We start from the raw sequence: 93968 nt of genomic DNA, 5'->3' as shown, positions 1-93968 counted from the left end.
CAGAAATGCTGAGGCTTTTTACTATTTTTCATCTCCTTATTATTTTTTAGGACATTCCTGTTCTTCAATAAAAGTATCGCCTCCATACTGCATTAAACCGATCTTTTCTGTGCTAATTTTAAGTTTGCATTTTTACGGCGTCAGTAGGTAATGCTTGCTAAGATAGTGGCAATATCCTCGTAGGGAAAAATATAAGATGAATCCAGTCATTGAAACTATTCTTGCACATCGTTCTATCCGATCTTTTACCGATCAGAAGATAACTCCAGATCAGCTGAGTACAATTATTTCTGCTGGTATTGCGGCATCATCATCGAGCCTATTACAGGTTAATTCAATCATTCGTGTTACGGATAAAGATAAACGCGAGCAGTTGGCTATACTGGCGGGCAACCAAGCTTATGTTGCAAGCGCTGCTGAGTTTTTAGTGTTCTGCATTGACTACCAACGTCATTACGCCATTAATCCTGAGGTAAAACCAGGGCTGATTGAACTCACTTTGATTGGCGCTGTAGACGCTGGGATCATGGCACAAAACTGTTTATTGGCGGCAGAATCGATGGGATTGGGTGGTGTTTATATTGGCGGCTTAAGAAATTCACCTAAAGAAGTGGATGAGTTATTAGAGCTTCCTCCATATTGCGCAGTGTTATTTGGTATGTGTTTGGGATATCCGGCTCAGAATCCACAACTAAAACCTCGTTTATCCCCTGAGGTAATTGTTCATGAGAATACCTACCATGCTTTGAGTTATGCTGAAATAGAGCAATATGATGAGACGATGAGGGCTTATTATCAGACGCGTTCTTCCAATACTAAGCAAGCGGCTTGGTCTACAGAGGTAACGGCTAAATTAGCACAAGAATCTCGACCTCATATGTTGAACTATCTCAACAGTAAAGGCTTAGCACACCGATAAAAAAGAGCCCAATCTTAACGATTGGGCTCTTTTACAATGATTAGGCTAAACCTTGAATAACGACGAATTTTTCAAGTAGTTGATGTTCAGTTTCTATGTGTTCTGGATCGGTAATGATGCAGTTTGTTATCGGACATACGGATTGACAGGTGGGCTTGTCGTAATGTCCTTTGCATTCAGTACATAGATTAGGATCAATTTCATAGATCCGGTTGCCCATAGAGATCGCGCCATTTGGGCATTCCGGATCACACATATCACAGTTAATGCATTTACTGGTGATCAATAATGCCATAACTACTTGCCTACGGGATTACGAGTATCTTGGCCAGCATTCAAGTTACGCATTAACAGAGCAAAGTTTAAATCCAACTCTTCAGGAACCGGGATATAAACAAAGTGACCGTTTCCTTTTGCGTCATCAACAGTTTCACCTTTGCGGTTTTCCATTGCTTCAAGTCTGAAGACAACATTCCCTTTTGGGGTCATCAGCTCTAAACTATCACCTAAGATAAACTTGTTTTTAACTTCAACTTCAGCCATTTCACCACGACGTTTACCCGTAAATTCGCCAACAAATTGCTGTGAATCTGAGACTGAATAGCCATAGTCGTAGTTTTGATAAGTATCGTGTGTATGGCGTCGCAAGAAACCTTCGGTATAGCCACGGTGTGCAAGGCTTTCTAAAGTACCCATCAGGCTTTCATCAAATGGTTTACCTGAAACTGCGTCATCAATTGCTTTGCGGTACACTTGAGCTGTACGAGCGCAATAATAGAAAGATTTAGTACGGCCTTCTATTTTTAATGAATGCACGCCCATTTTCGTCAATCGTTCTACATGCTGTACGGCTCGTAGATCTTTTGAGTTCATAATGTAGGTGCCATGTTCGTCTTCAAAAGCGGCCATCTTCTCTTCTGGACGATGGCTTTCTGAAAGCAAAACCACATCATCAATCGGTTTGCCTAAACCAAGTGTATTATCAGGGCGCTCTTCTTGTATCTCGATAGTTTGAACTGCTGCTGGATCAAATTTCTCAACAATTTGACCGGTTTCGTCTTCTTTGGCTGATTCAACTTTGTATTCCCAACGACATGCATTAGTGCATGTTCCTTGGTTTGGATCACGTTTATTAATGTAGCCAGACAATAGACAGCGACCTGAATAAGCCATGCATAATGCGCCATGAACAAAAATTTCGAGTTCGGTCGTTGGACATTGCTGACGAATTTCTTCAATTTCTTCCAACGAAAGTTCGCGTGATAGAATTACTCGTTCAACGCCTTGGGATGCCCAGAACTTAACTGTTGCCCAGTTAACAGCATTGGCTTGAACTGAAAGGTGAATAGGCATTTCAGGAAATGCTTCACGAACCATCATGATAAGCCCAGGGTCAGACATAATGAGCGCATCAGGTCCCATTTCAACCACAGGCTTTAGATCTCGGATGAATGTCTTAAGTTTTGAGTTGTGGGGTTGAATATTACAAACCACGTACAATTTTTTACCCAAAGCATGTGCTTCATCGATACCGATTTGCAGGTTTTCATGGTTAAATTCGTTGTTGCGTACACGAAGGCTATAACGAGGTTGGCCGGCATAAACGGCATCTGCACCGTAAGCAAACGCATAACGCATGTTTTTTAGACTGCCCGCCGGTGATAGTAGTTCGGGGACAAAAGGGGTATGTATGCTCATCGTTTTTCTCTAATCTGATCTCAAGTCAGGCCAATACCACCTGATGGTATTGGAGGGGCGCAAATTTTACGTTAAAAATAACCTTATGCCTAGTAGGGATCGTAAGCGATACAAAAAAGCCCAACACTTTTAAGGGTATTGGGCTTTTGCATGATGCTTTTGTTAAGCGTTCGGGTGAGGAAGGCCGCCGAGAACGTCAAATAAGTTAGGCAAAAATGCTGACATTTCACCACACATTAATGAGAAATCGGCATCAAAGCGAGCCGCTTGCTCTTCTCGTGGAATATCTTCATTTTGTTCTTTGAGCTCATCGCTAAATGCCAAACGCTTAATGCTACAATCTTCAGCCAGAATAAAGCTCAGGCGATCTTGCCAGTTCAATGCCAGTTTAGTGACGACTTTATTGGCTTCAATATGGCTTAAGATCTCATCGCTTGTCAGTTCTTGTTTCTTACAGCGGATCACTGCGCCATCTTCTAATAACGACTTTAATTCAGCTTCATCCAACAAGCTAAACCCTGGTGGCAGTTCGCCACTTTTAACCCACTGAGTAAGTGTTGTTTCTACCGCTTGTTCTGGGATCGCAGGTACTACAGGTAGGCTACCCATGGTTTTGCGTAGCAGCGCCAAAACGTCTTCAGCTTTTTTGTAGCTTGCGGCATCGACTAGAATGAAGCCTTGCTTGGGTAGGATAAGCACAAAGGTGAGATTGCTGCGGCTAAATGCTCTAGGTAGGAGATCGATGACAATATCTTCCTTGAGGCTTTCCTTCTCCTTTTTCTTGAGAGGTCGCCCTTCTTCCACTTCCATCGCTTCAACTTTGGCATTCAAAGAATCTTTAATGACCGAAGCAGGTAACATCTTTTCTTCTTTTTTCGCGCAGATCAGAATACGGTCTTCAGAAAGGTGGGTCATCATGTCGCCGTGTTTACCCATTGCGTTAACCCAACCAAATTTTTGCTTATCTTGGCTGCCGCATGGCGTAAAACGAAATTCGGCCAGTTGTTTTTCGAGCTGATCGGCGTTGAATTCTACATCGCGATTAACACGATAAACCATACAGTTTTTAAACCACATATTCTTTCTCTTACTTAATTAGAAGACGCAACATGATAGGGGATTTGAAAGCTAAAGTCTTAAATCAATTTCAAAATATAATCATGAACTTGATAAGAAACTTATATGAAAAATTGTTTGCAAAGGTCACAAAAGTGTCATAATTGTTTCCCATAATGCATAGCGTTGATTACATAGAAAGGTTATTCAAATGTCTAGAAGGATTCTGGTTGTTGAAGACGAAGCACCCATTCGCGAAATGCTGTGTTTCGTGCTTGAGCAAAAAGGTTATCAAGCTGTTGAAGCGGAAGATTACGACACGGCGGTGAGTAAACTGGCTGAACCCTTTCCCGATCTTGTGTTATTAGATTGGATGTTGCCCGGCGGGAGTGGTATCAACTTTATTAAGCATATGAAGCGTGAAGAATTAACGCGCAACATTCCGGTTGTGATGTTAACCGCCCGTGGTGAAGAAGAAGATAAAGTTCGCGGCCTTGAAGTGGGTGCGGATGATTACATAACCAAACCTTTTTCGCCTAAAGAGTTGGTAGCTCGTTTGAAAGCGGTTATCCGGCGCGTCACACCGACAGCACTGGAAGATGTGATCGACGTGCAAGGATTGAAGTTAGATCCTGTCTCTCATCGAGTAACGGCTAATGATAATGCCTTAGAGATGGGGCCGACGGAATTCAAAATGCTACACTTCTTTATGACGCACCAAGAACGCGTCTACAGCCGTGAGCAGTTATTGAACAATGTGTGGGGTACCAACGTTTATGTTGAAGACCGCACTGTCGATGTTCATATACGCCGTCTGAGAAAAGCGTTAGAAGAGGCTGGCCACGATAAATTAATTCAAACAGTACGTGGTGCCGGTTATCGCTTTTCATCCAGAACATAAAGGATTAATTAAGGTACGAAATGGTTGAACGTTTAACGTGGAAAAGGCTGGCTTGGGAGCTGGCTTTTTTTTACTCTCCTTGGATTATCGTTGGCTGGATCTTTGGCCATATGGCTTGGCTGCTGCTAGCGGCTACGGCGTTGCAACTGATTTGGCATTTGCATAACCAAATGCGCTTGTCGGCTTGGTTGTGGGATGAAAAACGTTTAACGCCGCCTTCCGGGACTGGAAATTGGGAATACCTGTTTAATGGGATTTACCGTTTACAGCAACGTCAACGTAAAAAACGCAAAGAACTGACCAATTTGATCCGCCGCTTTCGTAACGGGGCTGAATCGCTACCCGATGCGGTGGTGGTGTTCCGTGACGAAGGGAATATCGTTTGGTGTAACCGACTTGCACAACACCTGCTTGGTTTTCGCTGGCCAGATGATGCAGGTCAACCTATCTCAAATTTATTGCGCGCCCCTGATTTTATCAAATATCTGCAAAAAGATGATTTCACAGAACCACTTGAAATGCGCTCTCCACTTAATGTGGAGCGAATGCTAGAGCTGCGTATTGTGCCTTACACAGAAGGTGAGCATTTGATGGTTGTGCGTGATGTCACTCAGTTGAAACAGTTAGAAGGCATGCGCCGAAATTTCTTTGCTAACGTTTCTCATGAACTGAGAACGCCGATGACGGTGTTGCAAGGGTATCTTGAGATGACAGAAGACCCTGACATGCTGGTAGGGCCGATGTGGCCTAAGGCACATGGAGTGATGACTGAGCAGTTAAACCGTATGAACAGTTTAGTCAATCAACTGCTGACGTTGTCAAAAATTGAAGCGGCGCCTATGCATGAGCTGGATGAAGTGGTTGATGTTCCGGCTATGTTGGAAGTACTTGAAAAAGAAGCGATCAGTTTAAGTGGCGATCATCATCACCGACTGCATTTTGATGTCGATAAGCGACTTAAAGTATTGGCCGATGAAGATCAGCTGCGCAGTGCTATATCAAACCTTGTTTATAACGCCGTCAAATATACGCCTCCGGGAGCGGAAATTAATGTGCGTTGGTATCAAAACGCGCAAGGTGCTTGTTTAGACGTGGTAGATAAAGGGGAAGGGATTGAGCCACAGCATTTACATCGTTTAACGGAACGTTTTTATCGTGTCGATAAAGCACGTTCGCGAGATACTGGAGGAAGTGGGCTTGGGCTCGCGATTGTTAAGCATGCATTGTCACATCATGACACGCATTTGCAGATTCACAGTGAAGTGGGTGTTGGCAGCAAATTCTCTTTTATTTTGCCTAAACGTTTGGTTGTGCTGTCATGATACATCGCATATTTACAGCCTTTCTCTATTTTTACTTGCTGGTTACCACGAACGCCGTGATCGCTCAGCCGCTCGTGGATTACTCAAAAACTAACGGTGTTGCAGGTAGTTTACTTTCTGTGGGGTCAGACACTCTGGCAGGAATGACGACGCTCTGGGTTGAAGAGTTTAATACGATCTACCCAAATATCAATGCTCAAGTACAAGCCTCAGGTTCTTCCACTGCGCCTCCTGCTTTAACTGAAGGAACGGCGCAATTTGGCCCAATGAGTCGACCGATGCGTGGTCGTGAGATTGAAGCATTTGAACGCGCACACGGTTATAAGCCGACGGCATTGCGGGTTGCGATAGATGCCATTGGTATTTTTGTACATCGAGATAATTCAATCAAAGGGCTTAATTTTACTCAATTAGATAGTATTTTCTCATCCACGTTGCGCTGCGGTGCTACACAACCGACCAATACTTGGGCGCAATTGGGCGTTGATGAGGATTGGGCCAAGCGGGGAATTCAACTGTTTGGCCGAAATTCGGTGTCGGGAACTTATGGCTATTTCAAACAAAACGCACTGTGTGGTGGCGATTTCAAAAAGGGAGTAAACGAGCAGCCGGGATCGGCATCGGTTGTACAATCGGTTGCCTCATCGATCAATACTATCGGTTATTCTGGTGTTGGTTATCAGGTTTCTGGTGTGAAATTGATTCCGATAGCCAAACAAGGCGATCAGTTTATTGCCGCAAGTTATGAAAATATTCTATCAGGTGCTTATCCGTTATCTCGCTATTTGTATGTGTATGTGAATAAACATCCTAATCAGGATCTGCCACCCATGCAGCGCGAATTTATCCGTTTCATTTTTTCTAAGCAAGGACAAGCGATCGTTGGGAAAGATGGTTATGTGCCTGTCAGTGCCGAGTTTGCTCAACAAGAACTAGCCAAAGTGGGCATAAAATAACGAGCTGTTCGCTCGCTATTTTTAATCAAACCCAATTCAAATTAAACATTGAGCTGCCAGCCGACACTTCGCCAATACTGTTGTTCGCACATCAGATCCGCATGTAATAATTTATTATTTTCTAACCAATTGGCGTCTTCACATTCTAGTTTCCACTCATCATCTTTTGCGCTGAGTGTCAGCTCAGGAAGGGGATCATCATTACGTTGGCTATTGACAACAATCGCTAAACGCAACACGCGGATGAGGCCAATAATGTGCTTTTTCTTAAACAAGGTGAAATCATTCATTTCTTGCAGCTTGAGGGATTTGCGTTGAAAGCGCGCTAAGGTCGACAGCACTTGCTGTTGCTCGCTGTTAAAACCGGGCATGTTGGTGTGACGCAGAATATAAGCAGAGTGTCGGTGAAAGCCTTGTAAGTTGATGCTCAATCCCACCTCATGCAATAACGCTCCCCATTCCAAAAGATCAAACAGTTCGCTGCCTTTTTTCAATCCTAGCTCTGGGGTCACATTCTGTAGAAACTCTTTTGCATGGCCTTTGACTTTAGCGGCATGCTCTAAGTCGACTAGATGCTTCATCGCGAGGTTTTCAGTGGTGCGTAAACGGATATCGGAATACTTGAACCGATCTTCCATCTCATAAAGCAAACCTTCTCGTAATGCACCATCAGAAAAATGCATCTCTTTCACACGCAGCGATTTTAAAACCGCGCTTAAAATGGCAACGCCCGCAGCAAAAACGGGTTTTCTATCGTCAGTCAACGCGCTGAGTTCGATCTCATCAATACTTTGCCATTCACAGAGTTTTTCAATGAGTTTATTGACTCGCTCAAGCGTGATGATGCCATCATCAAAGCCCAAACCAATCAGTACTTCGTGAATGGCTTTGATGGTTCCTGACGAGCCGAAGGCGACTTCCCACCCTTTTTTGCGATATTTCGCCGCAATAGATTCGATTTTTTGCTCGGCGGCTAATATCGCATGAGCGAAGTTTCTGCTTGAAAGCCTACCATCAGCGAAGTAACGGTCGGTATAGCTGACGCATCCCATTTGCTTGCTGTTGATTAGGTCTGGATCAAACCCTTGGCCAATCACCATCTCGGTACTACCGCCACCGATATCCACCACCAACATAGACGCTGCTTGAGGTTGAGTATGTGCCACGCCTAAATAAATTAAGCGTGCTTCCTCAGCTCCGGGAATGATTTCAATAGGGAAAGGCAGTACTTGTTTGGCTCGTTGCAAGAATGTATGAGCATTATTGGCTTGACGCAGCGTATGCGTGGCCGCGATGCGCACGTTTTCAGGTTCGAAACCTTGCAACCGCTCGGCAAACATCGCTAAGCATTCAAGTCCTCGCTCTATGGCATCGGCATCCAAATTTTTTTGTTCATCTAACCCAGCCGCCAAGCGTACACGTTGCTTATGGCGGCTCACCAGTTGCAGATCTTGATCGACGACTTTGGCCACCACCATATGAAAGCTGTTAGAGCCTAAATCGATGGCCGCAATATCGCGAATAGTATTAGTTGGGTTGATTGTCATGTAAGGGTTCTTTGCTCTTTCTGGTCTGTCTTTCTACATTCTTAAGATAGTCGTAGATGGCAAATTGTGAACGCACTTTTTTACGGTTACCACGTTCTACATAATTATTGCTCATCTCTTTGTCTATCCAGCGCGCTTTCACTGTATCGGTAAATTGTAAATTCATAATGTCAATCATACGCTGTTTCAAACGTGGGTCACGAATTGGTGTCGTTACTTCGATACGATGATCGATATTACGCGTCATCCAGTCGGCAGAGGAGATATACACCAGCGGGTTGCCATCATTATGCGTAATAATGACACGAGGGTGTTCCAAAAAGCGATCAACGATGCTGATGATTTTGATATTGTCACTCACGCCCTCAATTCCCGGAACCAGTGAACACATACCCCGGACGATCATCTTAATTTGTACGCCCGCGCTGCTTGCGCCATACAGTTTATTGATTAACCCTTTATCCACTAAGTTATTTAACTTTAAAGTGATTGCGGCTTTTTTACCAAGTTTCACATTGGCGATTTCACTGTCGATTAATCGATAAAGCTGAATACGAGAGTTTCTTGGCGACACAATGAGATGGCTAAATTTAACTGGGCGGTAAGGGTTTTCAATATAGCCAAACACGTTTCGTACTTCGGTAGCAATTTCATTGTCGGCGGTCAGGAGTGAAAAGTCCGTATAGATACGGGCGGTTTTTTCATGGAAGTTGCCCGTGCCTATATGTGCGTAGCGAACGATATTATCCTGTTCTTTGCGGCTAATGAGCAGCAATTTAGAGTGAATTTTTAATCCGGGAGCACCGAAAATTACTTGGACCCCCGCTTCGGTTAAAATACGTGACCATTCAATGTTGGCTTCTTCATCAAACCGTGCTTGTAACTCAACCACTACCACCACTCGTTTGCCATTGTGTACCGCATCGACGAGCGAGTTCATTAAGCGAGAATCTTTGGCAACACGATAAATATTGATTTTGATGCTGATCACTTTGGGATCAAACGAGGCTTGTCTTACCAACTCGGTAATGTGTTCAAATGAGTGGTAAGGGTAGTGAAGTAGAATATCCTGAGCGCGAATTGCATCAAATGCATTGGCAAAACCTTCAAAGTCAGCACATTGCATGGGTGGTAGCGGCTTGTTTTCTAAATAGTCACGCCCCACGTTTGGGAACCCAATAAAATCTTTAAAGTTATGGTAACGACCACCAGGAAGAAGGCTATCATAGTGCGATATTTTGAGTTTTTCGCACAAAAATTTAAGCATTTTTGTCGGCATTTCTCGTTCATAAACAAAGCGTACGGGCATAGCACTTAAGCGTTGATTCAACCCTTCTGACATCTGTTCTAACAAACTGTATTCGACTTCCCGTCGCAAGTCATATTCCGCATCACGTGTCATTTTCATCGCGTAACCCGTGAGCTCTTCATAGTCAAAAAATCCGCGGAAAATCTCATCGAGGCAGTGGCGAATGATGTTGTCCAATAAGATGATGGTTTTGCGGCGTTTGCCCTTTTGCTCCGGCACCATGACAAAGCGCGGTAGGTGGTCTGTCGGGATTTCAATCAGCGCATATTGGCTGCGGTCATTGTGTTTGAGATCAACGGCAATGTAGGCATATTCATCTTTCAAAAATTGCATGACATCAATGTCGTCAGTCATGAGCAGCGGTGTAATATGCGGGCGCACTTCTTTATGGAAATACTTAGTGATCCATTTTTTCTGAGTCTCATCCAACTGCGTTTCATTAACCAAGAAGATACGGCGGCGTGCCATTTCTAAAATAAGCTCATTATAGAGATTGTCGAAATCTTGGTTGAGTTTGAATGCCTTACTTTGCATTCGTGTCAGCAAATGCTTGGTAGTATCGTTACCACCACGTTCTCGGTTGATCAAAATTTGCCGTTTTACATCGGAAAAGCGAACTTTATAGAACTCATCCAGATTGTTAGAAAAAATACCTAAAAACCGTATTCTCTCGATTAAAGGCACGGTTTTATCTGCGGCTTCTTGCAATACGCGTTCATTAAACGAAAGCCAGCTCAATTCCTTGTCGATATACAACTTGTCCGTACTCATTCATGTTACCTTTTAACTCAATTGACGTTTTTTACTGACTCACCCTCTGTGTGCTGATTGTGCGATTCTGCACAGCAATCAATTCGGGTATTGATGATTATGCAAACTATGCCTTTTATGTGACATTTTTATTTCAAGTAGGCAAGTTGAGTATAGTTGTTTTATTTTCAGTCGTTTATTGCGAGTTGTAATATACTTGTCACGAAAATTACATATTATACGCAGACAGGAAAAAGGGTAGAGAGAGCAATGGCACCAAGTGAATTTTCATTGAAGGAACGTGACAGAAAACGGTTGATAAAAGACCGTTTGGTTCGCCTTGCAGTGAGTTTTGGTGGCGTGAGTGTACTTGGCGCTTTAGTGCTGATTTTTGTCTATCTTGCGATGGTTGTTTTCCCTCTGTTTGGTAGCGCAAAAATTGAAAGGAACGTGGCGCAAGTGAGTATAACCACTTCCAATCCTCAATTTTTGGCCATAGATGAATACGGCGAGAATGCCTTTGTTGTTGACCTTGACGGCAGCATGAACTTTTGGCCCTTGGACGGCAAAACGGAACACGCATTGTGGTCGGATAGTCTCCCTATTCGCGTTGATCTTTTTAGCCAAGCTCCCGCGCTGGATGGGTGGTTTGCCGCTAGCAATGTGGCGGGAGAGGTCTTTATTGCTCGCCCTAAATTCAGTTATCTGCATAGCATGGAAGGTCGCCAGTTTTCTCCTTATCTTGAGCGCGTCAGTTTACCCTCTACATTTCGGCTGACTCATAAAACGCAAACGTTACGCCAGTTTGCCTTCGCCGTTACTGATGAGGCATTTTTATTTGCTTCTTATCTCGATAATGATGAGGTGATAGTACAAACCTTAACGAGTGATAACGTTGAGCCAATTCAGCGCTTTGTGTTTCAAGGCTCATTTCCTTCTTTGGACCAATTGCTTTTTACGCCAGATGGTAAAACGCTTTATCTTCGCTCAGGGTCCGAATTGGTTGTTGCAGTTAAGAGTCGTCAAGGTTATTTCGTGCGAGAAGTGGTTGATTTAAGCCAAGGTAATTCCGATCGAGCCGTGACACAAATCAACTTATTGTCCGGTGCTTATTCGCTACTGGTGACTCACCGTAACGGCTTAGTGTCACAATGGTTTGATGTGCTGCAAAATGAAGAACGTCAACTGACTCAGATTCGTAAGTTTAAATTAGCGCCGCAGGTGACGCTGTTACTGCCGGATACTTATCGCAAAGGTTTTTACAGTTTCTACCCTAATGGCACAATCCAAAGTCACTATACGACCAGTGAAAAACTGGTGTTGTTTGAGAGGATGTACAACAAAGCCCCTCAATTGGCCGCCATGTCCAATAATGAGCTTTATCTCGCTACGTTAAGCGAGCAGAAGATCAGCGTGGCAAAAGTGGATAATGATTATCCTGAAATATCACTCTCATCATTGTGGCAAAAAGTGTGGTACGAAAGTTATCCAGAGCCTCAATATGTGTGGCAATCGACGTCAGCGAACGATGAATTTGAGCCTAAGTTTAGCCTAGTACCGATAGCCTTTGGCACTCTTAAGGCCGCAGCATACGCAATGTTATTTGCGATACCGATTGCGGTGTTTGGCGCGATTTACACGGCTTATTTTATGTCACCGAGAATGCGCCGAGTGGTGAAGCCGTCGATTGAATTGATGGAAGCGTTACCAACCGTCATTATTGGTTTTTTAGCGGGGTTGTGGTTTGCGCCATTAATTGAAAGCCATCTCGCGGCGGTCGGAGCGCTGCTGCTATTTTTACCCATTGTGATGTTACTCGTTGGGCTAGGTTGGCACCTATTACCGAGAGCATGGGTGCGAAATTTCTCAAATGGATGGCACGCATTGATACTAATCCCCGTATTAGTCGTTAGTGCAGTGGTTATCTTTTCGTATAGCAGCCAAATTGAAGTTTGGCTATTTGATGGCGATATTCAGATTTATCTCGCGCAAAACGGCATCGATTTTGATCAGCGTAATGCGCTGGTGGTTGGTTTTGCGATGGGCTTTGCCGTCATTCCAACCATTTTCACTATTGCGGAAGATGCGATCTTTTCCGTACCTAAACATCTTTCTGATGGGTCATTAGCATTAGGCGCAACGCCTTGGCAGACATTAACCAAAGTCGTGTTGTTAACGGCAAGTCCTGGCATATTCTCGGCGATCATGATGGGTTTGGGGCGAGCCGTCGGAGAAACAATGATCGTTCTTATGGCGACGGGTAATACACCCATTTTAGATTGGAATATTTTAGAAGGGATGCGCACCTTATCGGCAACGATTGCGGTTGAGTTACCAGAGTCGGAAGTGGGGAACTCCCATTATCGGTTGCTTTTTTTAGCGGCACTATTGCTACTCATGTTCACCTTTTTTGTGAACTCGATTGCTGAATGGGTCAGACAAAGGTTGCGTGCCAAATATCGCGCTTTGTAATCAATTGGGAAAAATCATCACAAATGTTTAAGTGGTTTCAATCAGGTTCACCTTGGATATGGTTAACAGGCGGTGCTGTCAGCATCAGCCTGATTTCGGTATTGGGCTTGCTCCTGTTTATTGGTTGGAAAGGATTAACCTATTTTTGGCCGACGCCACTTTATCAATGGCAAACTCAAGAGGGGCAAGCACTGGTTGGTCAGCTCTACTCTGAGGAAAATGTGCCATTAACACACTTAAGAGCATTAGACATTACGTGGCCCAAAGCCATACTGGATGCTGGGGAAGTGAAGCGGCTCAGTATCAAAGTCGCTAACCGAGAACGAAATCATGCGGACTTTGTTTCGATACTGGATGTTAAACTGTCGGATAAACAAATGCCTAGCGGGTGGGCGGTAATAGAACGTAAGAGTAACGGACAGTTTTATGGCAAGCCGATTGCTTATGTGCAAACCGATGGAAGCGAGAGTTCGGATGTTCAAACCATGCTCGCTGCAGGAATGCAGGATGTCGCGTTATTGAGAGAGCAAATTGACGATGTGATTGACCAGGAGATCCGAGTCATTGGCTTTGCCGCGGAAAAATTACGTTTAGAGAAGCGTCGTAAAGAACTCAATGGAAAGCTAGAACGAACCTATTTAGATCACTATTTTCATAAAAAGCAGGATTTGGATAGCCAATTAGCTATTGCCGAACAAAAGTTAGATGCGCTGCGCCAGCAAATGAATGGGCCGTCGTTGATTGTTGAAGAGATGAGTGGGCAACGAGTGGCGATTCCACTTAGCCAAATTCTCGATATTTGGTATCCCAATGATATGACTTTGGGGCAAAAATTGGTCCAGTGGGGAAAGCAGGTGTGGCTCTTCCTATCAGAAGATCCCCGAGAATCGAACTCTGAAGGCGGCGTATTTCCAGCCATCTTTGGTACAGTGCTGTTGGTGTTGTTGATGTCGATTATTGTCATGCCACTTGGTGTTGTAGCGGCTATTTATCTGCACGAATACGCAAAAGAGAATCTGTTTACTCGTATCATTCGAGTTGCAGTTATCAACCTTGCTGGTGTGCCATCGATTGTTTATGGGGTATTTGGTCTTGGTTTTTTTGTTTACACCATAGGCTCATCGATTGATACGCTACTCTATAGCGAAAGGTTACCGGCCCCCACTTTTGGCACGCCTGGCTTACTGTGGTCGGCGCTCACATTAGCGGTGTTAACTCTACCCGTAGTGATTGTGACGACGGAAGAAGGGTTAACACGGATTCCCAGCGCAGTACGCCATGGCTCGTTAGCATTGGGCGCTACCCATTTTGAGACGATTTGGCGCATAGTATTGCCGATGGCAAGCCCTGCTATTATTACTGGGCTTATTCTCGCCATTGCGCGAGCCGCGGGTGAGGTTGCCCCTTTGATGCTGGTGGGTGTGGTCAAACTGGCGTCAAGTTTGCCTGTGGATGGCGAGTTTCCCTTTGTACATCTTGAGCGAAAATTCATGCACTTAGGTTTTCATATTTACGATGTTGGTTTCCAAACGACCAACATCGAAGCGGCTAGGCCACTGGTGTACGCCACTTCATTTTTATTGGTGACAGTGATTGTGGCACTGAATTTAACGGCCATCAGTATCCGCAATAACTTGCGTGAGAAATATCGAACGTTAGGGCAAGATTAATTATGTTTTCCATCAATCAAACTTTGGGTTATCAAGCCCCGTTAGATGTTAATAATCTGAGCGATCAACAAACGGCGATTGCGATTGAAGATCTGAATCTGTTCTATAAACAGACTTGTGCGCTGAGCCATATCTCAATGCGTATTCCCAAAGGACAAGTAACGGCGTTTATCGGCCCTTCCGGTTGTGGTAAATCAACCTTACTGCGCTGTATTAACCGGATGAACGATCTGGTCGAAGGGTGTCGAGTTGAAGGTGAAGTCAAACTTCATGGTAGAAACGTCTATCACCCAGATGTGGATGTTGCCACGTTGCGCCGCCGAGTGGGGATGGTATTCCAACGACCTAACCCATTTCCGAAATCCATTTATGAAAACGTGGTGTATGGACTTCGTCTACAGGGAATTAAAAATAGCCGTACTTTAGATGACTCTGTTGAGCGAGCTTTAAGAGCCGCTGCGTTATGGGATGAAGTTAAGCATCGCCTACATGAAAATGCATTTGGCCTTTCGGGTGGGCAGCAGCAACGCTTAGTGATCGCCAGAGCGATTGCTATTGAGCCAGAGGTGCTGTTGCTTGATGAGCCAACGTCTGCTTTGGATCCTATTTCTACTTTGACCATCGAAGAGTTGATTAACGATCTCAAAACCAAATACACAGTGGTGATTGTGACGCATAACATGCAACAAGCGGCAAGAGTGAGCGATCATACGGCTTTTATCCATATGGGGAAATTGATTGAGTATGCGGATACTGACTCTATTTTCACCTCCCCATTGAAAAAACAGACGGAAGACTATATTACTGGTCGATATGGTTAATACTTTCGTCAATAGCGATATTCAAAAGGAACGATGATGCATCTAGGTCGCCACATTTCAGGACAGTTCAATGTTGAACTTGAATCGATTCGCACTCATGTATTGACGATGGGCGGGCTGGTGGAGCAACAACTCTCTTTTGCGATGCAAGCATTGCATAAAGATGATGCGGATCTGGCCAGAAAAGTCGTCCGGGATGATCACAAAGTGAATGCGATGGAAGTCTCTATTGATGAGGCTTGCACGCGTATTATCGCTAAGCGACAACCGACAGCCAAGGATCTGCGCTTGATCATGGCGATCATCAAAACCATCACCGACCTTGAACGAATTGGTGATGTTGCCACCAAAATTGCCTACGTCACTATCGAAAGCCCTTCACCTAAAGAGAGCAAATTTCGAGTTTCTCTTGAACCTCTATGCCGACAAGCCATTGCAATGTTGCACCAAGTGTTGGATGCTTTTGCGCGGATGGATCTTGAATCGGCTGCTGAAGTGTACCGCTTGGATGACAAGCTGGATGCCGAATACGAAGCAGTGATCCGCCAACTGATGACCTATATGATGGAAGACCCTAAAAATATCCCACATATATTACAAGTCATGTGGTCTGCACGAGCCATCGAACGCGTGGGCGATCGCTGCCAGAATATCTGCGAATACATCATCTATTTTGTCAAAGGTAAGGATGTGCGCCACTTAGGTAAACAATCGATTGATGACATCCTCAAATAGCCTTTTGGATAAAGTAAGGTGAAGGAAAGTTATTCACCTTACATCAAGACATAACGGTCGCCGAAGTTAAGAAAGCTGGCGTAATACCTCTTGGATTTTAGCCGGATCGGTAATTGGGATGAGGGTGTCATCGACAGACTCTTGGCCCATTCTCACCGCATTGGCGATCATATCCATGCTACTTGCACGCGTGGTTTTGCCGGACAAATGCACTTCAGTGATGCCCGTTTCACGGATAATGTCAGCCACGTTTGATGCGTTTAAGCCAGCCCCAGCCATAATAGAGAATCGGCCATTCGCCAGTTTCACCATGTGTGAAATTACGGCTCGTCCTGCATAGGCATCTGGCGCTAACCCTGAAGTAAGTACACGCTCACACCCTAATTTTGCAATGTCTTCAATCGCTTGTTCATAGCTGTGGCATTGATCAATCGCACGGTGGAAAGTGGTACCCAACCCTTGCGCAGCTTGCATCATCAGTAAGCTTGCTTCAAGGTTGATGGTGCGATTCGGATTCAAAATACCAAAGACGATGCCGTCTAGTCCCGCCTGTTTTGCCATCTCGATATCGATCAACATCGAATCGAGATCATCCTGATCATAAAGAAAGTCGCCTTGACGTGGACGAATCATCGCGTAAACAGGAACGCTCGATATTTGTGCGGCCTTTTTCATTAAACCAAAGCTGGGCGTCAGTCCACCCAATGCGAGCGACGAACACAATTCAATGCGAGTAGCCCCGCCTTTAATGGCGTTGTGTAGCGATTCAATATTATCAATACACACTTCAACTTGAATATTCATAGTAAAATCCTACTGGAAAAATTTGGTTAATGTTAGCAAGTTAGAGTAGTGACGTCTGTGTGATTGAGGTGAGAAATAGGGGTAAAGTTTACCAACCAATGCTGCCTCATTTTCGCTAAATGAACGACAACGAAAAAGCCCAAAGCGTTAGCTTTGGGCTTGGATAAGGACTTTACTTCTTAACTGATTGGCGATGCGTTTTACGCTTTATTATATGTCCAACCATTGACCCGAGTTGAGCGCGGGCTAAGGAGAATTATTTTTTGCCTAGGTCGTCTGAGTGCTCAGCTAGGAATGCTGCAACACCTTTTGGAGATGCATCCATACCGGCTTTGCCTTCTTCCCACTGTGCTGGGCACACTTCACCATTCTTTTGGTGGAAGTTAAGCGCATCAACCATACGTAGCATTTCGTCGATGTTACGGCCTAGTGGTAGGTCGTTCACAACTTGGTGACGTACAAGACCATCTTCGTCGATGAGGAAAGAACCACGGAAAGCAACGCCTGCTTCTGGGTGTTCAACATCGTACGCTTTACAGATTTCGTGCTTCACGTCAGCGATTAGCGGGTATTTTACTTGGCCAATGCCACCGTTTTCGATAGCGGTATTACGCCATGCGTTGTGAGAGAATTGAGAATCGATAGATACACCGATTACTTCAACGCCTTTCGCTTGGAAATCTTCGAAGCGTTTGTCAAAAGCGATAAGCTCTGATGGGCAAACGAAAGTGAAGTCTAGTGGGTAGAAGAAAACAACCGCTTTCTTACCTTTAGTAAATTCTGCGAAGTTGAAGCTATCAACGATTTCACCGTTACCAAGAACAGCTGCTGCAGTAAAATCAGGGGCTTTACGACCAACTAGTACCATTTTTTTGCTCCTAAGAATAAGGTTTAGTTCCAAACCAGTGATGAGCACTGGTCCAGTCCGTTTTTGAACGAGACAAACTATAGTACAGATTGTAGGATAGTAAAAAGCGAAATAAATAGATTAGTCTCATCGAAAAAAGCGATGAGCTCTAATGACGGAATCAGAAACGGCACTCAAATAAGATAGTAGTAGAACGATGAATAAATGGCCCAGTTTGAAGCAGTTGCACTATTTAGTAACACTCTACGAAACACGGCACTTTAGTGATGCCGCTGAACGTTGTTTTGTTAGTCAATCTACCCTAAGTAAAGGGATCCAAAATTTAGAGGAATTAATAGGTTGCCCGCTTTATGAAAAGGATAAGAAAGCTCCGTTAGTGTTTACTCAAGCAGGAGAGCTGGTTGTTAGCCAAGGAAGAGAGTTACTTGCCAAAGGACAAGATTTAGTGGAACTCGGCAAGGTTTGCCAAGGCGATGAGATGCAAGGTCAGCTTAAGCTGGGTTGTATTCCAACCATTGCTCCATTTTTACTGTGTGATTTAGTGCAAGAAGTGAATGTCCGCTTTCCGAAGTTGAACTTATTATTACGAGAAGATACGACGACGAACCTTTTGGCTGCACTGCGTCATGGAGAGCTTGATGTGTTGATTTTGGCTTTGCCTGTCGATATCGGCAAAATGGAGAGTCGAGTCGTGGGGATTGATCCATTCAAAATGGTGATCAGCCGTCATCAAATGGATAGCATCCGTGTGCCAATCAAGTATGCTGACCTGCCTGATGAATCGGTGTTTTTGCTCGAAAATGTGCACTGTTTAACGGATCATGCTGTGTCGGCTTGCAAGTTGACCGCCAAAGAGAAAATTAATCCATTTACCGCAACCAGTTTACATACCTTAGTGCAGATGGTCGCCAATGGTTTAGGGACGACTTTCATTCCACAAATGGCAATCAATCATGGCTTAGTTGAAAACCAAAATTTAGTGGTCATCGAGCCTCCTGGCCAGCAAGCGTATCGAGAGATTGGTTTAGTCTGGCGGCCAAGTTCATCGCGAACTCACACTTTTAAGCAGTTAGCGGATGTGGTTTCTGGTTTACTTTAGCGATTAGTCTTACTCTTTCCTTTGCCTAAAAAATCAAAAAGTCACTTTTAATGTGGCTTTTTTCAGTTTTTTATTCTGTTAGTGTTTTTAAACTTGTAAAATTTTACAAACAATTCTTGATGAAGTTTTCATAAAATCAAAAATCTTTACAGCCACAATTTTACACATCCTATTTTCTCTTGCGTTTAAAAAGAAGCCATCTGTCTCGCTCGGTTAGTCGTAAATTCAAGCCTTACTGCGTCTCACATCATTTCGAACGTCTGTTTAAAACTAAAATCTGCCTTTTTGAGTTGTGTAATAAAATAACGTAATAACTTTCATATTTAACAAGGAAATCAAACATAGGTTTGAAACGGGATAAAACTTTGTTTTTAACCTTTCATTAACTTTGTCTCTTTTGCTGAATGATGAGTTGATGTAAGGTTTAATAAGGTTTTGTAAGACTTATGTCTAGCTTGGTTAGGCTTGAAATATTGGATTGACTGAGAGAAAGTGTCGGTAGAGATAAGTCAGTGGATAGCAAAAAATGAGCATTTGAATTTGTGGTTTTTAAATTACAAATGTAGTTGGAATGGTTTTAAGGAAGAGCGTTATGTTTGCACAGACCCCAGAAACAGAGTTAGCACTCAGCAAAGAACACCACGAAGCCAAGCTTGAGGTTGTTGGTGCCGTTGGCCCACATCACCAAGCTATTTTCCCTTCAGAAGCCCAAATCTTCTTGTCCACTCTGTGTGCTAAATTTGCAAGCCGTGTTGATTCGCTGCTGGATGCACGAGAAGAGCGACAAACACGTATTGATAACGGAGAACTGCCGGATTTTCTCAAGGATACGCAAGATATTCGCGAAGGAAGCTGGAAAATTCTCGGTATCCCACACGATTTACAAGATCGTCGAGTGGAGATTACGGGGCCAACCGACCGAAAAATGGTGATCAATGCATTGAATGCTAACGTCAAAGTGTTCATGGCGGATTTTGAGGATTCGATGTCACCAGCATGGGATAAAGTGCTGGATGGGCAAGTCAATTTGCGTGATGCCATTGAAGGAACCATTAGCTATACCAATCCTGACAATGGTAAGTGCTACCAGCTTAAAGATAACCCAGCGGTGCTCATTTGTCGGGTACGCGGTCTGCACCTTAAAGAAAAGCATATTAAATATGCAGGGCAAAGTATTCCGGGTTCGCTGTTTGATTTTGCACTCTACTTTTACAACAACTATAAATCATTGCTTAAAAAAGGCAGTGGCCCTTATTTTTATCTTCCAAAACTTCAGGCCTATCAAGAAGCAAAGTGGTGGAGTGACGTTTTCCATTTTACCGAAGAGTATTTTGGGTTAGAAACTGGCACCATTAAAGCCACCGTATTGATTGAAACCTTACCCGCCGTGTTCGAGATGGACGAAATATTGTTCTCGCTTAAAGAACACATTGTCGGCTTAAATTGTGGCCGCTGGGATTACATTTTCAGTTATATCAAGACATTGAAAAATTATCCGGATCGGGTGCTACCAGATCGCCAAGTTGTCACAATGGAAAAGCCGTTTCTTAACGCCTATTCACGCTTACTGATCTACACCTGTCATAAGCGTGGCGCATTTGCGATGGGCGGTATGGCCGCGTTCATTCCAGCTAAAGATCCCCAAGAAAATCAGTTGGTTCTCGATAAAATTCATCACGATAAATTACTTGAAGCCAATAATGGTCATGACGGTACTTGGGTTGCCCATCCCGGTTTAGCGGATACGGCAAAAGCGGTCTTTGACCAAGTACTTGGCGAGCGTTGTAACCAATTAGATGTTACGCGTCTGTCTGATGCGCCGATTCATGCCAATGAGCTGTTGACCCCATGTGAAGGGGAACGTACCGAACATGGCATGCGTCATAATATTCGAGTTGCACTTCAGTACATCGAAGCATGGATCTCCGGCAATGGCTGTGTCCCCATTTATGGGTTGATGGAAGATGCGGCGACCGCAGAGATTTCTCGAGCGTCAATATGGCAATGGATCAAGCATGGAAAAGCCTTGGATAACGGTCAGATTGTTACCAAAGCGCTTTTTGAGCAGTATCTTGCGCAAGAAATTGAAGTCGTGAAACAGGAAATCGGCACGCAGCGATTTGCACAAGGACGATTTAGCGAAGCGGCACAATTGATGGCTCGCTTAACTACCAGCGATGAGCTGACACATTTTCTCACCGTTTCGGGTTATGACTACCTAGATTGATGAGATTTAAAACCAATATCTAATAACCAATAACCAATAACCAATAACCAATTACCAATTACTGACAACCAATAACGTGAAGCTGTTTTCAAAAGCAGAATAGGTCGTACTGCTGAGAAAAGGATGACAGTGCGCTTGCGCATCAAAATAAGAGGGATAGACCATGACATTAACTCGCCGCCAACAAATCGAAGCTCTAGAAAAAGATTGGGCAACCAACCCACGCTGGAAAAATGTAAAGCGTACTTATACTGCTGCTGAAGTGGTTGACCTGCGCGGTTCAATCACTCCAGCCAACACCTTGGCCCAACGTGGCGCTGATAAATTGTGGTCACTGGTTAACGGCAGTGCCAAAAAAGGTTATGTGAACTGTTTGGGTGCATTGACAGGTGGTCAAGCGGTACAACAAGCCAAAGCGGGAATTGAGGCGATTTATCTCTCCGGCTGGCAAGTAGCGGCAGACAACAACACCGCTTCCACCATGTACCCAGACCAATCGCTCTATCCAGTCGATTCTGTTCCATCGGTGGTCAAGCGCATCAACAACTCGTTTCGTCGTGCCGATCAAATTCAGTGGGCGGCCGGAAAATCACCGGAAGATGAAGGTGGTATTGATTACTTCTTACCGATTGTTGCTGATGCTGAAGCCGGTTTTGGTGGCGTACTCAATGCTTACGAGTTGATGAAGTCGATGATTGAAGCAGGGGCGGCGGGTGTGCACTTTGAAGATCAGTTGGCGTCAGTAAAAAAATGCGGACACATGGGCGGCAAGGTTCTGGTTCCGACTCAAGAAGCGGTTCAAAAATTGATTGCGGCACGTTTGGCCGCTGACGTATCAGGGACAACCACTTTGGTCATTGCTCGTACTGATGCAAACGCGGCGGATCTACTGACCTCGGATTGCGACGCATACGATCGTGATTTTATCCAAGGTGAGCGTACTCAAGAAGGTTTCTATCGCGTGAATGCTGGGATTGAGCAAGCGATTTCACGCGGCCTCGCTTACGCGCCGTATGCTGACCTCGTGTGGTGTGAAACCGCTAAGCCTGATTTGGATGAAGCCCGCCAATTTGCCGAAGCAATTCTAGCGCAATACCCAGATCAACTGCTGGCTTATAACTGTTCTCCCTCTTTCAACTGGGAGAAAAACTTGGATGCAGACACCATTGCTCGTTTCCAGCAAGAGTTGTCGGACATGGGGTACAAATATCAATTCATCACCTTAGCGGGCATTCATAACATGTGGTACAACATGTTTGAGTTAGCACATGCTTACGCGCAAGGCGAAGGTATGCGTCATTACGTTGAGAAAGTTCAGCGTCCAGAGTTTGAAGCAGCATCAAGAGGTTATACCTTTGTTGCACACCAACAAGAGGTGGGAACGGGTTACTTTGACCGGATGACCAATACCATCCAAGGTGGCAGCTCTTCCGTAACCGCGTTAACGGGCTCTACCGAAGAAGACCAATTTTAATTAGCTATACTTCCCAATCATTATCTGTGTAACACCTTTGAGCGGCGTAAGCCGCTCTTTTTTATGTGAGGTACTTATATTAGGGAGTGAGCGTTATTCAATATCGACTTCGTCCGGTTCACTCTCTTCTTGTAGCTCAAGTAAGGTAACGGCTACCCCAATAAAGTCCGTGTCAGTAATAATGCCCACTAGTTGGCTTTTATCTACAACGGGTAAGCAGCCTACTTTATGTTTTTGCATGTAGATAGCACTCTCTTTTAACCCCGCTCGCGGGTCAACCGTCATAATTTCAGTATGCATCACCTCATATAATGGCGTTGTCAGTGTATATGATTGATCTTCAGGGATGTTTTTTAAGCTCGACTCCTGCGCGGCAAGAATATCTCGATGAGTAATGATACCGAGTAGTTTTTTGTGTGGATCGACGATAGGGATATGGCGAATATCCAACGCTTCCATAGTGTGCTTAGCATCGGCTAACGTGTGTGTACGCAACAGGGTATGGGGGTTGCGAGTCATCATGTCTTCAATTTTGATCATAACGAGCTCCTTTTTATTATTGACCTGATTCAACTATAGTTTTTTCTGCGCAAAATATCTGAGAGCTCCCGCTATTTTTACTTTGATTGATGCGTAAAGATTGGGTGCCATTTTCATGTTTAATTACATTAAATTTAGATCTGGGTCTGACGAGCGAAGGTGTTTACGTATATACTACGGCGCTTAAAAAAATTACGTCATCCACTCAAAACGAACAAGATAAGAACTATGCAAGTTTCAGACTTTCACTTTGAACTTCCCGATGAGCTGATTGCTCGTTACCCAACGGCTGAACGTACGGCGAGTCGCTTACTGCAATTAGACGGTAACAGCGGTGAACTGGCGGATGGCTCATTTAAAGACGTTCTTGACCGAGTTCAGCCCGGCGATTTATTGGTTTTTAACAATACACGTGTCATCCCGGCTCGCATGTTTGGGCGCAAAGCTTCAGGCGGCAAACTGGAAGTATTGGTCGAACGAATGTTGGATGAACAGACGATTTTAGCTCATGTTCGCTCATCTAAGCCGCCAAAACCGGGCAGTGAGTTGTATTTAGGAGAGCATGACGAATATCATGCACACATGGTGGCTCGCCATGACGCGCTGTTCGAGATTCGTTTTACAGCGTCAAAGACGGTACTGGAGATCTTAAACGAGATTGGCCATATGCCGTTGCCGCCTTACATTGACCGCCCTGATGAAGATGCTGATAAAGAGCGTTATCAAACCGTATACAACCAAAAACCGGGAGCTGTCGCTGCACCGACCGCCGGTTTGCATTTCGATGAGGCTCTGCTTGAGCAAATCAAAGCGAAAGGCGTCGAATTTGCTTATGTAACCTTGCATGTTGGCGCTGGAACCTTCCAGCCAGTACGAGTCGACAATATTCACGATCACCATATGCATGCAGAATATGTTGAAGTGCCACAAGAGGTAGTCGATGCCGTCAACGCGACTAAAGCGCGTGGTGGTCGAGTGATCGCTGTTGGAACTACGTCGGTGCGCTCACTGGAAAGTGCCGCGCAAGATGCGCTTAAAAAGGGCACTGAGCTGGTTCCTTTTTTCGGTGACACTGAAATTTTCATCTTCCCTGGTTATGAGTATCAGTTGGTGGATTGCTTAATCACTAACTTCCACTTACCAGAGTCGACACTGATTATGCTCGTCAGCGCTTTTGCAGGTTATGAGCATACTATGGCCGCGTACGCGCATGCCGTGAAACATCAATATCGTTTCTTTAGTTATGGTGATGCTATGTTTATCACCAAGAACACCAATTAACGAGTGCTAGCATTACGCTAGGAGAAGAAGCTCCGCTTCGTTTTTCGCTAGGAATTGGCGACCGCTCTAGAGGGGTGCTTGCACCTAATCATGATACGTCAGACTGTTTCTCTGACATTGGAGGCTTCGTGAAGTTAACATACGAACTTAAAAAGAAAAACGGAAATGCTCGCCGTGGGCAATTAACCTTTGAACGTGGCACTGTGCAAACACCGGCATTCATGCCTGTAGGTACTTACGGCACAGTAAAGGGCATGACACCGGAAGAAGTAAAAGAGACGGGTGCAGAAATTTTGCTCGGTAATACTTTTCACCTGTGGCTGCGCCCTGGCCAAGAAGTGATGAAAATGCACGGTGACTTGCATGATTTTATGAACTGGCAAGGCCCGATCCTCACCGATTCAGGTGGTTTCCAAGTGTTTAGCTTGGGTGATATTCGCAAAATCACGGAAGAAGGAGTGCATTTTCGTAACCCAGTAAATGGTGACAAGATTTTCATGGACGCAGAAAAGTCGATGGAAATTCAAAAAGATCTGGGCTCTGACATTGTGATGATTTTCGATGAGTGTACGCCGTACCCTGCGACGCACGACGAAGCGAAAAAATCAATGGAGATGTCTTTACGTTGGGCGCAGCGTTCACGTGACCATTTCGACAAATTAGAGAACACCAACTCGCTATTTGGTATCGTGCAAGGCAGTGTTTACGAAGATTTGCGTGATGTTTCCGTGAAAGGCTTAACCGAGATCGGATTTGATGGCTACGCGGTTGGTGGCTTAGCGGTGGGTGAACCTAAAGAAGACATGCACCGTGTACTTGAGCACACCTGTCCACAATTGCCAGAAGACAAACCACGCTACCTGATGGGTGTCGGTAAACCTGAAGACTTAGTGGAAGGGGTACGTCGCGGTATCGATATGTTTGACTGTGTGATGCCAACGCGAAATGCACGTAATGGCCATCTATTTGTGACGGGTGGTGTGATCAAGATCCGTAATGCAGTACATAAAACCGATACAACTGCGCTGGATCCGCATTGTGACTGTTACACTTGCAAAAATTATTCGAAGTCGTATTTACACCATCTGGATCGTTGTAACGAAATTCTGGGTGCGCGTTTAAATACTATTCATAACTTACGTTATTACCAACGCCTGATGGCAAGCATTCGTTTAGCGATTGAAGAAGATCGCTTCGACGCGTTTGTTGAGGAGTTTTATGCTCGTCGCAATCGTGAAGTTCCACCAATGGGCCAATAACGGTTTTGCTGCGTTTTGCTTAATTTGTGAAGTGATAAACTTGAAATTAAGCCAACGCAACCCAATTAGAATTACATTACACAACAATATTTTAGAGGACGTTTTCAATGAGTTTAATTTCTGTAGCACACGCAGCAGGTGAAGGTGCATCACAAGGTGGCGGTTATGAAATGCTGATCATGCTTGGTATGTTTGCGGTTATTTTCTACTTCATGATTTACCGCCCACAAGCCAAACGTGTTAAAGAGCATAAAAGTTTGATGGCCGCCATGACTAAAGGTGATGAAGTGTTAACCAGTGGCGGTTTAGTGGGTAAAATCACTAAAATCGCAGAAGACAGCGATTACATCTCTATCGAACTGAATGTGAACAATGAAATTGTGATCAAAAAAGATTTCATTACAGCGGTGCTACCAAAAGGTACGCTTAAGTCTTTATAACAGCTAAAGGATCCTTGCTGTGCTAAACCGTTATCCGTTATGGAAGTATTTGTTAGTGGTGTTCGCCATCACTCTCTCTGCTTTATATGCACTTCCAAATATTTACGGTGAAGATCCGGCAATTCAAATTACAGGGGCGCGTGGCGCCTCTGTTGATATGTCAACGCTGGATGCTGTCACCAAAGCTCTTGATAAAGAGAGCCTTTCTCATAAATCCATTGCTCTAGAGAATGGATCAATTCTTGTTCGATTTAACGATACCGATACTCAAATCAGTGCGCGTGATGTGGTGAGTGAAGCGTTAGGCAAAGATACAATTGTTGCACTTAACCTTGCTCCTTCAACGCCTTCTTGGTTGGAATCGATTGGCGCGGCACCGATGAAGCTTGGCCTTGATCTGCGTGGTGGTGTTCACTTCTTAATGGAAGTGGATATGGACGCTGCGATGGAAAAATTGATTGGCCAGCAAGAAGAAGCGTTTCGCAGCGAACTGCGTGATGACAAAATTCGCTATCGCGCCATTCGCTCTGTGGGCAACGACCGAGTGGAAGTCACTTTGCGTGACGATGAGCAATTAGAGCAAGCACAGCAAGCATTAACGTCGAAACATCCTGATATGACTTTTACTACGTCTAAGGCTGACGGTCGCTTTGCGCTGATTGCTCAATTTACTGAGCAGCGTTTGCAGGAAGTTCGAAATTACGCCGTTGAGCAGAACATCACGATTTTGCGTAACCGTGTTAACGAATTAGGGGTCGCTGAACCCTTAGTGCAGCGTCAAGGTGCCAGCCGCATTGTGGTTGAGTTACCGGGGGTTCAAGATACTGCTCGTGCTAAAGAGATTCTTGGCGCAACCGCGACTCTTGAGTTTCGTGAAGTTGATGACAAGGCTGATTTAGCCGCCGCGGCTTCTGGTCGTGCTCCTGCTGGGAGTGAAATCAAATCTGATCGTAATGGTCGCCCGGTTGTCTTGAAAAAACGCGTGATTCTAGGTGGTCAAAGTATCACGGATGCCAGCTCTAGCATGGATGAATATGGTCGCCCGCAAGTGAACATTTCGTTAGATAGCGAAGGCGGAAATAAGATGTCGGCGTTCTCTAAAAAGAACATTGGCAAGCTTATGGCAACGGTATTTGCAGAGTACAAAGACAGCGGCCGTCGGACACCTGATGGCAAAGTGATTCTCGATAAGCATGAAGAAGTGATCAACCAAGCAACGATTCAGTCGGCTCTTGGGCGTAACTTCCGTATCACGGGAATTGACTCTGCTGCAGAAGCTCAAAACCTTGCACTTTTACTGCGTGCAGGTGCGTTAATTGCGCCAATCTCTATTGTTGAAGAGCGTACCATTGGTCCATCAATGGGGCAGCAAAATATCGATATGGGCATTCAAGCCTGCATCTGGGGTATGGTTGCGGTGATGCTCTTTACGCTGCTTTACTACCGTGGTTTTGGCTTGATTGCCAATATTGCATTGATGGCGAACCTTGTGCTCATTATTGGTGTGATGTCGATGATCCCAGGGGCGACAATGACCTTGCCGGGTATTGCGGGTATCGTATTGACGGTTGGTATGGCCGTGGATGCTAACGTTCTGATCTTCGAGCGTATTCGTGAAGAGCTCCGTGATGGACGAAACCCACAACAAGCTATCCACCAAGGCTATGCTAACGCGTTCAGTACCATTGCTGATGCCAACATCACTACGTTGATTACGGCAATCATTCTATTTGCTGTGGGTACTGGAGCCATCAAAGGGTTTGCCGTCACACTTTCTATCGGTATTTTAACCTCAATGTTTACCGCTATTATCGGGACTCGCTGTATTGTGAACCTGTTATATGGTGGTAAACGCATTAAAAAATTGTCGATCTAAGGCTAGGAATTACTATGTTTCAGATTCTAAAAGCAGATAAAACGATCGACTTTATGCGTTGGTCTAAATTTGCGTTTTTATTCTCTCTTTTAATGATTGGTGCGTCTATTTTCACTTTATCAACCAAGTGGTTGAACTGGGGACTGGACTTCACCGGCGGTACTTTGATTGAAGTTGGGTTTGAACACCCAGCTAATCTTGAAGATATCCGCAGTGCTTTGGAAGCGAAAGGGTTTGGCGATGCGACGGTGCAGAATTTCGGTTCCGCGCGCGAAGTGATGGTTCGTCTTCGTCCACGTGCTGACATGGTTGGCGAGACGTTAGGCAACCAAATTCTTTCTGCTATTAAAGAGGGGACAGGAAAAAGTGTCGAGATGCGTCGCATTGAGTTCGTTGGCCCGAATGTGGGCGATGAATTAGCTGAAGCCGGAGGCTTAGCAATTTTGGCTTCGCTCATCTGTATTTTGCTTTATGTCTCTGTTCGTTTTGAATGGCGGCTCGCTGCGGGCGCGGTGATGTCACTTGCACACGATGTGATCATCACGCTTGGCATCTTCTCTATCATGCAAATTGAGGTTGATTTAACGATTGTTGCCGCTTTACTGACCGTTGTCGGTTACTCGCTCAACGATACGATTGTGGTATTTGACCGTATCCGTGAAAACTTCCGTAAATTGCGTAAAGGTGATTCAGCCGAGATCATGAACAGCTCAATTACCCAAACCTTGAGCCGGACTTTGATTACATCGGGAACCACCTTGCTGGTGGTGATCGCACTCTTTGTGCAAGGTGGGGCGAACATACATGGTTTTGCCACCGCTTTACTGCTCGGTATCACCGTGGGTACTTATTCATCTATCTATGTCGCATCAGCGTTGGCATTGAAATTAGGAATTACCCGTGAGCACCTACTTCCACCTCAAGTGGAAAAAGAGGGTGCGGAGTTCGACGAACTTCCTTAGCAGCCTGAAAGTTTCTTAAATAGCCAAAGCCGCAGAATATTCTGCGGCTTTTTTCTACCCCATCCCACACCGCGGTCACTCTAAGTAGCAAAGTATAAAACGAAACTAAAAAAGCCTCGTATATTGCTATACGAGGCTTGAATCAATTTTGACGGTGTTGATGGTATTTAGTGCAACCTATTTAAGAATAGCGCTGTTACCGTTATCACGAATGTGTTTCAGAATCGCTTTAACACCACGGGCACTTGAACCTACAATGTTGCCCGATTTCATGTATTCAGTACCGCCAGAGAAATCGGTAAGAATAACGCCTGCTTCACGAGCGATCAGCTCGCCAGCGGCTAAATTCCAAGGTCTTAAACCCAGTTCAAAGTAACCATCGACACGGTTTGAAGCTAGGTAACATAAATCAAGCGCAGGAGAACCAGTACGACGGAAATCAGCACATTCAACAAACAGTGCAGACATGATTTTCATGAAAGATTCGGCATGTTGCTTTTGTTTGTATGGGAAACCAGTAGCGAGAATAGTGCCTTGAAGATCTTTTAACTGTTTAACACGAAGGCGTGAGTTGTTTAATTGCGCACCAGCACCACGTTGAGCGGTAAACAGCTCATTGCGCATTGGGTCATAAACACAAGCAACTTCTGTTTTGCCTTTAATGCGAACCGCGATGGAAACGGCGAAGTGGGGTAAACCTTTGACGAAGTTTGTTGTGCCATCCAGTGGGTCGATGATCCATTGAACGTCCTTATCTTTACCGTCGATAAGCCCGTTTTCTTCAGCAACGATACTGTGTTCTGGGTAAGAACTTTTGATTGTATCGATGATCATAGTTTCTGCTTCTTTGTCTACGTTAGTAACAAAGTCATTAGTCCCTTTCTGAGTTGTTTCGATTTTCTCAGTATTTTCTAGTGATTTAGCAATATGGTTACCAGCTTTTCGCGCAGCGCGAATAGCAATGTTTAGCATTGGATGCATACAGTTTTCCCAACGGATGTTAAAGAACGAAAAAGCGGGCAGCAGTATAACAAAGTTTTATTAAAAAGGAAGTGGCTATTTTTTGCTCGGTTGTTTATGTGTAGCTAAAGGACCTGACCATTTTAGTCAGGTTTATGTTAGTATTCTGTCGTTTAAAATAGAGTGGCGTACAACGTAATGCTAGACAATGTAAAAATCATTTTAGTAGGGACATCTCATTCAGGAAATATTGGTTCTGCTGCCCGAGCGATGAAGGTCATGGGCCTAAGTAAAATGATTTTGGTTTCGCCTCAATGCGAGGTAGACGCTCAAGCGATCGCTCTAGCTGCTGGAGCAAGCGACATCGCTTTAAATGCGGAGGTCGTGGATACGCTAGAGCAGGCTGTCGCAGATTGTGGCCTGGTGGTTGGGTCAAGTGCTCGCTCACGAACTTTAGAATGGCCAATGCTTGAACCGCGTGAATGTGGGGAAAAATTGGCGCAAGAGGGGCAGCAATACCCGGTTGCTTTAGTATTTGGCCGAGAAAAAACCGGGCTGACCAACGATGAACTGCAAAAATGCCATTTTCATGTGTGCATTCCGGCTAATCCTGAATACAGTTCGTTAAACCTTGCTATGGCCGTACAAACATTGAGTTATGAGGTGCGTGTTGCCTATCTAAATAATGAAAAAAAAGGTTATCAAGCCCAGCCAGAAGAAGCGTACCCTCTGCATCACGAATTAGAAATGTTCTATCAGCATCTTGAAAAGGTAATGATACAGACACAGTTTATTTCAAAGGAACAGCCGGGACAGATCATGAATAAACTCCGTCGGCTATTTTCTCGTTCGCGTCCAGAGTCTCAAGAAATCAATATATTACGTGGTGTGTTGACCTCAATTGAGAAGCATCGCAGCAATCAATAATTATCCAGATTAATAATAGGGTTAAATACCTGACTAAATTAGTCAAATAAATACTTGACCTATTTAATCGGGTATGGAAAAATTCCAACCACATAATCAATGTGGATACGGTGATATGAGACTTACATCTAAAGGAAGATATGCGGTTACAGCCATGTTAGATGTGGCTCTGCATTCGCAACAAACCCCAGTGCCACTGGCGGATATTTCCGAACGGCAAGGCATTTCGCTCTCTTACCTTGAGCAGCTGTTTTCTAAACTGCGTAAAGCGGGGCTAGTTGCTAGTGTGCGTGGTCCAGGTGGTGGATACCGCTTAGGTGCAGATGCCTGCTCAATTTCGATTGGTACTGTGATTGCCGCTGTTGATGAATCAGTTGATGCAACAAAATGTAATGGAAGAGCCGACTGCCAAGGTGGCACTCGCTGCTTAACACATACGTTATGGCGAGATCTTAGCTCTCGCATTAGTGACTTTCTGAACAACATTACTCTTGGCGAGTTAATGATTGATAATGAAGTACTAGAAATTTCTGACCGCCAAGGCTTGGGCCTGACGGTGAACCACGGGTTAACCAATAAAAATACCAATACCGTGATTATCGGCTCGGTGCCCGTAGGTCTTAATGCCCGCTCATAGCGGCAATGTTTACATTGGAGTAGAAAATGAAACTGCCTATTTATTTTGACTATTCAGCTACCTGTCCAGTTGACCCTCGCGTGGCTGAAAAGATGGTTCAGTACATGACGATGGATGGTGTTTTTGGTAATCCAGCATCGCGATCGCACCGTTATGGCTGGCAGGCAGAAGAAGCCGTAGACACTGCGCGTGAGCAAATTGCTGAACTGCTTAATGCTGATCCTCGCGAAATCGTATTCACATCCGGTGCGACAGAGTCAGATAACCTCGCGATCAAAGGTGTGGCGCATTTCTATGCCAAGCAAGGTAAGCATATCATTACCTGTAAAACCGAGCATAAAGCGGTGCTTGATCCATGTCGTCAGCTTGAGCGTGAAGGCTATGAAGTGACCTATCTTGAGCCAGAATCGAATGGCTTGATTGATCTAAAAAAATTAGAAGCGGCAATGCGTGATGACACAATTTTGGTGTCGATCATGCACGTGAATAACGAAATTGGCGTAATTCAGGACATCATGGCGATCGGTGAGCTTTGCCGTGAACGCAAGATAATTTTCCACGTAGATGCAGCGCAATCTGCCGGTAAAATTCCCCTTGATGTGCAAGAAATGAAAGTGGATCTTATCTCCCTTTCAGCGCATAAAGCGTATGGACCTAAAGGGATTGGCGCATTATATGTTCGCCGTAAACCTCGTATCCGTCTTGAAGCGCAAATGCACGGTGGCGGCCATGAACGTGGTTTCCGTTCAGGCACATTACCAACGCACCAAATCGTAGGTATGGGTGAAGCATTCCGTATTGCTAAGCAAGACATGCAAAAAGATTTTGACCACGCAAAAGCATTGCGTGACCGTCTACTCGCTGGTGTACAAGACATGGAAGCCGTGAGTGTGAATGGCGATTTAGATCAGCGTGTTCCGCACAACCTGAATATTAGTTTTGCCTTTGTTGAAGGCGAATCGCTACTGATGTCTTTAAAAGACTTAGCGGTATCATCAGGTAGTGCTTGTACGTCGGCCAGCTTAGAGCCGTCATATGTATTGCGTGCGCTTGGTTTGAACGATGAAATGGCGCACAGCTCGATTCGTTTCTCATTTGGCCGTTTTACGACCGAAGAAGAAGTGGACTACGCCGTTGAACAAATCCGCGTAGCCGTAAGCAAATTACGTGACATGTCTCCTCTATGGGATATGTATCAAGAGGGTGTGGATTTAAACACCGTTGAATGGGCACATCACTAGTCCTTTAAAAGGCACTGGTTTATTCCCAAGGAAATAGAGGATTAGAGGTAACTATCATGGCATACAGCGAAAAAGTAATTGATCACTATGAAAACCCACGTAATGTTGGCTCTTTTGATAAAGAAGATCCAACCATTGGTAGTGGTATGGTTGGCGCTCCAGCTTGTGGCGATGTAATGAAGCTACAAATTAAAGTGACGCCAGAAGGCATCATTGAAGATGCAAAATTTAAAACCTACGGTTGTGGTAGCGCGATTGCTTCGAGCTCACTGGTTACTGAATGGGTGAAAGGCAAGAGCATTGACGAAGCGGCAGCCATTAAGAACTCTGAAATCGCGGAAGAGCTAGAGCTTCCACCAGTGAAAGTTCACTGTTCGATTTTGGCGGAAGATGCGATCAAAGCTGCCGTTGCCGATTATAAAAAGAAACACCAACAATAATATTAAGGGAGTGAATGATGGTTCACTCCCATAAGTTCAAACTAAGAATCTAAGGTTGTAGTATGGCCATTACCTTAACTGAAACAGCAGCGCATCGCGTTCGAGCATTCCTAGATAACCGAGGCAAAGGCGTAGGTTTACGTCTTGGAGTGAAAACAACAGGCTGCTCGGGTATGGCTTACGTGCTTGAATTCGTTGATGACGTTAACGAAGAAGACGAAGTGTTTGAAGATCATGGTGTCAAAGTGATTATCGATTCGAAAAGCCTCGTCTACCTTGATGGCACACAGCTTGACTATGTCAAAGAAGGGCTAAACGAAGGTTTTGAGTTCAACAACCCGAATGCAAAAAGCGAATGTGGTTGTGGTGAAAGCTTCAACGTGTAACGGATTGGCTTTCGGCGTGACTAGGCTCACTTGAGCCTAGTGTCGAGCACTAGGAGCAATGTGTTAATGAACTATTTTGAATTATTTGGGCTACCAAGTCAGTTTGCACTGGATGGTAGCCTTCTTTCTTCTCAGTTTCGTGCGCTGCAAAAACGGTTTCATCCCGACAACTTTGCCACTGCGTCTGAGCGAGATCGCCTGCTTGCTGTGCAAAACGCCTCACAAATCAATGATGCTTATCAAACATTAAAATCGCCGATCAGTCGCGCAGAATACTTGTTGCTTGAACAAGGCATAGAGTTACGCGCAGAACACCAAACCATGCAAGATCCGCTGTTTTTAATGGAGCAAATGGAGCTGCGAGAAGAGCTTGAAGCCATCGCCTCACAGTCTGATGTTGAAAGTGCGTTATTCGATTTTGAAAACAGAGTTAGCAAGATGTATAAACAGCATCTTACCTTGGTTGAGCAACAACTTAATCAGGCTCAATGGAACCTTGCGGCTGATACGGTTCGCAAGCTTAAATTTATTGCCAAGCTCAAAAATGAAATAGAAAGAGTCGAAGAACAGTTACTCGGCTAGTTCGATAATAAGGACCAACCCATGGCATTACTTCAAATTGCAGAACCCGGTCAAAGCTCTGCGCCGCATCAGCATAAATTCGCAGCGGGTATCGACTTGGGGACAACCAACTCATTAGTCGCATCGGTTCGAAGCGGTAATGCGACGACGCTTGCTGATGAACAAGGACGCTCGATCCTCCCTTCGGTGGTCCACTATTCGGCTCAAGAGCGTTGCGTAGGCTTTGATGCCAGAGCACACGCGCAAGTTGATCCTGCCAATACCATCATTTCTGTGAAGCGTTTGATCGGCCGTTCACTGGCTGACATTCAGGCGCGTTATCCCACATTACCTTATCGTTTCAAAGCCAGTGACAACGGTTTGCCTATTTTGCAAACGGCGCAAGGTGATAAGAACCCGATTCAAGTTTCCGCCGATATTCTTCAATCTCTTGCTCAGCGTGCCGAAGCGTCGTTAGGTGGTGAATTAGCGGGCGTGGTGATTACCGTACCTGCTTACTTTGATGATGCGCAGCGCGTGGGCACCAAAGATGCCGCTCAACTTGCCGGCTTGCACGTACTGCGTTTACTCAATGAACCTACCGCTGCAGCGATTGCTTATGGCTTAGACTCAGCGCAAGAAGGTGTGATTGCGGTTTATGATTTAGGTGGCGGTACGTTTGATATCTCTATCTTACGTCTGTCGAAAGGCGTGTTTGAGGTACTCGCGACTGGTGGCGATTCTGCGCTCGGTGGTGATGATTTTGACCATTTGATTGCTGACCATTTTTTGAGCCAAATCGGCTTAGCTGAACCGCTCAGTGCAGAGCAGCAACGAGCATTGCTTGATGCGGCCACCGAAGCGAAAATTGCTTTATCTGATAGTGATAGTGTCGAGGTTTCTGTGCTGGGTTGGCAAGGGCGTTTAACTCGCGATGAGTTTAACCAACTCATCACGCCACTAGTAAAGAAAACCTTACTATCGTGTCGTCGAGCACTCAAAGATGCTGAGATTACGGCAGATGAAGTGTTGGAAGTGGTGATGGTCGGCGGTTCAACTCGTACGCCACTGGTTCGAGACTTAGTTGGTGAGTTTTTTGGCCGCACACCGCTAACTAACATCAACCCTGATGAAGTTGTCGCGATTGGTGCAGCAATTCAAGCCGACATTTTGGTCGGTAATAAACCCGATTCAGAAATGCTCCTGCTGGATGTCATTCCGCTGTCGCTGGGTATTGAAACCATGGGTGGCTTAGTGGAAAAAATCATCCCACGTAACACCACCATTCCTGTTGCGAAAGCTCAAGAATTCACCACCTTCAAAGATGGTCAAACGGCCATGAGCATCCATACGGTGCAGGGCGAACGTGAGATGGTAGACGATTGCCGCTCATTGGCTCGTTTTTCACTAAAAGGTATTCCACCAATGACGGCGGGTGCCGCGCATATCCGCGTAACTTATCAAGTTGATGCAGATGGCTTACTCTCCGTGACAGCGATGGAAAAAAGTACGGGAATTCAGGCGGAAATTCAAGTTAAGCCCTCGTATGGACTGAGTGATAATGAAGTAGCCAATATGCTGCGAGATTCGATGACGTTTGCCAAACAAGATATGCAGACTCGCGCTCTGGCAGAGCAACGTGTAGAAGCCGATCGTGTAATCGAAGGTTTGATCTCTGCCTTACAGGCCGATGGTGATGAATTGTTATCTGAGTCAGAAAAGCAGATCCTTCTGAATGCAATAGAAAATTTAATTGTGCTGCGTAATGGTGATAGCGCCGATGCCATCGAGCAAGGAATTAAAGAGACAGACAAAGCCAGCCAAGATTTTGCTTCACGCCGTATGGATAAATCCATTCGCAGTGCACTTGCTGGTCAATCGGTAGATGATATTTAAAGAGAAAAATTATGCCTAAGATTATTGTGTTACCTCACCAAGAGCTTTGTCCTGAAGGTGCCGTTCTGGAAGCGCAAGCAGGAGAGACCGTACTGGATGTGGCGCTGAAAAATGGTATCGCTATTGAACATGCGTGTGAAAAATCCTGCGCATGCACGACTTGCCATATTATCGTTCGCGAAGGGTTTGACTCACTGGATGAGAGTGATGAGTTGGAAGATGACATGCTTGATAAAGCGTGGGGTCTTGAACCTGAATCTCGCCTTGGCTGCCAAGCTAGAGTCGCTAACGAAGATTTAGTGGTTGAAATTCCAAAGTACACACTCAATCTGGCTTCTGAAGATCATTAATCCTATTGAGTGTATCAACGCCCGTTGACTGTTTGTAAAAGGAAAGCAAAATGAAATGGACCGATTCTCGTGACATTGCGATCGAGCTTTGTGAGCAATACCCAGACGTAGATCCTAAAAATGTACGTTTTACGGATCTACACCAGTGGGTGATGGAACTGGAAGAGTTTGATGATGAGCCAAACCGTTCCAACGAAAAAATTCTCGAAGCGATTATTCTATGTTGGATGGAAGAGATCGACTAAGACTATTGCTAACATGATGGTTATTCAGTAAAACATCACAGAGTTAACAATTTTAACTAAAAAGAGCGGACCGAATGGTCCGTTTTTTTATCAAGTTGACATTTTGACCCTACAAAATGCTAACATCCCTTGGTTATTTAATCGTAATGGCACAGGTGAGGCCATATTCAGGCAAGGAGAAACCATGTCTACAAAGATGTCCGTATTTATCAGCCAACAAGCTGCCCAGCCTCAGTGGGGAGAAAAGGCGATTGTTTCGTTTTCAGAAAATGGTGCCACAATTCATGCTATTGAGAGTGAGCATGAACTCAGCGCGGTTCAGCGCGCGGCACGTAAGCTTGATGGGCAAGCTATCAGAGCTATCAGCCTACAAGGTGACGGTTGGCACTTAGAAAATATTTGGGCTTTCTACCAAGGTTATCGTGAAGCGAAAAAACTCAACACACTAGAATGGCAACCGCTGAGTGAGTCAGATCAAGCCGAGTTAGAATATCGTATTAAAGCGACGGAATGGACGCGTGATATCATCAATAAAAGCGCTGAAGAAGTCGCGCCGCGTCAGTTAGCGACCATGGCGGCTGAGTTCATCAAATCGCTAGCCCCTGAGCATGTCAGCTACCGCATTGTCAAAGATAAAGATCTACTCACCGAAGGTTGGGAAGGTATTTATGCGGTTGGTCGCGGCTCCGAGCGTACGTCAGCCATGCTGCAACTCGATTACAATCCGACAGGAAAAGAAAGTGCTCCTGTTTTTGCTTGCTTAATTGGCAAAGGCATTACTTTTGATTCTGGTGGTTACAGTTTAAAAACGTCCAACTTTATGTCGGCGATGAAAGCAGATATGGGGGGCGCTGCAACGATCACCGGTGGTCTTGGTTTGGCTATCATGCGTGGTTTTAATAAACGTGTGAAACTCATTTTGTGTTGTGCAGAAAATATGGTTTCCGGACGCGCCTTGAAACTAGGTGATATCATCACTTATAAAAACGGCACCACAGTTGAAATAATGAACACCGATGCAGAAGGCCGCCTAGTGTTGGCCGATGGCTTGATTTATGCTAACGAGCAAAAACCGCAGCTTATTATTGATTGCGCGACATTAACGGGTGCCGCCAAAAATGCACTCGGCAATGATTACCATGCACTACTCAGCTTTGATGAGAGCTTATCCCAGCAGGCATTGGTGGCAGCTCACCAAGAGAAAGAAGGCTTATGGCCTCTGCCTTTGGCTGAGTTTCATCGCTCTATGTTACCTTCAAGCTTTGCGGATCTCTCTAACATCAGCTCAGGTGATTATTCACCGGGAGCAAGTACCGCAGCGGCCTTCCTCTCTTACTTTGTTGAAGATTACAAAAAAGGGTGGCTGCACTTTGACTGCGCCGGTACTTACCGCAAATCAGCAAGCGATAAATGGGCCGCAGGTGCAACGGCGATGGGGGTGCGTACATTAGCACGCATTTTGACCGACCAAGCTCAATAATGAAAAACCGCTCAACTCTCTGTTGTGGGCGGTTCACTATAACTAAAAAAACAAAAGAAAAAGGATAACCTTATGGCTCTAGAAAGAACATTTTCTATCATTAAACCCGATGCGGTAGAACGTAACTTGATTGGTGAAATCTATCACCGTATCGAAAAATCAGGTTTGCGTATTATCGCCGCGAAAATGGTACATTTGAACGAAGAGCAAGCGAGCGGCTTTTATGCTGAGCATGAAGGCAAAGCGTTTTTTCCAGCACTAAAAGAATTTATGACCTCAGGGCCGATCATGGCTCAAGTGCTTGAAGGTGAAGATGCTATTGCTCGTTACCGCGAATTAATGGGTAAAACTAACCCAGAAGAAGCGGCATGTGGAACCATTCGTGCTGATTACGCATTAAGCATGCGCCATAACTCAGTTCATGGCAGTGATAGTCCTGAATCGGCGGCACGTGAAATCGCCTTTTTCTTCCCAGAATCAGAGATTTTCTCTCGTTAATCTTGGCGTTCTCTATCCCAAATCCTTTCGATTAAGGCCTCACGTTGTGAGGCTTTTTTATACTCGTATGATTGGGAGCTGTAGAGTAAAAACAATCCGCCAAGCATTGAATGACTTAGTAATTGAAGGGTTGTACAACCCTTGTTGTTACTGCATAAAGGCTGTACAATTCGCGCCCTTATTTATTGTTTCCGTCGTTGAGAGGCCACATGACTATTGAAAAAGTCAATCTACTTGATTTTGATCGCCAAGGTCTGCGTAAATTTTTTGCTGAAGAGCTCAGTGAAAAAGCGTTCCGCGCTGATCAGGTCATGAAGTGGATCTACCATTTTGGTTGTGATGACTTCGAACAAATGACCAATATCAACAAGAAACTGCGTGAGCAACTGCAGCAACGCTGTGAAATTCGCGCGCCGATCGTTTCACAAGCACAACATTCGTCTGATGGTACGATTAAATGGGCGATGCGTGTCGGCGATCAAGATGTTGAAACGGTCTATATCCCAGAGGAAGAGCGAGCGACTTTGTGCGTCTCCTCTCAAGTTGGTTGTGCTCTGGAGTGTAAATTTTGTTCAACGGCTCAGCAAGGTTTTAACCGTAACCTCAAAGTGTCTGAAATTATCGGGCAAGTGTGGCGCGCAGCGAGAGAAATTGGCCTTGAGAAAGAGACGGGTCGTCGTCCGATTACTAACGTAGTCATGATGGGGATGGGCGAGCCTTTGCTCAACATGAAAAACTTGATCCCAGCGTTAGAGATCATGCTGGATGATTTAGGTTTTGGCTTGTCAAAACGTCGTGTCACCGTGTCGACTTCGGGCGTGGTTTCTGGTCTTGATCAAATGACAGGGCAAATCGATGTTGCATTAGCGATTTCATTGCATGCACCCAATGACAAATTACGCAGCGAAATTATGCCGATCAATGATCGCTGGGATATTCAAGATTTCTTGGCCTCAGTGCGTCGTTATATCGCCACTTCAAATGCAAACCGTGGCAAGGTTACGGTGGAATATGTGTTGCTGGATCACGTCAATGACGATATGGACCACGCGCACGAATTGGCTAAGTTGATGAAAGGCACGCCGTGCAAAATTAACCTGATCCCATTTAACCCTTATCCCGGTTCACCTTATAAAAAACCGAGTAATTCACGTATTGACCGTTTTCAAAAAACACTGATGCAGTATGAACACACAGTGACGGTGCGTAAAACTCGTGGTGATGATATTGATGCCGCTTGTGGGCAGCTAGTGGGTGATGTGATTGATAGAACCAAACGGACCAAAATGAAACAAATGGGTGGCGATGTCATTCCTGTCAAATCGGTCTAAATCGGATGATAAAGCAAAGCCAGAGATTCCTCTGGCTTTGTGCATTTTTACCATTTGAAATAATTTTCCGCGATTTTGACGTCAATTTTATGAAAAATATTGACCTAGCTGTAATTTCTTTCCTAAAGCCATGTTGTTTAACGTCAAATATCCATTAGAATTGCTAACTGACGTAATGTTAAATTTGAACTGTCGCCTGCATCAATGAATGCAAATTTTTCACCGTGTTGGAATGCACCATTTTATTACTACGAACTAATAACAATAAAAGTGATGACGGTGCCATTCGAGCCATAACATAATGAGATGTACAAAACGGATGACTACTGAACAAGAACAGATTATTGCAGATGTAAAAACAGACACGGTGCAACCCGGTACTTTATTAAAGGCAAAGCGTGAAGCGTTGGGATTAACGCAAAAGCAAGTTGCCGATAGGTTGCGGTTACGTCTCTCTATCATTCAGAGTTTAGAAGAGAATAACTTCGCCTCGGACCAAGTGGCGACGTTTACTCGCGGTTATTTACGTTCCTATGCGAAGGCCGTCGGGATCAAAGAGTCAGTTATTTTAGCTTCCTTTGATGATTGCTATCCTACGGTTGTCGCTGAACAACCGATGCAAAGTTTTTCGAAGAAAACCAAGCGAGAGAAACACGATAGCCGTATTATGACGCTGACATGGGGTATTTTTGCCATCATTATTGGTATTTCCTCATTATGGTGGTGGCAAAACCAAGAACAAGAGAATGTTGTGCTTGAGAGTTCACCATCAATCACGTCGACATCGGTTGAACGTTTGCGAGATGAGGATTTCACGACCGTTCCTGAATTAGTACCTACGGTTGACGAATCTCAAGTAGAAGTAGAAGCAGAAGCGGTGGATGCCCCTGTAGAAATCAACACTCAGGCTGCAGAACTTATCCCTTCACCTGAAGATGATACAGCCGAAGCCGACCTGAGTGCGAGCGACGATCCTGTATTGGATAAGACGCCACCGCAGGATGCAACGAATCCATACGCTCCTCTAACACTCACATTCAGCGCAGATTGTTGGATTCAGGTGAAAGATGCAGCAGGTAAAACCCTTTCCACTGGGATTAAAAAATCAGGGCAAACCGTAACCTTGCAAGGTGAAGCTCCGTTTCAAATCATTCTTGGCGCGCCTGAAAGCGTTTCAATGACATTTGCAAGTGAACCTGTAGACCTTTCTGGGTATACTTCCGGTAAAGTCGCTCGATTCACCTTACCTTAGAAAATACTATGCAACACGAATCTCCAATTAAGCGTCGTTCATCGACGCGTATTTATGTCGGTAATGTGCCCATCGGTGATGGTGCTCCTATTGCTGTTCAATCTATGACCAACACGCGCACTACCGATGTTGCGGCAACGGTCGCTCAAATTAAAGCGTTAGAAAAAGTCGGGGCTGATATTGTACGGGTTTCTGTACCGACAATGGACGCGGCAGAAGCGTTCAAGTTGATCAAGCAGCAAGTATCCATCCCGCTGGTGGCTGACATCCATTTTGATTACCGCATTGCGTTGAAAGTCGCCGAATATGGCGTTGATTGCTTGCGTATCAACCCTGGTAACATTGGCAACGAAGAACGTATTCGCGCCGTGGTCGATTGCGCACGTGACAAGAACATACCCATTCGGATTGGCGTGAATGGTGGGTCGCTCGAAAAAGAGATCCAAATGAAATATGGTGAGCCAACACCGGCTGCTTTAGTCGAGTCAGCGATGCGTCATGTCGACATTCTTGAAAGACTCAACTTTGATCAATTCAAAGTCAGCGTCAAAGCATCGGATGTTTTTCTCGCCGTTGATTCCTACCGTTTACTGGCTAAACAGATTGCCCAACCTCTGCATCTTGGTATTACGGAAGCAGGAGGCGCAAGAGCCGGTGCAGTTAAATCGGCAGTGGGCTTAGGTATGCTGCTTGCCGAAGGCATCGGCGATACGCTGCGTATTTCACTGGCTGCGGATCCGATCGAAGAGATCAAAGTCGGCTTTGATATTCTTAAATCGCTGCGTATTCGCTCGCGAGGCATTAACTTCATCGCTTGTCCAAGCTGTTCACGTCAAGAGTTTGATGTGATCGCCACAGTCAATGCGTTAGAGCAACGTTTGGAAGATATTTTGACACCTATGGATGTCTCGATCATCGGTTGCGTGGTTAATGGCCCAGGTGAAGCTGAAGCTTCTCATCTTGGTTTGGCTGGCAGCAACAAGAAAAGTGCATTCTACGAAGACGGCGTCCGCCAGAAAGAGCGTTTTGATAACGATGATCTGGTCAGCCAACTCGAAGCGAAAATTCGCGCGAAGGCCTCTATTCTCGATGAGAAGAACCGAATCAACGTGACTCAAATCGAACAAAATTAATCTCAACGACCTTACGGTAAGTATTGTGGCAAAAACAATTCAAGCAATTCGAGGCATGAACGACTGCCTCCCAACTCAGTCTCCACTTTGGCAAAAAGTGGAAGGCACAGTGAAAAACGTGATTAGTGCATATGGCTACAATGAAGTACGTATGCCTATCGTTGAGATGACACATCTATTTAGCCGTGCGATCGGTGAAGTGACCGATGTGGTTGAAAAAGAGATGTATTCTTTTGAAGATCGCAATGGTGACAGTTTATCGCTTCGCCCTGAGGGTACCGCAGGTTGTGTCCGTTCTGGTATCGAAAATGGTTTGCTCTACAACCAAGAGCAACGTTTATGGTACATGGGGCCGATGTTCCGTCATGAACGTCCGCAAAAAGGGCGCTACCGTCAATTCCACCAATGTGGGGTTGAAGTGTTTGGCCTGGATGGCCCTGATGTTGATGCCGAGCTGATTATGATGACCGCGCGTTTGTGGCGTGAATTGGGCATCGACAAACATGTTCGTTTGGAACTGAACTCAATTGGTTCTCTTGAAGCGCGTGCCAATTACCGCACCGCTTTGATTGACTATTTAGAGCAGCATCAAGAGGTGTTGGATGACGATGCCAAACGTCGCATGTACACCAACCCACTGCGAGTACTCGATACTAAAAATCCAGATATTCAAGCGATTTTAGGTGACGCACCCAAATTGTCTGAGTATCTAGATGAAGAATCCAAGCAACATTTTGCAGGCTTATGTGAACTTCTTACTGCTGCGGGTATCGAATATCAAGTTAACGAGCGCTTGGTGCGCGGCCTAGACTACTACAACCGCACCGTATTTGAGTGGATCACTGAAAGCTTAGGTGCTCAGGGTACGGTTTGTGGCGGTGGACGTTATGATGGCTTGGTAGAACAACTGGGTGGCAAAGCGACACCGGCAGTGGGTTTTGCCATGGGGTTAGAGCGCTTAGTGCTGATGATGGAAACACTGGAACTGACCGACGTGCGTCGCAGTGTCGATGTGTACATGGTCAGTGCGGGTGAAGGCACTATGATGGCAGCAATGAAACTTGCTGAGCAGTTGCGTGAACAGGTTCCGGGGCTGCGTGTTATGAACCATTTTGGTGGTGGTAACTTCAAAAAACAATTTAAACGTGCTGATAAAGTGGGCGCTGCGGTGGCTTTGGTATTAGGCGAAGATGAAGTCGCAGAAAGCACAGTAGTTCTCAAAGATCTTATCGGTGGTGAACAAATTACGATTTCTCAAACTGAAGTCGCGAGCAAACTGACGCATCTTGTGTAAGCAAGCGCATTTGAGACATCTATTAAAGAGGACAGGAAGTGGAACTCTACGATACTGAAGAACAACAAGTTGAAGCGATAAAAGATTGGTGGAAAGAGAACGGTAAAGCCGTGATCTTTGGTGCTGTAATTGGCCTTGGTGGCTTGTTTGGTTGGCGTTACTACCAAGATAGCGTTATTGCTGCGCAAGAAGCCGCTTCTGAAAGTTATAGCAAAGCGGTAACTCAGTTAGCTGCAAAAGGCGCAGAAGCAGAGATGGTTGTTGAGAGCTTTATTGATAGTAATAAAGGTACAGAATATGCCGTCTTAGCCGCACTACAACTTGCAAAAGTTCAAGTAGAAGCGGGTCAAATTGATGAAGCTTTAGCGCAGCTTGAATGGGCAAAAGCAAACACCAAAGATGATGCTATTCTACCGTTAGCGACCTATCGCGTGGCCCGTATTAAAGCGGAACAAGGCCAGTTTGATGCCGCCTTAGCTGATCTTACGACCATCACAGAGAAAGGGTGGGCGGGACGCATTGCGGAACTGCGTGGTGATATCTCACTGCGTAAAGGCGACACGGACGCGGCTTATGCGGCATACACGGAAGCACAACAAGCTGACGATGCAAGCCAAACGCTACAGATGAAACTGGACGATCTTGCCAAATAAGGGCACAAGTTGATGAAAAAGTTGTTCAACAAAGTGCTCGTTTCTGCCGTTGTGCTTGGAGCACTTGCAGGGTGTGCTAGTGAAGAAGACACCATTATTATGGCTCCTGTGCCAATGGTAACGAGTGAATTTACGCCCACAACTCAGTGGAGCACATCGATCGGTGATGGCGTAGGGCATTACTTCTCAAAGTTATCTCCAGAATACGCTTACGACAAAGTATTTATTGCTAGCCGTGATGGTTTGGTGAAAGCCTTAAACCCTAAAACGGGTAAAGAGCTGTGGAAAACCGATCTTGAACAAGATGGCACCATGCGTTTATCCGGCGGTATAGCGGCGGCCTATAGCCAAATTTACATTGGTAGTGAAAACGGTTTAGTCACTGCGCTTAATGAAGCTACGGGTGAGCTTGTATGGCAAGTTAAAGTCGACGGTGAAGTGCTAGCAGCTCCGGCTGCAGATGCGAACATGATCATTGTTAATACCAGTCGTGGCACTTTGGTGAGTTTAGACCAAGCGACGGGTGAGCAAAAATGGACCATCAGTACTGAAGTTCCTAATTTAACGTTGAGAGGTGACAGCAAACCTGTTGCGGTATCGGGCGGTGTTTTTTGGGGAACCTCAGGTGGCCGTCTTGCTGCCGCTATCGTTGAGCGTGGACAGTTGATTTGGCAACAACCGATTGGTATGCCTAAAGGTGCCACTGAAATTGACCGTCTAGTCGATGTTGATGCCTCACCTATCGTGATTGGCGGCATGCTGTATGCGGTTGGTTTTAATGGCCAGTTGATCGCCATTGATCTGCGTTCGGGCAAACCAGCTTGGAAGCGGAATTACTCTTCAGCAACAGACATGGCTAGCGATGGTGGCCGATTATTTGTGGTGACCGACAAAGATCATGTGGTGGCTGTGGATACAAGAAGCGGTACCGAACTTTGGAGCAACAAACAGCTTGAACACCGTTTGCTAACTGCACCAGCGATTATCAATGGCTACCTTGTGCTAGGTGACAGTGAAGGGTATCTACATTGGATTGATCGCAGCAGTGGTGAATTCGTTGCCCAACAGTTGGTTGATAAGAGCGGTTTTGCGGTGAGTCCTCTCGCTGTAGATGATGGTTATGTCAGCATGACCCGTAATGGCAATGTAAAGAAACTGACGATTAAAAAATAAATCGTGATATAATTCACATTCGGCTCCTGGCTGGTAACAGTTAGGGGCCGTTTTATTGAATAAGTAGATGTGGTTATAGGTAAAAATTTAATGCTTGCTAGCAAGTGTTTACCTATAACTACATAAGAGAAAATATTGTAGAGGTTAGTATGGTTCCTGTTGTTGCTCTTGTTGGGCGTCCCAATGTCGGTAAATCTACGTTGTTTAACCGATTAACTCGCACTCGCGATGCGTTGGTGGCGGATTTCCCCGGTTTAACGCGTGACCGTAAATATGGCCAAGCTAAATTGGGTGAGCACGACTTCATTGTTATCGATACCGGCGGTATTGATGGTAGTGAAGAGGGTGTAGAAACGAAAATGGCTCAACAGTCATTGGCCGCGATTGATGAAGCTGATGTTGTGCTATTTATGGTTGATGGTCGCGCTGGTTTAACGGCGGCTGATGAAGTGATCGCCCAACATCTGCGTAAGATTGAAAAGCGCGCTATTTTAGTCGTGAATAAAGTGGATGGCATTGACGCTGATGCTGCAAGTGCTGAGTTTTGGCAATTGGGCGTCGATCAAATGTACCAAATTGCTGCCGCTCATGGCCGTGGTGTTGGGATCCTTATCGACCGAGCTTTGAATCCACTTGCTGAAGAAATGATCGAGCAGGCTGAAGGCGAAATCGAAGATCTAACCGACTTTGAAGATGCCGAAGAAGAAAAGTTAGATTACACCGAAGAAGAAGCCGAAGCTGAATACAAACGTCTGCAAGATCAGCCGATAAAACTGGCGATCATTGGCCGTCCGAATGTCGGTAAATCGACACTCACCAACCGCATTCTCGGTGAAGAGCGTGTTGTGGTTTACGACATGCCCGGAACGACGCGAGACTCCATCTACATCCCGATGATGCGTGATGAGCGCGAGTATGTATTGATTGATACTGCTGGCGTGCGTCGTCGTACTCGCATTAACGAAACGGTTGAAAAATTCTCGGTCGTCAAAACCTTAAAAGCCGTTGAAGATGCAAACGTTGTTCTGTTAGTCATTGACGCTCGTGAGAATATCTCAGATCAAGATCTTAGCCTGCTAGGTTTTGCACTAAACGCCGGACGTTCGATAGTGCTTGCAGTCAATAAGTGGGATGGGCTCGATAACGACGTCAAAGAACGTGTCAAGAAAGAGCTCGATCGCCGTTTAGGTTTTGTCGATTTTGCTCGTATCCACTTTATCTCTGCACTGCATGGTACAGGTGTTGGTCATCTATTTGAGTCGGTTCAAGAAGCATACAAATCGGCGACAACACGTGTCGGCACATCGGTATTGACTCGCATTCTTAAAATGGCAACCGATGATCACCAACCGCCTATGGTTCGTAGCCGCCGCGTAAAACTTAAATACGCTCACGCAGGTGGTTATAACCCGCCGATTATCGTTGTACACGGTAACTTGGTGAATGAGCTGCCAGATTCTTACAAACGTTATTTGATGAACTATTACCGTAAGTCTTTAGAAATCATGGGTACGCCTATTCGTATCCAGTTCCAAAGCAGTGATAACCCATTTGAAGGAAAAGTGAATAAGCTGACCTTATCTCAAGAGCGTAAACGTAAACGCTTAATGACGATGATGAAAGGACGCAGCAAGTAGCCTTCCTCATAACTGAAATACCCAAGCTTAGACTTGGGTATTTTTTTGCCTAAAATTTATCATTGGCGATAGAGCCTCACTTAACGTGGCGGTCTGGAAATGAAGTGCAGTACCAAAATGATTGAGAGAAAAACAGAGCATGGCAACGTTGCTGCTTTGTATAACTATCAAACAAAATGAGTAGAATATTTCGCCAAAAGATCATTTCCATATATCCTGATTTCTTTGATTTTTTAGTTATTACGTAGAGCTTTATATCGTTATAAATCCATATGCAGAATATGTAACTTATGCTTTCGGTGCGTGGTTATATAAATGTTCTTTTGAGAGTAGATCGCTGAACGGAGCAGATAAAGCAAATGATCAGGCTGAGATCTTTTATCGATCATAGCCTAATGTGTATGAGGTGGTTGGTGAGCCTGAAGGTATTGTGATAGAGATCAAAGCTGAACTCTCGATAATCCGAGACCATACGTGCCGTTTGATGAAGTGTCGGCTATCACATGCACGATCTATCTACGCAAACGAGCTATCTATTAAAACGAACGATATAAAACATCTACCAAAATCACACTATGTGAAAGATGTTATGTGAAAGACACAAAGAGAGATGGGATCAATATGCAGGAAAATCTTTGCCCTTGTTGCCAAAATCCACTGGCATGGGATGGGCGTTACCATTGTACTCAGTGCAAACATCACTTTAACAAAATTGGTTTTTGCCCTGAGTGTGATTCGGAGCTGGAGAAATTGCAGGCGTGTGGCGCGGCAAATTTTTTCTGTAATTCATGCAATGAGCTCAAATCAAAATCTAAGATTCGATTTGAGTTTCAAGCACAGGATTAAGTGATTAATTGACGGTAGAGAAAACTTCGCCATCCGCCACTCGCGTGATCAATTGATCGCCGGTTTTTAGATCACGAGCGCGGTGAATCACTTTGCCTGAGCTATCTCGCGTGATCGAATAGCCTCGTTTTAGTGTCGCTAATGGGCTTACTGCGTCAAGCTTCTCTGCGGCTAGCGTTAAACGGTGTGCTGTGCGCAGGAGTTTTTTCTCCATTACGTCCAGTAATCGTTGCTCGCTTTTGGCTAGTCGATGCTGCTGCTTCGCCAAGGTTTGTACGGGAGAATGCAACTGCAGTTGATGGTATTGCTGGCCAATGTGCTCGCGCTGAGTCGAAATATAGCGCTGTATCGCCCGCTGTAGGCGCATTTCTGTGTCATCAAGTTGTTGGCTTTGACGCTGCAAGCGATAAGTGGGGTGCTGTTTCTCTAGCGCGTGAACCAAAGCGCGTAAATGATGCGCTTGTTGACTGGTGTAATAGCGCATCGCACTTTGTAGCTTGTGCTGGTATGAGGCGAAAGCTTGCCGCTTATTACTGTTGTCTCGGCTGACTAATTCTGCAGCAGCGGAGGGGGTTGGGGCACGTACGTCAGCCACAAAATCAGCAATCGTCACATCGATTTCATGCCCGACGGCACTGATAATTGGGATTTGACTCGCGGCAATTGTGCGCGCTACGATCTCGTGGTTAAAACACCATAAGTCCTCTAAAGAACCGCCACCGCGACCCACAATCAATACGTCACACTCTTGCCTCGCATTTGCTCTACCAATTGCTTGAGCAATTTGAATGGCCGCTTGTTCGCCTTGAACCAGTGTAGGATAAATGATGACGGGCAAGCTTGGATCGCGCCGCTTGAGCACATCAAGAATATCAAACAGGGCTGCGCCAGTTTTTGAAGTAATAACTCCGACGCATTGAGGATTTTCCGGCAAGGGGCACTTATTGGATTGTGCAAACAGCCCTTCCGCGGCCAACTGCATCTTCAGCTTTTCAAACTCTTGCTGGAGACGACCATCCCCTTCGGGTTGCATACTCTCGATAATGACTTGGTAGTCACCTCTGGGTTCATAAAGAGAAAGACGCGCTTTAACAAGTACCTGCTGGCCATTTTTAGGTTTGAAGCTCACAAAGCGATTATTGCCTTTGAACATCGCACATTTTACCTGCGCGCGAGAATCTTTGAGTGAGAGATACCAATGGCCAGAAACCGGAGCGGAGAAGTTCGATATTTCACCAACGAGCCACACAATGCCCATTTCATTTTCAAGTAACAGGCGTACTTCAGCATTGAGACGAGAGACAGTGTAGATGTTTTCGTTGGTCAAAGAAGGCAAGGCTAATCCCCTAGACGAGGGTATGGAAATTAGCGGCAATATAATACATATCAAGGGTTGGAATGCAAATTAAAAATTAAAAAATGAGTGGTCAAGCGATTGCCTCGGGCGTATAATCCGACCGCAATATCAAATCCAAATCGATTTATCCTGTTCATTGTGTATTAGGGCAAATTGAGACAACTTGGATTTACCTTTTATTCACTCCTCTTAATTGTGAGATATTGCAAATGCTAAGAATTGCCAAAGAAGCGCTGACATTCGATGATGTTCTTCTCGTACCAGCACACTCCACCGTTCTCCCAAACACAGCCGATCTCCATACTCAGCTGACCAAAAATATCACACTGAACATTCCGATGATCTCAGCTTCTATGGATACAGTGACAGAGGCTCGCCTTGCGATCGCTCTTGCCCAAGAGGGTGGTATTGGTTTTATCCACAAAAATATGCCCATTGAAGAGCAGGCTGAACAAGTCCGTCTTGTCAAAATTTTTGAAGCGGGTGTAGTCACTGCGCCAGTAACAGTTCGCCCTGATGCAACCATTCAAGATGTGATTGCTTTGACAGAGAAACATGGTTTTGCCGGTTTCCCTGTGGTGAGCGATCACAATGAGCTTGTCGGTATCATCACCGGCCGCGATATTCGCTTTGTTACTGATTTAACAAAAAAAGTTGAAGCAGTCATGACACCAAAAGATCGCTTAGCCACAGTTAAAGAGGGTGCATCTCGTCAGGATGTACAAGAGCGCATGCACAAAGCGCGTGTTGAAAAAGTCTTGGTAGTGAATGATGAATTCAAACTGACTGGTATGATCACCGCGAAAGATTTCCATAAAGCAGAACGCAAACCGAATGCTTGTAAAGATGAACAAGGGCGTTTACGTGTTGGTGCGGCTGTTGGTGCCGGTGCTGGCAATGAAGAGCGCGTAAAAGCATTAGTGGAAGCGGGAGTGGATGTTCTACTGATTGACTCTTCTCATGGCCATTCAGAAGGTGTACTTAACCGTATTCGTGAAACGCGCGCCGCTTATCCTGATCTCGATATTATCGGCGGCAATGTTGCAACGGGTGCCGGTGCGAAAGCTCTAATTGACGCGGGCGTAAGCGCGGTCAAAGTCGGTATTGGCCCGGGTTCAATCTGTACAACGCGTATTGTAACGGGTGTTGGTGTTCCTCAAATTACGGCGATTTCTGATGCAGTTGAAGTGGCTGATCAATACGGTATTCCTGTGATTGCTGATGGCGGTATTCGCTTTTCTGGCGATATTTGTAAAGCGATTGCTGCTGGTGCATCTTGTGTGATGGTCGGCTCCATGTTTGCGGGTACTGAAGAAGCTCCGGGTGAAGTTATTTTGTTCCAAGGCCGTTCATATAAAGCTTACCGCGGTATGGGTTCGCTGGGTGCAATGTCTCAAGGCTCTTCTGATCGTTATTTCCAATCTGACAATGCAGCTGACAAGCTTGTACCTGAAGGGATCGAAGGTCGTATCGCTTATCGAGGCCGTCTAAAAGAGATCGTTCATCAACAAATGGGTGGTTTACGCTCAAGCATGGGCTTAACTGGCTCGGCCACTATCGAAGATCTGCGCACTAAAGCCGAGTTTGTTCGTATCTCTGGTGCAGGTATGAAAGAGTCACACGTGCACGACGTTCAAATTACCAAAGAAGCGCCAAACTACCGCTTGGGTTAATGACGAACCACGAATAGCTTGAAGCTTATGGGGAGCGCGATGCTCCCCATCCACTACATTAATGATTGAGATTGACCTTAAATGACTAAAGATATCCATGACCAACGTATTCTGATCTTAGATTTCGGCTCTCAGTACACACAACTGGTTGCCCGCCGTGTTCGCGAAATCGGTGTTTATTGTGAGCTGTGGAGCTGGGATGTTGAAGAAGCAGACATCCGTGAATTCAACCCAGATGGCATTATTCTTTCTGGTGGTCCTGAAAGTGTGACTGAAGCCAACTCTCCGCGTGCGCCACAATATGTGTTTGATTCTGGCGTACCTGTGTTTGGTGTTTGCTATGGCATGCAAACCATGGCTGAACAGTTGGGCGGAAAAGTGGCCAGTTCTGAGGAACGTGAATTTGGTTATGCAGCTGTACAGCTAATGGGTGAATCGGCCCTGTTTAGCGACCTTGAGCTAACGCAAGATGTTTGGATGAGCCATGGTGATAAAGTGGTGCAAATTCCGACTGATTTTGTTAAAACAGCGCAAACGGAAACTTGTCCTTATGCGGCAATGGCGAATGAAGAGAAAAAATATTATGGCGTGCAGTTTCACCCAGAAGTCACGCACACCAAAAACGGTCTAAAAATGCTTGAGAATTTCGTTCTCAACGTTTGTGGTTGTGAGCGTCTATGGACGGCTGAGTCTATCATCGAAGATGCAGTTGCTCGTATTAAAGAGCAAGTCGGCGACGATGAGGTGATCCTTGGCCTATCGGGTGGTGTAGATTCGTCAGTTGTGGCGATGCTGGCTCACCGAGCGATTGGCGATAAATTAACCTGCGTATTCGTTGATAACGGCCTATTGCGTCTGAATGAAGCTCAGCAAGTAATGGATATGTTTGGCAACAAGTTTGGTTTAAACATCATTCATGTTAATGCAGAAGATCGTTTCCTCAACGCACTGCAAGGTGAGTCTGATCCGGAAGCGAAACGCAAAATCATCGGCCATGTGTTTGTTGATATCTTCGATGAAGAATCAAAGAAATTGAAAAATGCGAAATGGCTTGCGCAAGGCACGATTTACCCAGATGTGATTGAATCGGCTGCCTCTAAAACAGGTAAAGCGCACGTGATTAAATCTCACCATAACGTTGGCGGTTTGCCTGATGATATGGAAATGGGATTGGTTGAACCACTGCGTGAGCTTTTCAAAGATGAAGTACGCAAGATTGGCCTAGAGCTTGGCCTGCCTTACAACATGCTTTACCGCCATCCGTTCCCAGGCCCTGGCCTTGGCGTACGCGTGTTGGGCGAAGTGAAGAAAGAGTACTGTGATTTGCTGCGCCGCGCCGATGCTATTTTCATTGAAGAGCTGCATGCCGCTGATCTGTATAACAAAGTGTCACAAGCTTTCACGGTTTTCTTACCTGTTCGTTCAGTAGGCGTTATGGGTGATGGACGTAAATACGATTGGGTTGTATCGCTACGCGCTGTGGAAACCATTGACTTTATGACAGCACATTGGGCGCACCTGCCTTATGAGTTCTTGGGTAAGGTTTCTAACCGTATCATCAATGAAGTGAATGGTATTTCTCGTGTGGTTTACGATATTTCAGGTAAGCCACCAGCAACGATTGAGTGGGAATAATCCTCCAGAAAAGCGTACTCCTTCGGTGAGTGCCCTGTTATGATTGCTGCGAAATAGTCGGGGAGCCGATGCAGATTCTGCATCGGCTGAGATCGAAATTCGAGACCCGTCGAACCTGATTCAGTTAATACTGACGTAGGGAACTATGAGCACTTTGTCACCAGCCGAATAACAACGGCTAACCTTTGTAAATTCGATTACCGAACTTTTCAAATCACGGTCAAAGTCAGTTCCTGTATGTCTGTCATAGGAGCGACCATGGCACACCCAATACAGAAACATACTCAAGAAACGACGCGATTAAACATACCCGTTGTACTTACTATCGCAGGGTCTGATAGCGGTGGAGGGGCAGGCATTCAAGCCGACATCAAAGCGATATCGGCAACCGGCAGTTTCGCGTGTTCCGTTATTACCGCCATTACTTCACAAAATACTCAAGGCGTTTCCGCCATTTTCCCTATTCCACTTGATCATATCGAAAGCCAGTTAGATGCCGTCTTTAGCGACTTGAAGATCGTGGCCGTTAAAATTGGCATGCTAGCCGATGCCAGTATCATCAAGATCGTTGCCAACAAAATGCAGCAATACCAACCCAAGAGCCTTGTGATAGACCCCGTGATGGTGGCGACCAGTGGTGATTTATTACTTGAGCAATCGGCAATCAGTACATTAAAAGAAATGTTGATCCCTTTGGCTGACATCATTACCCCCAATTTATTTGAGGGAGCAGTACTTACTGGCAAGCCGGTTCCTCAATCTGGAGTCGAAATGAGCGGTATGGTGGCTGATTTACGAGCGTTGGGTGCAAAGGCGGTGCTGCTAAAAGGTGGGCATTTAGAACAAGATGAAAACAGCAACGATCTTTTGATCATGCAATCTTCGTCAGAATTACTCAGTGCGAAGCGTTTTCCAACCCAAAATACCCATGGGACGGGTTGCACGCTCTCTTCTGCGATCGCTTCTTATCTTGCTCAAGGAAATAACCTGCACAAATCCGTGTATTTGGCTAAGCAGTACATATCGCAAGCCATTGGCTATGCCGATGAACTGGATGTTGGCCAAGGTCGCGGCCCAGTTCATCACTTTTTTACTGGCCACGCTCATGTGCGCTAAGCCATTGCCGGTGCGATGATGCTTGAGAAATTTGAGGCATTGGTTGTTCACTTAACCTGATGAAAAATAGATTGAACTCTAAAAGCCTCAAGCTTTTTTGAGGCTTTTTCATATTTATCGACTTGCCTTCAAAGGGCGATGTCGCCGTACGATAATTGGTTTACATCATGATGAAACCACTCGCATTTTGACATTTAATTAATAAGTTTCACTGTCAACAATGGCTCGGCTATCCATACTATTTTCACCGTACCCACTAAGCAAAAAATAAGGGATTGATATGTTGAAAACAAAGCATTTAGCCGTGCTGATTAGCAGTGTCTTAGCCGCAAACAGTTACGCGTTAAATATCTTACCTGACCCTGAAAATTCCGCGGGTTATATTGTCTCTAAAGTAGAGCTGCAAGCGGCAGAAAAAGCCAAAACAGCGGATCCCATGTATGCCATCTGGTCGAAAGCACTAGAAACGCGTTCGAATGCAATTGTTGAAGCAATAGTACCGGGTTTAAGTTCTAACCCTGAAAACGTTAAGCGTGTTGAACGAGTCTTTCCACAGTACGAGTGGGATTTCTTAACTCAAATGGCGGCTCCCGAATACACCTACACACGCTTCTTACGGGCAATTGGCAAATTCCCCGCGTTTTGTGGCGAATATACGGATGGCCGAGATTCAGACGCAATTTGTAAAAAATCCATTGTGACGGCTTTTGCCCATTTCTCACAAGAAACGGGTGGTCACATTGCGAAAGATAACGTATCTGATAACCCGAATAGGCTTGAAGAGTGGCAGCAAGCATTGGTTCATGTGCGTGAAATGGGTTGGTCTGAAGGGCAAAGTGGCTACACAACCGGTTGTGGCCAAAATGATTGGCAAAATGCTCGTTGGCCGTGCGCCGCTGGGCAAGGTTATTTTGGTCGAGGTGCGAAGCAGCTCTCTTACCATTTCAACTATGGCGCTTTTTCTGAAGTGATGTTTGATGGTGATGCCAAAGTACTGCTCAATAACCCCGGATTAGTAGCGGATTCTTGGTTGAATTTAGCCTCAGCGATTTGGTTCTTCTTAACTCCTCAAGCACCGAAACCGGCAATGTTGCACGTAATTGACCGTACATGGACACCTTCGCAACGTGAAAGCGATGCTGGTATTGGCTATGGTTTTGGCACCACAATTAACGTTATCAATGGCGGCATTGAGTGCGGTGAACAGAACAAAGATAAAGGTCAACCGGTTAATCGCATTCGCTACTGGGAAGGGCTAGCGGATCATTATCAAATACCGATTGAGTCAGATGAAAAGAATACCTGTTGGCAGCAAACGCCTTACGGTAGCTTAAATTTGAACGGTGCGACGGATGTGCTGTATACCAACTGGGATGGTAATTGGAAATATTACTCTGATCGCCCAGGTGGCTACTCGTTTGAATGTGAACTGGTTGGTTTCCAAACTGCGTATTCAGCCCTTGTTGCTGGTGATTACGAAAAATGTGTGACTAACTTTTATGGTTCACATTCTAGCTGGCCCCAAGTGCGTGTTGTGGATGCGATTGATCCCGGTACGCCACCAGAGCCGCCAGTGGATGGCATCGTCGGCTGGGAAGCGACAAAGGTATATAACACGGGCGATAAGGTGAGCTATAAAGGCGCTACTTATGAAGCTAAGTGGTGGTCACAAGGTAATGAACCCACTCAAGGTGATCCTTGGAAGCTTATTACGGGTGAACCAACAGCGCCCACAACACCTGACCCTGTTGAGCCACCACCAGTGGTCACCGAGCCAGAACCGCCCGTCACGCCAGAGCCTACGCCACCAAGCAGTGATTTTTCAAGCTGGGTTGCAGGGGTTACTGTTGCAAAAAATGGCGATAAAATTACGCATAATGGAAAGTGTTTTATGGCTAAAAATAACCCCGGAGTATGGGAATCACCCACGCAAAGTAACTGGTTTTGGGATGAAATAAACTGTCAATAGAGAGTAACATTTAGCAAAAGGAGAGCAGCACGATCGAATTCGGTTGTTCTGCTCTCTTTTTGAATAATCAAGTGGTTAAATTTACAATCTTAGTTTTCGTTAACGTTCTTTCCATTTTGTGTGCTACTCCACTAAAATCCGCGCGTAATTTTTATCAACATTTTTTAAGGTACTCGCGAATGTCTACTAAATTGGCCAATCCAGCGCCGCTAGGCCTAATGGGTTTTGGCATGACGACTATCCTGCTTAATATCCATAACGCAGGCTTTTTCCCTATCGACTCTATGATTTTGGCGATGGGTATTTTCTACGGTGGTTTAAGTCAAGTCATCGTGGGTATCATGTGTTTCAAACGTGGTGACACTTTTGGCACCACAGCGTTTACCTCTTACGGTCTATTTTGGCTCACATTGGTTGGACTGATTGTCATGCCATACATGGGACTACCAGCAAGCCCTGCTCATTTTATGGGTTGGTACTTAGCGTTGTGGGGTATTTTCACTGGTTTCATGTTTATCGGTTCATTGTGCTACCCACGAGCTAAACAAGTGGTATTCGGCTCACTGACCATTCTATTTGCTTTGCTAGCGGCGCGTGATTTCACTGGTAGCGAGCTTATCGGCACGATTGCCGGCTTTGAAGGTATCTTCTGTGGCGCAAGTGCGATTTATTTTGCAATGGCTCAAGTTCTGAATAACGAATACGGCCGTGTTATTTTGCCGATTGGTGAAAAGAAAGCGCAAAACGCTGTTGTCGAAAAGTTGACGACACAAGAAATCGCAGCCTAATACGGGTTGATGAAAAAGAAAAAGGGTTAGCGTTTGCTAACCCTTTTTGCGTTTACCTTGAATGCTTTTTGCTGATGAGTTTAGCTAATCCGTTAGGATGATGGTTGTTCAACACCCACGGAGCTCTCTTCTACGGTTGGTTCTTGTCCCGTTTTGCGTTTATATTTTCCTTCCCAATATGTCGCATTCTTAATGCCGAGTTTTACTGGGTTGAAAAGATACTCATCGACACCTTGTTTTTGTTGCTCTTCATAATCTTTGAGTGCTGCAATAGCTGGTTTAGCCATAAAGAAGATGATCAAAATCCCGACTATGTTTAGCCACGCCATCAAACCCACGCCCACATCACCCATTGCCCAAGCAAGGTTCGCGGTTCTCACTGTGCCGTAGAATACCGTTGCGATGATCACTACTTTAAGAAGGAACATCAGGCCATCGACTTTAAAGGTGCGGCGAATGTAAGCAATGTTCGTTTCAGCAATATAGTAGTATGCCAAGATCGTGGTAAAGGCGAAGAAGAACAGAGCAAACGCAACAAAAGGTTTACCCACGCCCGGTAGTGCGCTCTCAATCGCCATTTGGGTAAATACTGGGCCATTGGCACTAATATCCGCCGCGATGTTCTGTACTAAAAATGCACCTTCTGCGCCGCCGTGTACGTTATAAGCACCAGTGATCAGAATCATGAACGCGGTTGCGGAACAGACCAGCAGAGTATCAATATAGATAGAAAATGCTTGCACTAAACCTTGCTGCGCTGGGTGATCAACACTCGCGGCAGCCGCAGCGTGCGGTCCAGTACCTTGGCCTGCTTCGTTTGAGTAAACACCTCGTTTTACCCCCCAACCAATCGCAGCACCAATACCTGCCATTGGTGTGAACGCATCACCAATGATCATGGCAAAAATACGTGGTACTTCACTGATGTTAAGCAGGATGATAACAAACGCAGTAATCACATAGGCCAAAGCCATAAATGGCACCACGACCTGTGTGAAGTTAGCGATACGCTTAACACCACCAAAGATGATGAAAGCTAAAATAATTGACACTACGGTACCAGTAAAAATCTTAGCAAAAGTGAAGCTACCGATAGTGGTTTCAATGATTGGGCCAGCCCCAAAAGCCGCTTCTACGGCATTACCAATGCTGTTGGATTGCACGCCAGGTAAAAGAACACCACAAGCAAAGATGGTGGAAATGGCGAAGATCCATGCATACCATTTTTGTCCCATCGCTTTTTCGATGTAATAAGCGGGACCACCACGGAATTCACCTTCATCTTCTTCTTTATAAATTTGTGCCAGAGTTGACTCAGCATAAGCAGTCGCGGCACCAAAAAAGGCCACTACCCACATCCAGAAAATAGCACCAGGGCCACCAAAACCAATTGCTGCGGCTACGCCTGCAATATTACCCGTACCGACGCGTCCCGAAAGTGAAACGGCCAAAGCTTGGAAAGAGGATATCCCTTTGGTTGAGCTTTTTCCGGAAAGAAGAAGTCGCCACATTTCAAAAAAGTGACGGACCTGAACGAATCGGGTCACAATTGAGTAGAATAAACCCGCACCAAGGCATAAATAAATTAGCGCCGGGCTCCAGATTATTCCATTCAGAAAATCAACAAATGACTGCATATGCATTTCCCTGTTTTAGTAGTTTTGGTGAGTGTTGTGTTTGCTTTGTGGGCAACATATTAATCTTTTTGTAACTTAGATGTTAATTTATTTGTCTGTGAATAATCGTTAGCGTGATGAGGAACACAAAATGCTAACGAAATGTTAAATAATAGGTGGGTTAATTAGAATTGGCTAAAATTTCAGCGCATATGGGTTGGTCACCCGAAAGGTTGGAAATTAAATCCTCTCGGGTGAATCATTATGCATAATAACTTTCCACTAAGGTTTAGCTAATAATAAGCATTTTCTATTGTGGCTAGTTGATGAGGTAGCGAGAGAGATTCAACTCATGAATTGGTAAAGCACAAGTTTGCTCACTGACAATGTCGGCAAGAAGCTGTCCAGATCCGCAAGCCATCGTCCACCCTAAGGTTCCATGTCCGGTATTGGTGTAGAGGTTTTCAAATGGAGTGGAGCCTATAATCGGGGTCCCGTCAGGCGTCATTGGTCTAAAGCCTGTCCAGAATTTAGCTTGTGCTAAATCACCGCCTTGAGGAAAGAGATCGGTCACGACTTTTGCAATGGTTGCTTTGCGCGCATCAGGCAAGGCAGGATCAAACCCGGCTAACTCTGCCGTGCCCGCGACACGAATTCGATCCTCAAAACGAGTGATGGCCACTTTATATGTTTCGTCCATTACCGTTGAACGCGGGGACAATTCGGCGTCGACAATCGGCAGCGTTAGTGAGTACCCTTTCACTGGATAAACAGGAATGGAGATACCCAATGTCGCCAGTAAAGCGGTAGAGTAACTGCCGAGTGCGACGACATATTTGTCTGCTTTCAGTTCACCTTTATCGGTTTGGACAGCGATGATCTTTTTGCCTTCAGTGGTTAATGTTTTTATTTGTGCATCAAACAGAAATTGCACCCCACGGCTTTTCGCGAGCTCTGTTAATTGTTGGCAAAACAGATAGCAGTCCCCGGTTTCATCGTCGGGGAGGTACAAACCACCTCGCAATTTATCGCGTACAAGAGCAAGACCCGGCTCTTGCTTAATGCACCCATCGACATCAAGAAGCTGATAACGAATCCCACTTTGCTCGAGTAGTTTGATGTCCTTTTGTATCGCTTGTAGCTGTTTTTCGCTGCGAAATACTTGCAACGTTCCAAGCCGACGGCCTTGATATTGCAGGTTATGTTGCTGATTCAGGTCAGCCAAACAAACGCGGCTGTAATTGGCAATCGCCAGCATTCTGGCTTTATTGATGTTGTAACGATCCTGTTGGCAGTTCAATAACATTTTACCCATCCACGCCAACAGCTGTGGGTCGATAGATGGTTTTATTTTCAACGGTGCATGCTCTTCAAACAGCCACTTTAATGCTTTTTGTGGGATGCCGGGTGCAGCCCAAGGGGAAGAGTAGCCATAAGATATTTGCCCTGCGTTAGCAAAACTGGTCTCTTTTGCACCTTGTGATTGGCGATCCACCACCGTTACTCGGTGGCCCGCTTGTGATAAATACCATGCGCTGGTTAGCCCGATGACGCCGCTGCCTAAGACGATCACGTCCATGTTGTCTCCTTAAATCATCCTAGTGTGTTCTTTGAGCACATTCAGAGTTGGTGTAAATGTTCACATAATGGCAACATCAAACATCAAATTGAGTGGAAACACAATCATTAGCCCCTGCACTTATTTTTATGTGGTGATGACAAAAGGGGGGAAATGAAGTCAGAGACAGGTCGCTATCAGCGCTGAGTGTGTCTATGTTTCAATACTGCATAAATCATAACGATAAAAGTGATAGCGGCCATTGCCCAGATCCAATAGCGGTAAGCAGAATAAAAGTGGCTGATTTGGTGAAGATGTTCAAACGCAAAATGGGTGAGTAAACCAAAGACCGCGACCCAAACTGTGGTGGCAAGCACGTTACCCAGTAAAAATACTCTGATGGGCATTTTCGCCACTCCGCAGGCTAATGGCATGAATTGTTTCATCCCCTCAACAAAGCGACTGATGATTAAGCAAATCGGGCCGTATTTTTGAATAGCGCTTTGCAGTTTTTGAAATTTAGCCCCTGAAATATAGCCTTTTTTATCCAACCAACCCTCAAAATAATAGCCGAGCAGATAGCCGCAACTATTACCAATAAAGCAGCTTAGCCACGATACAATCATAACAAGAGAGAAATTCATTACGCCATTGGATGACAAAATGGACGCGGCAATCATGAGCGATTGGCCGGGCATCGGAATGCCAATCCCTTCGAAAAAGATGCTGATGATCAGTGCTAGATAGCCGTACTGTTCCAATAACGGCTGCATTGAGAGGAGCAGTTGATTGATAGGTTGCAAAGCGGGTATCCACCATCGAAAGTTTGAGGTTATTTAATACGCTGGTTCTTCGTTTGAATCAACGTCATCCTGTGATAATGCCCATTTCTTGGCTCTTAAAATAGAATACGTTGTGGTTAGTACCTTCAAATTAGCTGAAAATCATCAGCAAATTTGTTGTGGTTTCTATGCTCTTTTGGCGTAGTACACTGCTTAAAAATCAAGAGGAGTTATTTTATGTTTCATGCCCATGTTTATTTTGATCTCGCAGAGCAAGCGAAAGCACAGCGCGTACAACAAAAAATTGCCCAACAACGACATGATGTACAAGCCATGTTTGGCTTAGTACCAAGGCTTGTTGGCCCGCACTTAAAGCCGATGTTTGAAGTGCACCTTGCTGACAATAGCCACGGATTTATTGAGTGGCTAGATGAACATCGGGAAGGTCTTAGCGTGTTGATCCATCCGGTTTCTGGAGACGATAGGTATGACCATTCTGAGGGACAAGTTCTGTGGTTAGGAGAGACTTTAGGGGTGAACTTAGCCGTATTGCGTTAGAGGATGCCTATCAAATTAATAGCCACAGTGAATTAGTGTTTAATGCTCATCTTGTCTAGTCTGTACAGAACGCAGCAGAAACAATAATCGTGGCAAGGTTTTGAAGAAAAAGGTTTTTCGAACAAGTCGTGACCGCAGGCTCATCACCTCTCGTTGTTATTGTATATACATGATGTTGTTCTAAGTTTTGTTGCATTTGAATTTAATACAGTGAATGTTCAGCCAATATCGACCGTGCTGAGTGTTTTTAGAATAAATCAAGCACACTTAAATAGCCGCAGTAATGCGAAGCAAGGAGAACGCAATGGAGAACAAAGGTATGAATTCGGGCGGTAAATGCCCAGTCATGCACGGCGGAGTAACATCAGCTGAAAAGTCCAACATGGATTGGTGGCCAAAAGCACTGAATCTTGACATTCTTCACCAGCACGACGTGAAAACCAACCCAATGGGTGCGGATTTTAATTACCGCGATGCGCTAAAAACATTGGATGTTGATGCCTTGAAAAAAGATCTCAAAGCACTGATGACCAATAGCCAAGAGTGGTGGCCTGCCGACTGGGGGCATTACGGTGGTTTGATGATCCGCATGGCATGGCACTCTGCGGGTACTTACCGAATTGCAGATGGTCGCGGTGGTGCGGGCTCTGGCAACCAGCGTTTTGCTCCGCTTAACTCGTGGCCCGATAACGCTAACTTAGATAAAGCTCGTCGCTTATTGTGGCCAATCAAACAAAAATATGGCAACAAAATCAGTTGGGCGGATCTAATGATCTTGGCGGGTAATATGGCTTATGAATCCATGGGGCTTAAAACCTTTGGTTTCGCTTTTGGTCGTGAAGATATTTGGCACCCAGAAAAAGACACTTATTGGGGCTCAGAAAAAGAGTGGCTAGCGCCAAGTGGCGGAGAAAATAGCCGCTATTCCGGTGTGCGTGATTTAGAAAATCCACTTGCTGCCGTGATGATGGGCCTGATTTATGTAAACCCTGAAGGCGTTGACGGTAATCCAGACCCGCTTAAAACCGCACATGACATGCGCGTTACTTTTGAGCGCATGGCAATGAATGATGAAGAAACCGTGGCGCTGACAGCGGGCGGGCATACGGTGGGTAAAGCGCATGGTAATGGTAGCGCTGCGAACTTAGGGCCAGATCCTGAAGGGGCGGACTTGCACGAACAAGGCTTGGGTTGGAATAACCATACCAGCCGCGGCATTGGCCGTAATACGGTCACCAGTGGTATTGAAGGTGCATGGACTACGCACCCAACCCAGTGGGATAACGGTTTCTTCCACCTGCTATTTACTTACGAATGGCAACTGACGAAGAGCCCTGCTGGCGCGTGGCAGTGGGAGCCAATCAACATCAAAGAGGAAGATAAACCGGTTGATGTGGAAGACCCAAGCATTCGCTATAACCCCATGATGACCGATGCCGATATGGCGCTGAAGATGGATCCTGAATATCGCAAGATCTCAGAGCGCTTCTACAAAGACCCAGCATATTTCTCTGAAGTGTTTGCGCGAGCTTGGTTTAAGCTCACTCACCGCGATATGGGGCCTAAAGCGCGTTACTTTGGCCCTGATGTTCCGGCAGAAGATCTCATTTGGCAAGATCCCATCCCCGCAGGTCGTAAAGATTATGATGTGGATGCAGTAAAAGCAAAAATAGCGGCCAGCGGCTTAAGCATCAGTGAGATGGTCAGTACCGCATGGGATAGTGCTCGTACTTTCCGTGGTTCCGATAAACGTGGTGGCGCTAACGGTGCGCGCATTCGCTTGGCTCCTCAAAAAGATTGGCAAGGTAATGAGCCAGAAAGACTCAGCAAAGTGTTGGCTGTTCTGGAGAAAATTGCCGCTGATGCGGGTATTAGCATCGCCGATACCATTGTTTTGGCGGGTAACGTCGGTGTTGAACAAGCGGCCAAAGCGGCAGGCGTTAATATTACTGTGCCTTTTACTGCGGGACGTGGTGATGCAACGCTTGAACAAACCGATGTGGGATCGTTTGATGTGCTTGAGCCACTGGCGGATGGTTTCCGTAACTGGCAGAAGCAACATTACGTGGTTAACCCAGAAGAGATGCTGTTAGATAAAGCGCAACTATTACGCCTGACTGCTCCAGAAATGACCGTATTGATTGGTGGATTGCGAGTGCTCGGTACAAACTATGGCGGCAGTCAACATGGTGTATTGACAGACCGTGTTGGGGCGTTGACTAACGATTTCTTCGTTAACCTCACCGACATGAATTACACTTGGAAGCCAACAGGCCGTAACTCTTACGATATGGTTGAGCGTAAGAGCGGTAAAACAAAATGGACAGCGACTCGTGTTGATCTGGTGTTTGGCTCAAACTCTATTTTGCGCTCATACGCTGAAATTTACGCGCAGGACGATAACAAAGAGAAGTTCGTCAAAGACTTTGTCGCTGCTTGGGCCAAAGTCATGAACGCCGATCGCTTCGACGTGTTGTAAGCTATCTCCACTCGGTAATCTTGATATTAAGGCCCTCTTAGCGAGGGCCTTGTTGTGGCTAGGTTTTACTCTAAAGTTTTGATTTGTAAAAGAGTTGAGAATTGTTTTTAAAAGAAATACTTATAGGGATCAGTTATTCTATTGTAATTCCAAGTGCGCCAGTGTTTTGAAGTGCTTGAAGGTTTCGCATTGCGACAGACTTTTGCCTAATTTTTTATTAATCAGCACTTGGAAAAGATCATACAGCCCCATCGCCTCTTCATAGTCACATTTACTTAAGGCGAGGAAAAAGATCAGATAGGCTTTTTCACCATTGCCCCATTCAATTCCACGCGGTGCAGCGACGGTGTAAACCATCGAACGTTTAGCAAAGAGTTCAATTGAGTGAGGTAGAGCAATGTATTCGCCCATCATGGTTGAAACCAAACTCTCTCGCTCTTGCAGTGAAGCTCGGTATCCTTCCTCTACCAACTCAGTTGATTCAAGATGCGAGCAAACCTGCTCAAAGAGGAGTGATTGCTCAATGACGTCATCAAGGTAGAGAAATTGAGCCTTGGAAAAATACTTATCCAAAAGATAAGAGTGCGTGCGATCAACCAACACTTGTTTGCCCAGTTCTTCCAATTGATGTTGGGTAGGGAAGGGGTCAACCACAAAGCTCTGAATCTCTCTATTGGCTAAGGGCATGGTGGTAATAATGAGGTCCGCTTGCGTGGCATCAGCGGTGATCAACTGTTCAGGGGAATAAACTGTTTTCATATCCAATTGCGGATACTGGCGGCGGATGATCGCTTCTAGCCCAAGTGTTGCGGCATTACCGGCGTCGCAATACAGGAGCGCTTTTGGTGTACGGTGACCTAAATGATAATTACGTTCAAGCCCCACACCAATGTGAATTACAAGATAGCCTATTTCGTGCTGCGTCATGCAGTAACCCGTCTCTCTGATCCAGTCTGCGATGGCCGATAAGGTAATGCTGTAAGCGAGTGGGTAGTGCTGTTTGATATGTTCGGCCAATGGGTTAATTGTGGCGACATGATGTTTGACACGAATGATCATATGGCAGACGTGGTTGTGAAGATCGCGGCGTAATAGCGCATCGTCACGCACATCGTAAGGGTAATTTTGATAGATATAATCAAAGATGTGAGTGACTAGATCATCGGCTTCATGCTGTACACCCTGGCTAAGGAGTGCTTGATTCGTCGCAATTCTCGCTTGAATGTGAATCGCTAAGGCGGCAATTTCATGGTTATTGGCGGGTAGCAGCATCGGTAGCGCAGAAAATAACGCTTTGGCAATCGGTAGCGTCGTTTCATGAACATCGTTTTTAGAAAATTCGGTAAGCTCTTTGCCACACGCGAGCCTGTGCAGTGTGACGGCAGCATAAAGGGTTAACCAACGCAGCCCAATATCATTGATATAGAGTGCATGGTTGCTCAACACTTCACGAAAGCGCGCTGCAAAAATTTGCTGAGATTTATCAGGGAAGATCGTACTAATAAAGCCCAGAGCTTGTTTTGTCTCTTTTTGTTCGATGTAGATAAGCTGTGTTAAACGGGAGCGAATCGCCATTTCTGGGCCTTGGATCAGCATGCCCAAACGAGGTTTACTTTCAATCGATAAACCAAACGTGGCGAGTTGGCTGCGTACATCGGCCATATCATTTTGAATAACGGTGCGGCTTAGATTCCATGTCTCGGCCAATTCGTCAATTTTTACGCCTTGTTCTGCCGTTAATAGCAGTACTTGAATCTGGATGATGCGCTCTTTACTGGTCCTTGGAATCGTTTCTGCATTTTGCACCCTCGACAAAAAATGCTCGAAAGTTGATGGGTTGTAAATATTGAGTTGGTAACCGGAACCGCGCTGGTGGAGAAGATGCGCGCCATGGTTGACCATCACATTATTGAGCAGCGCGACATCGGTGCGTATGGTTCGTGTCGAAACATTAAGCCGTTGCGCAAGTTCGTCCTGAGTCAAAGGCGAGGCGGATACAGCATCCAACAAATGAATTAGGCGAGGGTGCGGTAGCTTGTACATCATCGATTCCCATTCCAGCATGAACAGCGCTATCTAAAAGGTAAAATGCACTAAAGGCAATAGATAGCCAACGCTTTGTTATGCCGGAGCACATGCTCCGGCGTCGGTGTTATGAATGTGCCAGTTGTTTTTGAGTCATGGCCAGCAGGGTTTTCACATTCTCGGGGCGAGTCTGTCCGGTTTTCTCATCGATGATTGAGCTATAAATGTGTGGAATGACTTTTTCGACCCCAGCATCGAGAGCGATGCGTAAGATCTCTTCAAAGTTGTCCAAATCAATACCACCCGTTGGCTCTAACCAAAAGTGGTGACGAGCACAGGCGTTGGCAACTTCTTGGTACTCAGCTTTGCATTTTAGCCCCTGCATTGGGAAGAATTTGACCGAGCTGCAGCCCATATCTTGCAACATGGCAATCGCCGTATCAATGGGAACAACCGCTTCTTCCATACCTGAATTTTTCGGGCCAGTTGAGATTTTAACCAAGCCAACAGTGCCTGATGGTGAAATCAAACCATTCACGATAGTGTGATGTTGACCTAGCGCTTGACGCGTAGCCCCCACACCAGTAAAGACTTGATTGACATGCTGAGGCTGTAGTATTCCGGCTAAAGCCGTCACCATATCCGATTGTTTGGGATCCCCTGCGCCAAGGCCAATCGATAAAGCATTCTCGATTTTTTCAGCGCACGCTTTCATATCAGCCGCAGCGCTTGCGGTATCTGGGTAATCTTTCGAGAGCATACCGACCAACACATGGCCTTGTGCGGCTTGATAAATATCAATTGCATTCTGATGAGAGCCCGCCAGCACATTGAGACATACACGGTCAGCGTAAAAATTAGGGCTTAAAGACATTCTAATGACTCCTGATTCAGTTGGTTCATGGCGCTAAGAATAAGTTCAAGTTGATGAGATGAAACACTGCGGACATCAAATTCCACCGAACCTTCATTGGATTTGTAAGCGCGGCAGTAAATCGCTGGGTTACCATTTTGGAGGCGTGTGACGGCTTCATTAGCGCTGATACCAAATTGTTTGGCATCAAAACTCACTTCTGCGCGTGCGATATCTCGGCCTGCACTGTCCCAAACCACGCGCGCGCTTATCCCTTTAATACGGTTTAACCCCTCGATAAATGGCGTCATTTTATCCACCATTTGTTGGCCAGTTTCTTGTTGGCGGCTTAAGTACAACTCAATGGCATGCGTTAGGCCTAAAATGCCTTCTTTACCGACTTTCATGGCACGGCCAATCCCTGCAGATTGCTGCTTAACCCATTCCACATATTGATGTTTCCCAATCACTAAACCGCTGGTTGGGCCTTCAATCGCTTTCGCACCACTGTAGATCACCAGATCAGCCCCTTGCTGATAATAGAGTTGTAGATCCTCTTCTGCTGCTGCATCAACAATCAACGGAAGCTGGTGGTCTTGAGCCACTTTGGCCGCTTGTGCCACGGTTAACATGCTTTTTTGCACGCAATGGTGCGATTTAATGTAGAGAATGGCGGCGGTATTGGGGGTGATTGCCGCGGCTAATTGTTCTGCGCTGCATTCATTAGCCCAACCGGCCTCAATCAGGTTACCGCCGCCAAGATTTACCATGCTGCCAACCGGGGCACCATAATTGACGTTATGCCCTTTGGGGATCACAATATCCGTTGCGATTGAGTGCGTTTTTGCATGCAGATGCTCAAGCAGATAAGGGTTACCACGCACAATGACTGCCGCGACACTCTGTGCAATTCCCGCTGAAGCGCATGAGACGACGACTGCATTTTCAACTTGCAGCAAACGAGCAATATATTGGCCAGTTTTGTTCACCAAATCGCTCATTTCAAAGTAGTTGTTCATCCCAAAACAGACAGTCTGTTCCACTTCGGGTTGCGGAGTAGAAACACCAAGAGCTGTCATACGGCCAGATGCGTTGATCACTTGTTTCAAGTGATATTTTTCAAGAATGGAAGACATAATGCTGTTGTCCTTGTTCAGTCAATACAAGCTTGCCGTCAATAATGGCAGCAAGAGGCGTAAATCTCTGTTGTCCAGTTCGATGCTGGTGATGAGTATCGGTGTAGTTAACCGACGCTTTATTGATGGTGTAGAGCGTTAAATCGGCATCATAGCCTGCAATTAAGTGCCCCTTTTTCGCTAAGCGAAGTGCTTGCGCTGCTTGACTCGTCACGCGCTCAATGATCTGCTCATGGGATAATCCGAGTGTAAAAAACATCGACATCAGGTGGGCAAGACCGTAAACCGGGCCATTGAGCCGGTTCTTACAGTAAATGTCAGAACTGATCGTATCGGGCAAAATCCCTTGTGCGATGGCCTGCTCAGCCACCTCAAAACTGAAACTGGCACTGCCGTGGCCGATATCAAGTTTCATGCCTCGAGCTCTGGCCTGTTGAACGCTGCTTTTTATTTCCCCATGACAATCAAGAATGCGGTTAGGCTTGCCATTAAAGCAGTGAGTGAGAATATCGCCTTTGCCCAGCAGAGCGACAATCTCATCCAAATCTGGCGGCGCATTACCGACGTGCACCATCAATGGAACGCAGCCGCATTGCTGTTGTAATGCTTTGGCTGCATGAAGTGGCATTAAGCCATTGTGGCCGACAACACTACCGCTCATGCGTGCTTTTAAGCCGACAATAAATTCGGGATGACGAAGCAGTGTTTGCTTTGCGCTATCCAGATCAATGTCGTTAGCATCGGCCAGTTCATTTTGGCGCAACAAGCCAATTTTCGAGATGTTAAGTAGTGCGCGCACATGGGTTGTGCATTGCGCTGCAAGCTGCGCAAAATCATCCACATCGTTTGTGCCTGTGCTGCCCGCATCAATGACAGTCGTCACGCCACCGGATACCCCAACGTTATCGGGGTGGTCGTTATAAATAGGCGAGTTCGGATAGCAGTGAGTGTGGCCGTCAATCCAACCAGCACTCACAAAAACGTCATGATCTAAATCGACGGTCTGTTTTGCCAATGAACCAGCAAGATCGCCCACCGCCGCTATTTTGTTGCCCTGAAGGGCGATATCGATACTACACCCACCCGCTTGTTGGGCATTTTTGATCAGGATGTTATACATAATTTGCATCTCACGCTCTTCGCTCATCGGCGCGAAGAGCGATTCTCAGTAGAATTTAAACCCCAGCTTGTTTTACAGTGCGATAGGAAAAAGAGCTCCTAACGCCATCGCTCCGAGAATTGCACCACCCGTAATCGGTTTACCCCACACATAGAAAATCAATGCGCCACCTAGAGAGCCGATCCCAATCGGGATAGAAGCGGCCATCGCAGATAAAATGATCAATGGTCCAAGAAAACGGCCGGAGCTATTGCCTGCACCCATCATCACATCTGCCCCGTAGGTTGAATCGCTTTGGTTGATGGTGAATTTACGTGCCAGTACAATTAAGCCACCAATCGCCAAACCAGCGAGCATGCCTGTGATTAACGAAGCGGTGAAATTTTCAAGAGGATAAACAATGCCAGCACCCAGTAATAAAGCTGGAATCCCTAAACCCACACCGGTTTGCACTGCGCCACCGATATCCAGAATGCCCACAAGCGAACCTTCAATGATGCGCGCAAACAAAAAGCTTGCACCAAAAGCGGCCACCGCACCGTACGCGCCTGTATCCATCCCTGCTCGCAGCATGGACACAAACGCCACTTCGTTAAAAGCACCGACACCGTATAAGTAGTACATGTGCGTTCCGGCAAAAACCCCGGCTGAAAGCAAGCCCACAAAGATCGGGAAAGACCAGTCGGCATACCAAAAGTTGTGTTTCATTTTTTCGTCCATGGTCAACTCCTTATTTGCCACTGATCATGAGATGGATATTTTCAAGCCACAAAGGAACTTGCATATGGAAAGCTTCGATAAATTTCATGTCGAACCCGCGGAAGAAAGCACTTAACGCAAACAGCGCAATAATCGCCGCCATCATGATCTGAGTTACTTTGTTCCAACCACTCTCTTCAACACCTTTACCAATCAAAATACCCAGCACCAAACCAGGAACGGCGTTGCCCATAATCATCTGAGCTAAACCACCAAAGATAGTGGCCCAAAAGCCCGATTTTTTACCCGCTTCAATTGCCGCTAGCCAGAAAATAACCGGCATGACGGTATTCACCAGTAAGTTTGCCGCAGGTACTAATACCTTTACCGCCGTGACTTGCAGCGCCGCAGGAACGGCCGCCGCCGTTGAGTTAAGAAACGCAACCACAATCGCACCGATAATGGCGCAAGCAATGCCCATTCGTTTTGGATCATGCAAGGTAGTGGCAAGGTCGCGGTTTTTTATCATCAGCGCCGCTGCGCCCCAGTTCGGGATGATGCGGTGGTCAACATCTTGAGTGAATGCCCCTGCCGCAACCGTTGAGGCCCAAGCATTAAAGAAGAATCCAAGCCCAAAAGAGAAGTGAGAGGCAGGGTCGCCTTCACACGAGTTCAACTCTCCCAGAGTACGAAATGCACCCATACCTTGGATAGTTGGAGCATGGAACATCCTTGCCGCGCCTACTCCAACGCCGATACCGACTAAGCCACCAATGATGATGGACTTAAAGAGAATGATAAGAAACATGTCAGGGATCCTTATAGTGACCTGTTAACGTTTGAAATCGACCTGTTCCACATCGATGTGGGTCAGGCTGACCGTAACCTCTAGCTTGACGCTGTACTGGCGTCGATCTCTTGCAAGAAAGAAGAAAAGGAATTTCTCTCGCGTTACTTTCTCTTCTGCTTGCAAAACGTTGACGTCTAACGGCTCAATCCGGAGGAGAACTTTTGCGTTATTCTTAAGCAACGTGGGTTGTACTTGGCTTAAAGCCGCAGCAAAAGCCTGCTGCTTTGTTTCGCCCTTGCCACTCACGGTTACCTTAGTGGTTAACTGCTCTTTCATGCTTTGACGCCATGCTTAGCCACAAACGCCTTCACCAGTTTTTCGCCCAGCTCTTCTTTATCCATAAAGCCGAAACCCAACACCACACAGCCTTCATTGATCGCGGTTATACCTTCCTCAACAGAGCGCATTCCATAACGGCATTGATAGCCATATTTTGTTTGCGCTGTGATAGCACCAGCGCCGCCGCTGCCGCAAAAAGAGATCCCTAAATCGGCTTGCTGCTGATGCATGACATCACCTAACTTCATGTCTGCGGCCATGCCGGGAATAACGGTCACTTCAGCGCCTGCCGCTTGAGCACCAGCTCCTACTTTTTGACCTTTGCCCATGCGATCACCAATAACGACTTTGATTACTGACATGTTGTTTCTCCTGCTGTTGGGTTTAATTCGTTTTCTTTAGCTACTTCAAAATGGACCGAAAGCAGATGCGCTTCTTCATAAGCGAGGTTCTCCATCCAACGACACACTTGCTCGGCCAAGGTGAAACAAATGGGAGAGATTTCATCAAACATCTCCATATCGAGCTCAGGCAACGATTCGCCACTAAACGAGCGCCAAACCATCGCTTTGATGTGTGTTTCGAGCATTTTTTTCTGTAGCGAATCGGGGTAGATAGCGTGTGAATTAAGCAAGGCAATGGCTCGTTCGGTGAGCGACAAACCAAGCTCTATAATCTGTGCATCATCCATGCTAATGGGTTGAGAGTTTTGCACCGTGGGATTCTCCAAATGTTTAGCTTGGAGAAGAAAATAGCGTAAAAGGGATCAAGGGTGGATAAGCCCTATTTCCACTTCCAAATGGAAATAAACCGTGGCCAGTAACATTCGCGCGGTTTTATGTGATGTGTGAAGAAGATTTATGGGAGTAAATGCGCTGAAAAGGTGATTTGAATCGCTATTTTAAGCGCAAATTCATCGTCTCTTTATTTGCTGCCTGTCACAAAATAACGGATGGTTATTTTGGTTTTATGTTTATTTTCCCAATCGAGCGTCAGGAAGCACGCAATATTAACGGAGGATAGCTTTGAGCCGAGCAAAAGTACGCATGCTGTCGGTTGCGAGCATAGGAGCGTAGTCAGCGTTTTGTGCCTCAAGCTGATAATGGTTTTTGGGGTATTGTTAATATGAATTACTATGAAGGGGGCTGTAACGGTACTTTAAAGTTGTTAAAGTGGCATCAATAGTTACATTGTAAGTCGAGAAATATGGATTTTAAGATTTTTAAATCATTGATTAAACAAGTGAAAATGGGTAAGCAGCTACCTGACGCAATCTATATTCATAAAGATGCGATGAATGCAATTCCTGACTCATTACAACATTTTATTCCTGCAGTAGCGCGAGCTGTAAATCTTCCCAGCGAACAATGGAACTTGATTAAACTGTTTAAAAATGAGTTCCGCTTATCACTGCTCAGTTATCCAGAGTTTTATAGCGATTCATACCCCGCTCTCGAGCAAAGCCTTAACGTCGATTTGAGTAAGCTCACTCACAAAGTGACCTGTTACCGTTCTTCAGATAACCCGCCGATCTTGCATCGAAAGGAAACGATGATACTACCAGATAGTGAATACTATGATCACTTTGTTGCGCTTACTCAAGAAGGAGAAAAGGCCGGTCTATATGACAATACTCGGACAATTGGTTTTAAACGATCTTGGTTAAACTTGATTGAGAAAAAAGGGTACCAGTTAGTTGAGGGTCGGTTATTGAAGGTAAATAGCGTTGCTATGAACGATGACTCTCAACGCGTTGGGATTGATCGTCATAAAACCGCAATTGTTCGCCATGAACTCTCCAGCCCTGTAAAGACTTTAGCGAAACAAGGTTATTTAGACGGGCGATTTTCCATTTTTGATTATGGATGTGGGCGAGGTGATGATTTAAGGGAGTTAGAAGCTCACGGTCTTGATGTTTTAGGTTGGGATCCTGTATTTTTTCCTGACACAGAGAAAGTCAAGTCAGATATTGTGAACTTGGGGTTTGTGTTGAATGTCATTGAGGATCAAGATGAGCGACTTGAAGCGTTATTGAATGCTTGGGATTTGACGGAAAAAATGTTAGTTGTGTCTATCATGCTAGCAAATGAGTCGTACGTTGCTCAGTTCCCACCGTTTAAAGATGGAGTGATAACGTCTCGTAACACATTTCAAAAGTATTATGTCCAAACAGAGATCAAAGGATATTTAGAATGTTCTCTACAAGAAGATATTATTACTGTTGCTCCAGGTGTTTTTTACATATTTAAAGACAAACTTGAAGAGCAACGCTACCTACAAAGTAAGTATCAAAGACATCATACCTGGCAACAACTTACCTCACCTCAGCTTGTCGAGAGTAAAGATAGGGCCAAACTTGTCATAACCCAAAACAGCAAGCTGTTTGATGACTTTTGGAATGCTTGCCTCGAGCTTGGCCGTATACCTGCAAATGATGAGTTTGAGCGTTCTGAAGAAGTAAGAAGTTTAATTGGCCCTCACAAAAAAGTATTTGGATTACTTCAGGAAATGTTTGATACTCGTGAGTTTTCTAATGCAGAGAAATCCCGAAAAGAGGACTTACTTGTCTATTTTTCTATGGGGCTATTTGACAAACGAAAACCCTACACACAACAACCTGAAAGCCTAAAACGCGATATTAAAGCCTTGTTCGATGATTATCGTACGGCAATTAATCTCGCAACAGAGCTGCTTTTTGCGATCGCAGATACCGAGCTAATGAGAGATCAGTGTTTAAAAGCCCATAATCAATTACCTGCGAGCATCCTCAACGAAGGGCATTCTCTGATTTTCCATAAAAGCTACATAGAAAAGTTACCGCTTCTTTTACGTGTTTATGTTGGTGCTGCATTGCAGATGTATGGTGAACTCGATGACGCCATTGACTTGGTAAAAATACATATCAACTCCGGTAAGCTTACCTTGACCCATTATGATGATTTCGAAAAATCAGTCCCGTATTTAGTCGAAAGAACCAAGATAAAGATGGCAGATCAAGATATCGATTTTTTTGACTATGTTGATGAATCACGTCGCCCACCATTACTCAATAAACACTTGTTGCTTGATAAGCAGAGTGAACAGTATGAAAAGCAAAAGAGCTTTGATATGAGACTATCAAAGCTCTTAGGGGCAACGGCAACCAATGAAGTCATTTTGCACCGGCAAATGTACGAGGAACGCTTGCTTCAAGCAGGAAAAACCGTCTCCGGCTTTCGCCTCAACTCTCGCTAAGCTTGTATGGAGGAAGGCTGATGCGGTAAGTCCGTCGGGCGATTTCTTCGGACATCCCAATCGCTGTTAGTACATGTGAAGCCACATTTGATAGTGCATTACACGCGGAACCTTGAGAAATCAGCCAAGGGTAAGCGCTCGCAAAGCGCTTTACTTCTTCATCAGTGTGGAATGTAACACTCCATGTCGACGGTACTACGTACTCACCGCCGTTCCTTATAAAATCAAACTGCGACATGACTTCGAGAAATTGCTTTTCTATAGGGGCCGATTTTATTGGATACGATTCTACCGCTGCCGCTAGCCCTACGATCAATGGGGTCGGGGAGGTACCGCCTCGCAACCCTGCTTCTTGGCCACCACCGTGTATAAGTGGGACTAGTTTCGAGTCTCTAGCGTCACGTACGTAAAGCGCACCAATGCCTTTCGGGCCGTAGATTTTGTGGCCTGATAACGAGAGCATGTCTATATCCATATCGTCCACATCGATATCACACTTGCAAAAACTCTGGGCAGCGTCAGTGTGAAATGGGATATTGTGTTCAAAAGCTATCGCACCAAACTCTTTTATAGGTTGAATGGTTCCAAGTTCATTATTGACATGATGGATAGAAATCAGAATGGTATTGCTCTTTAACTCTGCTGAGAGAGAAGCCGGTGAGATGCGACCATTCTGATCTGGTGATAAGTAAGTCACGTCAAAGCCGATCGTCTCGAGAAAAGCGCAGGTATTGAGAATACACTTGTGCTCTATCTCTGAAGTAATGATATGGCCTTTGTCATCAAGATGTTTGAAAGCTACACCTTTTAGAGCGAGGTTATTCGCTTCACTTGCCCCACTCGTAAAAATAATTTCACTGGGAAGTGCGCTAATCTTCTCTGCTATGATTTCTCTTGCTTGTTGGATAGCTTGATAACTTTTTCGGCCTGCTTGGTGTGCAGACGAGGGGTTTGCGAAGTTATCTTCCTCCCAAGGCTCCATCGCTTCTTGAGCGTATTGAGAGACTGGTGTTGATGCGGCATAGTCATAGTAGTTTTTCATTAGGTAACACTGAGTTTGAGGGCTGAGATTAAAAATAATATGATCATTTTTATCGTATACCTATTATGTTTTATCTTAAAGGTTATTCTCAATGAATTTGGTTTAACCTTATGAATTATATTGGATAATTATTTGTGACACTCTCTGATAAATGTAGTGGTTAGATAACGTTATAGTTTCAATCACACAATAAAATCGATCATATAGTGTCATTATTTGGATGGAAATTTTGTGAGCACTGTTTAAAAAAACAGTGTTATGTCACTTTTCGGTAAATGTGCCTAGACCTGAAGATATTAATGTGTAAGATCATCGTTTGGATAAAATCTCCAATTCAGCAAGGTAAGCACATTGAGTATCGAATCAACGTCCCTGAAATTTTCCGGACATCAGACCTTTCCTATCCGTTATGGGTGGATTTATAAGATTATTCAAGAGGTTGTGGGTGGCGAGTCCCTTTCAAGTCAATTGAATGTTGAGAAACAAATGCAATCTATGGGGATGGGGAAGAACATGGTGCTTTCAGTCCGTTACTGGATTAGAGCGCTTAACTTGGTGACTTGTGTTGATCATAAAGAACAGACTTATCAACTGACTCCTTTGGCTGAACAACTTTTTACCGTCACAAAAAGGAGTCCTGCTTACGATGAATATCTCGACAAAATTGGCACTACATGGTTATTGCACTGGTTATTACAATCAATGTCTTCAATCGGTGGTGAACTTAACGCAGCAAGGTTTTTCTTTAATTATTTCAATGGAATAAAGGTAAGGAAAGAAACGCTTGTTACAGAAATCAATGATGCTCTCGTTAACCACGAAAAGGAGTTAACAGAAGTTACTCTGAACAAAGATATTGACTGTTTTTTACATATGTATGCTCAGAAGTCACTACAATCAAGCAAGATAAACGAAGATAGCTTTGCTTCGCCTTTCACTGAACTGGGTTTGCTAAAGCAAGAAGACTCAAAAAACTATCTTGCTGAATTAGCTAAAAGACCTTCGCTTCCCATTGAAATATTTACGTATGCTCTCATCGACTTTATGCAAAGAAGACAAAGAGAAAGTAATGCTAACAGCTTGTCTTTTGATGCATTACTTAATGACGTTGGCTCTCCTGGTCGAGTGTTTCGATTATCTTCTGCTGGTTTAAGCGACAAACTCGATCAAGTCGAAATACTCACAGAGAGAAAGATTGCATGGACTGACACTCAGGGACTAAGACAAGTTCAACATTCTTTTGACGATATAAACGATGTTAAACCAGAACAGTATCTAAAGCACTATTACTATCCAGAGGACAAATAAGTCGTGACTTTAAGCAATAAATATTCAATAGCCACACGTCATCAACGTTCTACTCGAATTGATAGTGACTTAAGTACGGACTTCTTCTCTGGGTTGGTTTATCACGGCACTGCGCAATCTGCGTTAGACACTCTCTTTCGACAGTATGGTCAAACTGGTCAAAGAGTCTTTACTTTAACCGGCGCTTACGGTTCAGGAAAGTCCACTGTCGCGCTCTTAATGGCAGGATTACTTCACCCTGAGTCAACTATTCATAAGACTGCTATCCAATCAATCAATGAGCAGACTAAAGCCCTATTTGTAGAAAACACTTTCTACAAAAAAGGGTGGTTACAAATTCGTTCCGTGGGGGGAGTTAGTGGTCCAGTAGAAACCTTCTGGAAAGCAACATTAAGTGCACTCGAAGAACATCCTAATACTTGTAACACTAAGTCGCTAAAAAAGTATTACAAAGCACCGGTTAAAACAGAAAGTCAGCTTATAAGCTCATGGAAATCTCTTTTCGAAGAAGTTTCTCCACTTATCGATGGTGTTCTTGTCATTGCCGATGAAATGGGGAAAAGTCTCGAATATATTAATCGTAGTGGTGGTGATCTACACCTCTTTCAAGATATTGCGGAAGAGCTTTCTCGTTCTCAAACTCCTGTCATCTTTTTGGGTTTATTGCATCAAGCGTTCAGTGAATATGCAAAAGAACGTGGTACTAAGCTGCAAGATGAATGGGCTAAAATTCAAGGCCGCTACAGTGATATTCTGTATAACGTATCAACCGATGAGACGGTTGCACTCATTAGCAATTCGATCAAAACAACTCAACAGAAAGTTAGTGACGATCCACTTGTAAGCCGAGTCCTCAAAGCGTTAGTCGATAAAAAAGAGCGAAAGGAACTATTAAAGTCCCGTTTGGATCAGTGTGTTCCGTTACATCCATTAACGGCATTGTTACTTGGTCCGATAGCAAAGCGACGTTTTAGTCAAAATGAACGCAGTACATTTAGTTTTCTAAACTCCTATGAGCAGTTTAGTTTTCAGCTGTTCTTACAACAGACGAGTGATGCGGATGCACGTTATGGTCTGAGCGATCTTTGGGACTATCTCGAAGCGAATATGTCACATGCCATTCTAAGCTCTCCTGACGGCCATGGCTGGGCTACTGCGGCAGAAGCGATAAGAAAAGCATCAATACAAGATTTTCCTCCTCAAACAGTTCAGTTATTAAAAGCTATTTCGTTAATTACCTTGTTTGGAAAAGCGGCTAACTTGACTGCAACTGAGAGCGTTCTGCTAACAGCGACAAGTATAAATGAACCTAAGCAATTGAAAGAGAGCTTACAGCAACTTCAAAATGTTTCTTGCATTGTATACAGAAAGCATTTGTCGTCTTGGGTTGTCTTCGAGGGATCAGATCTAGATATTGCGAGCTTAGTTGAAGAGAAAGTCGAGCAGATCAATAACAGTAATGAGGCTATTGAGCGTATCGGCTTCAGTTCTCAAGTTATAGCAAAAGGCCACTACCATGAATTTGGTACACTTCGTTGGGCGACTCAAACAGTGGCGGTTCAACTTAACCAGGTTGATATTGGTAGTTTGAAAAAATCTCGTAACGGCGAATTTGCTAATTTCTTATTGCTTTTAAAAGAAGAACAAGAAGATAAACTACGTGAGTTAACACTCAATGATCAATCTCTGGTAATTGCTTGCGCTAGAAATGCTAATGAAATCATTTCATTGGCAAACGAAAAGTACGCACTAGAATTAATTAAAAGCGATAAAACCACTGGGGCCGGTCTTGCTCACGATAAAGTTGCACGAGAAGAATATAAAGCAAGATTATTCAACGCACAGTCAGCACTAGAAACCGCTCTCGCAACTGCATTTAATAGTGCGCGTTGGGTTTATAAAGGTCAAGTGTATGAAAAGGAAACAATGAGTGAAATCGCTACATTTGCAGCGGATAGCATTTTCAATCAAACCCCTAAAATTCTAAATGAGCTAGTTAACCGAAATAAATTATCAGGCACAGCTGTCTCTGCTCTCAAAAAACTCCTTGAGGCAATGTTGGAAGCTGAAGATTCTGATGAGTTAGGTATTGAAGGCTTCCCTCCGGAGAAGTCTATGTATATTAGTTGCCTTAAAAATACCGCAATTCACTCCGCAGAAGGTGAAAATGGACAACATTGGTTTAGAAATAATCTAGATAACAAATTCAATGCCGTATTCGCTGCCGCTGAAAAATTCTTAAAAGCACGCAAAGGAAATGAAGTTAAACTATCGGAAATCGGCCAACTTTGGGCTAGCGAACCGTATGGATTAACTAAAGGCGTTATACCTATTTTCCTTCTTGCATTTCTTAAATCTATGAGTGAACAGATTGCTTATTATGAAAAAGACATGTCTGGTGAGTTTGCTTTTATTGCGGAGCCTGATCGTGATTATGTTCATAAACTCATCAAAAACCCAGGTGATCTTGCGGTTAAATATATTGTTCTTGCTAAAGAAGAGCAAGAGTGGTTGCAGCATCTAGCGATATTCGCCGCTGTACAATCTAACCGTGATGTATCCAATAATATTCTATCGGTTGCAACTCCACTTGTTACAGTTATGCACAATTTGCCTCAATGGGTAAAAAATGCTCATCAAATCGTGCTGGACAACAATACAATGAATAAAACTTGCTTAAGAGTAAGAGATCTCTTTTTGCAAGCGAACGATCCACACACTTTGCTGATTAAAGATTTGAAGAAAGAATTACTGGCTTATGGCGCAAAAGACTATACAAGCCAGATTGATTTGTTAGAGGGTTGTTTTAAGGCATTGCAAGGAAAGCATGAACAGATGCTTTCTGCCATCAAAGTAAAGGTCAAAAGTATTTTCCCTGAATCAGGTGAAGAGCTTGCTCAAATGTGCCAGTTCGTAGAAGAGCATTCTGGTGACTTACGTTTAAAAGCGTTCGCACGTGAACTTGCTAAAAGTGATACCGGTTTGCTGCAATGGTTAGAGAGCATAATCCAAATTGTTACTGGGCGAGGTAAACAAAATTGGAACGAAGGTATTCTACAAACCGCGTCAAATAAAATAAGTGACTATGCACAGGATTTCTTGAGTGTCGTGAAATCACAGCATAGTAGTAACCTTTCAACCACCATGGGCAAAACAAAATTAGTGTCACTGGTTCTTGAAGGCGATGACGGCAAATTAAACTCGTTTAAGAAAGAGATACGTGCAATTGATGCGGCACAATTGCAGCCAACGATTAATGCAATTGAATCTCAGCTCTCAGGGCTTGATGATTTCCATAAAATTAATGTCTTACAACAATTATTAAGAAAGTCTCTGGAAGTGCAGGATTAAAATGACAGGTGTTACTTATGAGTGAACAACGCAAAGTCAAACATGTCCTTGGCCTCTCTGGAGGCAAGGATAGTGCGGCGCTCGCCGTGTATATGGCTAGGAACTATCCTGAACTCGATATCGAGTACTTTTTCACGGATACGGGTAAGGAGTTACCCGAAGTTTATGAGTATCTAGAACAATTAGAAATTGTTCTCGGTAAACCTATTTTGCACATCAATGACAAAAAAGGGTTCGATTATTGGCTAGAGCAACATAATAACTACCTACCTGCAGGACAGCAGCGTTGGTGTACAATTCGAATGAAGCTGGAACCATTTGAGAAATGGATCAGACCGTTTCTTGATGACGGCTATGAAGTTATTTCCTATGTTGGTATCCGAGCGGATGAACCTTGGCGTGATGGGTATCGGCCAAGTGAAAACCAAAAGTACCTCACGATCAAAATGCCCTTTGCCGAAGATGGTATTAAAAAGCAGAGTGTTTTAGATATTCTTGATAGCGCAGGACTTGGGTTACCTAAATATTATCAATGGCGATCTCGTTCAGGATGTACGTTTTGCTTTTTCCAGCGAAAAATCGAGTGGGTACGTCTTCGTGAAGAGCACCCTGAAGCGTTCGAAGAAGCTAAGTCGTATGAGAAACGTGCCGAGACCAGTGCTAACGGTGAAACTTTTTTCTGGATGGGCCCTAATGAGCCATTAGAAACATTGGAGGATCCTGAACGTATTAAGCAGATTAAGGAAAATCACGAAAAGGTAAAAGCGCGTTTTGAGAAGAAGAAACAACGAGAGCGTAAACGCCGCCTAGGTATGCATGCCATGGTTGATGAAAGCATGCTTATTGATACCTTAGATATGGATGCCATGTACGACCTTGAAGAAGGTGGTGGGGCTTGTATTACTTGCTACAAATAGTGCAATTTCTATGAATCCAAATAAAAATCTCTTTGTCAAAACGACAAAGAGATTTTTATTTATATATGTTGATAATATCAAGCAGAAACGATCGCTTTATAAAATAGCGTTTTTAAAAACGTTTTACGTTTTCTAAAAAATTCTTGAGTAGGAGTGTTATTTACGTTATTTTCTTCAAACAATTGTCTAGTTTCGGTAACTAACCAATGATCACCTAGTCCTGACTTTTCTAGGTATTTAAACGCTTCACTAAAAGGTTGATTAGATTTACTCATATTAAGACTGCCAGGTAAGGGAAACATATTACCTAAACCATTGACTATGATTTTTCTGTCTTCGTTGTCGAAGTATTTTGATTGGTTGTGTTCTGGAATATTATTTGGTTCCATATGATCTAAATGAAGTTTTTCTACTTCACTATCGCTTAATGTTTTCTTGAACTCGTTTTGTTCGATTTTTATTGAGCTAGATTTTATTAGTCTGGCAAATAGTATGCAAATTTTCACATCACTCTTATTATAAAGCCAATTTTCTAACCATGAGTCTAACTCAGATTCCAACCGTTTTGTGATGAAATCAGATTCAAGGAAGTTGATACTTTTTGATTCGATATAGTTGTTTTTTATTAAAACTACAGCATATTCTCGCGGAGTTTCTGCTGAAGGAGCTTGCATAACTAATTGCCAAATTCGTTTAGAAAGTTTGTGTATCTCAATATGAGAGGTACTATCTTTAATTAATTCACTGAAAAACTTATTTACTAGCTTAGGTTCAAAATTATGAGATATGTTTATTTCTATATATTTAAAAATGACGTTGGTCAACCCGACTAAAACACCATATTGCCCCAATGCTGCAAGTAGATGGACTAGTTTTTCTGTGTCTGTATTATTTATTGAATATTCAGATTTTAAGGCTCTTTTATTTTTACTCTTATGCCATATATCAAACGCGTGTACAAAATTTGTTGCAGCCTCGAGCGTATTGAAGTCTTTTAAAAAATCGGAATCTCCATATCTATTTCTAGAATTCAAGTAACTCGTTATTTTAATTCTGTTTTTTTCACTAGATTGCAATAGATAGTCAGTTTCACCTGAATAGAAAGACGAAAAAATGTAAGTAATTAAAGGTTTGTGAGCCTGTTTTATCCCATCAGGAAAGATAAGTTCTCCCCATTGCTCTTCTCTGCTTTCTATTATTTTGTCAATGTGGGATTCTGATTTATTTTTATTAGAAAGGCAGTATTTTTTGTAAAATTGATTTTTTATTAGATCAAGATCGTCTAAAGATAAAGCTCGATCATTTAGTACTTCAAATAATGTGTATGCATCATTTACACTGCCTGTTTGAATTACACAAAAATTAACTTCCTTCATGAACTTTTCAATTGTCTTTATTGTGTTTATTGCTTTGAGAAGAGGTTCGTCTTCACTACTTCCACTGATTTTCGTGAAATGATCGAATATCGCTTTAATCGAGTTCATGTATTGAGTGACTATAAGACTGTTATCAACTTCAATAAATTCAAGCGTTTGTTCATTCTGGCTGTCAAGTTTAATTAAACAGTTGGTTAGAGCTGTTTTAAGCTGAATATTAAAAGCACTTCTGTCATATGAAAGTTTTATGTTTTTTTCATCAAAAGAATTGATTAAAAGTGTTTTGTATTCATATTTATAATTTGATTTCCCTTCAGGTGAAGTAGGTAGATGAATGCTATTTAGGAATAATTTAAGTAATTGTTCTTGTATTTCAGCTTCATTATTAACGCTCTTTGCATCTTCAAAGCTATCAATTTTTTCTAATATGTTCTCTTTCAGTTCTTCAAAGGTTTCTTTGTCGAACTCACCGTACAGGTATGTCGCGCTAATCAGCAAGCTATCGAGTAAGCCTGATACTCTCGACCTTCTGTACAAAAGTGCCTCTCTAATAGCTAAGCGTGTAATTAAATAGCATACAAAGTTAATTAGGAATACTGTCGTATATCTTTGTTGGCCATCAATTAACTGATGAATTATGCCACTATCTTTTTTTACAGTAACAATTGAACCTGTAAAATAACTGCCTCGCTCCTCGTTTAACCAATCATTAATAAGTGTATTAATGTATTCTGGTGGCCAACGATAAGGTCTTTGGTAATGAGGGATGCTAACTAAAGCTCTATCGGTACCCTCTTCAGTGCCAAACGTTATATTATAGTAGTTTGTTATTTTTGCTTCTTTTAATTCCATATCTTCTCTCTAAGCCTTAATACTTCACTTTTTCTACCTGGAACATAGATTTCCAATTCGTCATTTGCATATAACTTTAGATACGAGTAAAAATTCTCTTGAAGGTCTTTCACTTCTTTCCTATAAGGTGCAGGATCATCTGTAAGTGCATCGTGCAGTAAACGTATGACTTGCCCGAAGCCCAAATCCCTATCACTTTTGTTTTCTATAATTTGTTTTATCAGCCACCTATACGCTTTGCTTTTTTTAAAGAGTGTAGAGGCTACTTCAAAATCTTCTCTGATATTTTCTATCTGTGCAAATGGTAAGGATGGATTAACTTCATATTCGTTAGCAAAAGATCCAGGTGGACTTAGCGGAAAATCTGAAACGAAAAGATCTTTAGATAGTGAGATAATTTTTTCTGGCCACTCCATTTGATGTTCTGAACTATTCATTAATTCGATATTTGAAAGGTACTCTTCCATATTATCAATTGTTTGATCGGTTAATTCAACGGCAGAGGTAACGATCTTATTGATAAAAGCTTTCGAAGTTTCGCAAGCGGTTATTTTGTTACAGGACTCTAGATTACTAATATCAACAAGTGCTAGGCCTTTACCTGTAAGGTTTGCACTACCATTAAAAATGATGTCTTCATCTATCTGATAAATTTTGGCATGGAGATTTGTAAGGGCTTTAACGGTGTAGCCATTGTTTACGCAATCACGTAACGCATTTAAATCGCTAGAGCCTTTGATAAAATCGAGAGGTGAGAAGCGTCCAACTAATTGTACGACTGGTTTGTTATCTGTCATTAATGAGCTCAACCAGCGAGTTGCTGGCTGAGTCATAAAAGCAGAAATAATCGTCAATCTGTTGCAATGAGGAAGTAGCGCTTCTAATTCTGCTTTAAGTTCACTATTAGAAATAAGACCCGACATCAAAAATCATCCATACTTTCATCAGAGGGTTCTTCTAAAAACTCGCTAATCACCAAACCCCATTCACGTCTCACAGAGTTTAAGTATGCCAACCGTTTATCATCAGTTGTTTCATTCATTACACGCGCAAAGCCAGCAATTGTTGTTTGCATTACTTCGAGTTCGTCGGGGCCAAGTTTACTTACCAGCTTTTTGTAAAATATGTGGTTAGTATTAAATAAAACGAGTGTTAAGCCTTTGCTCGTTGATACGTCAAAGAAGGCTTCAGAATCACGTGCCACATCCTCAATTAGGAAACGGTTTCCTGTAAGAATTAGACGTTCAGCTTTTTCTTCGGCTTCTTCTTCACTCATACCACCCACAGTTTTTAGGTGATCGATAACGTCTTTTTTATTTAACTCTTTTGGTGGTTCTTCTTTTGATTTATGTCCATGGGTATCGCGATTAGCAGATCCCTGAGTGGCTTTCGAGGCTGCACCTTCTGAAATAGTTTTAGGTTCCTCACCTTTAACCGCTTTACCTTCAACGTTTATTGTTTCTAATGATTTAGTTAGTGTTGTTACATGCTTTTTAATAACAGCGACGACTTTAAGGACTTGTAGTAGAGGATCTGAGTTTTCCTCAAGATCACGTAAATATTCTTGCTCTGTATCAAAACCGGCTTGTGTGGATATACTTTTTATTTCGTAAGGTATTAATCGAATTGCATCTTGTTTATTGTTAGTGACACCAAAGACGGCATCTAATGTCGGTGGGAAAGAGACTTCTATACCAATAAACCGTCCTTTACTTTCTCTCAGAGCGGAAGTTAAGAAAGAGTCTCGCAAAACTAACTCTCTATTCGCTCTAACAATTGAAACGCCGACATTCTTGCCACAGTGTTTTCCCCATTGAGTACCGCCTAATCTTCCGATTGTCTCTTTAAGAATTCTATTAGCAATGGTCTTTTTAACCATTGAAGTAGTCACAGTTACATCGTCTCGCTTAGGTTCCCCATTTTCATCAATATATTCGACAGAAATGACTTCCTCATCCATTTTTTCAAAAAATGCTTCACCCTTATAGTTTCCTGGAAGCTCAGGTAATGAAGTGTTCTTTTTAAGATACATGGGGTCATTAGCTTTAAATGTTTCACGGTCATAAACATCTAGCCTGTCCAGATCTGACTTACGGTAAGTGATGCTTTCGATTTTAATATTATCGTCACTGATAAAGTTGCGATACATTCTGCCCACTAAAAGTTCACAATGACGATAGATAGACTTACCTGTCTTCCAGCTGAGTCTATCAAGTTTTGACCAAATTATTAGCGTTCCAGATTCTGGCCTTTTCGTAAAAAAGGCTTTTTCATATTTTGTAGGAATAGGCATGGCGACAGGATTAGGAACTTCTTCAAGCTGTCCACTTTTCATCTCATCGACATCTAGGTAGGTATAGTGGGGTTCACTACCGTTTTGCCAACTCCAAACTTCAACACGTCTGCACTGAGATATAGATGAGTTTGGTAAACCCATACCAAATTTACCCATACCCTTTATATCTTTTCTGTGTGTTCCACCGCCAAACTGCATAGCAATACGAAGGGTGTTTGTATCCATCCCAATACCATTATCCCATAGTGAAATTTCGGATACGGTATAGTTCTTTTTCGCGGCTAATTGTTCTTCGATGAAGCCTACTTCAACACGAGTAGCTGTGGCCTGTAAACTATTATCAATTAGTTCAGCAAGTGCGTAGGCAGTATTGGTGTAGCCGTTATCCCGTAATGATTCAATAACGGTCTCAGCACTTAAAAATCGGTTACTCATTATTTTATGTCCTTTTCTGCCCACATGTCGTTCCAATAACCGAATGCGAGACTGATGCTCTGAAATTCTGGTATGTTGTCCATCACGGTATAAATATTACACTCTCGGTTACCGCCACTCTTATAACCGCGCATTGCACGACCTGCCATTTGTAAATATTGCACTAATGAGTTCATGGGCTTGGCAATAACCGTGACATTAGTTTTAGGAGCATCAAAACCAGCTGTTAAAACGTTAAAATTAACAAGAACTTGTATTTCACCGTTTTTATATTGTGCGATTTTTGCTCTTCTGCTCTCATGATTATCGTTTTTGCTATCAATAGAGGCTGCTTTAATTCCTTGGTAGGAAAGTGCTGTTGCGAGGTTAATTCCATGCTCAACAGTACATGCGAATACGATTATTTGAGAGTTTTGGTTACATTCATCAATAATGGTTTTTATAATCTTACGATTTCGTTCTACATTACTGGCTAAGGCTTTCATAGTCTCTACGCCTCCTGCATCCCTAAGTTCATAAGCGGAAATCTGGGAATGATCATAATTGAGCGATTTAAAATTAGCTTTAGCAAGGTAACCTTGCTCTACTAAGTAATCGATTGGAGAAAGATAACCAGATATTCGCATTGATACTTTATTGTTGTAGAAAAACTGTGCAAGCTTCGCATCCTCTTCAGACAATCCTATTGTTGAATAGCTACGGCCCGGTGTTGCAGTGAGTCCGACTAGATCTGCATGGAACGATTTATTAGCGATAAAGTCTTGTACCACTTCTTGAAATTTAGGTGCAACTGCCTTGTGTGCTTCGTCAAAAATAACCAAAGTGACTTTGTCTGCCAGTTCTTTGTAAAGTAACTGTAATTGTCTAGAGTCTGTTTTTTTTATGCTTAAAAACTTGTGCAGACCTGCAACAATAAAACCAGAGTCAATACCACTTAAGCTCTCATTAGAGTTTGAATAAAAACCGTATACGGATGTAGGGCGGTTGCCAACTGATTTCCATGCTTTAGTAAACTCATCATAGGCTTGGGTACATAGTTCCTCACGATCAGCTAACCAAAGAACAACATTGGTAGAGGATGCTCTCAAATGTTCACAAGCAATATTCATTGCAGTACGAGTTTTACCAGCTCCGGTTGGTAAGTGAATTAAAACTCTTTCTTTTTTATTGTTTAGGTTACTAAAAACTTGTTGACTGATGTCTTGTTGGTAAGGATAAAGCCCATAACTTGGTTCGATATGAGCAAGACTTTGAAACTCGGTGTTTTGTGCTAGTTGATTTTCATAGAGCTTAGATAAACCGATGACAGCAGCAAACTGCTCGAGATTTTCTTCAGACCAACTGATGATCGCATCATAGTGACTAGGCGTTACTTGGCTTGGTTGAAGGTTAAAGCTTGGGAATAATTCAACGATTTGCTGGTGGCTTAGTCGCTCAATAAGCTTAGTGCGTAATAGTTTTTCAAAAATAAACTCGACCTGTTTAACACTTGCAACGACTCGTGCTAAATGATTTTTATTGAAAGAACTACGCTCTATATCCTTGTTGTAATCATCAATTTCAAGTGTAAAGTTTATGGCGTTTGAGGGGATAAATTCTAGTAGTTCATCTTCAGAAAAATTTGACAGTATTTCAGTAAGCATTTTCATCCCTTAAAATTTGCGATAGGTGTACGATAGTGCAATTAAAAATGAATAGTTAATGTGATCATGACTTACTCGCGAAACTAATTGCCATTAGATTCAATAGATTACCCCACCACACAAATACCTGTAATGTTCTTAAGGTCTTAGCTGCATATCGAGCACAATCGTCCGCCAATACTTAAATTGACTATGGCTCACAGAGAAAGAAAAAACGATTGTGCGTTTTGAGTGTAAAAGCCGACAGATACAGATATAAGTTCAACTGAATTAGGTCCATATTGTAACTTTCTCATCTTTACTGCTCAACAGGTTGCACTCTAACTGTGAGCTATCTTATGAAATAAGCAGACACCTTAGATATATTCACTATTTTTCGATGAGTTGTAATTTGTCTGGGTGATTAAGCGCTTTGGTTACGGCCGAAATGAACTTGGTGAGTGTTGTTGGTAAGGCACTGAACGCGTCTTTGTGTAAGTAGATTGCCTCTAGTAGCTGTTTACCGATTTTGATTTGCGCCACTATTGCGCCACTAACTGTGAAAATTGTTCTGCATCCATACCATCACCTGAAATACATGTTTGCGGAAAGTATAAAGCATTCAGATAGTATTGAGTGATATGTTACGTTGACCTTTTTGATTTTAAATGCATCTTGTTTTTTAATTGTGGTTATAAGAATAATTAATCACTAATTAATATTATTAATTTCACTTATTCCACAGAGGGCTTTACTCTGCACTTCTGCTTCAATTTGAATGAGAAAGAAAAATATGACAGCGATTACTGATTTAGAGGTTTTACTGCAATCCATGTCACCCGAGTTGGTGGGCGGAAGTTATGTTTTTTGTACTGTGCAAGGGGCATTAGCCGATTATTTGCATTTAGAACCCGTGGCGACATTTCAAGAGCGTGAAGGGCTGACCTTGGTCGTTGAGCAGCAAAAAGCCGTTGCGGCGCAGCTCGATTTTGAATCGGTATTCAACTTAATTACGCTGACGGTTCATTCAAGTTTAGAGGCGGTGGGTTTAACGGCCGCTTTTGCAACTAAGCTAGCTTCGTATGGCATCAGCGCTAATGTGATAGCGGGTTATTATCATGACCATATTTTTGTGCAACAAGAGAAGGCAGAAAAGGCGATGGCAGCACTCAAAGAGTTCGCACAATAACGATTTCCTTGCTACCTGCAACTTCAAGTTGTTTGGTGATAAATATTCAAACTAGCATAGTTTGATGCAACCAATCGGTTAAGTGTAGAGGATAAGTGTATGAGTAATATGGTAATGAAAGTGAAGACGGCGTCTGGTCGGCAAGTGACCTATCACCGGAATTTAACGGCGCTGCGCCAGTCGTTTGACCAAGCTGGGATTCGTTACCAGTTGATTGAGACGAAAGTGGTTGCGGTTCGTTCTCCTCGCTGAATGAGTTAGCGTACGTCAGTCAATTTTTATTCAGGGATGATTGAATGTGTCAAAAGGGGAGTGGTGATGCGTTTGTTGAATATGCAGTTTTGTTTCCAAAATTGAGAAACATATTTTCGAGAATAAGCGTGTATTGATAAGAGTCTTTTCTAGGATTTATACCGAATGCCGTGATATTATCCTGCGCCCAACGGCTAAGTGGTGGGTTTATAAACCACTACTGGCCTTATTAGTAGCAGATAGTTTCATTGTTGTGGATGATGATTCTATGTAAAAAGAGACCGTATTTTGCTTGATATATTACGCGAAGTATTAGGATGGACATCTGTCGCATTCTATATATCACTCACTATTTTTAATTCGATGAAGTTTACTCGCTATGCTGCATTTGCTTCGGCTGCGAATGACATTGCTTGGTCAATTTTGATGGGCTGGTGGCCTAAAGTCATCCTTAACCTGTCGGTTGGTGCCATTAACGCATATCGATATGTGAAAGATTTTACTAACACCAGCAAAATGGTGATCAATTCTGCTGCGGCTTTGATGGCGAGCGGTATTCTTTATATTGCTTATGTGGCCGTAAGCTGCTTTATCAATAACCCCACACTTGCTGAAGCCTTGCAGTTTGGCGATCTCGCGTTAATTTTGTTGGCACTGTATATGACTGACCTGAAAAGGTTCCGTTTGCTCATGTTCTTATCGGGGTTTGTTGGTATGGCTGCCTATTTCGGTAACCCACAAATGATGATTATCAAAGCGTTGGTTATTGGCATTATGGCTTACAAGCTTTTCCGCGCCGATAAATGCACGACAGTCGCTACCCATCAGCAACAAACGAATGCATAACTGCGGGTGTGTAAACTGACCTCCGCACTTGTACAAGAGAAACATCAGGGTGGCGTCCTAAGTTGAGATTGGCGCGCTTTCTATTTATTGAGCGATAGTCATTGAGTTGCGATTGTTTAGAGCCACCTGGCAAAATCATCAATTTCTTACTTCAAAAGGAACTGAACCCGCGTCCATGTATTCCTAAATCATTAAAAAACACTAGCTTGTTATAGCAATTCAATCTAAAGCAAGAGCGCTGATACTGAGCATTTTACCCATCCTCACCATCTATCAATAGCGATTTTAACGCATCGGGAGAAGAGGGGAGCAGTCCGACTTTTAAGCCAAATGGTTTGAGTTGCCAATAGGCGACATCGTGCCAAACTTGAGCAAAACATAGTCTTGTTCGTTTGAACTAAGGTCTTCAATATCTAGGAGTTTAACCCAGTACCGTCTACTAGCGCCGCTAGGCATAATATCGTCTAGAAACTTTAACCATCCAGGTTTACCCATGTCATTAAAAAAGAATGAGACAGGGTGGTTTAGTGAAACAGCGTGAAAGTCATCTTTATCGTGATGCTCTAGCGCATAGTCGCTGAGGTAGTTGAGTTCAGTTACTCGGAAATTATGTTGGCTACTTTTAGGGAACGAGATAATACCAATATCTATCCATTCACCTTTGATAAAAGCTTGTACGGTTAGTTCTTCCATCGACAACACCCTACTTATCAATGAGTAAAGTTTTACTCTTAAAGTCATTTTCTTTCAAGTTGTGAGTAAATTGTTACTCATAATCTGTAAGTCAAAAGTTTTGATAAGCAGAATGGATGATTTCAGCGATGAAAGCTGCGATAGGAAGTGGGGCGTTAATAGTTTGTACAGTGATGCAAGTTGTTCGTAATAAATGAACAGTTACCTTGAATGAACAAAGTGGTTGAGGTGAGCTGTGGCAGTGTTACGAGGAATGTTACGAAGTGACAGAGATTAAGTGAATCTCGATGAGACTCCCTGAACCACTTAAAGCTAGATATGACAAGGGTTTAGAAAAGAAAAAAGACGCCCTAGGACGTCTTTAAACTATGATTTGGTGGGCTGGCGTAAGTTGATCTTGTTTTTTAAATTATTGTTTATATTAAAATTGTATTGATTTGATTTTTAATGGTGTACCTTTTAGTGTACCCATAAATTGTTGCTAGTTACCCATGGGCACTTCTGTCTCATTTATCTTTTTAGTTTTTATCCATGCTTATGGGCCCTGATAAAGCAGTAGCGTAAATGACTTAAAGCCAGTTTGCACCTAATCAAAAACTATTCAGACATATGTCATCTTCTTGCAACTAACTAACCTGAGAGGTGTGAATATGCCAGAGAACTACATTCGTTTGATCCGCTTTCGAGAAGTGCTAACTATGACTGGTTTGTCTCGCTCTAGTTTGTACCGCTTTATTGAAGAAAACCAGTTCCCGACCCAAGTTCAATTGGGTGGTCGTGCTGTAGCTTGGGTAGAAGGCGAGGTGCAGGAGTGGATTGCTCAACGGATCTCTAATCATCGAGTGAACTAATAAAATCTATTTTTATAATCCTTAAGCCTGCTTTCATTAATGAAGGCAGGCTTAACAATGGGGGAATTATAATCCCTTGGATTAATATTTAGATTTATTTATTTGTTCAATAGCGACTCAATGAGTTGGCTTTTTGTTAATTTTGAATCAGCGCATAACTTATTAATCTTTTTCTCTATTTCTTTATCTACTCGTAAATTTATTGATTTCTTATTTTTTACACTAAGCCTATACTTTTGTTGAGACCAAGATCTTTTCATTTTTTCTAAGAAGTAATCTTTGCTTCCAATTTCTGGTATGAAATAATTCTCTTGCCATAAGTCGAGAAGACTTAAGCATGAGTAATACTTATAATCAATATCTTCGTTATTTTTTATAAACCAAAGCTCTATGTTTGATTTTTTTAAGTATTCTATGATCCAGTTAATTTGAACTGTGTTTTTTTTATCTATCCAAGAGTAGTTGTCGTCTTTAATTGCCATGCTCCATAAGTATTTTAATCGGTCCATTTCTCTGATGGCGGAATCTTTGTTTATCGATAAAAAATATAGAAGTAAATGCTCATATATTAAATTGAAATCATGTATTATATTAGGGTTGAAATGGTCTAGTATAGACTTAGTGTTTTTATGAATGTATTTTTCTATTATCATTTCAATGAAGTTTATTTCATGATCTTCTGGAGGGAACATTAAACGATCATATTTATTGTCTAATGTTAAAAGTATGCAAAACAAATATAAACACTGCCTTTTATTGTCTTTTTTTATCCATTCTATATCAGAGGATAATATTGTTTTTTTTGTCTTTCAATTTTTAAAAAATCATTGATTGTATCTATTGTAGGACTTATACCACAACCGGTAGGGCAAAGTTGAGTATTCCTTGTTCCATATGATATATCAATTATATCTCTTTCTATTGAGGATATTTTAGATGATATCGCGTAATTATCATCGTAAATACTAAATATTTTTTTGTTAAATTTATATTCGCTGGTGTCTTTTAAATTTAACGATAGATGATATGCGACTAACTCAAATGTGTCTTTTGAAATTAAATCATATATATCATTTTCTAAATTAATTAGTGGGTTTTCCATTTTAATTTCCTTTGTTTTCATGTCAATTCTTTGTCTTTTTTTTGATTGTTTGTTGTCAGTTTGATGACTTTTTTAAGTTGATTTTGTGTAGGTTTATTGTCGATCTTTTTGTAGTTCAATTCTATGCTCTTAGGGAATTTGTGCGATGAGATGGTCATTTTCTGGTGCTATGAGACTTTCTTCGTTGATTTTTGACGTTGCGGTAATGTTTTTCCAGAGTGGCAGAGCGTGATATTCTCTCTAGACTAGCATTGGTACAGAAGGCGGGTAGCTAAAGTAATTAGTTCGATTATGTTGGTATAGTAATATAGGTCTAGTAAGCACCTTAAAAATAACAAGGTAGTTATCTTCTATGAACAAGTTAATCATAGAGGTGACTAATGAAACGTTTAATTCAAAATTCAAACCTGACTCTTTTCTATGGCGAGAGATTTTTCTCTAATCCTGTCATTAAAGAACATGGTCCATTATGCAAGGAATATTTGATTGCTATTAAGGATGTTTTAGATGTTTCTTTGGCTGAATATAATCGAGTTTACGTGCAGAGAATTGATCTTAGATATCCTGGTTATTATGAGAATTATAATTGTGGCGATATTTCTAGGTTTTTTTCTTCGTTAAAGGAAAAAATAAAATATGACTTAAAAACAAAGAATAAAATTGGTAAATGTAATTTAAGATACGTTTGGGTAAGGGAGCAACTAAGTTCAGAAAATCCTCATTATCATGTGGCATTATTTCTTAATAAAGATGTTTACTTTTGTTTGGGGGATGTTACTAAGGATAGTGGTAATTTGTCTTCAATGATAAAAGAGGCGTGGGCAAGTGCTTTAGGTATTAATTACTTTGAGGTGAGAAGTAGTGTGCATTTCCCAAGTAACTCTACTTATTACATTCATAAGGGGAAAGATTCTCATCAAGAGGAATACCGACAGTGTTTTTATCGCTTAAGCTACTTGGCTAAAGTTAATACGAAAGTCTATTCGAATGGATTAAAAAACATCTCGACTAGTCGAAAATAAAAAAAGAGGCGAGCCTCTTTTTAATGGTTACATTTAAAACCCAAATGTATATCGTAAACCACCGAAAAATAGACCAGCGACAGAGCCTACGACTTTACCTAAGATCTCGCCTGGTTTTCCGAAAATAGATCCGATATCGGAGCCAATAGATGCGCCTTGTAAAGTTGTTTCTACAATGGCTTCCCAAAGGCTTAAGGTGGTTTTTTTATTGTAGTCGCTGGCATCGTTATCTTTCCAATTATCTGCATCATTGGAAATGGTACGATTTGCCAGCATTACTCGTTTATTGTTTGGTAGTATTTCGACAATGGTATAAAGCAATTTTGATAGGTTGTAAGGCCTCTGGCGATTGACTCCATCACTGTAGCCCGCCACAAAGTAAAGAGTCTTCACATTTATCTGTGTGGCTTTATGTATACGTCTTGCTATCGAGTTTTGTTGTTTCTCCAGAAATGCCTTAGCCTTGTCCGTTGGTAGATTGTCGCTGTAGTTCCATGACTCAGGTCCTTTTAATGCAACGTCGGCTTGATTCACCGCAACGATGAGCCGTTTTTCGGCTTCATCGCCTAATTGCGGGATAACAATGTCATTGATGAGTCTCAATGGTGTTCCCAGATCGCGAGAGCCGCCATCAAGTATCACGAGAACTAAATCAATGACCAACTGACCATGGTCATCTCGTTTGTTGAGAAGCTGTTTAATGGCCTGTACGTGTTTTTTATCCTCATCGATCCCATCTCCAAGCCCTGGAGTGTCCCATAGCACGAGATTATTTAAGTGGTAACACTGAACAGATTCCGTGTGCGGATCACTATCGATGCCGACTTGAGCAACCGCCATGTCAAATAGAGCGTTGATGGTTGAGCTTTTTCCTGCGCCTGTCGCACCCGTGATCAGAATATTCAGTGATGCTTTGCGAAGGAAAGATAAGTTACTGAGCAACTTATCTTTCGTGGTTGAATCTAACGAGTTGTGAAGAATGTTATTTTCTAGAGTCGAGAATAAATCATTGGTTTTCATTGTTGTGGATCCTCTTTCAATGTTGAGATGATGAACTGGGAAAGCGCGAAGCCCCAGAACACGGTGATTATCTTTATGAACCTGTCGGTTTTCTTGATGGGGGTAACTAAGGAGCCGAGGTTAATGAAATATCATCAAAGG

83 protein-coding genes, 3 pseudogenes and 1 riboswitch (1 of these 87 only partly in view) are annotated in these 93968 nt (G+C 43.8%); of the genes and pseudogenes, 51 read left to right on the top strand and 35 right to left on the bottom strand.

Features of this window, described 5'->3' with window-relative positions:
• Positions 1-196 precede the first annotated feature (196 nt).
• The gene (nfsA, locus tag PL85_RS07040) at positions 197-919 is read left to right on the top strand and encodes an oxygen-insensitive NADPH nitroreductase (RefSeq protein WP_017042132.1); all 723 of its coding nucleotides are present in this window, start codon (positions 197-199) and stop codon (positions 917-919) included.
• A gap of 40 nt (positions 920-959) precedes the next feature.
• On the opposite strand, the gene PL85_RS07035 is transcribed toward nfsA, so the two are convergent.
• The 3 genes from PL85_RS07035 to rdgC form a co-directional block, all read right to left on the bottom strand.
• Positions 960-1214, bottom strand: coding sequence for a YfhL family 4Fe-4S dicluster ferredoxin (locus tag PL85_RS07035; RefSeq protein ID WP_013857525.1), 255 nt, complete (start codon positions 1212-1214; stop codon positions 960-962).
• Positions 1215-1216: 2 nt separating this feature from the next.
• Positions 1217-2617, bottom strand: coding sequence for a prephenate-dependent tRNA uridine(34) hydroxylase TrhP (gene trhP / locus PL85_RS07030; RefSeq protein WP_088720939.1), 1401 nt, complete (start codon positions 2615-2617; stop codon positions 1217-1219).
• A gap of 162 nt (positions 2618-2779) precedes the next feature.
• A complete protein-coding gene (gene rdgC, locus PL85_RS07025) occupies positions 2780-3694 on the bottom strand; it encodes a recombination-associated protein RdgC (RefSeq protein WP_088720940.1) in 915 nt (304 codons plus the stop codon).
• Between the two features lie 190 nt (positions 3695-3884).
• Here rdgC and phoB point away from each other — a divergent pair, with 190 nt between their 5' ends.
• From phoB to PL85_RS07010, 3 genes are read left to right on the top strand one after another with little or no spacing between them, the layout of a single operon-like run.
• Positions 3885-4574 carry a phosphate regulon transcriptional regulator PhoB gene (gene phoB / locus PL85_RS07020; protein ID WP_013857522.1) on the top strand — a complete coding sequence of 230 codons (690 nt, stop codon included), beginning with the start codon at positions 3885-3887 and terminating at the stop codon, positions 4572-4574.
• A gap of 20 nt (positions 4575-4594) precedes the next feature.
• Positions 4595-5896 carry a phosphate regulon sensor histidine kinase PhoR gene (gene phoR / locus PL85_RS07015; RefSeq protein ID WP_013857521.1) on the top strand — a complete coding sequence of 434 codons (1302 nt, stop codon included), beginning with the start codon at positions 4595-4597 and terminating at the stop codon, positions 5894-5896.
• The gene (locus PL85_RS07010; RefSeq protein ID WP_115339563.1) at positions 5893-6852 is read left to right on the top strand and encodes a PstS family phosphate ABC transporter substrate-binding protein; all 960 of its coding nucleotides are present in this window, start codon (positions 5893-5895) and stop codon (positions 6850-6852) included. Before phoR ends, PL85_RS07010 begins: the two co-directional genes overlap by 4 nt.
• Positions 6853-6893: 41 nt before the next feature.
• On the opposite strand, the gene ppx is transcribed toward PL85_RS07010, so the two are convergent.
• Positions 6894-8399, bottom strand: a complete 1506-nt coding sequence (gene ppx / locus PL85_RS07005) for an exopolyphosphatase (protein WP_017046241.1) — start codon at positions 8397-8399, stop codon at positions 6894-6896.
• A complete protein-coding gene (gene ppk1 / locus PL85_RS07000) occupies positions 8380-10479 on the bottom strand; it encodes a polyphosphate kinase 1 (protein WP_013857518.1) in 2100 nt (699 codons plus the stop codon). Before ppk1 ends, ppx begins: the two co-directional genes overlap by 20 nt.
• Positions 10480-10728: 249 nt before the next feature.
• On the opposite strand from ppk1, the gene PL85_RS06995 reads away from it, so the two are divergent.
• Genes PL85_RS06995 through phoU form a run of 4 tightly spaced genes read left to right on the top strand, consistent with a single transcriptional unit; the run spans position 10729 to position 16156 of the window.
• Entirely contained in the window at positions 10729-12930 is a 2202-nt protein-coding gene (locus PL85_RS06995; protein ID WP_115339564.1) for an ABC transporter permease subunit, read from the top strand.
• 23 nt (positions 12931-12953) lie between these two features.
• The gene (gene pstA / locus PL85_RS06990; protein WP_064624534.1) at positions 12954-14600 is read left to right on the top strand and encodes a phosphate ABC transporter permease PstA; all 1647 of its coding nucleotides are present in this window, start codon (positions 12954-12956) and stop codon (positions 14598-14600) included.
• 2 nt (positions 14601-14602) lie between these two features.
• The gene (gene pstB, locus PL85_RS06985) at positions 14603-15421 is read left to right on the top strand and encodes a phosphate ABC transporter ATP-binding protein PstB (protein WP_064624536.1); all 819 of its coding nucleotides are present in this window, start codon (positions 14603-14605) and stop codon (positions 15419-15421) included.
• 36 nt (positions 15422-15457) lie between these two features.
• Positions 15458-16156 carry a phosphate signaling complex protein PhoU gene (gene phoU, locus PL85_RS06980; protein ID WP_010320427.1) on the top strand — a complete coding sequence of 233 codons (699 nt, stop codon included), beginning with the start codon at positions 15458-15460 and terminating at the stop codon, positions 16154-16156.
• 66 nt (positions 16157-16222) lie between these two features.
• On the opposite strand, the gene PL85_RS06975 is transcribed toward phoU, so the two are convergent.
• A complete protein-coding gene (locus PL85_RS06975) occupies positions 16223-16960 on the bottom strand; it encodes a copper homeostasis protein CutC (RefSeq protein ID WP_029388210.1) in 738 nt (245 codons plus the stop codon).
• A 256-nt stretch (positions 16961-17216) separates the two neighbouring features.
• On the bottom strand, positions 17217-17828 hold the full coding sequence (locus PL85_RS06970; RefSeq protein ID WP_010320425.1) for a peroxiredoxin C: 612 nt from the start codon (positions 17826-17828) through the stop codon (positions 17217-17219).
• Between the two features lie 196 nt (positions 17829-18024).
• Between PL85_RS06970 and PL85_RS06965 the strand changes: the two genes are divergently transcribed.
• From PL85_RS06965 to aceA, 3 genes are all read left to right on the top strand, one after another.
• Complete coding sequence (locus tag PL85_RS06965) at positions 18025-18927, top strand: hydrogen peroxide-inducible genes activator (protein WP_013857512.1); 903 nt, start codon at positions 18025-18027, stop codon at positions 18925-18927.
• A 592-nt stretch (positions 18928-19519) separates the two neighbouring features.
• Positions 19520-21154: a malate synthase A gene (aceB, locus tag PL85_RS06960; RefSeq protein WP_115339565.1), complete on the top strand. Its 1635-nt coding sequence runs from the start codon at positions 19520-19522 to the stop codon at positions 21152-21154.
• 163 nt (positions 21155-21317) lie between these two features.
• A complete protein-coding gene (aceA, locus tag PL85_RS06955; protein ID WP_013857509.1) occupies positions 21318-22628 on the top strand; it encodes an isocitrate lyase in 1311 nt (436 codons plus the stop codon).
• A gap of 93 nt (positions 22629-22721) precedes the next feature.
• On the opposite strand, the gene PL85_RS06950 is transcribed toward aceA, so the two are convergent.
• Positions 22722-23168, bottom strand: coding sequence for a CBS domain-containing protein (locus tag PL85_RS06950; protein WP_026027702.1), 447 nt, complete (start codon positions 23166-23168; stop codon positions 22722-22724).
• Positions 23169-23396: 228 nt separating this feature from the next.
• Between PL85_RS06950 and queA the strand changes: the two genes are divergently transcribed.
• From queA to secF, 5 genes are all read left to right on the top strand, one after another.
• Positions 23397-24449 carry a tRNA preQ1(34) S-adenosylmethionine ribosyltransferase-isomerase QueA gene (queA, locus tag PL85_RS06945; protein ID WP_026027701.1) on the top strand — a complete coding sequence of 351 codons (1053 nt, stop codon included), beginning with the start codon at positions 23397-23399 and terminating at the stop codon, positions 24447-24449.
• A gap of 128 nt (positions 24450-24577) precedes the next feature.
• Positions 24578-25708 carry a tRNA guanosine(34) transglycosylase Tgt gene (gene tgt, locus PL85_RS06940; RefSeq protein WP_026027700.1) on the top strand — a complete coding sequence of 377 codons (1131 nt, stop codon included), beginning with the start codon at positions 24578-24580 and terminating at the stop codon, positions 25706-25708.
• 107 nt (positions 25709-25815) lie between these two features.
• The gene (gene yajC / locus PL85_RS06935; protein WP_013857505.1) at positions 25816-26148 is read left to right on the top strand and encodes a preprotein translocase subunit YajC; all 333 of its coding nucleotides are present in this window, start codon (positions 25816-25818) and stop codon (positions 26146-26148) included.
• Between the two features lie 19 nt (positions 26149-26167).
• Positions 26168-28024: a protein translocase subunit SecD gene (secD, locus tag PL85_RS06930; RefSeq protein WP_017044259.1), complete on the top strand. Its 1857-nt coding sequence runs from the start codon at positions 26168-26170 to the stop codon at positions 28022-28024.
• 14 nt (positions 28025-28038) lie between these two features.
• A complete protein-coding gene (gene secF, locus PL85_RS06925; RefSeq protein WP_013857503.1) occupies positions 28039-28986 on the top strand; it encodes a protein translocase subunit SecF in 948 nt (315 codons plus the stop codon).
• Between the two features lie 177 nt (positions 28987-29163).
• On the opposite strand, the gene suhB is transcribed toward secF, so the two are convergent.
• Positions 29164-29967 carry an inositol-1-monophosphatase gene (suhB, locus tag PL85_RS06920; protein ID WP_013857502.1) on the bottom strand — a complete coding sequence of 268 codons (804 nt, stop codon included), beginning with the start codon at positions 29965-29967 and terminating at the stop codon, positions 29164-29166.
• 177 nt (positions 29968-30144) lie between these two features.
• Here suhB and trmJ point away from each other — a divergent pair, with 177 nt between their 5' ends.
• The 19 genes from trmJ (at position 30145) to PL85_RS06825 (ending at position 47926) form a co-directional block, all read left to right on the top strand.
• Positions 30145-30873 carry a tRNA (cytosine(32)/uridine(32)-2'-O)-methyltransferase TrmJ gene (gene trmJ, locus PL85_RS06915; RefSeq protein ID WP_026027699.1) on the top strand — a complete coding sequence of 243 codons (729 nt, stop codon included), beginning with the start codon at positions 30145-30147 and terminating at the stop codon, positions 30871-30873.
• Between the two features lie 115 nt (positions 30874-30988).
• Complete coding sequence (iscR, locus tag PL85_RS06910) at positions 30989-31510, top strand: Fe-S cluster assembly transcriptional regulator IscR (RefSeq protein ID WP_026027698.1); 522 nt, start codon at positions 30989-30991, stop codon at positions 31508-31510.
• Between the two features lie 26 nt (positions 31511-31536).
• Entirely contained in the window at positions 31537-32751 is a 1215-nt protein-coding gene (locus PL85_RS06905; protein WP_013857499.1) for an IscS subfamily cysteine desulfurase, read from the top strand.
• Between the two features lie 56 nt (positions 32752-32807).
• Positions 32808-33191, top strand: a complete 384-nt coding sequence (gene iscU / locus PL85_RS06900) for a Fe-S cluster assembly scaffold IscU (protein ID WP_010320409.1) — start codon at positions 32808-32810, stop codon at positions 33189-33191.
• A 62-nt stretch (positions 33192-33253) separates the two neighbouring features.
• Positions 33254-33577: an iron-sulfur cluster assembly protein IscA gene (gene iscA / locus PL85_RS06895; protein ID WP_010320408.1), complete on the top strand. Its 324-nt coding sequence runs from the start codon at positions 33254-33256 to the stop codon at positions 33575-33577.
• Between the two features lie 66 nt (positions 33578-33643).
• Complete coding sequence (hscB, locus tag PL85_RS06890; RefSeq protein ID WP_026028094.1) at positions 33644-34159, top strand: co-chaperone HscB; 516 nt, start codon at positions 33644-33646, stop codon at positions 34157-34159.
• 21 nt (positions 34160-34180) lie between these two features.
• Complete coding sequence (gene hscA, locus PL85_RS06885; protein WP_115339566.1) at positions 34181-36034, top strand: Fe-S protein assembly chaperone HscA; 1854 nt, start codon at positions 34181-34183, stop codon at positions 36032-36034.
• A gap of 11 nt (positions 36035-36045) precedes the next feature.
• Entirely contained in the window at positions 36046-36384 is a 339-nt protein-coding gene (fdx, locus tag PL85_RS06880) for an ISC system 2Fe-2S type ferredoxin (protein ID WP_010320405.1), read from the top strand.
• Positions 36385-36434: 50 nt separating this feature from the next.
• Complete coding sequence (gene iscX, locus PL85_RS06875) at positions 36435-36629, top strand: Fe-S cluster assembly protein IscX (RefSeq protein ID WP_010320404.1); 195 nt, start codon at positions 36435-36437, stop codon at positions 36627-36629.
• A gap of 184 nt (positions 36630-36813) precedes the next feature.
• Entirely contained in the window at positions 36814-38109 is a 1296-nt protein-coding gene (gene pepB, locus PL85_RS06870) for an aminopeptidase PepB (RefSeq protein ID WP_026028095.1), read from the top strand.
• A gap of 72 nt (positions 38110-38181) precedes the next feature.
• Positions 38182-38607 carry a nucleoside-diphosphate kinase gene (gene ndk, locus PL85_RS06865; RefSeq protein WP_013857494.1) on the top strand — a complete coding sequence of 142 codons (426 nt, stop codon included), beginning with the start codon at positions 38182-38184 and terminating at the stop codon, positions 38605-38607.
• Positions 38608-38816: 209 nt separating this feature from the next.
• Positions 38817-39938, top strand: a complete 1122-nt coding sequence (gene rlmN / locus PL85_RS06860; protein WP_026027695.1) for a dual-specificity RNA methyltransferase RlmN — start codon at positions 38817-38819, stop codon at positions 39936-39938.
• A gap of 301 nt (positions 39939-40239) precedes the next feature.
• Positions 40240-41190, top strand: coding sequence for a cytoskeleton protein RodZ (gene rodZ / locus PL85_RS06855; RefSeq protein ID WP_081989732.1), 951 nt, complete (start codon positions 40240-40242; stop codon positions 41188-41190).
• Positions 41191-41198: 8 nt separating this feature from the next.
• Positions 41199-42323, top strand: a complete 1125-nt coding sequence (ispG, locus tag PL85_RS06850; protein ID WP_010320399.1) for a flavodoxin-dependent (E)-4-hydroxy-3-methylbut-2-enyl-diphosphate synthase — start codon at positions 41199-41201, stop codon at positions 42321-42323.
• Positions 42324-42348: 25 nt separating this feature from the next.
• Complete coding sequence (gene hisS, locus PL85_RS06845) at positions 42349-43617, top strand: histidine--tRNA ligase (protein WP_019282105.1); 1269 nt, start codon at positions 42349-42351, stop codon at positions 43615-43617.
• A 38-nt stretch (positions 43618-43655) separates the two neighbouring features.
• Positions 43656-44270, top strand: coding sequence for a YfgM family protein (locus PL85_RS06840; protein WP_013857490.1), 615 nt, complete (start codon positions 43656-43658; stop codon positions 44268-44270).
• Positions 44271-44282: 12 nt separating this feature from the next.
• Positions 44283-45443 (top strand): outer membrane protein assembly factor BamB, encoded by a 1161-nt coding sequence (gene bamB, locus PL85_RS06835; RefSeq protein WP_026027694.1) that lies wholly within the window; start codon positions 44283-44285, stop codon positions 45441-45443.
• Between the two features lie 149 nt (positions 45444-45592).
• On the top strand, positions 45593-47080 hold the full coding sequence (der, locus tag PL85_RS06830) for a ribosome biogenesis GTPase Der (protein WP_029388206.1): 1488 nt from the start codon (positions 45593-45595) through the stop codon (positions 47078-47080).
• A gap of 621 nt (positions 47081-47701) precedes the next feature.
• Entirely contained in the window at positions 47702-47926 is a 225-nt protein-coding gene (locus tag PL85_RS06825) for a zinc ribbon domain-containing protein (RefSeq protein ID WP_202599510.1), read from the top strand.
• Positions 47927-47930: 4 nt separating this feature from the next.
• Here PL85_RS06825 and xseA read toward each other — a convergent pair whose 3' ends face one another.
• A complete protein-coding gene (gene xseA / locus PL85_RS06820; protein ID WP_069212136.1) occupies positions 47931-49262 on the bottom strand; it encodes an exodeoxyribonuclease VII large subunit in 1332 nt (443 codons plus the stop codon).
• Positions 49263-49492: 230 nt separating this feature from the next.
• Here xseA and guaB point away from each other — a divergent pair, with 230 nt between their 5' ends.
• From guaB to PL85_RS06795, 5 genes are all read left to right on the top strand, one after another.
• Entirely contained in the window at positions 49493-50956 is a 1464-nt protein-coding gene (gene guaB / locus PL85_RS06815) for an IMP dehydrogenase (protein ID WP_029388205.1), read from the top strand.
• An 81-nt stretch (positions 50957-51037) separates the two neighbouring features.
• On the top strand, positions 51038-52591 hold the full coding sequence (guaA, locus tag PL85_RS06810; RefSeq protein WP_115339567.1) for a glutamine-hydrolyzing GMP synthase: 1554 nt from the start codon (positions 51038-51040) through the stop codon (positions 52589-52591).
• Positions 52592-52639: 48 nt separating this feature from the next.
• Positions 52640-52750, top strand: a riboswitch (TPP riboswitch).
• Between the two features lie 99 nt (positions 52751-52849).
• On the top strand, positions 52850-53707 hold the full coding sequence (gene thiD, locus PL85_RS06805; RefSeq protein ID WP_094150320.1) for a bifunctional hydroxymethylpyrimidine kinase/phosphomethylpyrimidine kinase: 858 nt from the start codon (positions 52850-52852) through the stop codon (positions 53705-53707).
• Between the two features lie 280 nt (positions 53708-53987).
• Positions 53988-55676, top strand: coding sequence for a chitinase (locus tag PL85_RS06800; RefSeq protein WP_115339568.1), 1689 nt, complete (start codon positions 53988-53990; stop codon positions 55674-55676).
• A gap of 179 nt (positions 55677-55855) precedes the next feature.
• The gene (locus PL85_RS06795) at positions 55856-56464 is read left to right on the top strand and encodes an acetate uptake transporter (RefSeq protein ID WP_010320388.1); all 609 of its coding nucleotides are present in this window, start codon (positions 55856-55858) and stop codon (positions 56462-56464) included.
• 92 nt (positions 56465-56556) lie between these two features.
• On the opposite strand, the gene PL85_RS06790 is transcribed toward PL85_RS06795, so the two are convergent.
• From PL85_RS06790 to PL85_RS06780, 3 genes are all read right to left on the bottom strand, one after another.
• Positions 56557-58101 (bottom strand): alanine/glycine:cation symporter family protein, encoded by a 1545-nt coding sequence (locus tag PL85_RS06790; protein WP_017043180.1) that lies wholly within the window; start codon positions 58099-58101, stop codon positions 56557-56559.
• 298 nt (positions 58102-58399) lie between these two features.
• The gene (locus tag PL85_RS06785) at positions 58400-59659 is read right to left on the bottom strand and encodes a D-amino acid dehydrogenase (RefSeq protein ID WP_115339569.1); all 1260 of its coding nucleotides are present in this window, start codon (positions 59657-59659) and stop codon (positions 58400-58402) included.
• 176 nt (positions 59660-59835) lie between these two features.
• A complete protein-coding gene (locus tag PL85_RS06780) occupies positions 59836-60441 on the bottom strand; it encodes a DedA family protein (RefSeq protein ID WP_019282098.1) in 606 nt (201 codons plus the stop codon).
• Between the two features lie 216 nt (positions 60442-60657).
• On the opposite strand from PL85_RS06780, the gene PL85_RS06775 reads away from it, so the two are divergent.
• Entirely contained in the window at positions 60658-60978 is a 321-nt protein-coding gene (locus PL85_RS06775; protein WP_017046265.1) for a DOPA 4,5-dioxygenase family protein, read from the top strand.
• Between the two features lie 304 nt (positions 60979-61282).
• Positions 61283-63457 (top strand): catalase/peroxidase HPI, encoded by a 2175-nt coding sequence (gene katG / locus PL85_RS06770; RefSeq protein ID WP_115339570.1) that lies wholly within the window; start codon positions 61283-61285, stop codon positions 63455-63457.
• Between the two features lie 138 nt (positions 63458-63595).
• Here the strand turns inward: katG and PL85_RS06765 are convergent, their stop codons facing one another.
• The 9 genes from PL85_RS06765 to PL85_RS06725 form a co-directional block, all read right to left on the bottom strand.
• Positions 63596-65521 carry a BglG family transcription antiterminator gene (locus PL85_RS06765; protein ID WP_234826556.1) on the bottom strand — a complete coding sequence of 642 codons (1926 nt, stop codon included), beginning with the start codon at positions 65519-65521 and terminating at the stop codon, positions 63596-63598.
• Positions 65522-65609: 88 nt separating this feature from the next.
• Entirely contained in the window at positions 65610-66356 is a 747-nt protein-coding gene (gene dagF / locus PL85_RS06760; RefSeq protein WP_115339572.1) for a 2-dehydro-3-deoxy-phosphogluconate aldolase, read from the bottom strand.
• A complete protein-coding gene (locus PL85_RS06755; protein WP_115339573.1) occupies positions 66347-67471 on the bottom strand; it encodes a DgaE family pyridoxal phosphate-dependent ammonia lyase in 1125 nt (374 codons plus the stop codon). The genes dagF and PL85_RS06755 overlap by 10 nt, the downstream gene beginning before the upstream one ends.
• Positions 67455-68618 carry an amidohydrolase/deacetylase family metallohydrolase gene (locus tag PL85_RS06750; RefSeq protein ID WP_115339574.1) on the bottom strand — a complete coding sequence of 388 codons (1164 nt, stop codon included), beginning with the start codon at positions 68616-68618 and terminating at the stop codon, positions 67455-67457. Before PL85_RS06750 ends, PL85_RS06755 begins: the two co-directional genes overlap by 17 nt.
• Before the next feature lie 45 nt (positions 68619-68663).
• Positions 68664-69311 (bottom strand): DUF4310 family protein, encoded by a 648-nt coding sequence (locus tag PL85_RS06745; RefSeq protein WP_017045613.1) that lies wholly within the window; start codon positions 69309-69311, stop codon positions 68664-68666.
• A gap of 10 nt (positions 69312-69321) precedes the next feature.
• Positions 69322-70098 (bottom strand): DUF4311 domain-containing protein, encoded by a 777-nt coding sequence (locus tag PL85_RS06740; RefSeq protein WP_017045612.1) that lies wholly within the window; start codon positions 70096-70098, stop codon positions 69322-69324.
• A gap of 24 nt (positions 70099-70122) precedes the next feature.
• Positions 70123-70416: a DUF4312 family protein gene (locus PL85_RS06735; protein ID WP_017047947.1), complete on the bottom strand. Its 294-nt coding sequence runs from the start codon at positions 70414-70416 to the stop codon at positions 70123-70125.
• Positions 70413-70781, bottom strand: a complete 369-nt coding sequence (locus PL85_RS06730; RefSeq protein WP_017042958.1) for an SFCGS family glycine-rich protein — start codon at positions 70779-70781, stop codon at positions 70413-70415. Before PL85_RS06730 ends, PL85_RS06735 begins: the two co-directional genes overlap by 4 nt.
• Positions 70772-71134, bottom strand: coding sequence for a transcriptional regulator (locus PL85_RS06725; RefSeq protein WP_228209387.1), 363 nt, complete (start codon positions 71132-71134; stop codon positions 70772-70774). Before PL85_RS06725 ends, PL85_RS06730 begins: the two co-directional genes overlap by 10 nt.
• 491 nt (positions 71135-71625) lie before the next feature.
• On the opposite strand from PL85_RS06725, the gene PL85_RS06720 reads away from it, so the two are divergent.
• Positions 71626-73653, top strand: coding sequence for a DNA phosphorothioation-associated putative methyltransferase (locus PL85_RS06720; protein ID WP_115339575.1), 2028 nt, complete (start codon positions 71626-71628; stop codon positions 73651-73653).
• Here PL85_RS06720 and PL85_RS06715 read toward each other — a convergent pair.
• A complete protein-coding gene (locus PL85_RS06715; protein ID WP_094128305.1) occupies positions 73640-74695 on the bottom strand; it encodes a cysteine desulfurase family protein in 1056 nt (351 codons plus the stop codon). The two genes, PL85_RS06720 and PL85_RS06715, sit on opposite strands and share 14 nt — an antisense overlap.
• Before the next feature lie 351 nt (positions 74696-75046).
• On the opposite strand from PL85_RS06715, the gene PL85_RS06710 reads away from it, so the two are divergent.
• From PL85_RS06710 to PL85_RS06700, 3 genes are read left to right on the top strand one after another with little or no spacing between them, the layout of a single operon-like run.
• Positions 75047-76003 carry a DUF4007 family protein gene (locus PL85_RS06710; RefSeq protein ID WP_115339576.1) on the top strand — a complete coding sequence of 319 codons (957 nt, stop codon included), beginning with the start codon at positions 75047-75049 and terminating at the stop codon, positions 76001-76003.
• Positions 76004-76006: 3 nt separating this feature from the next.
• Positions 76007-79354: a P-loop NTPase family protein gene (locus PL85_RS06705; RefSeq protein WP_115339577.1), complete on the top strand. Its 3348-nt coding sequence runs from the start codon at positions 76007-76009 to the stop codon at positions 79352-79354.
• A gap of 17 nt (positions 79355-79371) precedes the next feature.
• Positions 79372-80271, top strand: a complete 900-nt coding sequence (locus PL85_RS06700; RefSeq protein ID WP_094128296.1) for a phosphoadenosine phosphosulfate reductase domain-containing protein — start codon at positions 79372-79374, stop codon at positions 80269-80271.
• Positions 80272-80348: 77 nt separating this feature from the next.
• Here PL85_RS06700 and PL85_RS06695 read toward each other — a convergent pair whose 3' ends face one another.
• The 5 genes from PL85_RS06695 to PL85_RS06675 form a co-directional block, all read right to left on the bottom strand.
• Positions 80349-82499 (bottom strand): GmrSD restriction endonuclease domain-containing protein, encoded by a 2151-nt coding sequence (locus PL85_RS06695; protein WP_115339578.1) that lies wholly within the window; start codon positions 82497-82499, stop codon positions 80349-80351.
• A complete protein-coding gene (locus tag PL85_RS06690) occupies positions 82490-83422 on the bottom strand; it encodes a phospholipase D-like domain-containing protein (RefSeq protein ID WP_115339579.1) in 933 nt (310 codons plus the stop codon). Before PL85_RS06690 ends, PL85_RS06695 begins: the two co-directional genes overlap by 10 nt.
• Positions 83422-85230, bottom strand: a complete 1809-nt coding sequence (locus tag PL85_RS06685) for an ATP-binding protein (RefSeq protein WP_115339580.1) — start codon at positions 85228-85230, stop codon at positions 83422-83424. Before PL85_RS06685 ends, PL85_RS06690 begins: the two co-directional genes overlap by 1 nt.
• On the bottom strand, positions 85230-86873 hold the full coding sequence (locus tag PL85_RS06680) for a DEAD/DEAH box helicase (protein WP_160117738.1): 1644 nt from the start codon (positions 86871-86873) through the stop codon (positions 85230-85232). The genes PL85_RS06685 and PL85_RS06680 overlap by 1 nt, the downstream gene beginning before the upstream one ends.
• A gap of 369 nt (positions 86874-87242) precedes the next feature.
• A complete protein-coding gene (locus PL85_RS06675) occupies positions 87243-87395 on the bottom strand; it encodes a hypothetical protein (RefSeq protein WP_160117739.1) in 153 nt (50 codons plus the stop codon).
• A gap of 250 nt (positions 87396-87645) precedes the next feature.
• On the opposite strand from PL85_RS06675, the gene PL85_RS06670 reads away from it, so the two are divergent.
• The 3 genes from PL85_RS06670 (at position 87646) to PL85_RS06660 (ending at position 89139) form a co-directional block, all read left to right on the top strand.
• On the top strand, positions 87646-88041 hold the full coding sequence (locus tag PL85_RS06670; protein ID WP_174223821.1) for an ACT domain-containing protein: 396 nt from the start codon (positions 87646-87648) through the stop codon (positions 88039-88041).
• 99 nt (positions 88042-88140) lie between these two features.
• Positions 88141-88293 carry a hypothetical protein gene (locus PL85_RS06665; RefSeq protein WP_013857464.1) on the top strand — a complete coding sequence of 51 codons (153 nt, stop codon included), beginning with the start codon at positions 88141-88143 and terminating at the stop codon, positions 88291-88293.
• A 288-nt stretch (positions 88294-88581) separates the two neighbouring features.
• Positions 88582-89139 (top strand): hypothetical protein, encoded by a 558-nt coding sequence (locus PL85_RS06660; RefSeq protein WP_115339583.1) that lies wholly within the window; start codon positions 88582-88584, stop codon positions 89137-89139.
• 16 nt (positions 89140-89155) lie between these two features.
• Here PL85_RS06660 and PL85_RS18810 read toward each other — a convergent pair.
• The 3 pseudogenes from PL85_RS18810 to PL85_RS06650 form a co-directional block, all read right to left on the bottom strand.
• Positions 89156-89278, bottom strand: a pseudogene (locus tag PL85_RS18810) (integrase); the annotation flags it as partial.
• Positions 89279-89392: 114 nt separating this feature from the next.
• A pseudogene (locus PL85_RS06655) lies at positions 89393-89476 on the bottom strand (transcriptional regulator); the annotation flags it as partial.
• Positions 89477-89478: 2 nt separating this feature from the next.
• A pseudogene (locus tag PL85_RS06650) lies at positions 89479-89832 on the bottom strand (hypothetical protein); the annotation flags it as partial.
• 650 nt (positions 89833-90482) lie between these two features.
• Between PL85_RS06650 and PL85_RS06645 the strand changes: the two are divergent.
• The gene (locus tag PL85_RS06645; protein WP_019281720.1) at positions 90483-90683 is read left to right on the top strand and encodes an AlpA family transcriptional regulator; all 201 of its coding nucleotides are present in this window, start codon (positions 90483-90485) and stop codon (positions 90681-90683) included.
• Between the two features lie 98 nt (positions 90684-90781).
• On the opposite strand, the gene PL85_RS06640 is transcribed toward PL85_RS06645, so the two are convergent.
• Both PL85_RS06640 and PL85_RS06635 read right to left on the bottom strand, forming a co-directional pair.
• Positions 90782-91375, bottom strand: coding sequence for a hypothetical protein (locus PL85_RS06640; protein ID WP_019281721.1), 594 nt, complete (start codon positions 91373-91375; stop codon positions 90782-90784).
• 83 nt (positions 91376-91458) lie between these two features.
• Entirely contained in the window at positions 91459-91785 is a 327-nt protein-coding gene (locus PL85_RS06635; RefSeq protein WP_176579841.1) for a hypothetical protein, read from the bottom strand.
• Positions 91786-92165: 380 nt separating this feature from the next.
• Between PL85_RS06635 and PL85_RS06630 the strand changes: the two genes are divergently transcribed.
• Positions 92166-92807, top strand: a complete 642-nt coding sequence (locus PL85_RS06630) for an inovirus Gp2 family protein (protein WP_019281723.1) — start codon at positions 92166-92168, stop codon at positions 92805-92807.
• 33 nt (positions 92808-92840) lie between these two features.
• Here the strand turns inward: PL85_RS06630 and PL85_RS06625 are convergent, their stop codons facing one another.
• Together PL85_RS06625 and PL85_RS06620 are read right to left on the bottom strand one after the other, a co-directional pair.
• Positions 92841-93827, bottom strand: coding sequence for a GTPase family protein (locus PL85_RS06625; protein WP_019281724.1), 987 nt, complete (start codon positions 93825-93827; stop codon positions 92841-92843).
• A 106-nt stretch (positions 93828-93933) separates the two neighbouring features.
• On the bottom strand, positions 93934-93968 hold the end of the coding sequence (locus tag PL85_RS06620) for a DUF2787 domain-containing protein (RefSeq protein WP_019281725.1). The gene runs 412 nt beyond the window's last position; the window shows 35 of its 447 coding nt (coding positions 413-447); its start codon lies beyond the right edge, outside the window; it ends in the stop codon at positions 93934-93936.

This window comes from Vibrio anguillarum (assembly GCF_001989995.2).
Classification (GTDB): Bacteria; Pseudomonadota; Gammaproteobacteria; order Enterobacterales; family Vibrionaceae; genus Vibrio; species Vibrio anguillarum.
This window is presented reverse-complemented; position numbering and strand designations above follow the sequence as displayed.

Excerpts from the sequence above, each read along its gene's own strand:
- pstA (WP_064624534.1), top strand. The coding sequence starts at position 12,954 with ATGTTTAAGTGGTTTCAATCAGGTTCACCTTGGATATGGTTAACAGGC.
- PL85_RS07035 (WP_013857525.1), bottom strand. The coding sequence starts at position 1,214 with ATGGCATTATTGATCACCAGTAAATGCATTAACTGTGATATGTGTGAT.
- PL85_RS06730 (WP_017042958.1), bottom strand. The coding sequence starts at position 70,781 with ATGTCAGTAATCAAAGTCGTTATTGGTGATCGCATGGGCAAAGGTCAA.
- PL85_RS06720 (WP_115339575.1), top strand. The coding sequence starts at position 71,626 with ATGGATTTTAAGATTTTTAAATCATTGATTAAACAAGTGAAAATGGGT.
- aceA (WP_013857509.1), top strand. The coding sequence starts at position 21,318 with ATGACATTAACTCGCCGCCAACAAATCGAAGCTCTAGAAAAAGATTGG.
- ispG (WP_010320399.1), top strand. The coding sequence starts at position 41,199 with ATGCAACACGAATCTCCAATTAAGCGTCGTTCATCGACGCGTATTTAT.
- PL85_RS06965 (WP_013857512.1), top strand. The coding sequence starts at position 18,025 with ATGAATAAATGGCCCAGTTTGAAGCAGTTGCACTATTTAGTAACACTC.
- PL85_RS06630 (WP_019281723.1), top strand. The coding sequence starts at position 92,166 with ATGAAACGTTTAATTCAAAATTCAAACCTGACTCTTTTCTATGGCGAG.
- PL85_RS06745 (WP_017045613.1), bottom strand. The coding sequence starts at position 69,311 with ATGGACGAAAAAATGAAACACAACTTTTGGTATGCCGACTGGTCTTTC.
- PL85_RS06695 (WP_115339578.1), bottom strand. The coding sequence starts at position 82,499 with ATGGAATTAAAAGAAGCAAAAATAACAAACTACTATAATATAACGTTT.
- PL85_RS06625 (WP_019281724.1), bottom strand. The coding sequence starts at position 93,827 with ATGAAAACCAATGATTTATTCTCGACTCTAGAAAATAACATTCTTCAC.
- PL85_RS06905 (WP_013857499.1), top strand. The coding sequence starts at position 31,537 with ATGAAACTGCCTATTTATTTTGACTATTCAGCTACCTGTCCAGTTGAC.
- bamB (WP_026027694.1), top strand. The coding sequence starts at position 44,283 with ATGAAAAAGTTGTTCAACAAAGTGCTCGTTTCTGCCGTTGTGCTTGGA.
- trhP (WP_088720939.1), bottom strand. The coding sequence starts at position 2,617 with ATGAGCATACATACCCCTTTTGTCCCCGAACTACTATCACCGGCGGGC.
- PL85_RS06740 (WP_017045612.1), bottom strand. The coding sequence starts at position 70,098 with ATGTTTCTTATCATTCTCTTTAAGTCCATCATCATTGGTGGCTTAGTC.
- der (WP_029388206.1), top strand. The coding sequence starts at position 45,593 with ATGGTTCCTGTTGTTGCTCTTGTTGGGCGTCCCAATGTCGGTAAATCT.
- PL85_RS06735 (WP_017047947.1), bottom strand. The coding sequence starts at position 70,416 with ATGAAAGAGCAGTTAACCACTAAGGTAACCGTGAGTGGCAAGGGCGAA.
- katG (WP_115339570.1), top strand. The coding sequence starts at position 61,283 with ATGGAGAACAAAGGTATGAATTCGGGCGGTAAATGCCCAGTCATGCAC.
- PL85_RS06715 (WP_094128305.1), bottom strand. The coding sequence starts at position 74,695 with ATGAAAAACTACTATGACTATGCCGCATCAACACCAGTCTCTCAATAC.
- phoR (WP_013857521.1), top strand. The coding sequence starts at position 4,595 with ATGGTTGAACGTTTAACGTGGAAAAGGCTGGCTTGGGAGCTGGCTTTT.
- PL85_RS06785 (WP_115339569.1), bottom strand. The coding sequence starts at position 59,659 with ATGGACGTGATCGTCTTAGGCAGCGGCGTCATCGGGCTAACCAGCGCA.
- pstB (WP_064624536.1), top strand. The coding sequence starts at position 14,603 with ATGTTTTCCATCAATCAAACTTTGGGTTATCAAGCCCCGTTAGATGTT.
- hscB (WP_026028094.1), top strand. The coding sequence starts at position 33,644 with ATGAACTATTTTGAATTATTTGGGCTACCAAGTCAGTTTGCACTGGAT.
- hscA (WP_115339566.1), top strand. The coding sequence starts at position 34,181 with ATGGCATTACTTCAAATTGCAGAACCCGGTCAAAGCTCTGCGCCGCAT.
- ndk (WP_013857494.1), top strand. The coding sequence starts at position 38,182 with ATGGCTCTAGAAAGAACATTTTCTATCATTAAACCCGATGCGGTAGAA.
- ppk1 (WP_013857518.1), bottom strand. The coding sequence starts at position 10,479 with ATGAGTACGGACAAGTTGTATATCGACAAGGAATTGAGCTGGCTTTCG.
- PL85_RS06765 (WP_234826556.1), bottom strand. The coding sequence starts at position 65,521 with ATGCTGGAATGGGAATCGATGATGTACAAGCTACCGCACCCTCGCCTA.
- yajC (WP_013857505.1), top strand. The coding sequence starts at position 25,816 with ATGAGTTTAATTTCTGTAGCACACGCAGCAGGTGAAGGTGCATCACAA.
- guaA (WP_115339567.1), top strand. The coding sequence starts at position 51,038 with ATGACTAAAGATATCCATGACCAACGTATTCTGATCTTAGATTTCGGC.
- PL85_RS06700 (WP_094128296.1), top strand. The coding sequence starts at position 79,372 with ATGAGTGAACAACGCAAAGTCAAACATGTCCTTGGCCTCTCTGGAGGC.
- secF (WP_013857503.1), top strand. The coding sequence starts at position 28,039 with ATGTTTCAGATTCTAAAAGCAGATAAAACGATCGACTTTATGCGTTGG.
- PL85_RS06690 (WP_115339579.1), bottom strand. The coding sequence starts at position 83,422 with ATGTCGGGTCTTATTTCTAATAGTGAACTTAAAGCAGAATTAGAAGCG.
- PL85_RS06975 (WP_029388210.1), bottom strand. The coding sequence starts at position 16,960 with ATGAATATTCAAGTTGAAGTGTGTATTGATAATATTGAATCGCTACAC.
- PL85_RS06680 (WP_160117738.1), bottom strand. The coding sequence starts at position 86,873 with ATGCTTACTGAAATACTGTCAAATTTTTCTGAAGATGAACTACTAGAA.
- fdx (WP_010320405.1), top strand. The coding sequence starts at position 36,046 with ATGCCTAAGATTATTGTGTTACCTCACCAAGAGCTTTGTCCTGAAGGT.
- PL85_RS06640 (WP_019281721.1), bottom strand. The coding sequence starts at position 91,375 with ATGTTCCCTCCAGAAGATCATGAAATAAACTTCATTGAAATGATAATA.
- pepB (WP_026028095.1), top strand. The coding sequence starts at position 36,814 with ATGTCTACAAAGATGTCCGTATTTATCAGCCAACAAGCTGCCCAGCCT.
- PL85_RS06645 (WP_019281720.1), top strand. The coding sequence starts at position 90,483 with ATGCCAGAGAACTACATTCGTTTGATCCGCTTTCGAGAAGTGCTAACT.
- aceB (WP_115339565.1), top strand. The coding sequence starts at position 19,520 with ATGTTTGCACAGACCCCAGAAACAGAGTTAGCACTCAGCAAAGAACAC.
- nfsA (WP_017042132.1), top strand. The coding sequence starts at position 197 with ATGAATCCAGTCATTGAAACTATTCTTGCACATCGTTCTATCCGATCT.
- iscX (WP_010320404.1), top strand. The coding sequence starts at position 36,435 with ATGAAATGGACCGATTCTCGTGACATTGCGATCGAGCTTTGTGAGCAA.
- PL85_RS06755 (WP_115339573.1), bottom strand. The coding sequence starts at position 67,471 with ATGTCTTCCATTCTTGAAAAATATCACTTGAAACAAGTGATCAACGCA.
- trmJ (WP_026027699.1), top strand. The coding sequence starts at position 30,145 with ATGCTAGACAATGTAAAAATCATTTTAGTAGGGACATCTCATTCAGGA.
- guaB (WP_029388205.1), top strand. The coding sequence starts at position 49,493 with ATGCTAAGAATTGCCAAAGAAGCGCTGACATTCGATGATGTTCTTCTC.
- PL85_RS06685 (WP_115339580.1), bottom strand. The coding sequence starts at position 85,230 with ATGAGTAACCGATTTTTAAGTGCTGAGACCGTTATTGAATCATTACGG.
- PL85_RS06995 (WP_115339564.1), top strand. The coding sequence starts at position 10,729 with ATGGCACCAAGTGAATTTTCATTGAAGGAACGTGACAGAAAACGGTTG.
- rodZ (WP_081989732.1), top strand. The coding sequence starts at position 40,240 with ATGAGATGTACAAAACGGATGACTACTGAACAAGAACAGATTATTGCA.
- iscA (WP_010320408.1), top strand. The coding sequence starts at position 33,254 with ATGGCCATTACCTTAACTGAAACAGCAGCGCATCGCGTTCGAGCATTC.
- PL85_RS06775 (WP_017046265.1), top strand. The coding sequence starts at position 60,658 with ATGTTTCATGCCCATGTTTATTTTGATCTCGCAGAGCAAGCGAAAGCA.
- iscR (WP_026027698.1), top strand. The coding sequence starts at position 30,989 with ATGAGACTTACATCTAAAGGAAGATATGCGGTTACAGCCATGTTAGAT.
- rdgC (WP_088720940.1), bottom strand. The coding sequence starts at position 3,694 with ATGTGGTTTAAAAACTGTATGGTTTATCGTGTTAATCGCGATGTAGAA.
- iscU (WP_010320409.1), top strand. The coding sequence starts at position 32,808 with ATGGCATACAGCGAAAAAGTAATTGATCACTATGAAAACCCACGTAAT.
- PL85_RS06635 (WP_176579841.1), bottom strand. The coding sequence starts at position 91,785 with ATGGAAAACCCACTAATTAATTTAGAAAATGATATATATGATTTAATT.
- PL85_RS06795 (WP_010320388.1), top strand. The coding sequence starts at position 55,856 with ATGTCTACTAAATTGGCCAATCCAGCGCCGCTAGGCCTAATGGGTTTT.
- suhB (WP_013857502.1), bottom strand. The coding sequence starts at position 29,967 with ATGCATCCAATGCTAAACATTGCTATTCGCGCTGCGCGAAAAGCTGGT.
- dagF (WP_115339572.1), bottom strand. The coding sequence starts at position 66,356 with ATGTCTTTAAGCCCTAATTTTTACGCTGACCGTGTATGTCTCAATGTG.
- PL85_RS06825 (WP_202599510.1), top strand. The coding sequence starts at position 47,702 with ATGCAGGAAAATCTTTGCCCTTGTTGCCAAAATCCACTGGCATGGGAT.
- PL85_RS06670 (WP_174223821.1), top strand. The coding sequence starts at position 87,646 with ATGACAGCGATTACTGATTTAGAGGTTTTACTGCAATCCATGTCACCC.
- rlmN (WP_026027695.1), top strand. The coding sequence starts at position 38,817 with ATGACTATTGAAAAAGTCAATCTACTTGATTTTGATCGCCAAGGTCTG.
- PL85_RS06665 (WP_013857464.1), top strand. The coding sequence starts at position 88,141 with ATGAGTAATATGGTAATGAAAGTGAAGACGGCGTCTGGTCGGCAAGTG.
- PL85_RS06800 (WP_115339568.1), top strand. The coding sequence starts at position 53,988 with ATGTTGAAAACAAAGCATTTAGCCGTGCTGATTAGCAGTGTCTTAGCC.
- phoB (WP_013857522.1), top strand. The coding sequence starts at position 3,885 with ATGTCTAGAAGGATTCTGGTTGTTGAAGACGAAGCACCCATTCGCGAA.
- PL85_RS07010 (WP_115339563.1), top strand. The coding sequence starts at position 5,893 with ATGATACATCGCATATTTACAGCCTTTCTCTATTTTTACTTGCTGGTT.
- thiD (WP_094150320.1), top strand. The coding sequence starts at position 52,850 with ATGGCACACCCAATACAGAAACATACTCAAGAAACGACGCGATTAAAC.
- PL85_RS06950 (WP_026027702.1), bottom strand. The coding sequence starts at position 23,168 with ATGATCAAAATTGAAGACATGATGACTCGCAACCCCCATACCCTGTTG.
- ppx (WP_017046241.1), bottom strand. The coding sequence starts at position 8,399 with ATGACAATCAACCCAACTAATACTATTCGCGATATTGCGGCCATCGAT.
- queA (WP_026027701.1), top strand. The coding sequence starts at position 23,397 with ATGCAAGTTTCAGACTTTCACTTTGAACTTCCCGATGAGCTGATTGCT.
- phoU (WP_010320427.1), top strand. The coding sequence starts at position 15,458 with ATGCATCTAGGTCGCCACATTTCAGGACAGTTCAATGTTGAACTTGAA.
- PL85_RS06790 (WP_017043180.1), bottom strand. The coding sequence starts at position 58,101 with ATGCAGTCATTTGTTGATTTTCTGAATGGAATAATCTGGAGCCCGGCG.
- PL85_RS06750 (WP_115339574.1), bottom strand. The coding sequence starts at position 68,618 with ATGAGCGAAGAGCGTGAGATGCAAATTATGTATAACATCCTGATCAAA.
- PL85_RS06970 (WP_010320425.1), bottom strand. The coding sequence starts at position 17,828 with ATGGTACTAGTTGGTCGTAAAGCCCCTGATTTTACTGCAGCAGCTGTT.